The sequence below is a fragment of the Halodesulfurarchaeum sp. genome, assembly GCF_036626455.1.
Classification (GTDB): Archaea; Halobacteriota; Halobacteria; order Halobacteriales; family Halobacteriaceae; genus Halodesulfurarchaeum.
Map to the genome: position 1 here is coordinate 57235 of NZ_JAZKRK010000001.1, position 93468 is coordinate 150702.

Annotated in this window: 91 protein-coding genes, 1 tRNA gene and 1 pseudogene (1 of these 93 only partly in view); 31 read left to right on the forward strand and 62 right to left on the reverse strand. The window is 56.2% G+C overall.

What is annotated here, in order from left to right; genetic code table 11:
- From V5A26_RS00290 to cofG, 6 genes are all read right to left on the reverse strand, one after another.
- Positions 1–1417, reverse strand: partial view of an archaea-specific SMC-related protein gene (locus tag V5A26_RS00290; RefSeq protein ID WP_332320020.1) — the 5' portion only. Its footprint begins 371 nt before the window's first position; 1417 of the gene's 1788 nt are visible here — the first part of the coding sequence; the start codon lies at positions 1415–1417; the stop codon falls past the left edge of the window.
- Positions 1418–1620: 203 nt separating this feature from the next.
- Positions 1621–2433, reverse strand: a complete 813-nt coding sequence (locus tag V5A26_RS00295; RefSeq protein ID WP_332320021.1) for a hypothetical protein — start codon at positions 2431–2433, stop codon at positions 1621–1623.
- Between the two features lie 175 nt (positions 2434–2608).
- The gene (locus V5A26_RS00300; RefSeq protein ID WP_332320022.1) at positions 2609–4000 is read right to left on the reverse strand and encodes a uracil-xanthine permease family protein; all 1392 of its coding nucleotides are present in this window, start codon (positions 3998–4000) and stop codon (positions 2609–2611) included.
- 176 nt (positions 4001–4176) lie between these two features.
- Positions 4177–6627: a xanthine dehydrogenase family protein molybdopterin-binding subunit gene (locus V5A26_RS00305; RefSeq protein WP_332320023.1), complete on the reverse strand. Its 2451-nt coding sequence runs from the start codon at positions 6625–6627 to the stop codon at positions 4177–4179.
- Positions 6620–7141 (reverse strand): (2Fe-2S)-binding protein, encoded by a 522-nt coding sequence (locus V5A26_RS00310; RefSeq protein WP_442908714.1) that lies wholly within the window; start codon positions 7139–7141, stop codon positions 6620–6622. The genes V5A26_RS00305 and V5A26_RS00310 overlap by 8 nt, the downstream gene beginning before the upstream one ends.
- A 145-nt stretch (positions 7142–7286) precedes the next feature.
- Positions 7287–8405: a 7,8-didemethyl-8-hydroxy-5-deazariboflavin synthase subunit CofG gene (gene cofG, locus V5A26_RS00315; protein ID WP_332320024.1), complete on the reverse strand. Its 1119-nt coding sequence runs from the start codon at positions 8403–8405 to the stop codon at positions 7287–7289.
- A 150-nt stretch (positions 8406–8555) separates the two neighbouring features.
- Between cofG and V5A26_RS00320 the strand changes: the two genes are divergently transcribed.
- Together V5A26_RS00320 and V5A26_RS00325 are read left to right on the forward strand one after the other, a co-directional pair.
- On the forward strand, positions 8556–9788 hold the full coding sequence (locus V5A26_RS00320) for a YgeY family selenium metabolism-linked hydrolase (protein WP_332320025.1): 1233 nt from the start codon (positions 8556–8558) through the stop codon (positions 9786–9788).
- A gap of 153 nt (positions 9789–9941) precedes the next feature.
- Positions 9942–10265 (forward strand): DsrE family protein, encoded by a 324-nt coding sequence (locus V5A26_RS00325; protein ID WP_332320026.1) that lies wholly within the window; start codon positions 9942–9944, stop codon positions 10263–10265.
- 32 nt (positions 10266–10297) lie between these two features.
- Here the strand turns inward: V5A26_RS00325 and cofH are convergent, their stop codons facing one another.
- The 4 genes from cofH to V5A26_RS00345 all read right to left on the reverse strand — a co-directional run bounded on the left by cofH (position 10298) and on the right by V5A26_RS00345 (position 15336).
- On the reverse strand, positions 10298–11686 hold the full coding sequence (cofH, locus tag V5A26_RS00330; protein WP_332320027.1) for a 7,8-didemethyl-8-hydroxy-5-deazariboflavin synthase subunit CofH: 1389 nt from the start codon (positions 11684–11686) through the stop codon (positions 10298–10300).
- 76 nt (positions 11687–11762) lie between these two features.
- Positions 11763–13010 carry a serine hydroxymethyltransferase gene (gene glyA, locus V5A26_RS00335; protein WP_332320028.1) on the reverse strand — a complete coding sequence of 416 codons (1248 nt, stop codon included), beginning with the start codon at positions 13008–13010 and terminating at the stop codon, positions 11763–11765.
- A 200-nt stretch (positions 13011–13210) separates the two neighbouring features.
- Positions 13211–13834, reverse strand: coding sequence for a rod-determining factor RdfA (rdfA, locus tag V5A26_RS00340; RefSeq protein ID WP_332320029.1), 624 nt, complete (start codon positions 13832–13834; stop codon positions 13211–13213).
- Positions 13835–14037: 203 nt separating this feature from the next.
- Positions 14038–15336 (reverse strand): amidohydrolase family protein, encoded by a 1299-nt coding sequence (locus tag V5A26_RS00345; protein ID WP_332320030.1) that lies wholly within the window; start codon positions 15334–15336, stop codon positions 14038–14040.
- Between the two features lie 199 nt (positions 15337–15535).
- On the opposite strand from V5A26_RS00345, the gene V5A26_RS00350 reads away from it, so the two are divergent.
- The gene (locus V5A26_RS00350; protein WP_332320031.1) at positions 15536–16891 is read left to right on the forward strand and encodes a dihydroorotase; all 1356 of its coding nucleotides are present in this window, start codon (positions 15536–15538) and stop codon (positions 16889–16891) included.
- Between the two features lie 3 nt (positions 16892–16894).
- Here V5A26_RS00350 and V5A26_RS00355 read toward each other — a convergent pair whose 3' ends face one another.
- Entirely contained in the window at positions 16895–17602 is a 708-nt protein-coding gene (locus tag V5A26_RS00355; RefSeq protein ID WP_332320032.1) for a nucleotidyltransferase family protein, read from the reverse strand.
- Positions 17599–18807 carry a molybdopterin molybdotransferase MoeA gene (locus V5A26_RS00360; RefSeq protein ID WP_332320033.1) on the reverse strand — a complete coding sequence of 403 codons (1209 nt, stop codon included), beginning with the start codon at positions 18805–18807 and terminating at the stop codon, positions 17599–17601. The genes V5A26_RS00355 and V5A26_RS00360 overlap by 4 nt, the downstream gene beginning before the upstream one ends.
- Positions 18808–18897: 90 nt before the next feature.
- Here V5A26_RS00360 and thrC point away from each other — a divergent pair, with 90 nt between their 5' ends.
- A complete protein-coding gene (gene thrC, locus V5A26_RS00365) occupies positions 18898–20130 on the forward strand; it encodes a threonine synthase (protein ID WP_332320034.1) in 1233 nt (410 codons plus the stop codon).
- 164 nt (positions 20131–20294) lie between these two features.
- On the opposite strand, the gene V5A26_RS00370 is transcribed toward thrC, so the two are convergent.
- Positions 20295–21347 (reverse strand): PLP-dependent cysteine synthase family protein, encoded by a 1053-nt coding sequence (locus tag V5A26_RS00370; protein WP_332320035.1) that lies wholly within the window; start codon positions 21345–21347, stop codon positions 20295–20297.
- Positions 21348–21497: 150 nt separating this feature from the next.
- Positions 21498–22523 carry an LLM class flavin-dependent oxidoreductase gene (locus V5A26_RS00375; RefSeq protein WP_332320036.1) on the reverse strand — a complete coding sequence of 342 codons (1026 nt, stop codon included), beginning with the start codon at positions 22521–22523 and terminating at the stop codon, positions 21498–21500.
- Positions 22524–22740: 217 nt separating this feature from the next.
- Between V5A26_RS00375 and V5A26_RS00380 the strand changes: the two genes are divergently transcribed.
- The 3 genes from V5A26_RS00380 (at position 22741) to V5A26_RS00390 (ending at position 25292) form a co-directional block, all read left to right on the forward strand.
- On the forward strand, positions 22741–23757 hold the full coding sequence (locus V5A26_RS00380; RefSeq protein ID WP_332320037.1) for an ornithine carbamoyltransferase: 1017 nt from the start codon (positions 22741–22743) through the stop codon (positions 23755–23757).
- A gap of 4 nt (positions 23758–23761) precedes the next feature.
- Entirely contained in the window at positions 23762–24823 is a 1062-nt protein-coding gene (gene arcC, locus V5A26_RS00385; protein WP_332320038.1) for a carbamate kinase, read from the forward strand.
- A gap of 145 nt (positions 24824–24968) precedes the next feature.
- The gene (locus V5A26_RS00390; RefSeq protein WP_332320039.1) at positions 24969–25292 is read left to right on the forward strand and encodes a hypothetical protein; all 324 of its coding nucleotides are present in this window, start codon (positions 24969–24971) and stop codon (positions 25290–25292) included.
- A gap of 227 nt (positions 25293–25519) precedes the next feature.
- On the opposite strand, the gene V5A26_RS00395 is transcribed toward V5A26_RS00390, so the two are convergent.
- From V5A26_RS00395 to V5A26_RS00405, 3 genes are read right to left on the reverse strand one after another with little or no spacing between them, the layout of a single operon-like run.
- On the reverse strand, positions 25520–25765 hold the full coding sequence (locus V5A26_RS00395; RefSeq protein ID WP_332320040.1) for a hypothetical protein: 246 nt from the start codon (positions 25763–25765) through the stop codon (positions 25520–25522).
- Between the two features lies 1 nt (position 25766).
- Positions 25767–26120 carry a DsrE family protein gene (locus V5A26_RS00400; protein ID WP_332320041.1) on the reverse strand — a complete coding sequence of 118 codons (354 nt, stop codon included), beginning with the start codon at positions 26118–26120 and terminating at the stop codon, positions 25767–25769.
- Between the two features lie 13 nt (positions 26121–26133).
- Positions 26134–26505, reverse strand: coding sequence for a DsrE family protein (locus V5A26_RS00405; RefSeq protein ID WP_332320042.1), 372 nt, complete (start codon positions 26503–26505; stop codon positions 26134–26136).
- 137 nt (positions 26506–26642) lie between these two features.
- Here V5A26_RS00405 and V5A26_RS00410 point away from each other — a divergent pair, with 137 nt between their 5' ends.
- Entirely contained in the window at positions 26643–27182 is a 540-nt protein-coding gene (locus tag V5A26_RS00410; protein ID WP_332320043.1) for a (2Fe-2S)-binding protein, read from the forward strand.
- Positions 27175–29631 (forward strand): xanthine dehydrogenase family protein molybdopterin-binding subunit, encoded by a 2457-nt coding sequence (locus tag V5A26_RS00415; protein ID WP_442908765.1) that lies wholly within the window; start codon positions 27175–27177, stop codon positions 29629–29631. The genes V5A26_RS00410 and V5A26_RS00415 overlap by 8 nt, the downstream gene beginning before the upstream one ends.
- Before the next feature lie 59 nt (positions 29632–29690).
- Here the strand turns inward: V5A26_RS00415 and yqeC are convergent, their stop codons facing one another.
- Complete coding sequence (gene yqeC, locus V5A26_RS00420) at positions 29691–30458, reverse strand: selenium cofactor biosynthesis protein YqeC (RefSeq protein ID WP_332320044.1); 768 nt, start codon at positions 30456–30458, stop codon at positions 29691–29693.
- A gap of 122 nt (positions 30459–30580) precedes the next feature.
- Between yqeC and V5A26_RS00425 the strand changes: the two genes are divergently transcribed.
- Positions 30581–30835 (forward strand): sulfurtransferase TusA family protein, encoded by a 255-nt coding sequence (locus V5A26_RS00425; protein ID WP_332320045.1) that lies wholly within the window; start codon positions 30581–30583, stop codon positions 30833–30835.
- A gap of 2 nt (positions 30836–30837) precedes the next feature.
- Complete coding sequence (gene selD / locus V5A26_RS00430; RefSeq protein WP_332320046.1) at positions 30838–31878, forward strand: selenide, water dikinase SelD; 1041 nt, start codon at positions 30838–30840, stop codon at positions 31876–31878.
- Positions 31879–31892: 14 nt separating this feature from the next.
- Here the strand turns inward: selD and yqeB are convergent, their stop codons facing one another.
- Positions 31893–33473, reverse strand: coding sequence for a selenium-dependent molybdenum cofactor biosynthesis protein YqeB (gene yqeB, locus V5A26_RS00435; RefSeq protein ID WP_332322155.1), 1581 nt, complete (start codon positions 33471–33473; stop codon positions 31893–31895).
- Positions 33474–33609: 136 nt separating this feature from the next.
- Here yqeB and V5A26_RS00440 point away from each other — a divergent pair, with 136 nt between their 5' ends.
- Positions 33610–34122: a (2Fe-2S)-binding protein gene (locus V5A26_RS00440; RefSeq protein WP_332320048.1), complete on the forward strand. Its 513-nt coding sequence runs from the start codon at positions 33610–33612 to the stop codon at positions 34120–34122.
- A gap of 4 nt (positions 34123–34126) precedes the next feature.
- Positions 34127–36535, forward strand: coding sequence for a xanthine dehydrogenase family protein molybdopterin-binding subunit (locus V5A26_RS00445; protein ID WP_332320049.1), 2409 nt, complete (start codon positions 34127–34129; stop codon positions 36533–36535).
- Between the two features lie 9 nt (positions 36536–36544).
- Here the strand turns inward: V5A26_RS00445 and V5A26_RS00450 are convergent, their stop codons facing one another.
- The 3 genes and pseudogenes from V5A26_RS00450 to V5A26_RS00460 form a co-directional block, all read right to left on the reverse strand.
- Positions 36545–38983, reverse strand: a complete 2439-nt coding sequence (locus V5A26_RS00450) for a xanthine dehydrogenase family protein molybdopterin-binding subunit (RefSeq protein WP_332320050.1) — start codon at positions 38981–38983, stop codon at positions 36545–36547.
- Positions 38976–39503, reverse strand: a complete 528-nt coding sequence (locus V5A26_RS00455) for a (2Fe-2S)-binding protein (RefSeq protein WP_332320051.1) — start codon at positions 39501–39503, stop codon at positions 38976–38978. Before V5A26_RS00455 ends, V5A26_RS00450 begins: the two co-directional genes overlap by 8 nt.
- Before the next feature lie 156 nt (positions 39504–39659).
- Positions 39660–40784, reverse strand: a pseudogene (locus tag V5A26_RS00460) (Coenzyme F420 hydrogenase/dehydrogenase, beta subunit C-terminal domain); the annotation flags it as partial.
- 364 nt (positions 40785–41148) lie between these two features.
- Here V5A26_RS00460 and cofD point away from each other — a divergent pair.
- Positions 41149–42138 carry a 2-phospho-L-lactate transferase gene (gene cofD, locus V5A26_RS00465; RefSeq protein ID WP_332320053.1) on the forward strand — a complete coding sequence of 330 codons (990 nt, stop codon included), beginning with the start codon at positions 41149–41151 and terminating at the stop codon, positions 42136–42138.
- Positions 42138–42878 carry a tRNA-dihydrouridine synthase gene (locus V5A26_RS00470; RefSeq protein ID WP_332320054.1) on the forward strand — a complete coding sequence of 247 codons (741 nt, stop codon included), beginning with the start codon at positions 42138–42140 and terminating at the stop codon, positions 42876–42878. Before cofD ends, V5A26_RS00470 begins: the two co-directional genes overlap by 1 nt.
- A 591-nt stretch (positions 42879–43469) precedes the next feature.
- On the opposite strand, the gene V5A26_RS00475 is transcribed toward V5A26_RS00470, so the two are convergent.
- The 6 genes from V5A26_RS00475 to proC all read right to left on the reverse strand — a co-directional run bounded on the left by V5A26_RS00475 (position 43470) and on the right by proC (position 50483).
- On the reverse strand, positions 43470–44933 hold the full coding sequence (locus V5A26_RS00475; RefSeq protein WP_332322156.1) for a methyl-accepting chemotaxis protein: 1464 nt from the start codon (positions 44931–44933) through the stop codon (positions 43470–43472).
- A gap of 431 nt (positions 44934–45364) precedes the next feature.
- Positions 45365–45991 (reverse strand): hypoxanthine phosphoribosyltransferase, encoded by a 627-nt coding sequence (gene hpt, locus V5A26_RS00480; RefSeq protein ID WP_332320136.1) that lies wholly within the window; start codon positions 45989–45991, stop codon positions 45365–45367.
- Between the two features lie 1074 nt (positions 45992–47065).
- Positions 47066–47461, reverse strand: coding sequence for a secondary thiamine-phosphate synthase enzyme YjbQ (locus V5A26_RS00485; protein ID WP_332320056.1), 396 nt, complete (start codon positions 47459–47461; stop codon positions 47066–47068).
- Positions 47462–47538: 77 nt separating this feature from the next.
- On the reverse strand, positions 47539–48870 hold the full coding sequence (locus V5A26_RS00490) for a glutamate-5-semialdehyde dehydrogenase (RefSeq protein WP_332320057.1): 1332 nt from the start codon (positions 48868–48870) through the stop codon (positions 47539–47541).
- Positions 48863–49717 carry a glutamate 5-kinase gene (gene proB / locus V5A26_RS00495; protein WP_332320058.1) on the reverse strand — a complete coding sequence of 285 codons (855 nt, stop codon included), beginning with the start codon at positions 49715–49717 and terminating at the stop codon, positions 48863–48865. Before proB ends, V5A26_RS00490 begins: the two co-directional genes overlap by 8 nt.
- Positions 49710–50483, reverse strand: coding sequence for a pyrroline-5-carboxylate reductase (gene proC / locus V5A26_RS00500; RefSeq protein WP_332320059.1), 774 nt, complete (start codon positions 50481–50483; stop codon positions 49710–49712). Before proC ends, proB begins: the two co-directional genes overlap by 8 nt.
- Before the next feature lie 492 nt (positions 50484–50975).
- Between proC and V5A26_RS00505 the strand changes: the two genes are divergently transcribed.
- Positions 50976–51050: transfer RNA gene (locus V5A26_RS00505), tRNA-Met, on the forward strand.
- A 162-nt stretch (positions 51051–51212) separates the two neighbouring features.
- Here the strand turns inward: V5A26_RS00505 and V5A26_RS00510 are convergent.
- From V5A26_RS00510 to V5A26_RS00560, 11 genes are all read right to left on the reverse strand, one after another.
- Positions 51213–51620 (reverse strand): hypothetical protein, encoded by a 408-nt coding sequence (locus V5A26_RS00510; RefSeq protein ID WP_332320060.1) that lies wholly within the window; start codon positions 51618–51620, stop codon positions 51213–51215.
- A gap of 172 nt (positions 51621–51792) precedes the next feature.
- Complete coding sequence (locus V5A26_RS00515) at positions 51793–52767, reverse strand: AIR synthase family protein (protein ID WP_332320061.1); 975 nt, start codon at positions 52765–52767, stop codon at positions 51793–51795.
- Positions 52768–52895: 128 nt separating this feature from the next.
- Positions 52896–53939 carry an S-methyl-5-thioribose-1-phosphate isomerase gene (gene mtnA, locus V5A26_RS00520; protein ID WP_332320062.1) on the reverse strand — a complete coding sequence of 348 codons (1044 nt, stop codon included), beginning with the start codon at positions 53937–53939 and terminating at the stop codon, positions 52896–52898.
- Between the two features lie 57 nt (positions 53940–53996).
- Complete coding sequence (locus V5A26_RS00525; protein ID WP_332320063.1) at positions 53997–54665, reverse strand: class II aldolase/adducin family protein; 669 nt, start codon at positions 54663–54665, stop codon at positions 53997–53999.
- A gap of 56 nt (positions 54666–54721) precedes the next feature.
- Entirely contained in the window at positions 54722–55774 is a 1053-nt protein-coding gene (amrS, locus tag V5A26_RS00530) for an AmmeMemoRadiSam system radical SAM enzyme (protein ID WP_332320064.1), read from the reverse strand.
- Positions 55775–55875: 101 nt separating this feature from the next.
- A complete protein-coding gene (locus V5A26_RS00535) occupies positions 55876–57045 on the reverse strand; it encodes an NAD(P)/FAD-dependent oxidoreductase (protein WP_332320065.1) in 1170 nt (389 codons plus the stop codon).
- A 60-nt stretch (positions 57046–57105) separates the two neighbouring features.
- Complete coding sequence (gene mvaD, locus V5A26_RS00540) at positions 57106–58086, reverse strand: phosphomevalonate decarboxylase MvaD (RefSeq protein WP_332320066.1); 981 nt, start codon at positions 58084–58086, stop codon at positions 57106–57108.
- An 84-nt stretch (positions 58087–58170) separates the two neighbouring features.
- A complete protein-coding gene (locus tag V5A26_RS00545) occupies positions 58171–58743 on the reverse strand; it encodes a UbiX family flavin prenyltransferase (protein WP_332320067.1) in 573 nt (190 codons plus the stop codon).
- Positions 58736–59164 carry a DUF126 domain-containing protein gene (locus tag V5A26_RS00550; protein WP_332320068.1) on the reverse strand — a complete coding sequence of 143 codons (429 nt, stop codon included), beginning with the start codon at positions 59162–59164 and terminating at the stop codon, positions 58736–58738. Before V5A26_RS00550 ends, V5A26_RS00545 begins: the two co-directional genes overlap by 8 nt.
- On the reverse strand, positions 59164–60348 hold the full coding sequence (locus tag V5A26_RS00555; protein ID WP_332322157.1) for an aconitase X catalytic domain-containing protein: 1185 nt from the start codon (positions 60346–60348) through the stop codon (positions 59164–59166). Before V5A26_RS00555 ends, V5A26_RS00550 begins: the two co-directional genes overlap by 1 nt.
- Before the next feature lie 2 nt (positions 60349–60350).
- Complete coding sequence (locus V5A26_RS00560) at positions 60351–61649, reverse strand: UbiD family decarboxylase (protein WP_332320070.1); 1299 nt, start codon at positions 61647–61649, stop codon at positions 60351–60353.
- Between the two features lie 171 nt (positions 61650–61820).
- Between V5A26_RS00560 and nth the strand changes: the two genes are divergently transcribed.
- The gene (nth, locus tag V5A26_RS00565; RefSeq protein WP_332320071.1) at positions 61821–62474 is read left to right on the forward strand and encodes an endonuclease III; all 654 of its coding nucleotides are present in this window, start codon (positions 61821–61823) and stop codon (positions 62472–62474) included.
- A 76-nt stretch (positions 62475–62550) separates the two neighbouring features.
- Positions 62551–63336 (forward strand): hypothetical protein, encoded by a 786-nt coding sequence (locus V5A26_RS00570; protein WP_332320072.1) that lies wholly within the window; start codon positions 62551–62553, stop codon positions 63334–63336.
- On the opposite strand, the gene V5A26_RS00575 is transcribed toward V5A26_RS00570, so the two are convergent.
- Positions 63333–63587 carry an MTH865 family protein gene (locus V5A26_RS00575; RefSeq protein ID WP_332320073.1) on the reverse strand — a complete coding sequence of 85 codons (255 nt, stop codon included), beginning with the start codon at positions 63585–63587 and terminating at the stop codon, positions 63333–63335. The genes V5A26_RS00570 and V5A26_RS00575 overlap by 4 nt on opposite strands.
- A gap of 91 nt (positions 63588–63678) precedes the next feature.
- Between V5A26_RS00575 and V5A26_RS00580 the strand changes: the two genes are divergently transcribed.
- Entirely contained in the window at positions 63679–64743 is a 1065-nt protein-coding gene (locus V5A26_RS00580) for a polyprenyl synthetase family protein (RefSeq protein ID WP_332320074.1), read from the forward strand.
- 24 nt (positions 64744–64767) lie between these two features.
- On the opposite strand, the gene V5A26_RS00585 is transcribed toward V5A26_RS00580, so the two are convergent.
- Positions 64768–65244 (reverse strand): SRPBCC family protein, encoded by a 477-nt coding sequence (locus tag V5A26_RS00585; RefSeq protein ID WP_332320075.1) that lies wholly within the window; start codon positions 65242–65244, stop codon positions 64768–64770.
- A gap of 82 nt (positions 65245–65326) precedes the next feature.
- Between V5A26_RS00585 and coaBC the strand changes: the two genes are divergently transcribed.
- Positions 65327–66472: a bifunctional phosphopantothenoylcysteine decarboxylase/phosphopantothenate--cysteine ligase CoaBC gene (gene coaBC, locus V5A26_RS00590; RefSeq protein ID WP_332322158.1), complete on the forward strand. Its 1146-nt coding sequence runs from the start codon at positions 65327–65329 to the stop codon at positions 66470–66472.
- A 1-nt stretch (position 66473) separates the two neighbouring features.
- On the opposite strand, the gene V5A26_RS00595 is transcribed toward coaBC, so the two are convergent.
- From V5A26_RS00595 to V5A26_RS00635, 9 genes are read right to left on the reverse strand one after another with little or no spacing between them, the layout of a single operon-like run.
- On the reverse strand, positions 66474–68213 hold the full coding sequence (locus V5A26_RS00595; protein ID WP_332320077.1) for a Na(+)/H(+) antiporter subunit D: 1740 nt from the start codon (positions 68211–68213) through the stop codon (positions 66474–66476).
- Positions 68213–69907, reverse strand: coding sequence for a cation:proton antiporter (locus V5A26_RS00600; protein WP_332322159.1), 1695 nt, complete (start codon positions 69905–69907; stop codon positions 68213–68215). Before V5A26_RS00600 ends, V5A26_RS00595 begins: the two co-directional genes overlap by 1 nt.
- Positions 69907–71388 carry a monovalent cation/H+ antiporter subunit D family protein gene (locus V5A26_RS00605; protein ID WP_332320079.1) on the reverse strand — a complete coding sequence of 494 codons (1482 nt, stop codon included), beginning with the start codon at positions 71386–71388 and terminating at the stop codon, positions 69907–69909. Before V5A26_RS00605 ends, V5A26_RS00600 begins: the two co-directional genes overlap by 1 nt.
- Positions 71381–71740, reverse strand: a complete 360-nt coding sequence (locus V5A26_RS00610) for a cation:proton antiporter subunit C (protein WP_332320080.1) — start codon at positions 71738–71740, stop codon at positions 71381–71383. Before V5A26_RS00610 ends, V5A26_RS00605 begins: the two co-directional genes overlap by 8 nt.
- The gene (locus V5A26_RS00615) at positions 71737–72195 is read right to left on the reverse strand and encodes an MnhB domain-containing protein (protein ID WP_332320081.1); all 459 of its coding nucleotides are present in this window, start codon (positions 72193–72195) and stop codon (positions 71737–71739) included. Before V5A26_RS00615 ends, V5A26_RS00610 begins: the two co-directional genes overlap by 4 nt.
- A complete protein-coding gene (locus V5A26_RS00620; RefSeq protein ID WP_332320082.1) occupies positions 72192–72728 on the reverse strand; it encodes a DUF4040 domain-containing protein in 537 nt (178 codons plus the stop codon). The genes V5A26_RS00615 and V5A26_RS00620 overlap by 4 nt, the downstream gene beginning before the upstream one ends.
- Positions 72729–73043, reverse strand: coding sequence for a monovalent cation/H(+) antiporter subunit G (gene mnhG, locus V5A26_RS00625; RefSeq protein ID WP_332320083.1), 315 nt, complete (start codon positions 73041–73043; stop codon positions 72729–72731).
- A complete protein-coding gene (locus tag V5A26_RS00630; protein WP_332320084.1) occupies positions 73044–73334 on the reverse strand; it encodes a cation:proton antiporter in 291 nt (96 codons plus the stop codon).
- Entirely contained in the window at positions 73331–74479 is a 1149-nt protein-coding gene (locus V5A26_RS00635; RefSeq protein ID WP_332320085.1) for a monovalent cation/H+ antiporter subunit E, read from the reverse strand. The genes V5A26_RS00630 and V5A26_RS00635 overlap by 4 nt, the downstream gene beginning before the upstream one ends.
- 245 nt (positions 74480–74724) lie before the next feature.
- Between V5A26_RS00635 and hpt (V5A26_RS00640) the strand changes: the two genes are divergently transcribed.
- On the forward strand, positions 74725–75288 hold the full coding sequence (gene hpt, locus V5A26_RS00640) for a hypoxanthine/guanine phosphoribosyltransferase (RefSeq protein WP_332320086.1): 564 nt from the start codon (positions 74725–74727) through the stop codon (positions 75286–75288).
- Positions 75289–75326: 38 nt separating this feature from the next.
- Here hpt (V5A26_RS00640) and V5A26_RS00645 read toward each other — a convergent pair whose 3' ends face one another.
- Both V5A26_RS00645 and V5A26_RS00650 read right to left on the reverse strand, forming a co-directional pair.
- Positions 75327–75803, reverse strand: coding sequence for a GtrA family protein (locus V5A26_RS00645; protein ID WP_332320087.1), 477 nt, complete (start codon positions 75801–75803; stop codon positions 75327–75329).
- Positions 75800–76567 (reverse strand): glycosyltransferase, encoded by a 768-nt coding sequence (locus V5A26_RS00650; RefSeq protein ID WP_332320088.1) that lies wholly within the window; start codon positions 76565–76567, stop codon positions 75800–75802. The genes V5A26_RS00645 and V5A26_RS00650 overlap by 4 nt, the downstream gene beginning before the upstream one ends.
- A 113-nt stretch (positions 76568–76680) precedes the next feature.
- Between V5A26_RS00650 and V5A26_RS00655 the strand changes: the two genes are divergently transcribed.
- Positions 76681–78996: a DUF2298 domain-containing protein gene (locus V5A26_RS00655; RefSeq protein WP_332320089.1), complete on the forward strand. Its 2316-nt coding sequence runs from the start codon at positions 76681–76683 to the stop codon at positions 78994–78996.
- A 37-nt stretch (positions 78997–79033) separates the two neighbouring features.
- Here V5A26_RS00655 and V5A26_RS00660 read toward each other — a convergent pair whose 3' ends face one another.
- Positions 79034–79300: an HAH_0734 family protein gene (locus tag V5A26_RS00660; protein WP_332320090.1), complete on the reverse strand. Its 267-nt coding sequence runs from the start codon at positions 79298–79300 to the stop codon at positions 79034–79036.
- A gap of 137 nt (positions 79301–79437) precedes the next feature.
- On the opposite strand from V5A26_RS00660, the gene V5A26_RS00665 reads away from it, so the two are divergent.
- The 5 genes from V5A26_RS00665 to V5A26_RS00685 are packed head-to-tail and all read left to right on the forward strand — an operon-like array spanning position 79438 to position 81644.
- Positions 79438–79719 (forward strand): 50S ribosomal protein L44e, encoded by a 282-nt coding sequence (locus V5A26_RS00665; protein ID WP_332320091.1) that lies wholly within the window; start codon positions 79438–79440, stop codon positions 79717–79719.
- Between the two features lie 5 nt (positions 79720–79724).
- Positions 79725–79898 (forward strand): 30S ribosomal protein S27e, encoded by a 174-nt coding sequence (locus V5A26_RS00670; RefSeq protein WP_332320092.1) that lies wholly within the window; start codon positions 79725–79727, stop codon positions 79896–79898.
- On the forward strand, positions 79895–80695 hold the full coding sequence (locus tag V5A26_RS00675; protein WP_332320093.1) for a translation initiation factor IF-2 subunit alpha: 801 nt from the start codon (positions 79895–79897) through the stop codon (positions 80693–80695). The genes V5A26_RS00670 and V5A26_RS00675 overlap by 4 nt, the downstream gene beginning before the upstream one ends.
- Positions 80696–80701: 6 nt before the next feature.
- Positions 80702–80884, forward strand: a complete 183-nt coding sequence (locus V5A26_RS00680; RefSeq protein WP_332320094.1) for an RNA-protein complex protein Nop10 — start codon at positions 80702–80704, stop codon at positions 80882–80884.
- 4 nt (positions 80885–80888) lie between these two features.
- Positions 80889–81644 (forward strand): proteasome assembly chaperone family protein, encoded by a 756-nt coding sequence (locus V5A26_RS00685; RefSeq protein WP_332320095.1) that lies wholly within the window; start codon positions 80889–80891, stop codon positions 81642–81644.
- 6 nt (positions 81645–81650) lie between these two features.
- On the opposite strand, the gene V5A26_RS00690 is transcribed toward V5A26_RS00685, so the two are convergent.
- Entirely contained in the window at positions 81651–82427 is a 777-nt protein-coding gene (locus tag V5A26_RS00690) for a DUF7839 domain-containing protein (RefSeq protein WP_332320096.1), read from the reverse strand.
- Between the two features lie 79 nt (positions 82428–82506).
- On the opposite strand from V5A26_RS00690, the gene V5A26_RS00695 reads away from it, so the two are divergent.
- Positions 82507–83202 carry a metallophosphoesterase gene (locus V5A26_RS00695; protein ID WP_332322160.1) on the forward strand — a complete coding sequence of 232 codons (696 nt, stop codon included), beginning with the start codon at positions 82507–82509 and terminating at the stop codon, positions 83200–83202.
- On the opposite strand, the gene V5A26_RS00700 is transcribed toward V5A26_RS00695, so the two are convergent.
- From V5A26_RS00700 to V5A26_RS00720, 5 genes are read right to left on the reverse strand one after another with little or no spacing between them, the layout of a single operon-like run.
- A complete protein-coding gene (locus V5A26_RS00700; protein WP_332320098.1) occupies positions 83199–84467 on the reverse strand; it encodes an NAD(P)/FAD-dependent oxidoreductase in 1269 nt (422 codons plus the stop codon). The genes V5A26_RS00695 and V5A26_RS00700 overlap by 4 nt on opposite strands.
- Before the next feature lie 40 nt (positions 84468–84507).
- Positions 84508–85407: an amino acid ABC transporter permease gene (locus V5A26_RS00705; protein ID WP_332320099.1), complete on the reverse strand. Its 900-nt coding sequence runs from the start codon at positions 85405–85407 to the stop codon at positions 84508–84510.
- 1 nt (position 85408) lies between these two features.
- Complete coding sequence (locus tag V5A26_RS00710; protein WP_332322161.1) at positions 85409–86167, reverse strand: amino acid ABC transporter ATP-binding protein; 759 nt, start codon at positions 86165–86167, stop codon at positions 85409–85411.
- On the reverse strand, positions 86164–86856 hold the full coding sequence (locus V5A26_RS00715; RefSeq protein WP_332320101.1) for an amino acid ABC transporter permease: 693 nt from the start codon (positions 86854–86856) through the stop codon (positions 86164–86166). Before V5A26_RS00715 ends, V5A26_RS00710 begins: the two co-directional genes overlap by 4 nt.
- A 7-nt stretch (positions 86857–86863) precedes the next feature.
- Positions 86864–87655 carry a substrate-binding domain-containing protein gene (locus V5A26_RS00720; protein ID WP_332320102.1) on the reverse strand — a complete coding sequence of 264 codons (792 nt, stop codon included), beginning with the start codon at positions 87653–87655 and terminating at the stop codon, positions 86864–86866.
- 143 nt (positions 87656–87798) lie between these two features.
- Between V5A26_RS00720 and argF the strand changes: the two genes are divergently transcribed.
- Complete coding sequence (gene argF, locus V5A26_RS00725; RefSeq protein ID WP_332320103.1) at positions 87799–88677, forward strand: ornithine carbamoyltransferase; 879 nt, start codon at positions 87799–87801, stop codon at positions 88675–88677.
- Positions 88678–88692: 15 nt separating this feature from the next.
- Here the strand turns inward: argF and V5A26_RS00730 are convergent, their stop codons facing one another.
- Positions 88693–90027 carry a cyclic 2,3-diphosphoglycerate synthase gene (locus V5A26_RS00730; RefSeq protein ID WP_332320104.1) on the reverse strand — a complete coding sequence of 445 codons (1335 nt, stop codon included), beginning with the start codon at positions 90025–90027 and terminating at the stop codon, positions 88693–88695.
- A 134-nt stretch (positions 90028–90161) separates the two neighbouring features.
- Between V5A26_RS00730 and V5A26_RS00735 the strand changes: the two genes are divergently transcribed.
- Together V5A26_RS00735 and V5A26_RS00740 are read left to right on the forward strand one after the other, a co-directional pair.
- On the forward strand, positions 90162–91310 hold the full coding sequence (locus tag V5A26_RS00735; RefSeq protein WP_332320105.1) for a threonine synthase: 1149 nt from the start codon (positions 90162–90164) through the stop codon (positions 91308–91310).
- A gap of 48 nt (positions 91311–91358) precedes the next feature.
- On the forward strand, positions 91359–92003 hold the full coding sequence (locus tag V5A26_RS00740; protein ID WP_332320106.1) for a LysE family translocator: 645 nt from the start codon (positions 91359–91361) through the stop codon (positions 92001–92003).
- Here the strand turns inward: V5A26_RS00740 and V5A26_RS00745 are convergent.
- Complete coding sequence (locus V5A26_RS00745; RefSeq protein ID WP_332320107.1) at positions 91996–92688, reverse strand: HD domain-containing protein; 693 nt, start codon at positions 92686–92688, stop codon at positions 91996–91998. The two genes, V5A26_RS00740 and V5A26_RS00745, sit on opposite strands and share 8 nt — an antisense overlap.
- 217 nt (positions 92689–92905) lie before the next feature.
- Complete coding sequence (locus V5A26_RS00750) at positions 92906–93100, reverse strand: cold-shock protein (protein ID WP_332320108.1); 195 nt, start codon at positions 93098–93100, stop codon at positions 92906–92908.
- Positions 93101–93468 lie beyond the last annotated feature (368 nt).

Here is a 93468-nt window from a genome sequence, read left to right on the forward strand (position 1 = left end):
TCTTCTGTATCGTCTCTTGGAACGTCTCTCTCATCTCCGCTTTAATCGATGACTTGCGGTCACGGAGTTCCGTCAATTCCTCGCGGATCTCCTCGCGTTGGTCTTCCAACTGGTCCAGTTGGTATGCACTACGCTGGTGTTGTTCCAGTTCCTCCTCGGCTTCTTCAAGTTCAGTTTGGCGGAACTTGAGTTCGCTTTCAATGTCCGTGATTTCTTCGACGGATTCATCGACGTCGGCGCTAAGGGAGTTGATTCGCGTTTCTAGATCCGCGACAGTAGCGTCGCGGTCAGCAAGCGTTTGTTTCTTATCGGCTAATTCGCGTTCCAAATCCTGAATGTCTTCTTCGAGGACCTGTTTCCGTTTCTGCTGTTGTTGATGCTGTTCATATTCCGTCTCTAACGCGTTCAGTTCTCCCTTTATGTCGTTCAGTTTCGAACGACGGACTTGGAGTTTTTCCTGTAACTGGGTGATGTTCGACTCGACTTCCTGTCGAGTCGTTTCTCCGCCACAGATCCAACACTGGAACGCGTCAGTATCCAGTCCGTGTTCGACATCCGAAATCAGACCGAGGCTGTTCTCTTCTAAAACCAGGTTGTTCGCTGTAAACAGGGATTCGAGTACCTTAATATCGCTCCGGATCTCATCGAGTTCCTCCTTTTTGGCTTCGATGTCCCCGTAGTCTACATCGATATCCTCGACCGAGATGGATTGAAGTTCGGATTCGTACTCTTCGATTTTTCCTTTGTACCGGTCGATCGAACGATTCAATCGGTTAATTTCCGATTGCAGTCTGTTCCGCTTGGATCGGACTTGGCTCAGTTCATCTCGTTTATCAGATACCCCTTCACCCTCCCCGGCCTCGAGTTCTTCGAGACGAGACTTGTGTTCAGCAATTTGCGATTCCAGGGTTACTATCCGTTCTTTGACCTGCGGGATAGCGTTTTTACTGTTCTCGGCTTTCGCGATCTCGGAATCGATCTGATCCCGTTCGCTTTTCAGTTCGCCGATTCTCTCGTCAATATTCTCGAGATCGAGCGGTCGTGTAAGAACGGATTCGAGGTTTTCACCGGTTCGAATGGCTTGTCTGATGGGGTTTAATTCGTCAAGACAGGCGTACAATCGGGCTTTCGCTTGCGCGGATTTCGTTTCAAGGATCGGAGTACCGGTGATGGCCGGTGTCCCATTTGTCTGGGTGATCTCGACATTTGCGTCGAGTCCATCTCCCGAAAGCGTGACTGACCCCGAATCGGAGCCCTCCGTTATCGAGACGGGAATCCCCAGTGCGGATTCGACGGCGTGAATGAAACTGGTCTTACCCTTCCAGTTAGCTCCCCTGACGACGTTCAAACCCGACTCTATTGTCGATTGACCGTTTCTGATCCCGCCAACGTTTGCTATCGATATTTCGACGGTCATCGGGAGTTCATCCCGCATTTCTGAAACCAGTTACCGCTTTGATGTCCAATAATACCGCCCAATTTGGTTTTTTGAAACCCACCCCTCGCAAAACGACTGGGGACTGGATGTCTCATGTATACAGTTCTTACACTATACCCAATCAACGTTTCGCTTGCGCTCGAACCATTGAGATGTTCCGTTTTACACACCCTAAGTCCGTGTTATTCTATCAGTTCCAATTTCCGATTTCGGAGAAGATTACACACCGGCTCGGATTCCAGGAGTTCCGATTCCGTCTGGTCGCCTGAACCCTCGGAATAGCGTTTAACTCGGAAGGCATCAATATTCGTCCCACCTTTTGGAACCCGTTCGAGAATTTCGATAGTTTCCTTATCTGTCGTGTTTTTGTAGGCGTTCCCTGATTCCAAACCGACAACCGGTACATCAGTTGGCCAATCCCACATGAAATCTTTGGCGTATTGGTCGAATTCCCACACCAACCGCTCAACGTGGTCCCGGTCGTTCATGCTTCCAACGTCTGTTGGAGTCTCTTGCAGGCGACGGTCCCAGTAATCGATAACCGCCGTTTTCAGGTCTTTGGCCAATTCATCGCTCACCAGTTTCTGTTCGAGTGGATAGTCAATCTCAATAGCGACCAGGGCATGTTGGTCGAGTCCGTTGAAACACTGCGGACACGATGTCTCGAAGTCGTCGAAAGAACTCGGTTCGGTAAAGGTAAAGTGGGCGACTTCGGAATTGCAATTCGGACACCACAAAAAGCCTACATTGTCCTTGGGGGTTTCCAGTTCCTCAAGAACTTTCATCCCCTGAACCGCATATTCAGTATCGTCCCTCGGAGCTTCGTATTCCTGTTTTGTCCCGTTTAAACTCGTTTCAGCCTGTTCTCGTGCCGCTGCTAGCTCATGGTCCTTTAACAACGTCTTGACGACAGAATCGTGCGAAGAGTGGTTCTGCCTTTCCCGGATTTCATCTAGCCGCGCCTTCGTCCAATCTCGGACGCGAATCGTGGGCATTACATGCAGTACAAGGTCACAGGTAGTAAAAGTAGTGGTGGATGTGGCATACTGAATGCGGCTATAATATCAAAACACGGTCAATTATTCGGTCTCCGTTTCGTCTCAGTTTTCGTGCTCACTTTGGGACTAATCCAACCTGTCACCACAAAACGAGCCGAAAATGAACAATCAGTTAATCGCTAGCTTGGTCGAAATCCATATCCAGACCGGAGGCCGTCTCCTCGTCCAACCCGTCACTCAATTCGGTTCTTCCGGTCCCCACGCCCCCGCCAGGGACGAAGATATTGAGCAGGAGGGCAGCAAACCCACCAACAATCAGGGCCGAACCAAAGAAGTTCTGCCACGTAGCCGGCAAGTTCTGTAAAATATCCGGTCGCATCTGGACCATCAATCCTAACGCAATGGCGATTGAGAGAATCGTGTTGTTCCGGTGGTTGAATTCGACGTTCTGTTTGATGAGTTTGAATCCCGAACCGAAGATCATGGCGAATAAGATGACCGCGCCACCACCCAATACTGGGTCAGGCATCGCGGACACAATGGCCCCGATTTTGGGGATGAAGCCCAGAATAACCAGAATGACTCCCGCAATGCCGGCCACGTAACGGCTTGCCACGCCCGTAAAGTTCACAAGACCGACATTCTGCGAGAAAGACGTGTTCGGCATTGCGTTGAAAATCGCCGCGAAGGCACTCATTACTCCGTCAGCTAAGAGGCCACCGCGAAGTTGTTCCCGAGTTGGGGTGCGGTTTGTCGCAGCCACGATGCCCGAAATGTCACCAATCGTCTCCATACTTGTTATCACATACATGAACGCAATTGTCCCGATCGCGCTTGGATGGAAGCTGATCCCGTACTTTAGTGGAATCGGCACCGTAAACCAACCTGCCTGCGCGATAGTGCTGAAGTCAACCATGCCCATAGGAATCGCAACAATGTACCCGACCACGATACCGATAAAAACAGACGCAATACGCCAGATACCCTCGAAGAACTGATTGAGGAGGATCGTGACCAGGAAAACGAGGCCAGCAAGGCCGAGATTTGCAAACGAAGCGTAGTCAGCTGCACCAACTCCCCCAGCAGCGTAATCCACTCCCGTGGGGATCAATGTCAAACCGATTAGCATCACCACAACGCCCGTCACTAGCGGTGGGAAGTACTTCCTGAACCGCTGGAGTGAAAATCCGGCAATCATTTCGACCGGCGACGCAACGAGAGCGGCACCGAAAATCGCGCTGATGCCGAAGGAATTGCCTATCCCGATCATTGGCCCGAGGAAGGCAAAACTCGTCCCCATCACGATCGGCAATCGAGCCCCCACCGGTCCGATCGGGGATACCTGAACGATCGTCGCGATTCCGGCGACGATCAGTGCCATCTGTACCAGGAACGTCGTTTCGCCTGTCGCCATCCCGATTCCACCCGCGACAATGAGCGGTGGCGCAACGTTCCCCAGGAACATTGCGAAAACGTGTTGGAGGCCCAGCGGTATCGCCTCTCCTAACGGAGGTCTGTCCTCAATGTCGTATTCGATGTCTTCCGGTATAGTGGTTTCTGACATTATTGGTACCGATACTCATTGCTCAGAGGCCTAATTCTAAAAGGTTACGGCCACTCTTGGTTTAGATTGGCAGCACTCGGACACGGCTAATCGATATATAACGGACCGTAAACGTAGACACCACAAGATTCACATCAGGTAGTACATATCCCTGTGAAAGGACCGTTCGAACGTTCCTACTCGTTCAACTTCGCAGCGATCTTTTCCGCAGTGATCGGCAAATCTCTGATTCGAACGTCCACGGCCCGATCGATCGCATTACTCAGTGCTGGTGGGACGGCATTTGTTGGGACTTCGCCGACTGATTTCGCGCCAAATGGGCCAGTCGGTTCGTGGGTTTCGACAAGAATTGATTCCAATGGCGGTTGATCCGCCGTCGTCGGCATTCCATACTCCCGGAAGTCAGTTGTTAGCGGTCGACCCTGTTCGTCGAATTCGAGACCACCACTAACGGCATACTCGTAGCTCATATGCATCGCACCTTCGACCTGACCTTCGGCCAATTTTGGATTGATTGCGGTCCCACAGTCCACGGCAAAGACCAGTTTATTGACGGTGAACTCGCCCGTGCTATCGTCAACGGTCACGTCAGCGAACTGGGCCCCGTATGGTGGCGGAGATTGGTCCGTACTATGGCTGGCCTGTCCCATAATCTGTTCACGGTTCGCTTCACCGTATATCGACTCGTAGCCGACCGCTTCTATTGACACCGAATTGGCGGATTCAGTGTCGACGACTGATCCACCGTCGAGTTCAACCCGGGCCTCAGGTATCTCCAGCATCCGGGCGCCGATCCGTCGGATCGAGTCTGCAGCGTCGGCAGCCGCTTTCTTAACGGCGTGGCCAGTGACATACGTCGTCGAAGACGCGTACGCCCCATAATCGAACGGCGAGATGTCCGTATCAGAAGGCTGCACGACGATATCCGCCGGATCTACTTTGAGCACTTCACTGGCTATCTGGGACATGGCCGTATCCGCTCCCGGGCCAGTGTCGACGGCACCGGTCTGCAGAATAAAGGATCCGTCCTCGTTCATCTTTATGTGTGCAGCCCCGAGTTCGTCGCCGGCAACGCCACTACCCTGGGCCGAGAGAGCCATCCCTACTGCCCGATGCTCGTGTTCCGCATCCGACTGCTTGAGGTCGCCCCAACCGATCGCATCTTTCCCACGGTCGATGCAATCCTCCAAGCCACACGAGCGGATCCGACGGACGTGGCCCTCACCCCCCGAAGTGATTCCCGAGGCCTCGTCCAGGTCACCGTTTTCGACCATGTTTTTCCGTCTGAGCTCGATCGGATCCATGTCGATTGCGTCGGCGACCTCCCCGATATGGCCCTCGACCGCAAAATGTCCCTGGGGTGCGCCATAGCCACGCATTGCCCCCGGAACTGGAAGGTTCGTGTGGACGGCGTCCATCTCGAAGCGCATGTTCGGCGTGTTTGGATACAACGGCAGCGGTTTCGTTCCGGCACACCCGGTAACCGTCAAGCCGTGAGGACCATATGCCCCGCTGTTCGAGAGGGTCTCCATGTCGAGAGCCTTCAACGCACCGTCGTCTGTGACGACACTCTTCATGCTGATCGACATCGGTCGCCGGAAACGCCCGGCAAAGAACTGTTCACGCCGGGTCGTTTGGAGTTTCACAGGCCGCCCGACTGCTTCCGAAAGGGCGACTGCGATGGGTTCAATAAGCAGCGATTGCTTCGCTCCGAACCCCGCCCCGATTCGCGGCTTACTCACCCGGATATCCCGAATCGGAACGTCGAAGAGATGCGCCAGTTGGCGTCGGGTGTGATACGGGACCTGCGTACTGGTAATGACGTGGAGTCGGTCGTCTTCGTCCCGCCGAGAGATGGTCGTATGTGGCTCCGGAACAAGATGGGATTGATAGGGCATTTCCCAGTCTGATTCGACCACTGTCCAATCCTCGCGGGCCTCGGCTTCTTCATAGGCCGCCGAGACGTCGCCGATTTCACCCTCGGCGTGGGCCTCAACGTTCCGTTCGTAATCGTGACCCGGGAGTTTGTTTTCGACCGTTTCCGAATCGTGAACTTGCGGGGCGGCAGTCGACCGAGCAGTTTCCGGGTCCAGAACTGGATCAAGTTGCTCGTATTCGACATCAATTTCCCGCATGGCCTGGATGGCAGTCCGTCCATCAGTTGCGGCGACCGCAGCAATGGGGTCACCCACATACCTGACTTTCTTCCGGAGAACCCGCATGTCATACGGTGATGGCTCCATATAGGATTGTCCGGCAGAGGTGTAGGGCTTTTCAGGTACCGACTCACTCCACGGTGTGAGAACGGTATGGACCCCGTCCATCTGTTCGGCCCTGCTCGTATCGATGTTTGTCACATAGCCATGGGCGATTTCCGACCGGAGCACTTTCCCTTCGAGGAGATTTGGGAAGTTCGACGCGTAATCGCTCGTATATTTCGCATCGCCGGTGACGATTTTTCTGGCGTCGTCCTTTTCGGCCGATTCGGAGATCGCGAATCGGTCGGTGAGTGACTTCCGGTTGTCGGCCGATTCAGGCCAGTGAAACGGGTGCTCTTCGGTCTCGGGTTCCGACTCCGACGATTCGTCCAATTGGGACTCCTGCTCTCCTGATTGTGGTTTACTCATTGCTTATGGGCTCCGTTTCTGTCGTTGGTTCCGGCAGACCGCCATCTGCAACCTCAGCCGGCATTCGAGCCGCTGCATCTTCGACGGCGTCAATGATCTTTTCGTACCCGGTACAACGACAGAGGTTTTCCGAGAGTTCCTCACGGATCTCCTCGCGATCAGGATCCGGATTGGACTCCAACAATCCTTTCGTTCGCATGATCATACCAGGGATACAGAATCCACATTGGAGTGCGGAATTGTCGACGAACGCTTCCTGAACGGGGTGCAGATCAGACTGGGTTCCCAACGCGGATATCGTTTCAACCTCCGAGCCAGCGACCGTCTCCATCGGGCGAAGACAGGCCTTCTCCACTTCACCGTCGATGGACACTGTGCAAAACCCACAAGAACCAGACCGGCAGCCACGTTTTGGTCCAGTGTAACCGTTCCGTCTGAGAACATCCAAAAGTGGTTCCTCGGCCTCCGCCGTGACAGATATTTGCGCTCCGTTAACCTGAAGTGTGAATTCCATGTGAATGATAACCGTGCGTGGGACTATCAGCGATGGACATGCTTAATTCTTTGGTGGAAACTTTACCATCGATATCGATTTGGTATGACATCGGTTCGTGTTCACCTCCTATGTTGACAAACAGGTCCCGAGTGCCCTCATTCCATTAGACTCTGGGTCCTGGTTCTGACGCCAATAGGTTCCGATACCGTCGTCCGATTGGGTTGTCTGCATATATAACGTGGCCAACTGCCTCAGAAATCCAGTCATTGGAAAGACCATTCTCAGGCAAGTACCGTTCGTAAACGGGGAGACGCTCACGAAGTGGAACACCTGCTTTTTCGGCGATCGATTCGATTTCCTCGACGGCCGGCCAGGCGTAATCCGGGTTAACAAAGTCATCAGTCACCGGTGAAACGCCGCCCAAATCGTTGATACCATTGTCCACCAAATTTCGAACCGGCGCCAGATTCGGCGGCACCTGAACTGCGACGTCCTCAGGAAGTGCCTTCCGTGCCATGGCGACAACTCGTTGCATCGTTTCGAGATTCGGTGAACCGCCGTCCCAGCGTTCGTTCGGTGAGACCGGCTGGACGATCACCTCCTGAATATGCCCGTAGCGTTGATGGAGACCCCTGATAGCCAACAGACTTCGAGCCCTGTCGTTCCAGTTTTCCCCGATCCCGAATAAGATGCCAGTCGTGAACGGGATTTGGAGTTCGCCCGCATTTCGGATGGTCGCAAGTCGCTTTGCTGGTCGCTTTCGACGAGATCCAGCGTGGGCATCGACTTCAGCGGTCGTTTCAAGCATGACGCCCATACTCGCCATCACCGGAGCCAGCAGTTCCATTTGGTCCATGGTCTGGTCCCCTGGATTAGCGTGGGGAAGCAATCCCTCATCCAACGCGATTTCGCTTGCCTCTCGAACATACGAGTGAATGGAAGAATGGCCTAACGTCTTGAGTTCCTCATAGAGCGACGTATACCGATCGTCGGGGTCGTCCCCCAACGTAAAGAGAGCCTCCGTACACCCTGCTTCGACTGCATTACTGGCCATTTGTCGAATTTCGTCCGGCCGCATAAGCGACTCCTGACCGGGTGGATCGTAGAAGGTGCAGTAGGTGCAGGTATATCGGCACGCGGTAGTGACTGGAATGAAGACGTTCCGTGCGAAGGTCAACTCCGACTGAATGGTCCCTTCAGTCGGATCGACTTCGACTAATCGGTCGATTTCGGACTCTGGAATCCGGATGTCGACATCGTAGTCGTGTTCGTCCGAAATCACAATGTGGGTTTGCAACCGGTTCCTGTTAACCATTTCCCCCGGGTGGCGAAAATCACCTCCCAGGTGTTGGACCGATGGGCTCCCCGCCCAGAGAACGATGTAAATCCGTCATTCTTAAGCAAAGGGCACGAATCAGATTAAACGAGAGTTATGAGTTTAACAACTGACCAACGAGCGGCCATTGACGAATGGGTTGCTGAACACGAGGATGACCTCGTTTCGTTCCTGCAAGATATCGTTTCGATCCACTCGGCGACGACAATTGGCGAAGATGAGGAGGAAGTAGCAAAGCGCATTCTCGAAGAGATGGAGGATTTAGGGTACGACGAAGCCTTTATCGACGACTTCGGGAACGTTCATGGGATCGTCGAGGGTGAGTCCGATGAAGGGGTTATGTTCAACTCCCACATCGACACAGTCGGTCCAAGCGACCTCGACCAGTGGGACAAGGACCCCTATGCGGCTGAAATCGAGGACGGGTTGATGTATGGCCTCGGTACCTCCGACATGAAATGCGCCATGGCTTCGATGGTGTATGGTGGGGCGGCCGTCGCGAACCTGGACTTCACACCCGAGCATGACATGTGGGTGACGGGCGAACTCATGGAGGAAGTCCGGGAGGGCCACTCGATGAAGTACGTTTTTGAAGAACTGGATGTCGACTACCGGGCCGTGGTCATCGGGGAGGCCTCGGAGATGCGCGTGAAGCGTGGACACCGTGGTCGCTGCGAACTCAAGATCGAACTTGACGGCAAATCAAGCCACGCGAGCGCTCCCGAGCGAGGGATCAATCCATTGTACCACGCGTCGGCCATTTTGGAGCGCATCGAGAAACTCAACGAAGAGACAGAGGAACACGAATTCCTCGGAAAAGGGACCATTGTCGGGACGAACCTGGACGTGCAAACCCCGTCCAACAATGCAGTACCTGCGGCTGCCACGGTTTACGTCGACCGGCGACTGACGATCGGCGAGGATGAGGACACCGTCCATGCTGAACTCCAGGACGCTGTCGATTCGGCCGTCGATATCTACGGCGACGACGTCAGCGCAACGATCGAAACGATCGACTTTGACACCCCGTCCTGGACGGGCTACGAACTCGAATCCAGGAAGTACATGCCGACATGGCTCCTTGAAGAGGACCACTGGCTCGTCGAAGACACCAAGTCAGTTGTCGACGACGTACTCCAGAAAGACACGGAGGTCACAAAGTGGACCTTCTCCACCTCTGGCAACTATACGATGGGTATCGCCGAGGTGCCGACGATTGGATTTGGCCCCTCAAAGGAGGAATGGGCACACATGGCTAACGAGCAGGTGGACGTCGATAATGTGGTCGACGCTGCGAGCGTCTATGCCGGCCTCGGTCTGAAGTTATAACTGGGACCTCGTTTCGATTCGTATTCTTCCGTTCCAGTTCACCTCTTGCGTTGAAAAATTTGGTCTTATGGAAGTCGTCGTTCCCGATATTCCGAAAATGCCGCTCCTGACCGACAGAACTGTTAAGTGACGAGCATCCCCCACCTGAAACTGATGCACCTTGGTCTTATCGTCGAAACGAAAGACGCTGAAAGCGTGTGGAACGGGTTTCGACTCGCTAACAAAGCCCTCGAAAGTGGGCATTCGGTCGATGCGTTCCTCCTCGGGGACGGCGTCGAGGCAACGACCGTCGACACCGACGCCTACAATCCGGCCGGTGTGATTCGAAAATTCGACACCGAAGGTGGGGAGCTGTATGCGTGTGGTACCTGTCTCGATTCTCGCGGACTAGAAGTCAACGAGTTGCGACCCCATTCGACGATGGGAGACCTGCTTGAAATCGTCGAGACGACGGACCGGACCGTCACAATCGGCTAACAGGCAACTATATTTTCGAAGTGCTGTCGGATTCAATCGCCCAATATAGCCGGTTCAGTTTCCTCGCCGTCCCGATTCAACAACGGTGTCAGATCCGCTTTCGGTCCGAGCCCCGGACCAGGCCGACCATTCGCAGAATCGATGCGGCGTCGAATGTCGTAGTCGGTGGACCGCTCGACGGGAATGCGGTCGATCGACTCGATCAACGAGGTGAGGTCCGCAAACGAGCGGAATTCACCGTTGCCACCGCCTGCACGTTTAGTGATTTCCTCAGAGAGGATCGTCCCCATGAAGTCGTCCGCCCCAGCTTCGAGCATATCGAGCCCACGTTCGTTGCCGAACTTGACCCATGAAGATTGGATATGATCGATATTATCCAAAAAGAGTCGGGAAACTGCTATCATGAGGGTATCCTCGGCTGGGGTTGCACCCGCATCGACCATGTCCCGCTCAACCAGGGGAGTATCCTCGTGGATGAACGATAGTGGCACGAATTCGGTCATCGCGCCCATCCTGTCCTGAAGATCGCGAATCCGTTTCAGGTGCAACACCCGATGGGCCTCGTTCTCGACATGGCCGTACATGATTGTCCCCGTCATTGGGAGGCCCGCAGCAGCGGCGCCCTCCATCGCCTCAAACCAGGTGGCCGTGTCGATTTTGCCTGGACAGATAACATCCCGAACCTCGTCAACGAGGATTTCGGCTGCAGTTCCAGGAACGGAGTCCAATCCAGCTTCCTTCAATCGCCGATAGACCGTCTCGTAATCCCACTCGGTACCACGAGCTGCGTGATCAGCTTCTTCCGGCGTCATTGAGTGCACATGAACCCCCTCCATCGACATTGCCTGGATCTGTTCAGTGTAGGTTCCAGGTGATTTCGTGTACGCAGCCGGTGGTTTGTAATTGACAGCGATCTCGTCTTCGATGATCTCGCGGTGGTTCTCATCAAGTGTCAGCGCGGGGTGCAGCCCACTGACCGAGGTCACCTCGGAGATTCCACGATCGACCGCGTCTGCGACAATTGCTCGGGATTCTGCCGGCGTTTTCGTAAAGCCTCGACTCTCTTCTTTTGTCCCTGACTCGAACGTGTGGGCGTTATCCCGATAATTGCAGAACAAACAGCCGGTTCCACACGCGGAGGTCACATTATTATTTAAATTCGCGACAATAGTAACCTCCTCACCGACCACTTCGCGGCGGCGTTCGTCCGCAGCCTTGACGACACGTCCCATCCGTTGTTGGGATATACCCGCCGTTTCCGAGCCCGTTGTCATCAACTCGATCCCATCGGCAACAGATAACCGGTGGCCCGCACGGGCCTTCTCGAGGGCGTTTTCAAAAGATTGGTCGGTTTCGGGCTGTCGTTCGAAATTGTATTGCCCACGAGGGACCCCTGTTTGTGTGCGGAACGCATCAGCCATACACAGTGCTCACGGGCTAATCCGCCTTAAAATGTAGCAATTAACCCACCCTCGTGGTGGCACCCCCGAACGAGGCCTATTTGTAAAGCGGGTGCTCGTCAGTCAGCCGTTCAACTTCCTCGCTAACCTCGGCGATGACACTTTCGTCTTCTATGTTGTCAAGAACGCGGCTGATGAGCGCTCCGACCTCCCGCATTTCAGCCTCATCAAAGCCTCGTGTCGTCAACCCTGGCGAGCCGATACGGATGCCCGAGGGCTCCATGGCCGAGCGAGTTTCGCCCGGCACGGTGTTAGCGTTCAGGACAATGCCGGCTTCTTCGAGAGCATCTGCGGCGTCGTTTCCGGTCACGTCGGGGTGGGATTGACGCAAGTCGACGAGGATGAGGTGGTTGTCCGTCCCGCCGGAAACTAGCTTGAAGCCTCGCTCCATCATACTCTCCCCCAGCGCTTTCGCATTCGAAACGGTTTGCTCCATATAGTCCTCAAACTCCGGTTCAAGGGCTTCTGCAAAGCCGACGGCCTTCCCCGCGATATTGTGCATCAGGGGACCGCCCTGAATGCCGGGGAAGACAGTCTTGTCAATAGCATCGGCGTGCTCTTCGTCTGTGAGAATCATCCCGCCGCGGCCAGCGCGGATTGTCTTGTGGGTGGAACCGGTCGTGAAGTCAGCTATTCCGACGGGGTTGGGATGCTCACCGGTCGCAACGAGCCCAGTTATATGGGCCATGTCCGCGAGGTGGTAGGCACCAACCTCGTCGGCCGTCTCTTGAACCCGCTCCCAATCGACTACTCGGGGATACGCGGAGAACCCGGAAACGATGATATCCGGTTCAAACTCGTGGGCCTTCTCGTTGAGCATCTCGTAATCGACACGGCCCGTTTCGGGGTCGATCTCGTACTGTTCAACCTCATAGAGCTTGCCGGAGAAGTTAACCGGGTGACCGTGGCTCAGGTGGCCGCCGTGGTTGAGGTCCAAGGACAAGATTTTGTCTCCTGGTTCAAGAACGCTGAAGTAGACGGCCATGTTGGCCTGTGTCCCGCTGTGAGGCTGCACGTTGGCATGGTCGGCATCGTAAAGCTCTTTCGCGCGGTCGATTGCCAACTGCTCAACCTGGTCGACGTTCTCACAGCCGCCGTAGTAGCGCGCACCCGGATACCCCTCAGCGTACTTGTTCGTCAGTGCGCTCCCCTGGGCAGCTAGTACCGCTTCTGAGGCGTGATTCTCGCTTGCAATCATCGCAAGCGTGTCCTCTTGCCGCGTGGTCTCTCCTTCAAGGGCTTCGGCAACCTTCGGATCTGTTTCAGTGACTGGATCGAAGTCCATACGGATCGGTTTTCGAGGCACCCCACTGTAATATTACTGGTTTTTTGGAGCAGGCAATATTCTTGTTTCCGTTTGTTTCGGCCTGGACAGCAAGGCGCCCTACAAGACACGCACAGTAAATTTACAAGATCCTGTATGCTAAGCGATGGGACGCCATTGAACTGCTCGGTCCGGCAATTTCCTATTTTAGGACGGTACTCCTATGATTTGTCATGGGTCTCACAAATATATCCCCGATCGAGCGCGACAACAAGCGGAACAGTAGACCCACATTGGGAACATTCCAATTGGACGTCGACCGAGACGGAAGCGGACGCGCCCCCGTCGACGCGACCCTTCGATCCTAAGGACGAAACCGCTTCCGAGATTTTCGTGACCGCTTGCGACCGAGCGATTTCGATGCTGTTACGTTCCCAATCGGTCTCGGCTTTCCGTACTTTCTCGCCACCGAGACAATTGGTTAGATGCACCCGCATTGAACTCCAGGAAACCATATCAGTTCGAATCGCGTCAGCGTCTATACCGTCCGTCGCCAGTTCGTCAGAAAGTTCTAACCGTTCGAGGTCGTCGTCCCCCACAAGGATATCGTATTCGGCAGCGAGTTGGGTATCACTGGTCCTTCGGCCGTGTTTTTCGTAGGTCTGTTTCAGGAGTCGACGGTTAAACCAGTCTGTGAGCGTCCGATAGCCGTGTTCCCGTAACCCTTCGCGTCCTTTCCACCGCGCTAATAGCGTCTCGTCGATCGAATCAAACGTCGGTGACGTTCCACGGACCCCATATTGGGCCGAGACTCGTCCGACTTTACAACAACTGTCCTGTGACATGGTTTGGCTGCATAGTAGTTTGGTGGACTGCGTATCGCAGGGCGACATGTAATATACAACCTTAGGGTGTATTAAATCTGTGGGCTTCACATAGTCCGAAAGTTTGGGGTGCAGGAAAACGTGGAGTGATTACAAATGTTACACCACAACACAAAGGAGAAACACATTTTGTGGAAAAGGCAGTTAGGAGAGTCTAATCGACTCTATAGTCGCTCCCAAAGTTCCTGACTTGCCTCACCAACTGCCCGAAGGTCAGCGTCTGAAACTCCCGTCACTCCATTGCCTTCCTCGTAGACGACCTCGCCATCAATGACTGTCTTGGTAACGTCTTTCTCGCTGGCTGCGTTCACGACGTAGTACGCAACACTCTCCGGAAGGACCGGGTTTGGCCCTAGATCCAAGACAGTGAAATCGCCCCGCTTTCCGGTCTCTATACTCCCAACCTCGTCCTCCATCCCAAGCACCGTGGCGCTCCCGATGGTTGCCCATTCCAGAGCCTTTGCCGCGTCAAACCCGCTCGGGTTTTTGTTCTTGAGTTTATGAATTCCGACCGCGGACCGCATGGTCTCGAACATGTCCGGGTCCCATCCGTCGTCTCCGATACCGATCGTCAGCCCCTTTTCCTCCATCGTTTCGACGTCAGCGATGCCGACAGCGTTGTTCGTGTTGGAATAGGGGTTGTGGGCGAGACGAACATCGTTCTCCGCAAGAACCTCGATTTCTTCCTCCGTGGCGTGAACCCCGTGGGCAGCGATGACATCGGCGTCGAAAAAGCCCATATCATCCAGAGCGTGCACTGGCCGTTTTCCGTGGTTTTTGATCGATTCGTGGACATCAACGAGCCCTTCCTCCAGGTGCAACTGAATCGGTCGGTCATCACGAACTGCCCGGTCAACGGTGTCCTCGACCGTCTTCTCGGTGTTCGTGAACAACGTGTGGAGACAGTAGTGGCCCTCGATATTCTCGTACTCGGATTCTTTCTTGTTAATGAAGCGGTCGTTTTCGTCGATTCCCTCGGTCGCCTCCTCGACGGAGTTTCGAGCGGTTGCCTCGAAAGACAGCATCGCTCGGATCGGGGTTTGGCTTACGCCCTCGGCAACGGCTTCAAGACCCCCTGGAAGCGTGTTTGGCCCTGAATAGTTGTCACAGAACGTTGTTACGCCGCCCTCCAGCATCTCCTTGACAGATCCGACGGCCGAGAGGCGGGCATCCTGCATGGTGAACGCTTCGTCCACTCGCCACCAGATATCCGTGAGGTTCTCATAGAAGCTCTGTGGATTGACATCCAAGGGTGCCCCACGGATGGGAAGTGAGTACATATGGGTGTGACTGTTCACCAACCCGGGGATTACGACTTCATCCGACGCGTCAACGACATCGTCTCCGGAGACGAACCCATCGTTGATTTCGACGATTTCACCGTCTTCAACCACAACGTGAACGTCTTCCAGTACGTCAGACGTTTCGTTCATCGTCACCAGTATACCTGCGTTTAGCTCCATACAAAAACTGATACAGCGGGTCTTTTATAAATGTATTTGGTTTGAATGCGAATCGGTCGCATATGTCGGTCCCCGTCCCGCAGTTCAGCGAATCCCAGAACGATTTGCACACGGTTCAGAAGAAGTTCGGTAAGGAGGCTGATTGCAGTCCAACTTCGTTTCGGGCACACTTTTGGGCACGCGCAACCGTGGGTATCATATGGTAGACATCCTCATCAAAAACGTATCGATCGTCCGACCGAGAGGTGTGGAAACCGGATCGATAGCGGTCGAGGACGGTGAATTCGTGGCGGTCGCCCCCGACGTCGATGTCGACCCGTCCGACGCCATCCGAACGATCGACGGGGAGGGACGCTATGCGCTTCCAGGGGTCGTCGACGTGCACAATCACATGCACGACGAGGGACTCTTTCCGGAGGGGATCGACTTCGAGTCACAGAGTGAGAGTGCTCTCGCAGGCGGCGTTACCTCGGTCGTCATGCTGCCCACTCAGACGCCAAAGGATACGCCCAAAAAGATACGACGATGGCGGGAAACACTGAGTGATCTCGCGCACATCGATTACGGCCTGATCGCCGGGAACATTCAGGATCCAGGGATCGACGTGGATGGAATTATGGCCGAGGGCGTTCCCGATTTCAAGACGTTCACCGCCGAACCCTACCAAATGGACGACGGCGGAATCGTCGAACTGATGGAAAAGGTCGGTGAGGCCGGCGGCAAAGTGCGAGTTCACAGCGAAAATCAGGGGATCCTCGACCATGCTCGGGAAGACATCGATTCGAATGATCCGGCCGTATATCCGAAAACGGGTCCGCTCGAGGCCGAACTCGACGCAGTTAGCCGAATCGGGTTCTTCGGCGAGTACACGGGATGTCCGGTGCACCCCGTGCACATTTCGAGTGGATCCGGTGTCCGTGAGGCAGCTCGATTCAAAAGTCGGGCAAAGACACCGATCACGATCGAGACCTGCCCGCATTACCTGGCCTTCTCGGAGACGGACGCAGCCGACCTTGGTCCATTCCTCAAGGTGAATCCCGGCCTCAAATCCGAGGCGGAAGTCGAGCGGCTCTGGACGGCAGTTGAAGACGGGACGGTGGACCTGCTGGCCAGCGAACACTTCCCGACCTATAAAAAAGAACGGGAGAAAGGCTGGGACGACATCTGGGAGCCGTACGCTGGCCTTCCGGGCATCGAGACCATGCTTGAATTCCTGATCAGCGACGGGGTCCACGAGGACCGGATCACCTGGGAGCGACTGGTCGAACTCGTGTCCGCTCGCCCGGCTCGTGAAGCGGGAATTTACCCACGGAAGGGCACGATACGAGTCGGTTCCGACGCCGACCTCGTCCTGATCGGAACCGAAGATTACACCGTTTCGGCCGACGACCTGGCCTTCAATGGCGGCTGGACACCATACGAAGGCATGGAGTGGTCGGCGAAAGTCGACACCGTCATTTTCGATGGGGAGATCGCAGCCGAGGACCACGACGTCTATTCAGAACCGGGGAGTGGCGAGTTTATTCCCCGTGGCCCGAAAGCCGACCGCACATAAAGTTTAGAGATCGCTTTTGACGTCGATATCTCGAAGCACTCCCGGATCGTCAGTCTCCAAAACGACCAGGTCGGACCTCGATCGAAGCACTGGCCGACCCCCTGTGTCTCCTGTGACCGCCGAAAGTGCCTCATACGTGTCGCTGCCGAACAGTGTTGGATTGCCACGTTTGCCCTCGTAGGCCGGAGCGATGATCTCGCCGTTGTTTTCCAGATACCCTTGAACGACTACATCGATCGTATCTGCATCCACGAAGGGCATGTCTCCCAGTCCGTAGACGATGGCGTCCCAACCTCGTTCGCGAGCCACTTCGACGCCCTGTCGAAGGGAGGTGCTTTGACCGTCCTCGTACGCCTCGTTCATGATGACCGTGACCTCAAGGTCGGAAACCGCCGCCCTGACTTCTTCAGCTTTATGGCCAACCACCAGAACTGTCTCTTCCAAACAACTCGCGACGAAGGGTGCAACAGCGCGGCGAATCAATGGTTCCCCCTCGACGGTGTCGAGCAGTTTGTAGGTCCCTTCGTATCGTTCGCCTTTCCCCGCAGCCAGAATGGCCCCACCAACAGCAGTCTGTGGCCCCGGATGGTCACGATTGAGGTCACTTGCTTTGATCGTCGTCGACTCTTGTTGTCCCCCATCGGCAATCGTTTTGCTGTCGTCTTTCGCCCCCGCCAACCTTTGGGTTCGCGCCTGGGATTGCATCTTCATTCGAGGCTATCATAGGGAACGACCGTAACTTGTTCCCCTGCCGAGATAGGCTTTGAAGCGAGGAGAGCCCCATCAGCCCGAGCCACTCGCGTGACCGCCGACAGCGCACTCGATTTGAAGACGTTTCCATAAATCGGCATTTCCGAGGCCTCATGTCCGAGCGGAATCACCTCGTCGTCCTTTATCGTGGCCGGGATTGCATAGGTGAAATCAGGCTTGGGAACACCGACGTCTACTGGACAAACGCCTTGGACCCTCGGCAACTGCGATTTGCCAGTGAAAAACGGGCGCAATAGGAAGGCCGTGATCGTATAGGCGGCAAATGGTTTTCCCGGAATCGCGAACGCGGCAGCCGAATCCAAGCTCGCAATCCCGAGGGACTTGCCAGGGCGAAATTGGACCCCGTGAAATCGGACCTCTCCCTGGTTTTCGAGCGCATTGAGCACGTAATCCTTCACTCCGCGACTCGTACCCCCCGTGGTTACAATCACGTCATAGGCTGCCTCTAGCGCTCCAATCGTGTCTTCGACAACTTGGGGGTCGTCCCGAACCGCTCCCTCGTAGGTGGTTTCCGCTCCCCACGACCTGAATAGTTCGAGCAGCATATTTGAATCGCGGTCCATCGAAGGATCCTCGTGGATCTCGGTCCCTGTAGCAAGGACGCCGACCGCTAAGGGGCGGTAGACAGGAATGGCATCAAAACCGAGGTCATCGAGAAGGACAGCGTCCCGAGCAGCGAGTCGGTCCCCCTGCTCGTATATTCGATCACCTTTGGTAACGTTGCTCCCCTGTCGGTACGTGTATTCGCCAAGTTCGACATCGGGACCGTGTAGCTTGCCGTCCTGGAGAACTGCATCTTCGGAGGGAATGACCGCATTCGTCGTTTCGGGAAGTGGACCGCCGGTGGTAATTCGGACCGCTTTCTTTGCCGGGACGGACCGTTGCTCGTCCTCCGGAAAGACGTCTTCACCCACCGCCATTGGATAGTCCGCCGTCGAGTCGACGGCGTATCCGTCCATCATCGATCGGTCATAAGCCGGTCGGTCAGCGGTCGCAATGACCTCTTCAGCGACAGTCCGATGTTTGATGCCCGCTCCAGGTTTCACTCGTTCGACATCGAGAGTGGGAACCAATTCGTCACGGAGCGCTTCGATTTGCTCGATTGCTGCCGCCCTCGTTACGGAGGTCTGATACCCGCCAGCCATACTTCTACCAAATCAGGCAGCCGTCAAACACCTTTTCCCCGGGAGGCACGAGACGGCAAATTTAGGTCCCGGGGGAAGCAAGCAATTTCCATGGGAATGGAGCATGTCGAAGCATATCGGTGCATCGAGTGCGGCGAGGAATACGAGCCAGACGGAATTATGTACACGTGTCCAAACCACGATAACCCAATGGATGGTCTCCTCGACGTGGTCTACGACTACGACGCCATCGCTGAGGACTTCGACGGCAAAGCAGACGGCGACATTCCGGACCTCTGGAAGTACCGGCCGTTCCTCCCGATCGCAGAGGACGCTGAACCCGTAACCCTGGGCGAGGGTGGCACCGACCTGATCGAGGCCCCGCAATTGAGTGAGGAACTGGGCGTCGAAATCAGCGTGAAAGACGACAGTCGCAATCCAACGGCAAGCTTCAAGGACCGTGCGACAACTGTCTCGGTGACGAAGGCCAAACACCACGACCACGACGTCGTGACCTGTGCATCGACAGGCAACGCCGCAGCCTCACTGGCCGGATATGCCGCCCGTGGGGGCCTAAAGGCCCGTATCTTCGTGCCCGAATCAGCGCCGGAGGGCAAACTCGCTCAGCCGCTCGTGTACGGCGCCGACGTGATTCAGGTCGAAGGAACGTACCCCGAAGCTGGCCAACTCAGCTTGGAAGTCACGGAGAAGTACGGCTGGTACAACCGCAACGCGGCGTTCAACCCGTTTCAGGTCGAGGGCAAGCGAACTGCCGGCCTCGAAATCGCCGAACAGACCCAGGGCGACGTTCCGGACTGGGTTGTCGTCTCGGTCGGTGACGGCTGCACTATCGCCGGCGTCTGGAAGGGGCTCAAGGAGTTCGAAAAACTCGGCTACATCAACGAGACCCCGAAGATGCTCGGCGTCCAGGCAGAGGGCGCTCCGGTCATCCATGAAGGTTTCCACGGCGAGGAGAGCCTCGACGAGAAGGCAAAAACTCTCGCCGACAGTATCGCGGTCGCGGCACCGGCCAACCTGAAAAAGGCCGTCAACGCGATGGAAGAAAGTGACGGCAATTCGGTGGCCGTCTCGGACGAGGAGATTCTAAAGGGCGAGCTCAAGCTCGGGAGCAGCGAGGGGCTTTTCGTCGAGCCGGCAGCCGCTGCGGTTGTGGCGGGCGTGGAGAAGGCCATCGAGAAAGACGTCATTGAAAAGGGGGAGTCCGCAGTGGTCGTCTCCAGTGGCTACGGTCTCAAAGATCTCGAGAACGCGAAAAAGGCAGGTCGGGACCCGTACTCCCTGCCGCCGGAAATCGAAGAGATCGACGCGGTCTTCGGAGAATAGCGACGGACTGAGTGGGTTTTGATTCCTCGCACTGTATTGGTGACCCGCAAGGGTATTTTCGTTCAAAGCGGTCCAATTTGGCCAGATGGCACTGGCTCTTTTGTTCCTGAATACTGAAATCGAGGAATCAGTCCGTCCGAAACCGTAGGGGGAAGATAACTCCGTTACTCGATCATCAGCCAGCTGTCCTGGTGCTTGTCCAGAAGCTCCTCTGACCGCTCGTCAATCGGGTGTTCGCGGTCCGGAACGTCGACTTCGTAATCCTCCTCGAACAGCCGGGTAGAGAAGTATCGTTCGCCAACGTCGCAGACCACTGTGACGACCGAATCAACTTCGTCTCGCTGTTCGAGGACCTTCTTCGCTCCCGCCAGGTTGGCCCCGCTGGAGATGCCGGCAAAGATACCTTCGTTCTTCGGGTACCAGTCGGCCATTTCGAGGGCTTCCTCACTTTCGACGCGAACAACACCCTCGAACAGGGCCGGGTCGAGGTTCTTTGGGATGAAGCCATCGCCGATTCCTTCAATCTCGTGAGCCCCCCATTCGCCTTCAGCAAGCAGCGGAGCCTCGTACGGCTCAAGCGGGTAAATCTCCGTGGCATCCTCGCCGTATTCCTCGACGATGTGCTTGGCGATGCCAGTGATCGTCCCACCGGTGCCCTGGCCGTGAACGACTGCATCCGGCGCGCCACCGAGCTGGTCGGTGATCTCCGGGCCCGTGGTCTTCTTGTGGGCAGCGATGTTGTCCTCGTTCGAGAACTGATCAGGGAACCAGTACTTGCCGGGGTTCTCCTCGATCATCTCTTCGGCCTTGTCCTGCGCGAGGTCGACGTCTGACTCGGCGCCCGGCGTCTCGATAAGATTGCCACCGTAGACACGGATCAGCTTCTTGCGCTCCTCGCTCATGCCCTCGGGCATGACGATGTTGACGTCATAGCCCAGGCGAGTGCCGACGAACGTGCAGGCGATGCCCGCATTGCCGGTGGAGGTCTCGAGGATTTCCTTGTCGTCGGTAAGGTCACCGCGCTTCTCTGCCTGCGTGATCATCTCGTAGTAAACCCGGTCCTTCAGGCTGTTGGAGGGGTTGAACGATTCCCACTTGGCGTAAATCGTCCCGTCGAGACCTTCACTGGCGGTGGTCAGTTCGACGAGCGGCGTGTTGCCGATAGTTTCGAAGACGTCGGACGCAGTACTGCTGTTACGGTCCCAGTTAGGAGCCATGATAATTTGTAATAGGGGGTGGCACTTATAACTTGAGTAATTCGACCGCGAGCGGCCCTGAAAGGGTCATGTGACCATGGCTCAAGACTTGGGGAGACCAGTAGCTCCGACCATAAAACGGAAAATACCCGCCTCGCCGATGACGAAACCTTACAGGTAACCGTCGGCCAACTCGTCGACCAGCAGTTCGACATCGTCACCGAGCTGGTAAATGATCGGGGCGTCGGCTCCGGACTCGACGTAGCCGGCGACCTGCTCGCGGACTTGCTCGGGCGTGCCACTTGCGGTCAGCTTGCGGACGACATCGTCCGGAACGAGTTCCATGCCCGTCTGAATGTCCTCGTGGTCGGCCGGCCAGCCACCAATGGCATCCCCGACGTCGTCGATGAGGTCCTGGCTGACACCGCTTGCTTTCATGATGTGGGGCTGCTGGCCCAGGTACTGCGTGATAAGCTCCCGGGCGTCGTCGAGGGCCTTCTGCTCATCGTGGTCCATGGAGGCGACAACCAGTTGGGGTCGGTCGATGTCGTCGAGGTCGCGGCCAGCGCGTTCCGCACCGGTCTCGATAGCGTCGATGGCCCTGTCGTTGTATTCCGGGCTGACGAGATAGTTCATGACGACACCGTCAGCGTACTCGCCGGACATTTCCAGGGCCTGGAAGCCAGTCGCGCCGACGTAGACATCGACCGTGCGCGGCCCGGAGTCACCGTGGACGACGTCTAGTTCGACATCCTCCAGGTCGACGAACTCGCCATCATAGGTGACGTTCTCCATGTCCAGAAGCTGGTGGAGCGCTTCGACCCATTCGCGCATCGCCAGGAGTGGTTTCTCACGGTTGCAGCCAACTTTCGAGGCGAGGGGTTCCCACCAGGCACCAATGCCGAGTTCGATTCGATCGGGGCCAGCAAGTTCCTCGAGCGTACTCGCCGTTTGAGCTGTCAAGGCGACGTTCCGCGTCCATACATTAATGACTCCTGTCCCGAGTTTGATTTCGTCCGTCGCAGATGCATACGCTCCAAGCGGCGAAATAGCGTCCCGTGCGAGCCGTGATTCAGCCTGCCAAATCTCGTCGAAGCCTTGCTCCTCTGCGTATTGGGCGAGCTCGACGTTTCGGTCCAGTGGGCGCTTGTCTTGCAGATACAGTCCAATACGATCTCCGCGTGTACTTCCGCTCATGATACCATTATTTTATAATTTGGGTTTTACCAAAAAGGTATGGGTATGGTCCGGACCTCCAATATGAGTTGAGCAGCTAACAGTGTTAGGCAGACTATCTACTCACCAAAAATTGGTCTCAAGGGGCAGTTACGCATCGTCGGGACTTGGCACAAGGTTTATTTCTCGGTTGCGTCTTGTTTCAGATGCCAAGTCGAATTGGCGGTTTGATCGACACATGAAAACAGACCTACGCGGCAAGGACATGGTAACGGTACAGGAATGGACTAAAGAAGAACTTGAATCTACTCTCGACGTGGCCGATGAATTCAAACAGGAGTGGGCCAAGGAGCGTTGGGATCACTACGACGCGCTCACGGGACGGTCCCTGTTCATGCTTTTCTACAATACGAGTACCCGCACGCGGAACTCCTTCGAGGCGGGGATCAATCAGCTCGGTGGATACCCGCATATCATGACCCCCGATCAGCTCCAGTTGGAGCACGGGGAGTCTGCCCGGGCGACCTCAAAGATTCTCTCCCGATACGGTCACGGGTTCGCTGTCCGCGTCTTAGGTGCAGCCGTGGACTTCGAATACCCGAAAGGAACCGAGATCGTCCGCGAATACCAAGATGGTTCGGACGTGCCGATTTACAATATGCAGTGTGACAAGTACCACCCCTTCCAGACAATGGCCGACCTCCAGACGGTCCGGGAGAAGAAAAAACAGATCGAGGACCTAAACTTCACAATCTCCTATGCGTACGCACCGGAAGTTCGACGGCCCGCTAGCGTGCCTCATTCCTCGATCCTCGGCTTTTCAAAAATGGGAGCCAACGTTACGCTGGCACACCCTGAAGGTGTGGAACTAGACCCCGAAATCGTCGACCAGGCCGAGTCAAACTCCAAGAAGATGGGCGGCGACTTCGACATCGTTCACGACATGGAGGAGGGATTCAAGGACGCCGACGTCGTCTATCCAAAACACTGGGTGTCGACCAAAGTCGGCGAGCGCGGAGTTGAGGAGGAAAAGGAGATCCACGATCAGAATACGCACTGGATGGCCGACGAAGAGATGATGTCAAACGCGAAAGACAACGCCATCTACATGCACCCGCTACCCGCAAAGCGGGGGTACGAGGCGACCGAAGAGGTCATGGAAGGCCCACAGAGTGTGATCTACGACCAGGCAGAGAACCGACTGCACGCACAGAAGGGCGTCATGGCACTCACCATGGGCGGCAGAGGATTCTGAGTACATGACTGACGCTGAGGGTTCTGAGGAGTTACTCGCTCCCCTGCCACCATCCGAACCCAACCCGGAATTCGACCTGGACGAGGAAGCGCCGGACTTCTGGGAGTTGGATAGGGACAAACCAATCTGTATGGTCGCGCTCGGCGGAAACGCCCTGGCGCCCCCTGACAGCGATGGGACCTTTGGCGAACAGATGTCGGCTGTCAAAAACACGGCTGAACAAGTTGTCGACATCATGAAGGCCGGTTTCAAGGTCGTGTTAACCCACGGGAACGGACCACAGGTCGGCGCGCTACTGCTCCAACAGGAGCAAGGTGATCCACCCGCCCAGCCCCTAGAGGTTTGTGGCGCTATGTCACAGGGCCAGATCGGGTACATGTTCTCCCAACAGATGTATCGGCAATTAGAGAACCGCTGGAAGCACGTTCCAGTGGCGTCAATCATCACCCAAACAATTATCGACCCAGACGATCCGGCATTCAATGACCCGACAAAGCCTGTCGGACCATTTTACCCCGAAGCAAAGGTCAATGAGCTCCAGGATTCGGGGATGAATATCAAGAAAGTCAGAGATACGGGCGAGAAGGACTACCGTCGTGTGGTTCCGTCTCCTGAACCAAAAGGGATCGTCGAAGAGACGCCGGTCAAGCGATTAATCGGAAAGCGCGACCTCGTTATTTGCGGTGGTGGCGGTGGCGTCCCCGTCTCACGAAAGGAGGGGTATATCGATGGCCACGACGCAGTTGTTGATAAGGACCTCCTTGCAAACGTGATCGGCCACCGACTTGACGCGGATTATCTCCTTATCATTACCGACGTGGATGGCGTCTACCGGAACTTCGGGACAGACGACGAAGAGTTCCTTGATGAGATCAGCGTCAACGAACTCAAAGAACTCCATGCGTCGGGTGCCTTCCCGGAGGGTAGTATGGGGCCGAAAGTCGAGGCCGCCTGCCGCTTCGTGGGAGCGAATTCGACACGTGACCGAGAGGCGATTATCACATCGCTAGACAATGCGATGGATTCGCTCACTGAAGACGCCGGAACCCACGTCGTCGAGTCATAAATTCGTACTCGGTCGTTACTCTTCGTCTTCTCGGATATTTTCTTTGCTGAGATTTTCAAGAACAGTGCCAAATACGTTGGGAGACTTGTCGCTATATCAATACAATGCAGAACAATTATACGCCATGCTAACGTATCACCAGAAGATGCCAACTAGGTCCAACTCTACGGTTGATGTCGGAATTGAAGACCCGCAAAACAAATCCCGAACCGCCCTTGATGTGGATCCGGACATCTGGGCATATGCCAAAAGTGAGGATATGGGCACGGAATGGGCGGTCGAACGAACCGATGAAACCATTGTGATGGTCGAAACATACCGCTTGAAAGGTGAAAGCGTCGAATGCGATGGGGAACCGATCGCATTTGATGTCGAGCAAGGGCAGTCGACTGAGGACTGGGCCCACCATTATGCAAGTCGGAATCCAGAAGGAAAGGTCGAGAAGGCCCGCCAATATTTCGACGGCTAACGAGTTCGAATCCTACTATTGATGGGGCCGAGCCCGCGGGCTGAAAGAAGCTCCACGTCCGATACTCAGTCCGAAGCAAGAAGCGAGTCAACCAGAATAGCCAATTTTGATCGTTGTTCCACATGTCGAGAGAACGAGCCTACGGCAACGAGCGAAAGCCATGTCGAACAGAAGGGTGTGGTAAAAGGGGCGTGAGTAATATGCTCCGGGCTTGACCCCGGGGCAGTTCACAGGAAGGTCTTGACCTCGGTTTCGAAGACCAGATCAACCAGCTCGCCATACGTGATCGGTTCGATTTCAGGTGGGAGGGTGACTCCACGAACTTCGGTGTCCCGTTCCACCGCGTACACTGTCCCTTCGATGTCTGGGTCGAGAAAGACCCCATCTTGAATCAGAACCACAATGGCCTCTGGGTCACCACGGGCCGTTCGCAACCCAATGTCTTCGTGAGGCTTGTCAACAAGGTATATCATGTTAGAAGGTAAGCACCTCCTCCGCGTCCTGAATTGATTCTGTGACCTCGCTTGCGCTGACGATCACGGTGTCATCCATGATCTCCTGTGAATCGATATTACGGACTTCCATCGCACTCCGGTCTACTAACATTGTTCCGTCGTTGGCTTTGAGGTCTGTGATCTGTGCTGGCATATTTAGTGCTTCTCGGTCCACATCCTCTCGTGCAGCATACACCGCGTCTTCGGCGAAAATGACTGTCACGTCATGATGATCGAATCCAGCTGCAATGCCGCCGGCAGCCCGAAGTCCTTCGGACAGGTGGATCCGGCCATACGGCGCCCGCGTGAGAATCACGGCGACGCTTTTTTTCATTGGACCACCGCCGTCATAGAGAGATCACCCGATCAGCTTCACCAATTATATCAGCAAGGTCCGGGAGCAAACCCACAGTTATCTCATCCGGTATCTGTGATTCGGTATCAACTGATCGGGCGTCAGTACAAAGCCCACAAACGAACATTTCGGCTCCTGAGTCCAGAAGTTCCTGATATAGTTTGGTTGGCATTTTTTGATAAAGGCCATCCGCTGCGGCCTCTTCGAAATGCTGGTCAGTCATCGGGACGTATACACCATCGAGGTATGCAAAAATCGAGACCTCGTGACCCCTTTCAAGGGCTGAACGCCCTATCTCGTAGGCTGTTCGCCACCGTTCAGAATCGAACGGGCTGCCGGTGAGGACGATCCCCAAGTGTGACATCGAATGTATATTCGTTTGTGGTGGTATAAATCATACCAATACCATCAATCAATACCCGTGTTTATCCCCCCATTCACCACGTTTAAGCGAGATTCGAAAGAATTTCACCTTGCCGCCCCTGATGGGAATTAACAAACATGGAAATGGAACTCACGATCAACGGTCATAAACGTTCGCTCAAGTTTGCACGAGGCGATTCGCTGTTAGACCTGCTCAGACGGTACGGGTACACCGGTGCAAAACGGGGTTGTGATACGGGGGACTGTGGCTACTGTACGGTGATCGTCGACGGCGAGGCCGTCCAATCCTGCGTAACGCCGACGAAGACTGTCGAAGGTGCGAGAGTCGAAACTATCGAATCGCTAGGCACACAGGACGACTTGCATCCAGTCCAGGAGGCGTTCGTGGACAATTCGGCCCTCCAGTGTGGGTTCTGTATTCCCGGAATGATCATGAACACAACTGCCGCACTGCGGGAAAACCCGGATCCGTCAAAAGTGGAAGCTAGAAAAGCCATAGAACCCGTCCTTTGTCGCTGTACCGGGCATAAGAAGCCAGTTGAGGCTGTGATGGATGCGGCCGAACGGCTCGAGTCGTCAACTGGCCTCTCTCGGGGTAGCGAGGAAAACATAGTAGAAGCGACAGATATCGGTTCTAAGGGGGCAACCGATGAGTGAGAACCCAAACAAAAACTCCGAGTCAATAACCGCCCAGGTCGAATCCGAGAGTGGATTGCCGGACATCGGAACAGGCGACGAAAACCCGATGGAGTGGAACGAACCGGCAAACAATCGGAAAAAACCGGAGGACCGTGAGTCGATAAATAGCCCAGTAGAAAAGTACGATGCCCGCAAGATCGTCACCGGCGAAGCCAAATATACCGGCGACTTCCGGCGCCAATTCCCGGACCTCGCGGAGGCTGCCGTTGTACGAAGTGACATCGCTCACGGACAAGTCACAAATATCGACACGTCTGCCGCCGAGGAAATGGAGGGTGTGTATGCAATTCTAACGCCAGACAGCGACGTGGTTCCGGATTCTGTGTATACGAGTGCCGGCCAAGGGTATCCGGAACCCACTCCCTGGGACCTGCGAGTGCTACGAGAGAAGGTTCGTATGGTCGGGGATCCGATCGCTGCAGTGGCCGCCACTGATTCCCAGACCGCAGATCGTGCAGCCAGGAAAATCGATGTTGAATACGAGGAACTCGATCCCATCTTGGATTATCGGGTGGCGATGGATCCGGAGTCGCCACAGATCCACGATTCGGACGAAATCGAGAACAAACAACCTGGGGCAAATTACGAGAACAATCGGCAATCAAGTTTTGAGGGCGAAATCGGTGATGTAACAGAGGCCACTGATTCGTCAGAGCACGTTCTGGAAACCGAGTGGGAAACACCCTATCAATCCCACTGTGTCCCAGAGCCTCATACCACGATCGCCAGGCGTGACGAGGACAACCGGTATCACCTGATAACGAGTACACAGGTGCCCTACCATACCCGGCGACAACTCTCTCACTTGTTCGACATCCCGATACGAGATATCCGCGTCGAGAAACCACGAATCGGAGCCGGATTCGGCTCGAAACAGGCGATGGTTATCGAACCGATTACACTGGCACTATCGATCGCAGCCGATCGCCCAGTGATCTACGAGACGACTCGGAAAGAACAGTTCTACGCGATCCGTAGTCGGCACCCAATGCAGATCCGGATGAAAACAGCCGTCAGCGATGAGGGAGCCCTTGAAGCAATGGAAATGGACGTCCTTTCGAATACGGGAGCCTATGGTCCCCATGGAATGACCGTCGCAGGCAACGTGGGCACGAAACCGCTTCCACTCTACCCAAACGTCGATAACGTCCGGTTTGCCGGAGACATCGTTCATACTAATCTGCCGATTGCCGCCGCCCAGCGTGGGTATGGGGCGCCACAGGGACACTTCGCAGTAGAGAGCCACATGGACGAGGTGGCACGAGACCTTGGAATGGACCCCATCGAGTTCCGGCAGCAAAACCATGTCAGGGAAGGCGACCTTGACGAGATTGCTGCAATACTAGCGGACGACGAGAAACACGCCCGTCGCATTCGCTCGTGTGGACTCGATGAGTGTATCCAACGAGGCCGAGAGGCGGTTGGATACGATGACGTCGACCAGCCCGACGACCCAAACCAGAATCGGGGAATCGGAGTCGCGCTCGTGGGACAGGGTAGTGGCGTAGCTGGGGCCGAGCTCGGGGCCGCTCACATAAAGATGAACGAGGATGGCACATTTATTCTGCAAGTGGGTGGCGTCGATACTGGGACTGGCACTGATACAATGGTGAGTCAAATCGCCAGTGAAGTCCTGGGGTGTGCTCCAGGGGACATCGTTGTTCACTCCTCGGATACAGACATCTCCCCCTTTGATTACGGAGCATACGCCTCTTCGACCACCTATATTACCGGTCAATCAGTAAAGAAAGCAGCAGAAAACGCCAAAGAACGGGTGCTCACATGGGCTGCTGGAATGTTGGAGACCTCTCCAGACCGCCTTTCAGTCGGAGGAGGCGATGTCACTGACGAGCAGTCAGGCGACCATGTCTCTCTCGAGGAAATCGGCTACGAATCGATGTACGGCGAAGACGAACGGGAGCATATTATGGGCGAAGCCAGCCATTCGACAGACGAGTCCCCACCACCGTTCGGAGCTCAGTTTGTTGATGTGACCGTCAACGACCAGACCGGCGAGTTCGATATCAACCAACTGGTGTTTGCTGCGGATCTCGGAGTCGCAATTAACCCACCCCTTGCAGAGGGACAAATCGAGGGAGGCCAATCAATGAGCCTCGAACTTGCAACTGGGGCCGGCTACGAGTTCACCGATACAGGTGTTCCGAAAACGATCTCGTACAAACAGTACGGGATGCCGCGGTCTACCGATCATCCCCCGATGGAAACGATTCTCGTCGAAACCCACGAGCCGACGGGACCGTTTGGAGCAAAGTCGATTGCCGAACTCCCAACAAATGGTGTTCCACCAGCTTTGAGCAACGCCATCCGGGACGCAGTTGGGATACGTATTTCAACATTACCGATTACCGCAGAGAAAATTTCGGCCGCGCTCAATCAGTTAGACTGATTTTGAATTCGGGTTTCACGATATTACAGACCTTTTGGACCGGGCTGTTCAAGACCAGGTCAGTTGCTGGGTGAAATGCGTTCGATAAAGTCCGCTTCAAAGGAGGTAACAAGACCAGCTTCGAATCGATTCGTTCGGGAAAATGCCGATTTAAGTGCTCCCTGTGCTAATTCTTGGCTCTCAGGGCCGTCGGCTTTGTTGATCATCGGGATGACTCGTGCAGTTGATGGAGCATCTTTCAAACCGCCAAGGTCGTCCGCGATCACTGCACCGACGATTTCAGGAGTTACTTCTGCGCCCAATTGGATCTCGGCGATATCGGCCACCCGTTCGGGACGATGGACCGCCTCTTCTGAGAGTGTTGTCCCGAATATTTTGGCCGACACGACCGGCACCAAGAGGGTGGTCCGCGATGGAACGACAGGCTCGCCTGCACCTGGGGCCTTGAATTCACGCATTCGTGCACCATCCGCTTTGACGAGAATCCAATCGAGGCGGCCAGACTCGTAGATCGAATCGATCGTCCCCGGATCAAATCCGTTTACCTTTGCGTCGACGCGGGCAGGATTCTCGATTCGCTTGCTCGCAAAGGCGATGGGATCTGCCGCGGTGGCGGTGGCCTCGATCCGATCCGAGATTTCCGCTGGCTTGTCAACGACAATGGTAAAGGCCTCGGGTGGAGGCATGTGCGTTGTCGTTGTATAGCCGACACGGCAGGTTCCCTGACCCTGCTCTGCCAACCGAGCCATCGAGGTTTTCTTTCCACCCGCACCGACAAATGAAACCAGCTCCTGGTCGCCGAGATGGATAGCATGGGCCAGATCCATAACTGAGAGTTGCGCGGACGCGCCTATCAAATTGATGGTCAAAACGGTTTCTAAGGTGCCCGTTTGGGACGTGAAAATCACTCCCGTCAAGGTTATGCGTAAAAAACGCAAAGATGGAGTCGATGAACCAGGAAATCGACGTCACGGGTGAGATCTGTCCGCGCCCGGCACTGATCGTCCGAGACAACCTCGAGGAAATGGAGCCCGGGGAAAGCCTCCTCGTGACGGCCGATTATCCGCCCGCCCGGGACAACATCGAGCGAACCTGCCAGAAACACGGGTACGAAACCGCTGAAGCAGAGTCAGGTGATGGGGACCTGTTCACGCTGCGCATCGTTGTACCGGACGAGGCGAAAGGCCCAGTAATGGACTCCTAAAAATGGGCCGTTCTGTAGCCGAAAGAGACCGCGAAAAACCGCCCGTCGCGCTTACTGAGTATGCCGACCTTCACGGCTGTTCCTGCAAGCTCGGACAGAGCGACCTGGTGGGACTGCTCGAAAAGACAGGCCTGAATACGGATCGGGACGAACTGGTGTTCGGGGTCGGCGAGGACGCGGCCGCCCGAAAGGTGACCGACGACCTGGCTATCGTTTCGACGATTGATTACTTCACCCCAATCATCGATGATCCCTACGAGTATGGGCGTGTGGCGGTCACCAATGCCGCCAGCGACGCCTATGCAAAGGGGGCCACAGAACAACTATCGTTCATGGTCGTGCTTGGTGTTCCAAAAGAGATTACCGAGTACGCTATCAACATTCTCTCTGGAATCGTCGACGCTGTTGCCGACATGGAGGGAGTCGTCGTCGGGGGGCACACGGTCATCAACCCGTGGCCACTTGCCGGGGCTGCCGTCAATGCCGTCGCAACACCAGAGTCCCTCGTGACGACCCGGGAGGCGTCGCCAGGCAACGTCCTGTATCTCACGAAACCGCTCGGCACCCAGCCAGCGATGGGCGCCTTGCGGGTAAAAGATGGCGAGTTCGGAGACCAGGTGCAGGAGGCGACGGATCGTGACATCGAAGCGATCGGCGCAGACGCCCTCAAGTGGATGGAGACGCCCAATCGCGACGCAGCCAAAGCGTTCGAATCCGCCCCGGTCACCGCCTCGACCGACATCACCGGCTTCGGATTACGAGGTCAGTCCAAACAGGTCGCCAATAACTCCGGTGTCGGACTGGAAATCACCCATATCCCAGTCGTCGGGGGCACGGCCCCGCTCTCCAAAATGTTCGGCTATGGTTTGCTCGACGGCGACAGCGCCGAAACCAGTGGCGGGCTGCTCATGGCTGTCGAATCAGACGGTGCCGCCGATTTGGAGGCCGAACTAGAGGCCAGAGACGTCTTCTACCGTGAAGTCGGTCGTGTGGTACCGGGTGAGGGTGTCACCATCGACGACCCGACAATAGAAGAAATTTAATTCGGACGGTCGAATTAGGAGAGACGCAGCACTGCTTCTAGGACCCCGCCCCCAAGATCCAGAGCCTTATCCGAGATCTTTCCTGGATCAACATCTTGTCCTCGCGGATCGACGTCGCCCATTTTAGCGCCTTTCTCTACGGAGACGTCTTCGTGGACCAGCCCGCGGACGATACCATCGATCTCGGTCTCAACCGGATCATCCCCTACGAATCCGATTGTGTCGCCGGCCTCAACAATGTCTCCAATAGCGACCTCAGTCTCCCAGGTCCCAGCTGTCGGGGATCGAAGCACGCGTTCGTGGGTAAAGCCCCGCCGTTCGCCAGGCTCGCCGTTGTACTCGGTCGCAGTGCCCTCATAATAGACCCGACCGAGTTCGTGACCCCGATCTGTTTCGACGACCGCGTCTACATCCCCATCGGCCTCAAAGCCAGGGCCGAGGCCAATAACTATGTCCGCGTCGTCCCGTCGCGTTCCCGTGTCGAATTTGCCTTTCGCCATGATCGCGTCGATTAGGATGGCGGCGTCGAGTTCCGTAGCGATTTCGGCGTCAGGGTCCTGCAGAACAGCTACTTCGTCGTCACGCAGCCCCCTGACGGCATCATCGGCATTCTCGACGAGCCGACCAACGGTCCCCTCGATTTCAACTTCGTCCTCGTAAGCGGCTTCAGCGAATGCCACGGCCCGACGGACGGCCGTCGGTCGTTCAACATCGGTAATAACGACCGGGTATCCGGCTTGATGGAGCCGGTATGCGACCCCCGTCCCGAGGTCACCACCACCCCGAACCACCGCCAGATCGTCGAGCGAAAACGCATCCTCACGGGTGGCGGACGCATTGTAGAAGTCAGCCTGGACCTCGGAGAGAATGGCGAGTGCCAGGGCCTCAGGTGAGCTTCCCCCCAGGTCTAACCCGACCGGCGCACGGATACCAGCGAGTTCTGCCTCACCGTATCCCTTCTCACGCAACCCATCGAGGACGTGTTCAGTTTTCGTTTCGCTGGCCACAAGACCGGTGTAACCTGCGCCCCCATCAAGCGCCGCCTGGACGGCATTGCGGTCGTAGGCGTTGCTCCGCGTGGCGACGACAACAGCAGATTCCCGGGTGATAGGCTGTTTAATCAGGTCGTCGTAGTAATCCCCGTTGATCACCTCGACGCCGTCAGGGAAACGGGATAGGTCGGTAAACTCCTCCCGATCGTCGATTACGACTACCTCGTACTCCATCACTTGGGCCATCTCTGCGAGCGCCTCGCCGATGTGTCCCCCACCGGCGATGAACAGCCTTCGTTGTCCCCGAACCAGATCGATGAAAACATCCATCGACCCGCCACAAACCATCCCTGTGTTTCCCTCCGGTCGAAGGTCGTAGGTACGAGTCCCCGGTTCGGCTTCCCCGGTCAGAATTTCCCTGGCGCTTTCAACGGCCAATGATTCGACCGTCCCACCCCCGATAGTCCCAACCGCCTCATCAGGTGAGACGGCCATTCGCGCCCCGATCTCCCGTGGTGCGCTTCCTTCCTTGTCGACGATAGTGAGGACCGCGACGGGCTCCCCCTTTGCCACAAGGTCCTCGATCTCGGCAAATACTGTCATATGTTCATATTGTATCAGCGACAAAAATAGTTTCTGGGATCGGCAGCCGATTCCAAGTTCGTAAGGAACAACATAATGACTTTAAGAAATGCGGCAAGATTATATACCGTCTTGGGGTCACCCCAGTGCCATTTCCATGGAGATAGAACTCACAATAAACGGTGGGCAACGGACGGTAGAGGTGTCGAAAACCGAGTCCTTGCTCGACGTGCTTCGGCGGATCGGCTATACAGGGACGAACAAGTCTTGTGATACCGGAAGTTGCGGGATGTGCCGCGTTCTCGTCGATGGAGAAATCCGTGAATCCTGTGTCACGCCGGCTGTGCAAGCGGATGGTTTTGATGTCGAAACAATCGAAAGCCTCGGGAGCCAGGATGACCTGCACCCAGTCCAGCAGGCGTTCATCGATAACTCGGCAACCCAGTGTGGGTTTTGTACCCCCGGCATGTTAATGACTGCCATCAGCTTCCTTCGGGAGAACCCAGATCCAACCAAATCTGAAGTGCAGGAAGCCCTTGACGGCGTTTTATGCCGGTGCACGGGATATAAGAAGAATGTTGAGGCCGTCCTCGACGCGGCCGAACGGATGCAGGGAAAAAAAGTCGCCTCGGACGGCGGCGCAATCGACCCGAACACGGACGAGCTTTAATCCAATGAGTCAGAAACCCGCCCCAAAACCTGACACGGAGGAATCGTCGTCGACCGAAAGCGAACAGTCGGATACTACCGTGCCGGACTTTGACGTCGTCTCAAGTGACGATCCAAAAATGGATGCGAAAAAGTTCGTCACAGGAGATGTCAAGTACACCGCCGATTACGAGTACGAGTTCCAGGACATCGCTTCGGGCAAGATCGTTCGCTCCGAGATCGCCCATGGGTATGTGAAGGCCATGGATACGAGCTCCGCCGAAGAAATGGATGGCGTTTATGCAGTGCTGACACCCTGGAGTGAGGAGATACCGGATGAAAAATACACCTCTGCAGGGCAGTCCTATATGGAGCCGTCCCCGTACGACATGAAGGCCCTTCGGGAGAAGGTTCGGTATGTGGGTGATCCAATCGCAGCAGTAGCAGCAAAAGACCAAGAAACTGCGGACCGGGCCGCTCGTCAGATCAACGTCGAATACAAGGAACTCGAACCGCTTTTGGACTTCGAGAAGGCGATGGACGAGGACGCCCCACAGCTCTTCGATCCTGAGGAGGTCGAAAACAAACAGCCAGGCGCGGATTACGACCAGAACCTGGAAATGCACCTCGAGGGCGAAATTGGGGACGTCGAAGCCGCCTTCGAAGAGGCCGAGGAACGGGACGACATGGTCGTCATCGAGGACAAGTACGAAACGCAGTACCAGTCCCACGGCCTTCCAGAAGTTCACACGACCATCATCTATCGGAACGAAGACAACCGATATCACGTCATCACGAGCACGCAAGTCCCGAACCACATCCGTCGGATGCTTGCCCAGCTTTACGACGTTGCCATCGGGGATATCAGGGTGACGAAGCCACCAATCGGGTCCGGATTCGGGGGGAAACAGACCTTGTTGCTCGAGCCCGTGGCCTGGGCCCTCCACGAAGCTGCGGAGCGACCGGTGAAAATCGAAGTGAGTCGTCGCGAGGAATTCCAGGCGATGCGGTTCCGCCGCGAAGCCGCCGTAAAAGTCAAAACCGCGGCGACGACTGATGGAGAAATAGTGGCCACCGATTTCCAGGCCCTCGGCAATTCAGGGGCGTACGGTCCCCATGGTCTGACGGTTACCGGCGCAATCGGGACAAAACCACTCCCGATGTATCCAGGGATGCCAAACGTCCGCTTTGAAGCAGACGCGGTGCACACGAACAAGCCGGTTCCGGGAGCCCAACGAGGCTATGGGAACCCTCAGGGGACCTGGGCACTGGAGAGCCATCTCGATGAGGTGGCTCACGCTATCGACATGGACCCCCTGGAGATTAGGGAGAAAAACCACGCTCGCGAAGGGGACGTCGATGAAATCTCAGCGATCACCGGAGGGGAAGGGTCCAAACAGATCATACAGTCCTGTGGTTTCGCTGAAGCGATCGAAAAAGGGAAGAATGCTATCGGATATGACGAGATCGAGCAGCCCGCTGAAGACCACCTATCGCGGGGGATTGGCATGGCCCTGACGAAACAGGGTAGCGGTGTGGCCGGCGACGAGTTGTCCGCCGCCCAAATCAAGATGAACGAGGACGGCACGTTTATCCTCCTTACTGGAGCCGTTGACATCGGGTCGGGAGCCGTCTCCACGATGGCCCGGATCGCCGCTGAGGAGCTTGGGGTAGCGGCAGCGGACATTGTCGTCGAATCCGCCGACACCGACGTGACGCCCCACGATTACGGAACCTACGCTTCCTCCACGACGTACATTAGCGGTAATGCGGTACAGAAAGCTGCCAAGGACGCCAAAGAGACCATCAAGTCCTGGGCTCGCAAGCTCATGGGGGCCCCAGAAGGAAACCTCATCCTCGAAGACTGCGCCGTGGTTAACGAGGGAACCGGAAACAGCGTCACCCTCGAAGAGATCGGCTACGAATCCATTTACGGCGAGGCAGAGCGCGAGCACATCATGGGCCAGGGGAGCTTCTCCACCGACATCTCCCCGTCCCCGTATGGTGCGCAGTTTGTCGACGTCACAGTCAATGAGAAAAACGGCGAGTACGATATCAACAAACTCGTCCAGGCCCTCGATATCGGGACGGCAATCGACCCAGGCATGGTAGAGGGGCAAATCGAAGGGGCTGAAATGATGGCCCTCGAGTATGCGACTCGGGAACTCCTGACATTCGACGATGAAGGTAACCCAGAGGTACAGGGGTACCGAGATTACGGTATGCCACGAGCCTCAGAGATGCCACCAATGGAAACGATCCTCGTCGAACCCCACGATCCAACGGGTCCGTTTGGTGCGAAATCCGCCGGAGAGGTCCCGACGAACCCGCTGCCTCCAGCGTTGGCAAACGCTATCAGAGACGCAGTTGGAGTCCGGATCACTGACCTTCCGATAACCGCTGAAGCGATCAAAGAAAAGCTGGACGCAGCGTAATCAGGGAGTCTATTCCGCGTCGAGTGCGACCGAGATTTTCTCTGCGGTAATGGGCATCTCCGTAATCCGGACGTCGACAGCATCGCGCACAGCGTTGCTCAGCGCCGGTGGCACCGTATTCGTCGGCACTTCTGCAACTGACTTCGCCCCGAACGGGCCCGTCGGTTCATGGGTTTCGACAAGCATAGCGTCGATCGGTGGCGTTTCGGTCGCCGTCGGAAGGTCATACTCGTCGTAATCCGAGACTTCAGCGCGACCCTCGTCGTCGAAGGTCACACCCTCGCCGACAGCCATCTCGAAGCTCATGTGGTTTCCCCCCTCGAGCTGGCCTCTAGCCATCTCGGGATTGATCGCCGTACCACAGTCGACGGCCACTGAAAGTCGGTTGACGTCGAATTCCCCGGTTCTCTCGTCTACGGTCACGTCGACGAACTGCGCCGCGAACGGCGGTGGACTTTCGTCGGTACTGTAACTGGCTTGGCCGAGGATCTGTTCTCTGGTTTCATCGCCGTAGGTCGTCTCGTAGCCAATTTCTTTCAGTGTCGCTGCTTGATCGGTTGTTTCGCTGTAGACCGTTCCGTCTCCCGTTTCCAGGTTCTCGACCGGTTCATCTAGCATCTTTGAACCCCAGGAAAGGAGTTTCTCCCTCGCGTCTTCGGCCGCCTCTTTGACCGCCGACCCGCTGATGTACGTCGTCGAAGACGCGTACGCACCGTAGTCGAATGGCGTGACGTCAGTGTCCGAGGATTCGATGATGATGTCCTCCTCTGCCGCGCCGAGGACCTCAGAGGCGATCTGGATGAGTGCTGTGTCGGCCCCTGTTCCGATATCAACCCCACCGACCTTCAGGTGGAAGGAGCCATCCTCGTTCATCATGAGTTGGGCAGCGCCCAGTTCGTCGCCGGCGACACCGGTACCTTGTGCGGATAGGGCCATACCGATCCCGCGATGGAGGTGATTTTCCTCCGGCTGTTCGACATCGTCCCAGCCGATGGAGTCCATCCCCCGATTGATACAGTCATCGAGACCACACGAGCGGATGCGACGTTTCGCACCTTCGCCCCCCATCATGGCGGCGATCTCGTCAAGGTCCCCGACCTCCATGTAGTTCTGTCGGCGGAACTCGATCGGATCAAGGTCGAGGTCTCGAGCCACTTCATCGAGGTGGCCTTCGATAGCAAGAGTGCCTTGCGGGGCCCCGTAACCTCGCATTGCCCCAGTTTGGGGCGTGTTAGTGTGAACGATTTCGGCCTCGAATCGGGCGTTCGGTACCTTCGAATAAAGCGGCATCGGCTTACTGCCGACGTTCCCCGCAACGGTCATGCCGTGGCTACCGTACGCCCCCGTGTTCGAAAGCGCGTAGAGATCGATGGCCTCTATCGAGCCGTCGTCGGACACGGCCGTCCGAGTCCGGAGGCGCATTGGATGGCGGCTCCGCATGGCCTGGAACTCCTCGTCACGCGATGCCTCATAGATGACCGGACGGTCGGCCGCTCTCGAGAGGGCCAGTGTGACAGGTTCAGTGACCATCGCCTGCTTCCCGCCGAACCCGCCACCGACGCGTGGTTTTTTGACGCGGATGTCCCGGAGCGGAATGTCGAACAGGTGGGCCAACTGACGACGGGTGTGGTTTGGGACCTGTGTGCTCGTAATGAGTACGGTCCGGTCATCCTCGTTTTGGAAGGCCAGGGAGGTGTGTTTCTCGAGTTGGGCGTGGGATTGACGAATCGATTCCCACTCAGTCTCGTGAACGGTAAGAGAGTCGTCCTGGAAGGCAGCGTCCACGTCGCCGATTTCACCTTCGATTTTGGACATCCGGTTCTTGGCGTAATCATGGCCGACGATTTTGTTTTCGACCTCGTCATCCTCGAACAGTCGTGGTGCGTCCTCGGTGAAGGCCTCCTCGGGGTCGAGAACGTAGTCGTACTCCTCATAGCTCACTGAGATAGCTGCTTTGGCGGCCTCTGCAATTTCCCGGTCCTCCGCCGCAACCGCTGCCACGGCGTCGCCGACATATCGAACATGCTCTGTCAGCAGGGTCATGTCCCAGGGACTCGGCTCCGGGTAGGACTGTCCCGCGCTAGTGTACTTCGTATCAGGAACAGCGTCTGAGTCCGGCGTAATCACTGCGTAGACGCCGTCCATTGCGTCCGCCTCTGTTGTATCGATCCCGGTAACTCGCCCGTGAGGGATCTCGCTTCGAACGACGCTTGCGTACGCCAGATCCGAGAACCGATCCGCATAATCGGCGGTGAACTTCGCTTGCCCGGTGACCAGCTTTCGATCGTCGTCCTTCTCGACCGCCGTCGCGATCGAATCCCGTTCTTCCTCCGGAACTTGGTTGTTCGCCGGTTCGTCAATGTCTACTGGAAACGCCTCCGCCTCGTCAGGCGGCGTTTGGGGATCTGCCGATGCGTCCTGTCCAAAGTCGTCAACGCTGTCATTCATGGGTCTCACCTTGGGCCTGCATTTCCGCATCTGAATCGGGGTCTGTCCCCCCGTCGGCCGCGACCTCCTCACGCATCCGCTCGGCGGCGTCGAGGATGGCTTCGACCGGCTTCTGATACCCAGTCTCACGGCAGTAGACGTCGTCAATTGCCTCCCGGACCTCCGCTTCGGTCGGATCCGGATTCTTCTGTAGGAGCGCCTTTGCGCTCATGATGAACCCGCCTGTGGAAAAGCCACTCTGGATGGCGTGGTGATCTACAAACGCCTGCTGGATCGGATGCAAATCCGACTGGGTCCCCAGACTCGCCACAGTCTCGACGTCTGCCCCTGCTGCGTCGACGACGTCGATTCCACAGGCCATCTCCAGTTGGCCGTCGAGGAAGATCTTCGAGATGCCACAGGTACCGCCATCGCAGCCACACTTGATCTCGGTGTAGCCCGCGTTTCGCAACCCGTTTGCCAGATCCTGACCCTCCTCAATAGATACGGTGTCGCCGTTGACAGTAAGATCAACAACCATTCGTTTCCCTCCATCGGGACGGTAGTGGCTCACATACTAACATTGTCGTGTACTATTACCAACGGTCGCAAAGGCAAATCAATTGGGGTTATCCCCCGATTCTCGCCGATTTCTCAAAGGTAGAATTCCGGCCCGATTCACGGATCTCGTTGGCTGTTACTCCGAGTAGTGCTCCACGTGCTCCTCATACTCAATGAAACGTGGTGCGTCCGGATCGAACGGACGTTCCAGTGCTTCAAAGGCCTGCTTTTTGTCCCACGACTGGAGACCACCGATTGCCCCCCGGTCCTCGAGGTCATGATAGTCGAGGACCGGCTCCGCCACCTTCCACATTTCCATGCCAGTTTCGTTGCGCACGATGACGCTTGAGTACTGGTCGCTGGATCCCACTGATCCCACTGTGACGTCGGCGGTATACCCGGTGAAATCCGCGCACTCGTCACACCCTTTGAGCGCCGCGTCGTGGAACTCCCCCACATCCTCCTCGTGGGTTAGTTTGGCCTCGTGATCGTACACCCGCAGTTTCCCCTCGATGATGTCCAGCTTGCCGATGTCAGCTGGCGGAATATCCCGATCGCGCTCGAGTTTTTCCCCAATGAGCTTCTCATGATTGAAATTCTTGGTGCACATCAACGCGATCCGGTAGTCGACTGCTTCGACGCCCTCATCCTGGCTCCCGTAATCGAACTCGAAGTCTTGGAGAGCACTCAGACCCTCGATTTCACAGGGCGTGCCAACCGCGGCGAGGCTGAGATTGGCTGGCGGTTTGTCAGGTAACTTGTGGGCCCATCGGTCAAGGTCGAGCTGACCCAGGGCCATCGTCTGATTGTAGAAGCTCCCCGCGTTCTCGATAACTTCCTCCGGGGTGGTCGCGAGAAACCCTTCAGCTTTCCAGGGCTCCGTCTCACTTTCACGAGCGAGGAGGGCGCCGTCAATTTCCCCGGCCTCGAGAAGTTCTACTAGCATCGCCGTAACGACACCGCCATCCTGGGACCGTTCACGCCACTCGGCATCGACCTGGGCCGAAAATTCCGTGATCGGGTCCCCAGCCCCGGAGACGTTTTCCTCGCCACCAGTAATCTTCCATTGGCGCTCATATCGCAGCCCGCCCCGCGGACAATAATCCCAGCACCGGCCACAGCCGATGCACATTTTGACTAGTTCCGGGAGGTTATCCGGACCAATTCCTATCGAGTCCGTGGGGCACACCGCTTCGCAGGCACCGCATTGAATACACCGATCGGCGTCGATGACGCCGTCTTCCAAATCACGGAACCAGGTCGTCAGTTGCAACCGCTCGGTGGTCGGATCGACGATCACGTTATAATCAGATTTAGGGGGCATGCCACCATATAACGAAGACTATAACCTTAATCTTCCGCCTAATAATCGATCAGACCTTGTTTCGACCACAGTTCGGTTCATCCCAAATTTTTAAATCCCAACATTATGAGAAAGGGCATTTCGGGGACAGGGGAAATAGTTTTCCAGTAGTCATCCAGGTGAAACAGCTATTGAACTTCTGCCCACCCAAACAAATGTTTGCAAGAAGCAATACCAATTCAGGCAACTCCTGGCCGTCAATACCTGATGGGATCGCCTCGCGTGTCCAAAGGTTTACTTCGCCGGTCCGTCTGTTCCATATATGCCCACGTTCCTTGCCGGGGGGACCGGAACTCCGAAACTCCTCTGGGGTGCTGATCGAGTTTACGACCCAGAGTCGATGTCTATCGTCGCCAACACTGGTGATGATGTCGAGATCGGCGGACTCCTTGTCTGCCCCGATATAGATTCGGTTCTTTACGAACGGGGTGATGTACTCGACCGAGATTCTTGGTGGGGCATTGCGGAGGATACCGCGAAAGCACACCAGCAACTGCAAAATTTGGGGAAGGCGATCGGTCGTGATGACGGTCCAAATTACTTGACGGACCAGGCCCAGACTGCAGGTCGAGACATCGCGCGGTGGCGACGATTTTCAGCGGTCCCGGAGTTTCTTCACCTTGGTGACCGGGATCGGGCGGTGCACACCTTTCGGACGAGCCTCATCGATGAGGGGTATTCGCTTACGGAGGTCACCCGTAAATTAGCCCAATCATTCGATGTTGCCGCCGATCTATTACCAATGAGTGACGATCCGGTGGCGAGTATTATCAACACGCCCGAAGGCGACCTACACTTCCAGGCTTATTGGGTGGCATACGGTGGCGAGCCGACCATTTCTGGGGTTCATTTCCGCGGGAAAGAGCGGGCCACTCCGACCGAGGAAACACTCGACGCCCTTTCCGAACCCGTGATAATCGGCCCTTCGAACCCGATTACAAGCATCGGTCCGATGCTTGCTCTTGATGGTTTCAGAGAGGCGCTCGAAGAAACCAGCGTCGTCGCTGTCTCCCCCTTCGTGGAAGGGAAAGTGTTCTCCGGGCCAGCAGCAGAACTCATGCAAGCAAAAGGGTACGAGGCATCAACGGCCGGCGTGGCGGCGGTCTATGACTTCGCCGATGCGTTTGTTTTGGATTCAGCCGACACCACATCCCTAGACCGGCCCGTCGTTCGTACAGATACTGAAATCAATAGCCAAGCCGATGCAACCAGAGTTGCTAGAGCCACAAAAAACGCTCTGGAGGTGATTTAATGTTCGAGCCGCGGGTCGCAGTAGCAAGCCTAAGCGGCAAGTCCGATGCTGACTGGGCTAAACAGGCCAGTCCGTGGGCAGGAGCGGCGTTTCTTGGGGGGCTGGCCCTGGACAAGCAGACTCGAACGGCAGCTCGTCAAATGGTCACAGGCCGGGACCGGTCTGAGTTCCTTCCTGAGGACCCATTTGGCTTTATGGAATCGGAGCTGAGGGCACTCGATGAGACTGACATTACCCCAGGTTTCAACGTTCGATCGGTGGACCAGTCTTCGCTTAAGCGGGCGGCAAAGCTTTGCGCCGACTATGGTGCGTACATCGAAATTAATGCACACTGTCGTCAGCCTGAAATGACCCGAATTGGTGCGGGACAGGCCTTGCTCACCGAACCAGAACGGCTCGCTAATACTATTCGAACGGCAGCACAAACAGATGCTACTGTAAGCCTCAAAGTTCGAACGGAAATTTTGGGAGTCGATTTGCAGCAGGTGAGTCAAACCGCTGTCGAGGCTGGTGCCGATATCCTCCATATCGATGCGATGGATTCGGAGTCCGTCATCAAGGACGTGAAAGACCGAACAACAGCATTTATCATAGCGAACAATGGGGTGCGGGACCAGGCGACAGCGATAGAGTATCTCGAATACGGGGCCGATGCGGTAAGCGTGGCTCGGCCCTCCACGAACACGGAGGTCCTTCGACGTGTGAAACACGGTGTAAAGAACTGGTTTGAGACCCAGTGACCAGGCACGAACACAAGCTATCCGATCCAGGGTTTTGTAATTAGCCGTGTTAGTCCACGAGTAAACAGAACCTAGATAGTGGGTTGTTTTACATTTTGGTAAAAATATACACCCTAAGTATGTGTTACACAATGCGTTTACTCAAAAAATTCACTAGGGGTTCGATCTGATAGGGCAGATGGTGTTGAAGCTTAACGGACTTTCTCAAACCGAAGATTAGGGCCAGCTTTGAAACAGGTCAGGTTTTATTTCAATACGTGGTTGAGACTGAGCAAAATCAGACTTCAAACCCAACCGGAAAGTTGGGTGGGGATGTTCACATGAGTCCAAGAGTGGCACACTCGCAGGTGAGCCACCTCGAGGTACACTACCCAGGCAGGTTCACATTTGCCATGGTAGATGCGGGTAACATCAGATGATTACTGATGCAATTAGAAATACTCATAGATGGTCCAAATAAGTTCCGATATATGGTTGATATTAGCAATAATCTGTATGCTGGTTGTATGAATTAACCCATTGCTCGTAAAAATTTGAAAGAAAACCATCATCACCATCAATACCACAACAATCACGGTAGCAGTGCGTAAATCACTCGTTTTGACTGACGTCCCCGTGACTCAGTTCATCTACAATGTCACCGAGCCTGTTCACGGCCCGTTTTTGCTCGGCCGACTGGTCACTGATAGCTTCACCCGCGTCTCTGACTTCCCTTGCTCGATCCCTGACGCCCTCGAGCATAGAGGTCAGTTCTTCTACGGTCGCCGCCTGTCCGTCGTTCGCCTCTGCTATTTCCGCAATACTCGAGGAGACCTCCTGAATCTCCTCATCGATATTCGTGAATGCCTTCTGAGTTCGCTCCACCTGTTCGATAGTCATACCGATCTCATTGTCGGCCTTATCGATCGCTGCGACCGTTTGGTCTGCTTGGGCACCAATTTCGTCTATCTGTTTGGATATCTGGTCAGCATTTCGGGCCGTTTCCTCTGATAGTTCCTTGACCTCGTTGGCGACTACCTCGAATCCATCCCCACCCGCATCAGCCCTGGCGGCCTCGATGGAGGCGTTTAATGCAAGTAGATTCGTCTGGTCGGCGATGTCTTGAATGACGTTCACAACTGTCTCTATCTCGTCCATGTGGGTGGTCAGTTTCCCGACTGTCTGAACGAGTTCTTCGCCAGTTTCAGCCAACGCTTCCGTACTTTCCCTTGCCTGATCTCCCGACTCTCTTCCGTCATTGACCGTTTTTTTCGCGACTTGGGTAGCCTGAGCCACCTGGTCGGAATTAGCCGCGACTTCTTCCATCCGAGAGCTGAAATCTTCCATCTCCCCTACGGCTTGGTTTAGGTTCTCCGTCTGCTCGGACACCAGTCCCTCAATCTCGTCGGCAACCGACGTCGTTTCGATGGTCGTCTCGATCAGTCGGCCCGTCTGATTGTCCACTTCTTCAACCGTCATTTCGAGTTTTTCGGCGGTTCGATTGACCTGGTGCACGATATCCAAGTGATCGGAATCAAGATATTCCATCTGATCGAAGGAAGCTCGCACTGAGAGTTGTCCCTGGCTTAAGGCTTCAAGGGTTCCAATAACCTCCTCAACAAGTGCCTCCGTGTTTTCCTGGCGTCGCTGTTGTTCTGTTTCGTCATGGCAAAGTTGAATGACCCCTTTGAGATCCTCGTCATCGTAGAGCGGGACAGCCTGGAACCGGATGAATCGTTCCTCGCCGGCGTCGTTTTCAAGCCAGTGGACCGATTCATACACCGGTGCATCGGTGTACCGTGAATCGACGCGTTCGCAGCGGTTCTGTTTGTCCGCTTCGAAGGGATCTTCCACGACGCGATTTGCTAGTGCCTTGACACGGTTGCCCTCCTCGTCCCGTCCAAAGTACTCGTCGACTCCGATCATCTCTTCTTTCGAGAGCCCCAGCAAGGGCTCGAGGCCTTCGCTCCACTCAATTACCGTATGCTCGTCGTCAAGAACGTACGTTGGAATCGGAAGCGCGTCGATAATCGTTGTTAACTCGACAGAAAAGGTCGTGTCGTTCGACTCAGACATAGAATCGGGTGTATGTGCCGTCATATTCCCAAATATATGTTTCAGGTAATCCCTTATATTCGATTTGGTTAATTATCGACAGTGATACTAAGTTCCTCCATTTTCAAAAATGACGCCAATCTAAAGTGACCGATAAACCGGCTATTTGATGTCGATCTGTTCTTTGACATTCAAAAAGAGGTTATTGGCTTTTACCATATGCGGACGCCTCAATTGATCTAATACAGTTACTCCGCGCCGACAGATCTGGATTCACAAGAACCCCCTCCCCCAACAGACTTCTCCCCGAATGATCCCGTCAACTAGAGTGTTTCGAGAGGAATTTTGCCGTTTTTGAGCGATTTGGTTGCCGTGTGAAGAACAGAATCGTTGTAATCCGCCACACCGGTCCGACCCCGTTCATCGAAAATACGTTATATATCGATCCCCGATCAGCCTTTGAGCACAGAACTGTCAAGTGAGGCCAAATGATCGAGGTTTCGATATCGTTCGTTGTAATCTAGCCCGTATCCAACGAGAAATTCGTCCGGAACAATGAAACCCGTATAATCGATGTCAATCTCAACTTTCCTTCGGTCTCGCTTGTCAAAGAGGACCGCAATTGAGACGGAGCTTGGATCTTGGGCCGATATGTTCTCTACAATACTCTCAAGAGTATATCCCTCGTCGATAATGTCCTCGACAATGAGTACATCTTTCCCCTCGATAGTTTTCCTCTCAGGAACGGAAACCTCCGCCCGCGTTTCGGTCGTCTTTCCTTCCGTATACCGGCTGGCATGAATCACACCCTCGCTGTATTCGCCAGTTGGAGAGAGTTTTGGAGTAAGAGTTCCGAAAAATCGGAGCGCCCCTTTCAATACACAGGCGGCATAGAGTTCGGACTCGACTCGCTTAGTAGTTGACTCGGAAATTTTTTCGGCCATCCGGCTAATTCGGCTGACAATCTCGCCCTCAGAGATCAATATTTGCTTGAGATCAGGTTTGAAAGCTTCCTGAACGATGAATTGATCAGTTGTATATGAGTTTTGATCACGAATATCGATGGGGTCAGAGACCATATAGGGAGGGTCAAATCCTGATACCAAATAACTTTTCGAGAAGTAATTGAATCGTGCAGTGCTCTCATGAGTATCGGACTGCTTTATGGAATAATCAACGCCGCCAAGACTGGATTAATTACAATTCGTGCGCAAACTGATCGGGTAAGATATGGCTGATTCCAGACCAACCTTAATAATCCGATATTGACAGTTTCAATTTGAGTGTTAGGGCTCCTGCGAATCAGCGATTTCACAGACAGGTAAAGTTTGATGAAAGTTCATATTAATATCATTCTCGGTAAAACGTCGCGTTTTTGTAAGACACACGATGAAGTTTGTTTATATTATGATATACCGGTAACTTATTTATTTGATAGTTTTTATCATATAATTGGTCAAAGTATGGACTCTCTAATTAAGAATATTAATAATACAAATAACTGCAATAGCCATTGGCAGTTTTCTCAGTAAATGTCCCACAAAATTACAATTTACTGCCGTATAATAGCTAGTTAACAATTTTGTGAGATGGTCTTGAACTGTTTCGTTTGTAACCACAAAGAAGCCGCACAATTACAAAGAATTATTACATTTATAAGATCCTTAATTGTGTCGTTATTTGGGGTACTCGAAATGGATACCGTTACTGTAGTAATCCGCGATTGTGTATCAGTTCTCTGTTGATCTGGGATAGCCGTCTCATCGTGCTCCAAAAAAATTCACCAATCCGGCCCACCATTCAATTTGTCTCCCTCCAAAACTATACACAAAAACAACATCCATATCACGGATAATCAATTCTCTAATTTGCTTAAATTTTATCAATTTTATTATTATTATTATAAATAATCCAATATTATTTAATTCGGTGTGCTATCATAAAATGTTACTATCTATGTGGTCCAAAAATCTTCCGTAAAGAGTATTTGTGCACGGCATTTATATTCAGTATTACTGATACAATCAAATGTAGATCGTGGTTCGCTGAGTGGAGAACATCTATCACATCCGCTAACATCGTCCCCGAAATCCCGTCGCTCCGCCATCGATATAACGGGACGAGGTGAGTTTTGGGTTCTTGGGTATCGCAAATCAGACACTCAGGGTCGCGATTTGAATCGTCCGAGACCGGGGCCCGTCACATTCGATCAACAGAATCGACTGCCAGGTACCCAACTGGAGGTCACCGTTTGAAACGGGAACGGTCTCACTCGGGCCAAGTAGCATGGATCGGACGTGGCTGTCGGCATTATCGTCGATCTCATCGTGTGCCCATCCCGTGTCCGAAATGAGTTCGGAAAGGGCCGTTTCAAAGTCATTGAGTAATCGTCCTTCCGACTCGTTTATCGTCACGCCAGTCGTTGTATGTTCACTAAAGATGGTTACTGTTCCGTCCGCATCCTCCGGAATTACCTGTGTAACCTGTCCGGTGATGTCTATCACCGCAAGTCGTTGATCGGTACTAACCGTAATGGTCTCCGTGGTCATAGCTGAGTGTTCTCAGTGGGTCGACAAAATTATGCTCCCGGTTGCCAGAAGGGGAAAAACCACGATCCAGTACTTGCCTAGTCCAGTGACAGCGTCCCAGCCTCCCACTCGGCTTCGAATTCCTCGTGGGTGAATGGGAGCGCGTCGTCACCAGCATAACTTGCAACGAGTTGCCCGTCCCCTTCGAGATAATATTTCGACGTCGTAAGCCCCTTGAGTCCAACCGGTCCTCGAGCGTGGATCTTTCCGGTACTGATCCCGACCTCCGCACCAAGTCCATACCGGAAGCCATCAGCAAACCGTGTCGACGCGTTGTGGAACACGCTAGAGGCATCGATCTGCTGCATGAACGCGCTCGCCGCATCTGCATCCTCGGTAACGATCGACTCGGTATGTTTCGACCCGTGGGTGTTCACGTGGTCGATCGCATTCTGCACTGAGGAAACGACTTTGATCGAAATCACGAGGTCGCCGTATTCGGTGTCCCAATCCGCGGTGCTCGCTTCGTTGACGTCGATGATCTCTCGAGTCGGAGCATCCCCACGCATTTCGACATCGGCAGCGTCGTATCGATTTGCGATTTTGCGAAGATACGCTTCGGCCACGTCCTCATGAACCAGCAGCGTCTCGACCGCGTTACATACAGCCGGATACTGGACCTTGGCATCAAAGGCGATGTCCGTTCCCATATCAATGTCCGCGGCCTCGTCCACATAGACGTGACAGACGCCTTCAGTGTGTCCCAAAACGGGGATTTTGGTGTTGTCCTGAATGTAGCGGACGAATTCGGTGCTGCCTCTTGGCATCAGCAGATCAATCGCCTCGTCCATTTCGAGGACCATATCGACCTCCTCGTGAGCTTCGATGAGTTGCACCCAACCGTCCGCTATGTCCCCGGTTACATCTGCAATGATCTCGTGGAGAACTCGGTTAGATTCGAGCGCCTCGCTTCCACCCTTCAAGATGGCTGCGTTCCCAGATTTGAGACTGAGCGCGGCGATCTGAACCAGTGCATCCGGACGGGACTCGAAGACGCTTCCGATAACACCGATCGGGACGGCGACTTTGTACAGTTCGAGTTCTTCGTCCAATTCACGGGCCGTCATCGTCTTTCCCAGCGGGTCATCCTGTTCGGCCACGCTGCGAACCATCTCGGCGATGCTCTGTAGTTTCGTCTCGTCGAGTTTTAGACGATCGACGAGTGCCTGACTGTACTCCCCGGCTTCGAGCATGGCTTTTGCTTCCTCGACATCTTCCTCGTTGGCCGCGAGGATCTCCTCGCTCCGATCGAGAATCCCATCCGCTATTGCTCGAAGTCCGTCGCTTCGAGTCTCGTTCGAGGTCTGGGCGAGCTCGAGTGCCGCCTTCTCTGCCGCGTTGACTTTGGTTATCGTATCCTGATCACTCATTTGCATCACCGTCAGTGGTGGAACTAGCCCCGTTAACAGGAATAAATATCGTTCCGACCGACTCGCCAGACACGATCTTCTCGAGAATGTCCGGTTCGGTTGATTCAGCGATGATCGCCGGAATGCCGTGTTCGTTGACCTCCCGAGCGCCCTGTACCTTCGTCCGAATCCCGCCGAATTCCGCCGACGAACTGGCTTCAACGATTTCTTGCACTTCCGCGTAATTCCGCCCGACTGCTTCGATTTTCTTTGCTTCGGGGTCCTCTTTTGGATTGCCCGTATATACACCACCCACGTCAGTGAGCGTCACGAGGAGGTCGGCTTCAACTCCGACTGCCACCGAGGCAGAAATCATGTCGTTGTCTCCGATTTTGATCTCTTCGATTGCAATGGCATCGTTCTCATTGATGATGGGCACAACACCCCATTCGAGCAAGGTCTCGACACTGTTCCGGAAATTCGAGAACCGATCCGAGTCGACGAGGTCTTCCTGGGACAACAGAATTTGGGCAATCTTCTGATCGTACCGCTCAAAACTTTCCGTGTAGCGGCGCATAAGGTGGCTCTGCCCAACCGTGGAAACCGCCTGCATGTCCTCGACTGTTTCTGCAGGCTGGTCCACCCGCCCTTTTCCAGCCCCGATCGCCCCGGAGGAAACCAAAATGATCTCCTTGCCACGACTTCGAAGGTCCATGATGTCGCCGACTAACTTTTCGAGTTTCTCGTCGTCGACGTTCGACGAGGAGTCTGTCAACGAATTCGTTCCGGCCTTGACGACGACACGATCCGCTTCGGCCGCCTTTTTGCGGGTCTCTTCAACCGCTTGCAAACGTGGGGTATTACTCATGCTGAAACTCCTGGGCGATTTCTTCTGAACGTGCTCTTGCGGCACTGACTGCAGCGCCAAGTGTCTCATTTACCGCACTGTTCCACAGGACCTCCATTCCTTCGATTGTCGTCCCGCCGGGAGTGCTCACTGCATCGATCAACGTCTCAAGGTCCCGCTCGGACTGAAGGACTGTCTCCGCGGCTCCTTTGAACGTCTGAGCAGCGAGAACTCGTGCCTCGGCTTCATCCAGTCCACTTTCGACACCTGCCTCGACTATTCCCTTGATCAGATAAAAGACAAAAGCCGGGCCACTGCCGTTTAGGGCCGTGGCGATATCCATTAGGGATTCTTCTATTTCGACGAACTCCCCGAGATCGTTTAGAAGTGACTCGACGTCAGTGGAAACTGGTCTAGTGACTGCACAGGCCATCGTTCCCGTTTCAGCCGCGAGGTTGGGCATGCCCCTGACGACAGTTGCGTCGGTCCTGGGTGCGAGAAACTCAAGCGGGACAGCCGCCGCAAACGAGAGAAGCGTCTGGTCCGGTGTGAGGGTCAACTCGTCCAGCACGACACCGATAGTGTCTGGATTTACTGCGAGTATGACCACAGACCCGTCAGCAGCGACTTCGAGATCCGTCGTCGTTTGATCGGCTGCGTCTTCCACGCCTGCCAGCGCGGCTTCGCTCACGTCACAGGCTGTGATTGAATGGGAGTCCGAGCGGGCAAGCCCCTGAATTACGGCACTCCCAAGATGTCCACACCCGATAATGCTTACGTCAACCATTCCTTGTGTGCAGGTCTCGTCACTAATGAATATACAAACTTCGAACTCTACTTGAGTAGGGTTGCACCCGAGTCTTTTGTGATATCGAAAAACCCCACATACTACAGAACGAATTTACAACTACAAGCAACCCGGAGACATTTTCCGGGACGTAATGTCCGACGGTTAGCGGGAACACCTCACGGACAACTTCGCTACGGATATGGAACCGGTTGAGAAGATAATCCAGAAACGGCGGTTTCAGAGGACTTGTTGACACTCGACGACGAGACTCTCGCTCAGGCTGACGTTGTTGCTGAACTCCTCAAGTAGGCCAGTCTGCCCCCGTGCGCAGACCCCTGCTTGAACATCGGTTTCGTGACCAATCTTTCATCGCCCCGTTCAAGACCTGACTCCCTCCACGAAACAGAGACTCTGACACCCCTCGTGGCTCACTGACACACCCGGAATGAAATCACAACCCTCTTTCCGTGCCCCACCTTACGAGATGATAGCGGGATGGGATAGCCTGGAGATTCCGCCGGCCTCATGAGCCGGAGAGCGGTGGTTCAAATCCACCTCCCGCTACTTCCTTTAGTTGCAATCCGAAATCAAACGCAACATTACAATAGCGCCCAGCGCATGGTGAGTCGTACCCTGCTGACTGTTTCCGGGTTCAGACGGTAACCGATACGGTCAAGAGACGGAGAAACTATCCCTCGAGGGTTTACCGACCAAGCCACAGCGGTACTAAACTGGGTTTGCTTCAGCGGCTATTTCAACGCTCGCCACAGCAGTTTTTCCGTCAGGTTGAGGTGTCGCTTCACCCTTCGCAGTATTATCAACAACTAGATAATATATGTTCTGCCCCGCCAACCCGATCTCAACTGACTTGCTTTCTGCATCCATCGTCCTTCCATCAATATAATACGTATATTCCTTATCCTTGGAATAGTCCGTAAACCCATGCTCCCGCATCACTATCACATCAACAGGGGGACCATCAATGACAGTAAATTCATACTTCAGCATAACATTCGCCTGTGGGGAAAATTTCCAATTGCGATGATCACCGTCTTCAATGTCAAACGTGTCTGAAACCAATTCCTCCTGTTTTTGGGTCCCTCCGTTGGAGGAACATCCGGCCAAAGCAATCATCGAAACACCCCCACCCACTAATTCCCCCCCCCCGCCGAGTTTTACCTATCATATTCCCAAAAATCGGGTAGCAGGCTATAAATATACTCCCGGCTTCCGAAATTCCCATTTAGTTCTGTAAACAACCTTATATTTGATCGCATTAACGGGATCACCCGTTACGTGAACGGCGCTACTCCCATAGTCGATACATACCGTCTCGAACTGGCTCAGTAAACGTCTCGTCGCCAAGCGAAAGTGTGGGCGGGGTTGAATCAGTTATCGTTCCAATATGTGAAGCCTCGATTCCTGCACGTTCCACCAACGAAAGCGCGGCGTCGAGGTCCGATTCGGGGACCGTTCCAAGAAGGGCTCCGGAACCAAATATCCGACACGGGTCGACACCCATTGCTTCTGTAAGAACGGCCGTTGGTTCCCGAACAGGGATCGCTGATGAATCAATGTCCACCGAAACCCCAGAGGCACTTGCGAGTTCAAGCAGAGCATCAACCAGGCCACCTTCAGTCGGATCGTGCATGGCTGTCGCCCATGACCGGAGGTGTTTCCCCTCGGATATCACACCAATATCGTCGTAAAACCCAGCCCCGGCTTCGATGAGAGCCGGATCGACGCCCGCCTCAAGCAGTTCGGATTCGAAATCCGTCGCGAGAATGGCGGTTCCTTCGATACCAACACCCTTCGTCAGGATCACTTCATCACCTGGGCTTGCGCCGCCGGTCGGAACGAAAGGATCGGCCATTCCCATACATGTCATGGTCAAGAGCGGACGCTCGAGACTGGGATTGTATTCGGAATGCCCACCTACGATTGCCACGTCGAGAGCGTCTGCAGCCTCGTCGACTTGTTTCGTGACCCGGTCGAGAACGGCCGAATCAGCATCACCCGGCAAGAAGATGATATTCGTGAGCCATGTGGGATCGCCCCCGGACGCTACCACATCGTTGCATGCGACATTGACAGCAAGAGTCCCAACTCGTTCGGCCGCTAACGAGAGTGGGTCCGAACTAACCACCAACGTTCCTGACTCGACATCGAGCGCGGCGGCGTCTTCCCCGTACGCAGGCCCTTGCTGGACCGATTCGAGATCAGCACCCTGCCGACCCAAGACGTGTGCTGCAAGCGCCTCGGGCGGCACTTTTCCGAGCATACCTCAGTGTCCGACGGTTTTCACCTTGTACCTGCCGGGATAGCTCCGAACCCACTCCCCATTGAAAATATACGGGCCCAAGAGGTGTATCATCCAGTCAGATAGGAAAAAACGAAAAACCGCATCATCTATTCGAAGGGAGAGACATCCAGCGGCGGTTCGAACACACCGCGTTCGGTTACAAGGTAATCCACGAGTTCCATCGGCGTTGCGTCGAATGCCGGATTCCGAACGGGGACCTCTTTCGGGGCGTTTTGTGTCCCGTATATCTCGTGGAGTTCCGATGGGTCGCGTTCTTCGATCTGGACTTCTTCAGGACTGCTTGATGCGTCAATTGTTGATCGGGGTGCCGCGACGATGAACGGAATATCGTGGCGATTGGCGAGCACTGCGTGTTTGTAGGTTCCAATCTTGTTGAACACGACTCCCTGTTCACCGAACTGCTCGGCCGCATCAAGGATGATCCGATCAGCCCCGACGACGAGTGCATCGACTTCCCCCTCCTGCATCACCAAACCACTCGCGTTGTCAGGAATTAATCGAGTTGGAACGTCCCGTTCCATGAGTTCCGTCGTGGTAATCCGCGATCCCTGATTGAGAGGGCGCGTTTCGTTGGCAATGACGTCGATCGATTTTCCGGCTTCGCGGGCGGAGTACACGACACCCAGGGCTGTTCCCCAATCGACCGTAGCGAGGGCGCCGGCATTACAATGGGTCATGACAGTATCATCCTGGCCGAGGAGTTCGGCACCGTATTCACCAATGGCCTTGTTGCGCTCGACGTCCCGATCTGCAAGCGTTTCTGCTGATTCAAGAGCAAGTCCTCGCACTACTGCATTTGACTCACCATCCCTGGCCGCCTCGAGGGCCGCAGTAACACCGCGTTCGAGGTTGACAGCCGTCGGTCGTGCAGCGGCGATTTTCGACGCGTCATCCTCGATTGCTTCGAGAAGCGAACCCGAATTCTCAGCGGTCCGCTGATGGGCGGACAATGCGACACCATATGCTCCGGCCGCACCCAGTGCTGGGGCCCCTCGCACACGAAGAATCTCGATACTTTCAATGAGTTCTGGAACCGTCTCTGCGTGGTAGGTTCGAAAATCCGCTGGTAAGGCCGTTTGATCCACCATCTCGACACACTCGCGGTCGGCGTCCCAGGAAATCGTTCGCATATGAATTGCTACGATGGGTCCACCCATCAAAGTGTTCGGTTACAACAACTCACCCAATCAGTTTGACTGCCCGTAGGAATCAAATTGGTCCACTGCGTTTGCTACCTGCGACTCGCTTAGCTCCACTGGGTCACCAACCGCGCGAGCCTGAATGTAAAGCCTCGCTGTGGATTCGACCGCGATGGTGGTTTCCACGGCATCTACAACGTCCGTTCCGCCGGCGATCAACCCATGGTTCGCCAAGAGACACGCTTTCGTCTCGGAATCCGTCATTGCGGAGACGGCCTTCTCTGCCAGTTCGCTCGTTCCAAATGGAGCATATGGCGCAAGGGGGACAGTCCCACCTGCTGCTGCAAGCATGTAATGAACTGGGGGTAATTCCTCACCGAGAACGGCAAGAGTTGTTGACCATGGGGCATGCACGTGAACAAGCGATTTGATATCCAGCGCCCGATAGATCCCAAGATGCATTGGCGTTTCACTACTCGGGTCCCGCTCGCCCTCGAGTTGTGACCCCTCGATAGACAGAATCGGGATATCTGACTCCTCGATATCCGCGTACGGAATCCCTGATGGCGTAATCCCAACCCGATCACCGGACCGGAGACTCAGATTGCCGGTGCGACCAGGTGTCAAATCCGCGAGTTTGGGCAGCCCGTCGTGGATCGCTTCTCGAAGTTCGAGATCCGACTTCTGGCGTTCGAATTCGTCAGCCGAATCGCTCATACCTCACTTTGGCGAGGTGGGGCCTTCAGCGTATATGTCCGAGAACGAAACCGAACTTACGGAACGATGTCGACCTCCCGGCCACAGGAACACGATTCACTGGGATCGGTGACGACGGTCGAATCGAATCCAGTCCGACGGATCCATGTCTGCCCACACTCGGGACAGTACGTCGAGTTAAATTCCTGACTACGGATGTTCCCGACGTAGATGTATTCGAGACCGGCGTCGACGGCGGTCTCATGGGCGCGCTCTAATGTCTCAATTGGGGTTGGCGGACGATCCGTCATCTCGTGGTCTGGGTGGAACCGGGAGAAATGAACCGGAATTGTCGTGTCTATGTCGGCAACCCAGTTCGTGAATTCCTGCAGTTCCTCCGGGTCATCGGTGAGATCAGGGATGACCAGATACGTTACCTCGAGGTGGATGTCACGTGCCTGAACACGCTCGACTGAATCCAGGGTCGGCTGTAACGTGGCGCCCATAAACTTCCGATGTGGCGCCTCCCGGAACCCTTTCACATCGATATTCATGGCATCGATATGAGGTCCGACCTCGTCAAGAAACTCCTCGGTGAAGTACCCGTTCGTGACAAGACCTGTATACAATCCTTCCTCATGAGCGGCTCTCGCTCCGTCTCTTACGTATTCGGCATAGATCGTTGGTTCGTTATAGGTCCACGCTATTCCGTCCGCGCCTTGGGCGCGAGCACTTGCCACTGCTTCCTCGGGAGAAACCTCCCGAAGTTCGATTTCTTCCGGGTCGGAGAACGCAATGTGGTTGTTCTGACAGAACTTGCACGCGAAATTACATGAGGCCCCACCGAAACTCAAGATGTCCGTGCCCGGCTTGAAGTGATAGAGCGGCTTTTTCTCGACCGGATCAACGGTACCCGGTGGTCCATACGGGGTGTCGTACACCAGGCCGTAGGTGAGCAACCGTAATTCGCCGTCGACGTTTTCTCGGACGCGACACACGCCCCGTTGTCCGGAATCGAGCTCACAGCGATGTGCACACGCCGTACACTCGACCGTATCACCCGCAAGATCCCGAACTAAGGTTGCCGTCACGCCCGCCAAATCGGTGGCTCCTGAGTTAGGTGACGACATAACCGAGTACTACGCGGCCGGAATTGAAAGGGTTTCGGGCCTCCTCCCCCAAGTTACGGAAAGTAGAGGAGAAAGGCTCGCGCTTTAGCGCGGGGAGGATTTCAATGCTCTTCGAGTGCTTCTCCGGCCCGTGGATGGGCAAGTCCAAATTCCATCCGAACCAGTGAGACGCCTGCTTCGATGGCCCCTGCTGTCGACAAATATCTGGACCCAATGACAGATTTGAGCGTCCGGGCGGCGGGCCCGGTCAGAATTCCTGGCCCGATTTTGGCAACTGCCCCATTCCCGACCGTCACTGTCCTGGCTGAGGAACTATCGTGATAGTTGTGATAGCGAGGCCGAAATCCAGCCCCATCCCCTTTTTCGGCCCGTAATATCGCATTGTCCACTGCGACCGGCGCCATCCCCACAGCCGATTGTGCTGAGGCGGTAACGAGTTCACCGTTCCCATCGATCACTCGGACCGCGTCGCCGGCTCCGAACATCCGATCTCCCAATCGAAGATCTGCTCGAACAGTCGGACGGTCGCCCCGAATCGGTCCCGCTCCACTGATTCCACCCGTCCAAACGAAAACCGAATATGGGAGTGAACCGCCCGATTCGAGTTCAATAGTCTCTGCTGTCGCTCCCGCAACTGTGTTTTCGGTTCGGAGGTCCACCCCTTTGTCCTGAAGCTGTTCTGCGATAGTCTCCGTAAACCGGTCGTCGGCCGTTGGGACAACAGAATCTGCCTGTTCGAGAAGGACGATCGACACGTCCGTGGCTCCGGCGTCGGCCCGCAGTTCTGCAAGTTCGCCGGCAGCCTGAACCCCCGCCAAACCTGCCCCAGCCACCACCGCTGTTCCCTCGCCCTGTTCGAGAAGCGATGTCATCGATTTCGAAATCTTTCGAGCGGTACCGATCGAATCAAGGGGCGTTCCGTATGCTTCGACCCCGTCGAGACCGTAATACGCGGGCTCTGCTCCGAAAGCGACAATTCCGGCGTCGAATTCGAGTGAGTCACCGTTTTCGAAAATTGCCGTACCGCCGTCTGGATCAATATCTGAAACCGTCTGCTGGCGAAATTCCGCTCGGCCGAGTATTTCTTCGAATGGAATCCGGAGCGCATCGGAGACATCCGGCTGGCGAATCACTCGATGCAGTTCGTGTCGAACCAAATGATACGGCCGTTGGTCGACCAACATCACGGTCGCTGTGTCGGGAAGTCTGCGTTCAAGCCGTTTCACCGCGACAATCCCGGCATAGCCCCCGCCGAATACGACCACTCGCATACTCGATAATTAACCGCCGAGCGGGTAAACAATGGGGTAAAGGTAATCCCAGAGGGTGATTCAAAAGAGTCCCTTTTCGTCCGGAAGAACCGTGGCAGGGCCCCCAACTTCCCACACACGAGTTTCCACGCCACTCTTCGCGAGGGTCCCTTCGACTTCCTCGACGTGGTCAGCTGTCGTATTCACGTACACCGTCGCTCCTGTGTCAGTCGAGAAGTACGCAGGCACCCCATCATCTCTGAGCGCCCGCACCCCGTCAAAGATTTCGAGGGTCTGTGGGTTCCAGTAGATCCACGATTCCGGGCCGGTCATGGTCGTGGCTGCGAGACTCAACGTATCACTCTCAGCCACTTCGAAGGCAGTGTGGAAGTCACCCTCCCGGAGCGCCTGTCGCATCGACGCCAGCTGATCGTGGACGTGTGCAAGTCGTGACTGCCAGAGGTGACTCTCCGTCGCTTCCTCGTGGGCCCACCCCGTCTCCTTGTAGGCCGGCACGATCCCGACCACGATTTTGAGTTCGTCTTCGAGCGGGGACTGAATTTGGGTTGATCGACAATCAGCATCAGTTGTTCCGGCCCGTAGATCGGAGAATCCGCCGGTCACCGAGCGGGCCGCCGACGCCGACCCACGACGGGCGATTGTGGAAATTGCGGGGCGAGTAAGATCGAGTCCGGCAGCCTCGACTGCTGCCATCGCTGCGGCCGCGAACCCCGAAGAAGACGACCCCAAACCTACGTTTGTCGGCATCGTGTTTTCGCTGACGAGTTCGATTGGAACCTCCAGCGCCGGATCGTCAGCGATCTCCCGAACGCGGTCGATGACCCGTTCGATCCGCGCAGCGCCCTCCCCCGTAAGTTCCTCACCATCAACGACGAACCGAGATGAGTCACGGTCCGGAGCGAATGCGACCGTCGTCACCGTTTCAGCAGGTGCCGTTGCAACGCTGATGCTGTCGTGATACGGGTACCGGAGTTCTGCATCACGCAACCCGTGGTACTTGACGAGTCCCTGGATCGGGTGTGCCCGGGCGGTGGCCTTCATGCTCAGTGAGGGGCGCGGGCCTCGCATAAATTACACGCATTTCTTAACCACTGCCCGTTTCACGGATCGACTGGTTGACGGAATTTAGTCCGGATCCCAGGCCTCGTACCGGTCGTGGGTAACGTCAAACCGATCGAGAATCGTGCCGACGATCCGATCGATCACCTCATCGATACCGTCTGGATCGTAGTAGAACCCCAATACCGGTGGCACAATAGCCACGCCCCGTTTTCGAAGCGTGAGCAGATTTTCGAGATGAGCCTCATTAAACGGGGACTCCCGAGGCACGACAACGAGCTGTCGGTCTTCTTTAAGCGTTACGTCAGCAGCTCGAACCAGCAGGTTTTCCGCATAGGCGTTTGCGATGGCGCCGACGGATTTCATCGACGCCGGGACGACAACCATTCCTGCCGTAGCGACCGTGCCGGAAGCCAACGGTGCAGAGATCGCCGACCCCTCGTACACCTGTGTCGAGAGGGTTTCGATCGTCGCCATCGTTTCGGCCTCGGACTCGGTCTCGTGTTCCATCACCGCACGCGCACCGCTTGTCACCACTGCATGAACCGCATACTGGTCACTCAGGGCCCGCACCGTTTCGACACCGATCCGAATCCCTGAGGCACCGGAAAACCCGACAACGATTCGATCCTCACTCATCGTTTAGGCGGGTAATGGTCCCCTCGGTTGCATCGACCTTGACTCGCTCACCGTCGGTGAACCGGCTCACAGCGTCTTCGATCCCATCAAGGCACGGGACGTCCCCCAGAATCGCGCCAGTCGCGACAATGGTTTCGGTTTCGTGGTTCACGATCGCCGCGGGGGCCGTTCCCTCTTGTGCGAGGCCGTAGATAACATACGACCCGACTGTCGATCCCTTCCCCTTCGGGAACACGAGCACTTTGCCCGCAATATTCTGCCCCGTCAAGTGGTGGTCTTCTTCGATAAACTCGCCAGTTTTCGTCTCGACAGCGCCGTAGAAACTGATCGGCTCCGGCGAAACCAACACCTCCCCTTCGGCAACACCCTCAGCAATGGTTCGCCCTTCTGCATCCGTCGGATTATCATCGGTTGGAACCATTATTCGATCGCCTCCTCGAGCAAGGAGAGTTTGTCGTCGAAGTGAACCAGTTGGTCCCCGAATCCAGGGAGGTAACTCGCGGCTTTTGCCGAATCGGTCGCCGTCGATTCGTAGCCAAGTTCCTCGATCGGAGCGACGACATTGCAAGTGTCGCTGAGAACCATTCCGCCCGCGTCCTCGATTGTGTCGGTGTACCCCATCCGGTCGGCCTGTGATTTCACCGACCGACTGGTGCAGACCCATAGGTCTCTTTCGAGGCTTTCTCCCTCCAATCTGTCGGCCACCGTCCCGATCTCGTCGACCGAGGAGTGGGGACAGCCAAAGACGATGAGGTCGGTGTCTTCGGTCGATGAAAGTTCCGCGTACTCCGATTCATGTTTTTCCGATCCGAATTGGAGGGTTTCGACGTTGTCGGGTGGGTCGGCGTCTGTGGTGAGGCCCCCAACGAAATGCAGCGCGACCGCCCCGGTAGCGGCCATCGCAGCCCCGAGAGATTTCAACTGGTCCGTCGTCGCGGATTCGATGCCAACGAAATACGGCTTGCCGTCCTCGACGATTCGCCCAGTCCAAGAGCCAAGTGCCGCGAAATCGGCCTGTGTTTCGAGGGGCACGTCGACGTTCACCAAATGGGTCGGCTGGCGATTCTCTGCGAGGTGAAGACCATGTTTCGGGGTTCGGCCCGTGATTGCTGCGGCCAGTGCCGACGGCCCTCCCTCCCGATTCGTTCGAGCGCCAATGACGCTGTTCGCAAAGGAAACTGCAGAGGATTCAGCCCACGCAATATGCTCGTTCGGCCCGGGGAGATTGCCGGCCAGATACGGTGTACAGGTAAAGGAAACGGTCACACCCATTTCCCGAAGCGCACCAACGATCCGGCGCTGTTGGCGAGCAAACTCCTCGCTGACGCCCATCTCCTCCCAGCGATTGATGTCCATCCCTGCAGGGTTCGCAAAAGTCTCGACGTCTACTTCGGCTCCTTCCTCGGCAAATCCCTCCAGAAATTCCACGCCCGGATCCCCGATGGACTTGTAGGAGATTCCCGAGGCCTGCGCCGAGCCGATTTCCACGAATTCTTCGGCCCCAAAAATATCCCCGAGGCGAACCAGCAATTCCATCGACTTCCGTTCGGCAGGCACGTCCGATTCGAGTAGCTGTTCCTCTTCGGTGGTAAGATCGATTGGCATGGTTATTGGTACTCCTCGAGGTGAACGTTCTCGACGCCTGGAACGGTCGCTTCGGCGAAGTCACTTTGCTCCCGGTTTTCCGGCACCGTCGCATCGATGAGCCATTTCGTGAGTGTTCCAGTCTCGAAATCCTGTGATGGGTCGAGCGATGAGCCTTTCGCTTTCTCGATCGTTTCGACGTCCTCGTCAGCCTGTACGCGAGTCGCGATAGCCCATTCGACGGCGTCCGAATCGGCGGGATCGATGTCCTCGTCGACCACAACGACCCGCTTCATCGATGGATGTGCAGCCAATGCAGCAAGCCCCGCGTTCTTCGCGTCCCCTTCGGTCCGCTTCTCGATCGCGACCACGCCATGGAGCCAAGAACACCCACCAGGCGTCAAAACGATCTCTTGCACAGTGGGGACTGTGTTCTCAACAATGCGATGAATCCGCGGTTCCTGGGGTAGTCCCATAAGGTGGGCGTGTTCGCGTCGGCCCGGAACGACGACCCTGACATTGGGATCCGGTCGAAGATGAAGTGACGTGATCTCCACCACCGGTTGCTGACGCACCGTATCCCACGTCCGTGACAGGTCGACAAATGGGCCTTCCGAGCGAGTTTCCGCTCGGATTTGTCCGGTCATCACCAGTTCGGCCTCGGCGGGGACCGTGAGTCCGTCAATAGTCGTCGTCGCAAGGTCCCCATCGAGAAGTGCGTTTGCGACCTCCAGTTCGCTCATGTCGGGGCTGCCAGACGTCGCCGCTGCCAGTTCCACTGCTGGATGAACCCCAACGACGATGGCCACGCCAAGTGGCCCATCCGTGCGAGTCCGAATATCGTGGAGGTGTCGCTCCACGAGCCGCATGACGAAATCCGTATCGCCGTCGTACATCAGCCGGTGGAAAGAGAGATTGTGGACTCCCGTATCGGGGTCCTGAGCGACGACGATCCCCGAGGCGATGTACTGTCGTTCGTGCTCGGCGTAATAGGTCGGAATCGGCACATAATCAGCCACCGTCGGAGAATCGGCGACGTGTTCAAACATAGCGTCCATCGGTGCGGACAATTCCCGCGGAGCGGTCGTCGCGTTGGTCAAGGCGGTCACGATATCCCCACTTTCAACCCCGAGTGCCGACGCGATACGGTCACGGGAGGATACCACATTCGTTACGGCCGACACCTCGGGATAGCCCGCCACAGACTCGAAAACGAGTGGCAAAGATTCGTCCTGAACGGCCAGCGCCGCCAGTTCGAACCGTGGATCGACGGGTTCGGTGAGGGTCGTCGTTGCCCCCGTAAGTACGCTTCGCAGTCCCATAGCGCCCCTTTTCCGGCCTGTCCATTAAGTATTCGCGATATCCCACCACTCCCGCCACAAATTCCGTATGTTTCAACTCCCGACTCAAATTCCGTAAGTTACCACACCTGGGTCGAATCGCTCAAGTACCCGGGTCGAATCGCTCAAGTTTGTCCCTGCCCATCCGAGCATATGGGCACCCCACGGGACACGCGCAGCGAACAGACAGCCGTGGTAATCGAGCGACTTCGAGAGGCCTACCCAGACGCGACAATCTCCCTGTCTTACGCGAACCGATTCGAACTGTTGATCGCCGTCGTCCTCTCCGCACAATGCACCGATGCACGGGTTAATCAAATCACCGACACCCTCTTTGAGGAGTACCAGACTCCAAACGACTTCGCGAGCGCTTCGGAAGAACGCGTCGCCGAAGTCATCGGGTCCTGTACGTATCCGAACAGCAAAGCAGGGTATTTGGTGGGCATCGGTGAGAAAGTACTCGAAGAATACGACGGCGAGGTTCCGGACTCGCTGGATTCGTTGACCGAGTTACCTGGAGTCGGTCGAAAAACGGCGAATGTGGTCATGCAACACGGGCACGATACTGCCTCAGGTATCGCGGTCGACACCCACGTTCAGCGGCTCACACAAAGACTTGAAATCACCGATGCAGAACGACCAGAAGCGATCGAACAGGAACTTCTCGAACTCGTGCCAGACCCAGATTGGAAGCCATTCACCCATTGGATGATCTCTCACGGTCGGGCCGTCTGTACCGCACGGTCACCGGCGTGTGAGGACTGTGTCCTCGAAGACATCTGTCCCGCATCCAGGCTTGAGGAATGACCAGATCCCGGTCTAAACCCCGCAGCCTTTTGCTCACAGGGGGCGTGGGTCCGATAATGTCGCAGGGGCGACCCAGATGAAGATCGGGATATTCGACCCAGCGGGGCATCTATCACTAACGCCTGGACGATTCCAGGAGACAGACCGCTCTCTGGAACTCATTCCATCGACAACAGCCATTGACAGTCACGATCGGGAATTCGATTTCGTTGTCGCGGCTGGCGAGTCCGCGATCCTGGATCTGGTTCGCGAGGAGCGACCCATGCCCGTGCTTCCCGTCGCAGTCGATGCTGGAGTGCCGTCCGTACCTGAGCACCAGATCGAATCAGGGCTCGAGTCACTCGCAGAAGGGTCATTCGAGTTGCAGGACGTGCCAACCATCGATGTCACGTTGGGCCAACGGAGTTTTCGAGCGCTCATGGACGTCATGGCAATCACTGCTGAACCGGCCCGGATTTCCGAGTTCCGAACAACGACAAGTGAAACAGGAACCGTCGTCGATCAGGTGCGAGCAGATGGCGTCACCGTCTCTGGGCCAGGAGGAACACCTGGGTATGGAACGGCCGCGGGGGGTCCTATCCTTGGCCAGGATGTCAAGGGAGTGGCCGTCGTGCCGGTCGGACAATTTCGCACGGATCACCCACACTGGGTTCTCAATCCACCCTTCGAAATCGAAGTCGTTCGCGAGGAAGTGCCAGTTTCGTTGGTCGTCGACGATCGGAGTGTCGACGCCGTCCCGGCCCACGAACCGATCCGTTTTGACTGGGGCCAGCCAGTCGAATGTGTCGTGCTCGATGAGTCGGTGGTACCGGTGTCAGAAAACAGCACAGACGACCCCGCACCCGACCCTGACTCAGCTTAAAGCTCACCCTCTTCACGGAGTGCGGTCATGATGTCATCGACAAGCGAGTCGACCTCCTCGTACGGGAAATCAGTATGGGATCCGAGTTTCGTCGCCAGTTCCATAACGGAAAACGAGAGGTCCCCGGCCTCGAATTTCGTTCGCGGCCCTTTGGGAAGCGCTGGAACCAGGTCCATTTGTCCACTGACTGGATACTCGGCGTCTTCAAAAGCGTCGATGAACTCCTCGCGGAGGTCCTCTTCCGTGGTCATACCCCTGAGTTCCGGCGCGTTCAAAAAAGGATTGTGAAACGCAGAAACCAGGAACTCAACCTTTTTGGTCACAGCCAATCACCTCAGAAACATGCGGGATGCGTTGACTGCGTGGCGGACGGACGTGGACCAAGAGATCGCTCAGTTGCTGCCACGCTCGATTACTAATGAGACGTTGGCCGATTTGTTCGGTCCCCCTCGATTCGAATATGACACGGAGGCGATCGAAGAGGCGCTGTTCGAACCGGTATGGGATCTTCTTGATCGCGGTGGCAAACGATGGCGCCCTGTACTCTTTCTGGAACTGGTCGATGCGCTTGGTGAGGATCCCGAGAGGTACCTTCCCTACGCCACAATTCCCGAGATCCTCCACACGGGAACAATAATCGTGGATGACGTGGAGGACGACGCCACGCTGCGTCGTGGCGAGGAGGCCATTCACCTGCGCTATGGAACGGACATTGCGTTGAACGCGGGCAATGCCCTGTATTTCGTTCCGCTCAAAATCATTTCTCAGAACCCGGCGAATCTCGGCCCGGACCAGCAACTCGCCATCTACGAGATGTTGACCTTCGAGTTGAACCGGACCCATCTGGGCCAGGGAACCGATATCGTCTGGCACAACACGCCGAACATCGAGATCACCGAAGACCAGTACCTGGAGATGAGCGCGTGTAAGACCGGGTGTCTGGGTCGGATTGCCGGTCGGTTGGCTGCACTCGTCACCGACAGCCCGGAATCCGTCGAAGAAGCGTTCGCCGCGTATGCGGAGTCACTCTCGATTGCGTTCCAGATCGGAGACGACATCCTGGACGTGAAACACTCCCTCGATGAGGCCGGGGACTTTGGCAAAGCCTTCGGGAACGATATCCGAGAAGGGAAACGAACACTGCTCGTGATTCATGCCCTCAGGGAAGCTGAGCAAGCAGACCGTGACCGCCTCGAATCGATTCTCACTGCAGAAACTGTCACTGACCAGGAAATCCTCGACGTCCTCTCATTGCTCCAGGAGACCGGGAGCATCGATCACGCTTGGGAAACAGCCGAACGATTGGCAGCAGACGCCAGATCACACCTCGAGGGGCTTGGGCTTGATCCTGAGGTGCTTGAGTCGCTCAACGAGTTTACCCATTACGTCATCGAGCGCGAACAGTAGCGACCCTAAGAAAATCGGGTGGACTCACAGCGTCGGTTCGGTCTCGACATCGGCTGCTATTCGATCGAGAACCTGTCTCGCTTCGTTTTGTATCATCGGCTCTACTTTCTCACGGACCCAATCGAATGAGACGCCGATCGGAAGTGACACCGAACCGCCAGCGAGAGACTCGGGGTTGTATTCAATACGGAGCGTGAGTGTTGACGCGTTCCCGTCAGCCTGCTCTGATACATGCCAATGCCCATTCGCGTCAAGTGCTGACGTTACCTCCCATTTGATCAGTCGCGGCGGGTCCAGTTCAAGAACCCGGGTGTGGGTTTCGTAGGACAGCCGCCACCAGCCAAACTGGAGTGCGTATTCCACTTTTTTCCCACTCCCACCGGTTCGTCGGACCCGGTCAAGATACGTCGAATACTCGGGATAGCCTGCAAAATCGCGGAGAACCGGAAATACTGAGGCTGGCTGTCGATTAACCCGCCGGCTCACCTCGATTTCGTTCACAGTAGTATTCGGCTATGCGCCCCCAAGAGTATATCGGCACATCGCGCAGATTTATCCCCGCCCACCTCGAACCCATGTGACAATGCTTGACGGGAAGAACGTGGTACTTGGAATTACGGGCAGCATCGCTGCCGTTACGGTGGTGGAGCTGGCCCACGAGTTGCGCCGACGTGGAGCAACGGTCCGGGCAGTGATGACCGACGCCGCCGAGGGAATCGTTCACCGGGATGTGGTCTCGTATGCGACAGACGCGGAAGCGGTTACTGAGCTCACTGGCGCCGTCGAACATGTGGAACTCTGTGGCAAAGACGGTTGGGCTGACAGTTGTCTCATCGCGCCAGCCACGGCAAACACGATCGGGAAGATCGCTGGCGGGATCGATGACACACCGGTCACGACGACCGTGACGACCGCACTGGGTGCCGGGATTCCAGTTGTCGTGGCCCCAGCCATGCATGAAGGGATGTTCGATCACCCAGGCGTCGATGCAAACCTGGAAACTCTCGAGACGTGGGATATCGCTGTGGTTCCGCCACGAATCGAAGAGGGAAAAGCCAAAATCGCTACAGCCGACACGATTGCCCTCGAAACGGCACGGGCGACTGAACCAAACCCACTCGCTGGGGCCCACGTGGTCGTCACGAGCGGAGCGACCGCCGAACCCATCGATCCAGTTCGTGTCCTGACAACCCGAGCCAGCGGCCGGACCGGTCGCGCAGTCGCCAAAGGGATCTACGAGAATGGAGGGCAGGTAACGCTGCTCCATAACAACGAAGCGGTCTCTTATGCAGACGTCAGGTCAGTAGAAACAGCTGCCGAAATGACGGAGGCCGCTATCGAGACCGCATCGGAGGCGGACGCGTTAGTCTCCGCCGCAGCGATCTCGGATTACACCGTCGAACCAGCCGACGAAAAACTCCCCTCCGGTGCAGATCTCTCACTCGACTTTGAACCGACGGCAAAACTCGTGGATTCGGTCCGTGAGGCACATCCTGAGCTCCCGATAATCGGGTTTAAACTGGAAAGCGATTCGGAATCCCTCCCCGAATCCGCTCGGATGTTGCAAGAACGGGTCGGTATGGAATTTGTGGTCGCAAACGATTCTACGGCCCTCGGCGGGGACCAAACGGCTGTCGAGTTCGTGTTCGAACATGAAACCTGGTCCTTCGAGGGCTCGAAGGCCGAACTGGGACAAAAAATCGCCGAGCAACTCGAACAGGTCACCTGACTTAGACAAGCAACCCGAGCAGAACGCCGCTGAGCACAATAACCATCAGCACGATGCTGACCGTAATCGTGGCCCGGAGCCCACCGGGTTTAACTGGATCTGTCTCATCCGTAAGTGTTGCTCGGAGATTCGTGAGCAGCGAATACGGGTGCGAAATCGTCCCTGCGATACCGTACGCACCACCGGCGACAACCCTGTCGACGGCGGCGAAGAGTTCCGTGACACCGCGCACAAGCGACCGGGTGCCGTAGAAGGCAGTCGGTTCGATTATGGCATCGACATCCGGCACTCGTCCGAGCTTCGAGAGCGGTCTTTTCACGAGAATAAATCCGACCAGCCCGAGTCCAGCCAGGATAAGTCCCTCAGTAATGTGCCCAGTTGTAAAGGGATGGGCCTGAGCCGCGCTCCCGGGCAGAATCCCGAACAAGTACTGCGGGAACAGCCCGAAGAAGATGGTCAAAGACGCGACCGAAAGCATCGCGATCCGCTGTCCCCACGCCGACCACTCCACTGAATACGTCTGACCGTGGTCGTGCATGAAGGCGTAGTAGCCGAATTTGATGAAAGACATGAACGTCCCGACACCAGCTGCGAGAAGGAGGTAATAGATCACCGTCAAATGTTCCTCGTGAGCGGCAGCCGTGACCATCCCCTTGCTCACGAACCCGTTGAAACCGGGGAACCCGCTAATCGAGAGGGCTGCGATGGTAAACGCAATTGCCGTGATCGGGAGATACCCTCTGAGTTTGCCGAGTTGATCGAGTTTCTGTTTACCGGTTCGGGCGATGATCACTCCGGCTGTCATGAACAGAAGGGCCTTGTAGAGAATGTGGTTGAAAACGTGTGCAAACGCCCCAGCCGTGGCAAGGGCAGTCCCGATCCCGACACCGGCCACCATGTACCCGACCTGGGACTGGATGTGATAAGACAACAATCGGCGCATGTCATTTTGCATCAGCGCATAGATGACACCGATCATCGCCATGGCCGCCCCCATATAGGCAATCGCAATTTGGCCGTCCGGGAAGGCTCTGGCTAGCCCATACACACCTGTTTTGGTCGTATACACAGAGAGGAAAACGCTGGCCGCGACGTGCGGTCGGGGATAGGTATCTGGAAGCCAGGTGTGTAGTCCGACGAACCCGACGTTGACGCCAATCCCGATTGCAGCCAGGGCGGTGGGGACACCGGCAACGATTCCATCACTCGCAGTAAAGAGGAACGAGCCGACTTCAGTGTAATGCCAGACGACCGCTGCCATCAGCAGACTGCCGCCCAAGCCGTGATAAATCGCGTACCGGAACCCGGCTCGAACAGCTTCGCCGCCATAATCCCAGACCAGAAGCGTGCTCGTGACCGCCATCAGTTCCCAAAAGAATACCATCGTGAGCCAATCGCCGGCAAAGACCGCGCCGAGACTTGTGCCGACATACCCAAGCGCGAAGGCGGTCTGTGTGTTCTCCGCGTTCGAGGAGTAGGAGTAGAGTACTGCAGCCGCTCCGATGAGCCCGAAGATGATGCCCATCAACCGTGAAAGCGTGTCGACTTGCAGCAGGATCGCTTCGAATCCGAGGAACTGCATCGGGATGTGGGTCCCAGCCGGGACGAAAAACGACCAGAGTGAGGCGCCGCCAGTCGCCAGCACTCCTAACGCGTGGCCGAAGCGGCGTGGAAGGAACGGCATGACGATTGCGACTGCCAAGACGACAAAGGCAGGCGGAAGCAGGTGAAGTGGTTCCATCAGAAGGTCACCCCCGCAACCTCAGAGACGACGGCGTGAATCAGGTCCAGGAAAATCGCTCCCTGTGGGTCGATCCCGAGAACCACTGCGCCACCCACGGCAACAAGGATCGGGCCAAGCATGAACCAGGTGCTCTCAGTTCCGAACGGGTGCCACTCCCACCCACCAGCGGGTGGACCACCATGATGATACTCATTCGCAGTGTGCTCACCTTCTGTCTCGAAGTCGGGTCCATCGCCCCCGAGATCACTGGGATTCCGGTCGACAGCGTAGGCGCCATCCTTAGGGGGTACGGTTCCCCCATCAGCCCGCGCCAGAGACCCGCCGAGAGGGCCCTCAATAACTGGTTTTGCGTCCGAGGTGGCCGGCGTTTGGAAAAAGGCCTGGTAAACGATCGGCCAGAAGTACGCGATATTGAGGAGTCCGGATGTCAGAAGGACAAGCACGAAAATGGTGTGGCCGGCATCCACGCTTCCGATCAGAAGATACCATTTGCTCACAAACCCGGCCAGAAGGGGCAACCCTGCCATCCCCATGCTTGCGATGCCAAAAGCGATCATCGTGAGCGGCATCCGCCGACCGATTCCGACCATATTGCTGATATCATCAGTATGCGTTTCGACGTGAATCGCACCCGCAGCAAAGAACAGCGTGAGCTTCATGAACGCGTGTGCGGGAATATGCAAGAGCCCACCCACCATCGCAGCAGGGGACAGGAGTGCGAGTCCGAGGACGATGTAGGAAAGTTGGCTGATAGTCGAATACGCTAACCGACGTTTGAGATTGTCCTGCCGCAGGGCAATGACACTCGCGGTTACGATCGTCAAACCAGCCACGATCGCAAGTGGGAGGCCAACACCGAGATCCGACATCTGAACCGGCCCGAACACGTCGAGGACGACCCGCGCGATGGCAAAGACACCACTCTTAACGACTGCCACTGCGTGCAACAGTCCCGAAACAGGCGTCGGGGCCACCATGGCATCGGGTAGCCACGAGTGGACCGGCATCAATGCCGCTTTGACGCCAAACCCACCGACGAGGAGGGCGAAAATCACCTGTCCCATCAAGGGATCGACAGTTCCCAATTCGGCAATTCCACCCGGGGAAAACGAAATCGTCCCCGTCGCGACGTAGAGGAGTGCCGTGCCGGCCAGTGCCGTAACCCCACCGCCGAAGGTGTAGGCGAGATATTTGCGACCGGCGTTTCTGGCTTCCTCCGTTTCGTCGTGAGCGACCAGCGGGTAGGTCGCAACCGTCAACAGTTCGTAGAAGACATAGAGGATGATCAGGTTCGACGCAAAGGCCACGCCAACCGCTGAGGCTATGCTTCCTGCAAACGCCGCGTAATAGCGCGTCTGGGCGTGTTCGTCAAGGCCACGCATGTATCCGATGCTGTAGAAACTCGTCACCAGCCAAAGGAAACTGGCCAGCAATCCGAAAATCATTCCGAGGGGATCAGCGCGAAGGACGAATTGCACGCCCGGAACAAACGGTCCCAGATCCGCTGTCGGAACGTTTCCAGCGAGCGCGGTTGGCACCATGCTCGCCACGAAGGCAAGCGTCGTAACAGCCGTAAGAATCGTGGCCCCTTCCCGAACATCGGGATACCGATGCGAGGCGATAATTGCAACAATGCCGACAATTGGTGTTCCAACCGCAGCCAGCGGGAGTACCGAGGATACTGTGCTCATTAGAAGTACACCTCCAAGACCGGTTCGTATGCCGAGACGAGTTCCGAAACCCCAAGACCAAGACCAACAGCCATCACTGCGGCGACGACGACAACAGCAAGCTTCACCGCCGAAGGGTCGATTCCACTCCCGTCGGTAACCTTTATCGCCTCACCGTTTTCGAGTGGCTGGGCCTCGGCGAAGTACAACTGTTCGACGACACGACCGAAGTAGCCGAGGGTGAGAAGGGTACTTGCCACGACAACGACGGCAATGACCCACTCGCCACCTTCGATTGCTCCAACCACGATGTTCCATTTCCCAGGGAAGCCAATCGCCGGTGGCACTCCAACCATGCTGAATGCCAGAATGGCGAACACTCCACTGGTAAGCGGGAGTCGCCGACCCAAGCCAGCAAGTTCATCGACTCTCCGGGTGCCCGCCACGGTGGCGAAGATCCCGACTGCGAGGAAGAGCCCGCCTTTCATGATACCGTGTCCGACTAGATGGATGAGCCCACCCGTAACCGCCGTTTCGTTCGCGATCGCGAGACCGGAGACCACGAGACCGAAATGGGATACTGAAGAGTAGGCGAGCATCCGTTTGAGATCCGTTTGGATGACCGCAAGGACGGCCCCGGCCACGATGCTCACCGCTGCAAACCCGAGGAGAGCCTGCCTTGCGAGAGGGACGGCTTCAAAAAAGTCGGTCGTAAACACCCTATAGATGATTCGGAAGAGCGCGTAGGCCGCTGCCGTCGACACAAGGGCAGCGATGTACGCACTGACAGAATGGGGTGATTCAGCGTATGCATCAGGTTGCCAGGTGTGAAGCGGGAAGAGCGCAACCTTGACTGCGAGTCCGACGACGATAAAGCCGAAGGCCGCAACCACCAGTGGCGACCCATATCCGACCTCCGGAAGCGACCCAGCCAGGTCGGCCATGTTGAGCGTCCCCGTCGCGACGAATAGATACCCCACCCCGAGCAAGTAAAACGAGGCCCCTATCGTCCCGACAATCAGATATTTGAGACTCGCATACGCCGCACCCGAAGATCGACCCCCTGCGACGATTGCGTACGTCGCAAGGCCGGTGATTTCCAGAAACACGTACAGGTTAAACACGTCACCGGTTGCCACTAACCCCGACAAACCAGCGACAAGCAGGAGTAACTCGCTGTAAAACGCCTCTGAGTGTGGTCCCGCCCGCAACGAATAGATGGTTACACCCAATGTGATCAGTGCGACCAACATGAGCAGCGGTGCCGAGACCCCATCTGCAACGAGTTCGATTCCGTATGGAGGGACGTATCCGCCCACCTCGTATGTAAATCGGCCCGACGTAAGCACTCGATTGAGCACCCACCCTGCGAGGACTACCTGAACCCCGGCAAGGCCGAGGGCCACATATCGACCACTCCGATCGATCCCCAACCCGAGGATGATCGGGAGCAACGCCGCAAGTATCGGACCGACGACGAGCAGGACGAGCGGATCAGTCATCGATACTCACCTCCCGAACCACGGTTTCGTCGAGGGACCCATATTCGGCATAGATCCTGACGATGAGTGCCAGTGCAACCGCAGTCAGACTTACACCAACCACAATCGCGGTCAGAATCAGCACATGCGGGAGTGGACTCACGAGTGTTTCACTCCCGTGACCGGCCACCGGAGGTGCACCGCCCATTACGTACCCACTGCTGATGAAAAATAGGAAGATGCCGACCTGGAACACGTTTAGTCCGATTATCTTTTTGACGAGATTCGAACTGGCAATGACTCCGTACAATCCGATGACGATCAGCAACATCGCTGCGATATACGTGTGGTGACTGGCAAACAACTCGATCATCGATTCTCACCCCCTTCTTCAGAGTACCCGGCTGCCAGGTTCATGAAAAGCGATAGGATGACCCCGGAAACGATGGCCCCGATGCCGAGTTCGACGAGTTCGATTCCGTACTTCGTGCCGTGGTGAATCCCGTAGGCCTCGTATTCCAGGAACAATCCGCCCGAAGCCAAGCCCCCGAGTCCCACGAATACGAAGGTCAATGCTCCGGTAGCGATGGCGATGCGAGCGGGTCTGTCTCCGATCCACTCTCGGGTCGGCTCGATTCCGAACGCGAAGGCGACAAGGATCAGACTAGCCGCAACAATAACACCGCCCTGAAAACCCCCACCGGCCGATTCGGCTCCATGGAACATGACGAACAGCCCGAAGGTGAAGACAAAGGGGCTAATCAGTCTGACTGTCGTCATGATGATCGTGCTCTCGACGTACGTCCGACCCGGTTGCGAGCCACTCATACATACACCTCCCGTCGCAAGACAAGCAACACTGCAATCCCGGCAGCGACAACGACCGTCGCTTCGCCCAACGTGTCGAATCCACGGTACGCGGCCAAGACGGCGGTAACCACGTTTTCAACTCCGGTTTCCGGATACGCGAACTCGAGATAATAACTCGTTACGTCCCCAGCGACGACCGGAGCAGTCGGATCACCAACACGGGGCAACGATGGGAGCGTTGCTAACAACCCGCCAAGGAGGGCGACACTAACCGCCACCGGGCCCCATCGGATCCGCTCGAAGATGCGTTCACCGCTCGGTCGGACCGTTTTGACGATGGTCACCAGGAACAGGACGGTAGTCGCCCCAGCGCCCACTGCAGCCTCTGTGAGCGCGACATCCGGAGCGCTCAGGAGGACGTAGACAACGGCTGCGCCGAAACTGAACCCCGCCAGAGCAATAATCGCACTGAGCACGTCTCGAAGGAGGACGGCGATACCTGCTGCCAGCACCACGAATGCGAGCAACGCGACAATGAGGAATAACTGCATTTATTCACCCTCCTCCTCTGTGGTCCATGGTTCGATGTCTTGATCGTAGGCGGCTCTGCTTATCGCATGAGCGGCTGTCGGGTTGGTGATAAGCATGAAGAGAAGAAGGAACACGGTTTTCGCGGCGGCGATATCTGATCCGAGCACGAGTGCAACACCGGCCAAGGACAGAATCGTCCCTAATGTATCACTCTTCGATGTCGCGTGCGCTCGGGTATACAGATCTGGAAGACGGATGATCCCGATGACGGCCACGAGGGAGAAGAACAGGCCGCCCATAACCAACACGACAACGAGCCATTCGATGGGGGTCATTTACAGAACACCCCCTCGCTCCACGATGAATTTGGAAATCGCGATGCTTGCGAGGAAATTCAAGAGCGCGTACACGATTGCGATGTCAAGGAATCCGGGTTGATCGAGGCCAACGGCAAGGAGCGCCAACACAACGACAGTGTTCGTCCCGACTGCATTGATCGCGATAACTCGGTCTTCCATCGTCGGTCCCTTCGCGACACGATAGAGGAGACCGACGGCGAAGAGAACTATAATCGCTGCCGCTCCGATGAGGAATGTATCGAGGGTCAAAATCCCTCCGTCGATCATTCCTCCCACCCCTCAGGTTGTTCGGGCTTTTCGGTTTCATCGTACTCACTGAATTCAGCAATTGATTCTCCAAACCCTCGCCTGGTCGGTGCTGATTCGGGATCCCGAACACTCCCTCGTTCTTTCGGCGTCGGGATACGCATCGCTTCTCGTCCACTGAAAACGAACCGCACCGCCCGTTCAAGGGACCCCTCCTCGAGGCCGTCCCGTGCGTCCTGTGTCAACGTATGGATGTAGAAACTATCTCGCCGGACATCGACAGTGAGCGTACCGGGGGTAAGCGTAATACTGTTCGCAAGAGTCGTCACTGAGTACTCGCCCCAGACAGCCCCATCAAACTGCCGCATTTTCGGGTCGATGGGGAGGTCTGGATGCAAGATGATATAGGCCACGCTCAGGTTTGCTTTCGCAATCTCCCAGAAGAGATACGTTCCGTAAATCAGCAATCGGAGTGACTGGCCGAGAAGCCTGGAAAAAACTGGCCTTCGCTCCGCGGTTATCCCGGCAAAAATGGCGGCTGAGAGTCCAGCGACGAGCGCTCCTGTCGCAAGGTTAAACGTGTCAAGTGTGCCGCCAATGATCAAATAAAACAGATACGAAACGCCGAAAACGAGTCCAAATTTCGAAATCGTCGCTGCTGAGGCGACTGGCGTGCGCCTCGTCACCCGCTCAATTGGCGCTTCCTCGACAGTCAATCCCGAGGTTTCAAGATCAGCTTTGAGCGGTCGTAAGAGCGGTGCCGTCCCACCAGGTCGATACTCCGGATCGAGGATGACCTGTTGGATGTTATGGGCCCGCGCATACTCATAGAGGGCCGATGCAAAATCCGCTGGCGAAAACAAATACCGGTCCGCTCCAATAGTCTCCGTGACGATTCGAATGGGAAGGTCTCCATCTGGCACCTCCTCACCCAAATCTTCGCGAGCCCACAGCCGCACCTTATCGAGGAGCTCTGGGGCGTTCCCTTGAACCACGTCAGTGCCTTTGATCGGGCGCCAACGAATGGGATAGATGAAATGAACAACTGGCTTCCGTCCGCTTTCACTACCCGCATCCCGTGCCTGCCGAACAACATAGGCCACTGTCTCCCGTAACGTTTCAGAATCGTTGACCGGAATCAGTAAATCCTCTGTGGTTGTTGGCATTTCTCATCCCACCCCCGTCGCACAGAGCGACACTCTGTTCCATCCATCAGGCATCGTACTACACTCAATTTGCGAAGGGGGGACAAAACCATTTCCGCTCTCCGTCCGGGGCCGGTTATTTGCCGTTTTGAGTGTTTTGGGCCTCCAAAACCCTTGAAACACTCTTAGAGTCCGTCCTGAGCCCCACTTGCGCCGAAGACAACCAGAATCGCCAGATTTTATTTCCGACACCGGGTACAGTCGACATGGATCAACTCGAACGATCACTTTTGGACGCCCCAATAATCGAGAAGGGCGACTACCAATATTTCGTTCATCCAATTAGCGATGGCGTCCCCATGCTCGAGCCGGGACTGCTCCGTGAAATCGTCATCAAGATCATCCGGAAGGCACGACTTGAGGACGTCGACAAGATCGTAACGCCCGCAGCGATGGGGATTCACATTTCGACGGCCGTCTCCTTGATGACCGATATTCCACTTGTCGTCATCCGCAAACGCCAGTACGGGCTCGACGGAGAGGTCGCCCTCTCAAAGCAAACTGGCTACTCGGAGGGAGAGATGTATATCAACGACGTCGACGAGGGTGATCGCGTCCTGGTACTCGATGATGTCCTTTCCACAGGCGGGACCCTGCGGGCGATAATCGAAGCCCTCGACCACATCAACGCGGATGTGGTCGATACGGTGGCAGTGATCAAAAAAGCCGGTTCGAACGAACTCGAGGAGACGGGACATGACGTGAAGACCCTCATTACAGTCGAAGTAGAGGAGGGTGAGGTCAACATCGTAGACGGAGAATCGGAGTAACAGGCCATTCCAAATTCGTTTCGACGGTCGACTCGGTTTTATCGGTGGACACGCCACGTAATGAGGCTCTCGGCGACGTAATTAATTGTCATCCCAACCCCGATGCCAATCAGGTTTGCAATCGTTGGCCAGAAATCGGCCCCAGAGATGATTAGTGAGATGTCCGTCCAGGCCGTCAGTACATAGAGGGTCCCGAACGCGACTGCCAATCCGCCCAGCCGAACTGTATGAGATTTGATATATCGGCGGCCAATTGCAGCGATGCCCTGTCCGCCTTCTCTGGCAAACGTCCACCGATCGTTGAGTAGGAACATGAGACTGATCGACGCCTCGGCGCCGACTGCCTTTGCCGCCAGTGGTGGAATCGTAATGACACCAGTGAGGAGAAACACGATTATCGTTTCAAGAGTGGCCCCACTAATCCCCACCGAGACGAACTGTCCAATACGCGCACCGGAGGCAAGCGCCCGCAAACGGGCTTGCATACCTGCAACCAGTTCCTCGAACCAACTCATGAATTTCGTTCGACGAGTGGAGTTTTATCTGGTCGATGTGCTATCGACTCCGATCCCGGTTCCTGACTGGTCAGGTCGCGTGCCCGCTTCCGAACAGAAACAAGTGCTCGAAGCAATTCTGGAACAGCACTGGTCGTTCTAACAGTCGAATCCGGATGGTCTTTCCAGATGACGGGAACTTCTGTGACGGTGTAGCCACGCGCGTGAGTTATACCCACCACCTCGATGTCCCAGGCGAAACCAGGTTCATAAAGGTCCGTTCGAATCTCAAGCCATGCCTCCCGCGTCAATGCCTTTGCACCACACTGATAATCGCGCAATTGGACCGACAGAAACCGTCGAGCGAGCCAGGCGAACACGTCCCCGAGATGCTGTCGAAGCACGGTCTGATGAGACCTGACTTCGGCCCCAGGATGTCGACGTGACCCGATAGCGAGATCGAACTCACCTGTCTGAACGGCTTCGACGACTGAACCCATCGATTCGGCTGGCGTGCTTCCGTCAGCATCCACAAAGGCCAGGACATCTGTCTCGAGGGCTTCGAAACCAGCCGTAATAGCTGCGCCCTTGCCTCGGCGGGTGTCGACAGCATTGATAGCGGCCGGCGAGTCTGCAAGGGCAGTCACTGTGTGGTCCGCAGGCGCGTCGAGTTCAACCCGGATCTCCTCCGGTTCAATTTCGCGGTCAAGGGCCCGAAGATACCGCTTCAACAGATCGACATCTGGGCGATATGCGGGCACCACCACACCGACGGACCGACTCATTTCCCGGAACTCTCCCACACAACCAGTAAAAGAGTTCGATACCGATATTCGAAGAGCCGGGTCGCCGAGTCGGTCCACAAGGTGTATAGGGGAATCCGGAAAAAGGCACTTCTGTGCAGGTCGGACTCGTCGCAGTGTGGCTCGGCCTCTATCTGGGACTGGGAGTGCTTGCGCTGCCGCTTGCAAGCCGTCTCTTTCGAGATTTCGCCGATCGAGGGGCTGGACTGGCCATTCCCCTCGCGTTTGCGATCGTCGGTCTCCTGACTTATTGGCTGGGCCAGTTCCGATTCGATTGGGTGACAGCCCTGCTCGGGGTGGTCGGTCTCACCACACTGTCAGGGATTGCGCTTTGGGACGGCGTCGAGATCGACTACCGCCGATTTCGAACCGCTACAGTGGTCTTTACGCTGGCCTACCTGTTCTTGATACTGATTCGATTGTACCGACCAGGCGCGTTCCCGGGCGGGGGTGAGAAGTTCCTCGACTTCGGCCTCCTCGCATCACTGCTCCGGGCGACAGCGCTCCCACCAGAGGACATGTGGTTCGCTGGGGAATCCGTCCAGTACTACTACGGCGGCCATATGCTCGCGGCAGTATTCGCGATGCTAACGGATACGGCCCCACGGTTTGCATACAACACCGCTCTTGCAGGCTATTATGCAGTTTATGTCACGGCCGCCTGGGGACTTGCGTCCGTGATCGCCGCCGAACTCAATCGGTCCTACTGGGTCGGGGGCGCTATCGGGGCCTTTTTCGTTGGGCTGGCCAGCAACCTCTCGACACCGGCCCGATTGCTCGTCTGGCTGCTTCCCGACTCCCTCGGAACGCAATTCGCCGAGCTATTTGGACTCGAAATCGTTGGGCTAGCGACCGGAGCGTTCAATTTCAACTACTGGTATGCAAGCCGCGTAATTCACGGCGATGTGGCAGGCAACTGGCAACTGATTACGGAATTCCCGTTTTTCGCCTTCCTCAATGGCGACCTCCACGGACACATGATGAGTCCCGCGTTCCTGCTGCTTGGAGCGGGACTGGCGTTTGCCTACTGGAAACGACCGGCCGGGGACCGGCGTGGACGGCTGCTGCGTCTCATCGCCATTGCTCCAATCGGTGGCTTACTCGTCCTGACAAATACCTGGAGCGCCCCCGCAGTATTCGGCATTGCCCTGTTGGCACTCGTTTTCGCGCCGGCCACGCCAAGGTCCCTCCTCCCCCAGGCCATTAGCAGTCGGATCGACACCGCGCTTTCATCAAAGCCCATCAGGACAGAAGTGAGCCGAATCGTCGTGGCTACGGGGTTCGCACTCGGATTGGCAGTTCTGGGTGCAATCGCGGTATTGCCATTTCTTACTGGGGCTGCAAGCGGCCGCTCAGTTGGGTTTCTGCCAACGCCAAGAAGCAATCTCGGTGGATTATTGTTAGTATACGGTGCCTTCCTCGGGATCAGCGCCAGTTATCTCGTAGCACGAGCACAACGCACTCAGTGGTGGAGAGTGGCCGTCGGTTTCGCCGTCTTGCTCGTGGCCACCGCAGCCGTTCGAGCAACGGCACTAGTGCTCTTCGTTCCGCTCCTTCTCGCTGGGTGGTATCTGCTCAGAACACGATCCGATGTCTCTTTCGAAACTGTCCTGCTCGTGGGGTCACTCGGGCTCTTGGTTCTCATCGAGTTCGTCTATGTAATCGAAGAAGCGGGACCTGGTCGAATGAACACCGTCTTTAAAATCTCCGCCCAGGTCTGGGCACTTTGGTCCGTCGCGACTGGGGCGATGGCGGCCTGGCTTGTCGGTCCGAACGGGCCACGAGTGGCTCTCGCCGAAACTACGGCCCGGTGGTGGCAGAAAACGAAATCGATACGAAACTCCACGGGAGCAGATTCCAGTGAGGCCCCAGTAGAAGGGCGATCAACCGGGAAACAACGCCTCGCGTCCGTGTTGCTCGTCGGTCTCCTCATTTCACTTGCCATCTATCCCGCTTTGCCGACGATGGGGGCGATCGGAAGTGCCCCAAGCAACCCAACACTCGATGCCCATGCGTACATCGAATCGGATCACCCGGAGGAAGCCGACGCTATCGAGTGGCTGGCCAACCGCTCGGGACAACCGACCATGGTATCGGCACCTGGAACAGAAATCTATCGATGGGTCAACGGTCCATCGAGTATGACTGGTATCCCAACCGTCGCCGGGTGGGTCCACGAAGTCGGGTATCGGAGCTCGGAACCGTACTGGGACCGTGTGCGGGACGTCGAAATCATCTACGAAACGTCGGAGCCAAAGTCACGAATGCTTCTGCTCGAAAAGTACGACGTGACCTATCTGTATGTGGGCCCGATCGAGCGCGATCGGTACGGCCCGTCGGATTTCGCCACCGAACCGGGCATTACGACGGCATATTCGGACGGAAACGTGACGATCTATCGGGTGACGTGACTCGGGCCCCGAAAGCTCCGGCCTGAAAAGGAACCAGTTAGACTGCGAGACTCCCGGCCCGTTTTTTGACCTCGACGTCCGCTTCGTCTACTGCCTCCACATCGAGGAAGTGTGGGATGTACCGTTGTTTCTCGAAGTCCGCCTGCTCTTCGGGTTGACCCGCAATACACCACAGCTGCACCCGGTCCGGCCCGTGCCAGTCACCGTTGCGGGTGACCTGGAACAACGTGTATTCCTTGCCGTCGACCTCGACGATGCCGTCCTTGCGTACGCCCGGGTCGCCGTGGATGATGAGCCGCTTCATACATCGCCGTTCGTCGACCCGGGGAGTAAACGTTTCGAAGGCCGACGGCGCCCCAAAAGTCCACGGGTGGACCGGCCCCCGAACCAAACGCATTTTAACTCCCCCTCACCAACCTCATTTCAACAGGAACGATTTCCATGGAGATGCCACGCCGAATCAATACGTACTGTCCGCATTGTGATACACATACAGAACACGAGGTCGAAAAAGTCCGTCGGGGCCGGGAAACCGGCATGAAGTGGGCCGACCGCCAGGAGAAACGGGGCAAGTCCACTATCGGGAACGCAGGCAAGTTCTCGAAAGTCCCCGGTGGGGACAAACCCACGAAGAAAACGGACCTGAAATACCGCTGTGGCGAATGTGGGAAAGCCCACCTTCGCGAAGGATGGCGGGCCGGAAAACTCGAACTTACGGAGTGATTTCCATGCCAGGAAGCTTCCTTCACGTCGAGTGTCCGGACTGTGAGAACGAACAGACTATCTTCGAGAAGGCCTCCTCGGAGGTCACTTGTGCCGTTTGTGGCACGACGCTTGCCACCCCAACAGGCGGCATCGCCGATCTCGACGCCGAGGTCCTCGAAGTCGTCGAACAGCGATGAAATACGAGGGCTGGCCCGACCCCGGCGAACTGGTGGTCGGCAAAGTCGAAGAGATCGAAGACTTCGGCGTGTTCGTCGATCTCGAGGAGTATGAAGGGAAACGCGGGTTAGCCCACATCAGCGAGGTCGCCTCCGGATGGATCAAGAACATTTCCGATCACGTCAAAGAGGGCCAAACCGTGGTCGCGAAAGTCCTCGATGTCGATCGGTCCTCCCAGCAGATCGATCTCTCGATCAAGGACGTCAACGACCACCAGCGGTCCGAGACGATTCAACGCTGGAAGAACGAGCAAAAGGCCGACAAGTGGCTCACGCTCGCCTTCGGGGAGGACATGCCGGACGATCAGTTCCGGGACGTTGCAGACGAACTCCTTGACGAATTCGGGAGTCTCTACGAAGGGTTCGAACAGGCAGCGATACACGGGGAGCCTGTCCTCGAAGACGTCGATCTCCCGCCTGAAGATATCGACGCTATCGTCGAGACCGCCCGCGATAACGTTTCGGTTCCGTACGTGACCGTGACCGGCTACGTCGACATCCAATCGCCGGATCCGGACGGTGTCGACGATGTCCAGGCCGCACTCAAGGCGGCGGAAGGGAACGGCGAAATTCTGGAGGAAGTCGATATGGAAGTCACCTACGTCGGTGCACCTGAGTACCGAATCCGAATCCGGGCCCCAACGTACAAAACCGCCGAAACGGAACTCGAAGCCGCAGCTGAGCGGGCGATTGAGGTAATCGAATCCGCCGGCGGAACGGGAGAGTTCCATCGAGAACGACGTTCCGACGACGAATAACTGCCCGTGAAATCAGACATTCGCATCTGTCGTGACTGGAAAACTGCCCATGAGCGACCGGTGTATACACTTGGTTCGACCTGCCCGAAGTGTGACGGGCCGTCGGCCAATAGTGCACCCGCGAAATTCGATCCTGCCGATCCCTATGGGGAGTACCGACGCGCTCTTAAGGAGCGTCGCCAACCCTAGGGATATGAAAGAGATCGAGGTCGAGCAGGTCGCTGAGTCCGACCTCGACGACCCTGTTTTCGTCGAGGGATTGCCAGGTGTCGGCCACGTTGGGAAACTCGTCGCCGAACACCTCATCGAAGAGACAGACAGCACCCTGCTAGCTCGGGTGTACTCCGAACACTTCCCCCCACAGGTCGGCATCGATGACAGTGGTGTCGCCAACCTGGCCCATGCCGAGCTGTACGCTGTCCCGACCGACGGGCGTGACTTGATCGTCCTTACTGGTGATCACCAGGCTGGCGATAATACGGGGCAATACAGGTTGTCTGAGACGTTTCTCGACGAATCCGAACGGCTTGGAGCCGAGCGGGTGTACTCACTCGGAGGGGTTCCAACCGGGGAACTGATCGAGGAGTATAGCGTTCTCGGAGCTGTCTCCTCGGAAGCGTTGATCGATGATCTCGAAGCGGCCGGTGTTGAATTCCGCTCCGAGGAACCGACCGGTGGCATCGTCGGCACGAGCGGCCTCCTTCTCGGGCTTGGAAGCCGACGCGGACTCGAAGCTGTCTGTCTGATGGGGGAAACAAGTGGCTATCTGGTCGATCCGAAAAGTGCCAGGGCCGTTCTCGACGTGCTTCAAGAACGACTCGAGTTCGATATTCCGGTCGAAGCGCTGGACGACCGGGCCGACGAGATGGAGGAAGTCATCAGCAAATTGCAAGATATGGAAGCGGCCCAAAGTCCAAGCAGTGGCGAAGACCTTCGGTATATCGGCTGAAAACGCTCAATCCATCACGGAATAGGACGTTCCGGATTCTCGAAGCGGGTCGGTTACCCGTCCGACTTCATCAGCAGTTGCAACGACAGTAACATCCACCCCTCGTTCAGCCGCTCGGGCGGCGACTGAGCCGACTGCAAACCGCCCATCTACCGCCCTGTCGATTTGCTCCAGTGCAACCACTGCCTCGATGCCGGCGGCTAAAACCAATTGACTGCCTGTACACGCCCGTTCCAGAGCCTCGGCATCCACAGTGCGGCTCCCACCGGACCGAACCGGTGCAACCTGATAGACGCCGACCTCACCCGGCGAGAAATCGATCACTCCTTCGAACCCGGAAACGCCGACCGCATCGCCCGCAGATGCGTCGGTGGTCACGGTCCCAGTAGCCGGGCCGTGATCGCCGGGAACAGCGTGGAGCATTCCCTGTTGCATTTCGAGGGTGACAGTATCCCCCTCATCGATGTCTTCGACCGCAATCGCAGCATCCTCCTCCACCCCACCGAGAACATCGTCGGCAACTCGATCCGTGAACCGGCGAATATCCGTGGTATGCCCCAACAACCAGTCGACACCTTCGTTCGTAACTTGATACCTGGAGCGGCCGTGTTTCACGACGAGGCCGTCCTCGACGAGTTCGCGGATGTACTCCGAGACCGCCTGACTCGTCACCCCCACCTCGTCGGCGATTTCACCCTGGCTGACGGCCGGTTGGCGATCAGCGATCTCGACGAGAATCCGGAATCGGGTCGCCTCCCGTTTGTCGTCAAGAACCTCGACCATATGCAGGTCTCGAAGGCGCCGATGAAAACTGCACCGGTTGAGACAGTACATCTTTGGCTTTTGCTCTCGATGTGTCATTGTGGACCCGTTTCCAAGGGTCGAGTACGAAGATAGAGCGGTTTGGTTTCCGGACGCGGAGACGCTTGTGCTTGCTGATCTCCATCTGGGGCGTGTGCGTCAATCGAGAGTCGATTTCCCGGTCGGTGACGGGAAAGACCTTCCCAACCGGCTCGACCGACTGTGCGAGCGTTACGAGCCAACAGCGGTCGTTGTTGCAGGTGACCTCGTTCACGCCTTCGATACAGTTCCCTATGGCGTCGCCGACGCAATTCAGAATCTCGTCGATGTCGTTGTCGATGCTGGGGCCGAACTGATCGTCACGAGCGGGAATCACGATCCGACGTTGGAACGGGTCGAGTCCCTCGATCCAGTCGACGAATATCACTTGGATTCCTCGACAGTCGTCCATCACGGACACGAACAGCCCACAGCAAATACTGACCGCTACGTCATTGGTCACGAACACCCGGCACTGACCATCGAGGGGAACCGACGACCCTGTTATCTTGAGTGTTGGGCCCAACACGGAGAGGCGTCAGTGCTCGTGCTTCCCGCGTTTAGCCGGGTCGCAGTGGGAACGACTGTAAACGACCTGAAAGCGGCCGATTCGATGTCACCACTGCTGACGGATACCGATGCATGTCGGCCGATCGTATCCACTACAGATGAGTCCTTGTCGTTTCCGCCGCTTGGAAAGCTACGACCCCATCTTTAGGGGTCACTTTGCTGGATTGCCTCGGCGGCGAGTCGTCCACTCCGAAACGCTCCATTGATCGAGGAATCCGTCGTGAAGTCACCGGCGAAATAGATGGCCCCCTCCGGTTCGGAAACCTCCGGCAACGTCTCGTGAATTCCTGGTGGTTGCGCGTACTGCGCAAACGGAACATCAACTGTCTCGACCAGTTTGAGATCGTCGAAGGACGCGGCCGGGTACCACGAGGCGATCGTCTCTTGTGTTTTTGCTGCATCGCTATCTGGTGTCTCGTCGGTCGTTCCCGGCGTACTCGCGGCCAACAGCGCTCGATCACCGACCGCGTATGAGGGCGCCACTGCGGACAGGTTTACCACCTGGTTCGGAGTCTGGCCGACCGCGTTGAGGTGAATTCTCGGTTGATTAGCAATCGGATTGGGTGCCGGGACTTCGAAGTACTGGGTCCGAACAGATCTGCCCGTTGTCGGAATGGATCCGATGCCGGTCAATCGATGACTTTCTTCGGGTCCGGCCGCCACGACGACCGTTTTTGCACTGACCGTTTCACCGGCGAGATCGATCGTCACCGGCCCGGTCCCAGCAATTCCCTCGACCCGGGTGTCAGTGTGGATTGTGGCACCATGATTTCGTGCACGGCGTGCTAACTGACGCGGTATCGCTTGCATTCCCGTTTCGGGGATTGCGGCCACGCCCTCTGTGAGCATCCGGAACGTGAACTGGAAGACCCGACTGGACGTTTTCAAGGACCGGTCGAGCGTGATACCACCGTAGAAGGGCGCCGCAAACGACTCGATAAACCGGTCGGAGAACCCTTTGTCACGGAGATACGAGACGATCGTCTCGTCTGTCCCAGAATACACGTCCTCACGGGACTTACCCTTGAGAGCCAGTCGAAGCCGGAGCACTTCGAGTTTATCCCCGACAGTTAGATCGCGGGAAAACGCCGTTTCGATCGCTCGAAACGGGTCTCGAAGTGGATCAGCGACGACGCTTCGATGATTGGGTCGGCACACGATTGCGCCGGCGGGGAAACGCTTCAGATCTAGGGCCGCAAAATCGAGGGCGCGTTTGGCCTCTGGATACGACGTGAATAGAACCTGGAATCCACGGTCGATAGTGTACCCCGCCTCCGTGTCCGTCTGGACGCGTCCACCGACGGAGGGCTCGGCTTCGTACACGTCGACATCCGGGCCGGCCCGAGCCAGTTGTCGGGCGGTTTCGAGCCCGGCGAGTCCGGCTCCGATGACGGCCACGCTTGTTTCAGCCATTATGAAACAGCATGGACCGGACGCCGCAAAACCGTATGGGTCAGCGATCCGTCCCGCGACCTAACCCAGGGATTCGGACCCGGCGTTCGACGAGACCCATCAGGTTCGATGCCGTGATGACGATTGCGAGATAGAACAGTGCGACGAGCGTGAATATCGCCGTATATTGAAAGTTATCCGCCGCGATTTTCCGGGCGATTTCGAAGAGCTCCGGGACCGTGATGAAGGCGGCCAAAGAGGAGTACTTGATCAAATAGACCAGTTCGTTCGACCAGCCTGGGATGGCAAATCGGAGGGCCTGCGGGAGGACGACGTGTCTGATCGCAGCGAGCCGTGAGAGCCCGATCGCCCGACCCGCTTGCAACTGCCCCCGGTCGACCGAGAGCAACGCCGAGCGGATGTATTCGGCCTGGTAAGCCGCACTGTTGATTGTGAAGCCGATGATCGCGACCCAAAACGCCTGCTCAGGAATGATTCCAACCCCAACAAAGGAAATCTCACGAATCCAGGACGAGAGCTCAAGGCCGTAATAGAGAACGAACAATTGGGCCAAAAGCGGCGTCCCACGGATGAGTTCCGTAAACACGAGCGAACCCCAGGCTGTATACCGCCCGTAGACCCGAGCCACGCTCACGGGGACCGCAAGAAAGAATCCCAGCGTAATCGAAACCAACGTGATCACGATAGTCGCCCAGGCTCCTGCTGCAAGTTGCGGGAGGTAGGTTATCGCAAATGCCAGGGACTCTGAGATGGGCTCGAACCACAACGGGTCAAGATACGGTTCGCCAGATGGAACACCCAGTCCTTCGGGCAGAAGGAAATCGTTGAGCCAACGCGAGAGCAACCAGCCCCAGAAGACCGCATAGGGAACGAGGGCAACGCCTCCTCTGATCGACACGTCGATCCCCGGCGTTCTGAAGTCTTCCTGGGCGCTGGCCATCTTAGAATGACCCCGCCGATTCGGCTTCGGTTATTCGTCTGAGGAACTCCTGTGTTCGGTCGGTTTCGGAATCAGTGAAGAGTTGTTTCGGTGGCCCCTGCTCGACGAGTCGCCCGTCCTCGAGGAACAGCATTTGTGTCGCAGCCGACCTGGCAAACCCCATTTCGTGGGTCACGACGAGCATCGTCATTCCCTCATAGGCGAGTTGTTGCATGACTTCGACAACCTCCCCAGTCAGTTCCGGATCAAGTGAGCTTGTCGGTTCGTCGAACAGGACCAATTTCGGGTCCATCGCTAGCGCTCGTGCGATTCCGACTCGCTGTTGTTGCCCACCTGAGAGTTCCGCTGGATAGGACCCGGCTTGATCAGCCAATCCGACTTGCTCGAGTTCGGCCATCGCCCGTGACTCGGCGCCTTCGGCGTCCAATCCCGCGACTTTTTCGAGGCCCAGTGTTACGTTTTCCACCGCAGTGAGATGGGCAAAGAGATTGATGTCCTGGAACACCATTCCCACCTCACGTCTCAGTTCGTCCACGTCGTATTCCGACCCACTGGTGAGTGTCCCGTCCAGATAGATGTTCCCTGAATCAGGTTCGGTCAGCCGGTTAACACAACGCAACAACGTCGATTTCCCGCTGCCACTTGGCCCGATGAGCACGAACGCATCCCCTTCAGCCATCTCAAAGGAAACATCGTGTAACACGTCTTCGTCGCCGTAACTCTTCTCGAGATGGTCGATTTGGAGGAGTGGGTCACTCATGCTGTGTCACCGTCGGGAATCTCGAAGTGTGATTCGACCCGGTCCAGGGCCCGGTTTGTCGCGAACGTCAATACGAAATAGATCGCACTTGCAAACAGAAACAGTTCCAGTACGGCCGTTGTTTGTTGAACGAACAGGGTTTGTGTCCGCGTGAGAAGCTCTGCAAAACCGATGGCAAAGGCCAGGGACGTGTCCTTCAGGACGATTGTAAACTCGTTTTGAAAGCCCGGCATCGAGCGTCTGAGGGCCTGGGGAACGATTACGTGCCGTATCGCCTTGAGACGACTCATCCCGACTGAGCGAGCCGCCTCCATCTGCCCCTCGTCAATCGAAGCCAAGGCACCTCTGAATATCTGGCTCTGATAGGCCGCACTCCGGAGCCCAAGGCCGAGAACCGCGGCCACGAAGGCACTGTGAATCGGGAACACGAAATATGCGAAAATCAGGATGACCACGAGTGGTGTCCCTCGAAGGACGGTCCCGACAACACGAACCGGGGTCCGCAAGAGCCGGCTCCCATACACTTCAGCGATGCCCGCCGGGAACCCCGCGAAAAACCCGAGGAGAATACTCACGAACGTGAGTTCGATCGTCAGCACTAGCCCACCAGCAAGATAGCCCCAGCTATCGAGCACGAACGTCCAATCGGCGGCTTGTGTGATCAGCAGACTCGCAGTGCTCCCGAACATCGACGCCTTACTTGAACCACTGAGCCACGATGTCGTCGTAGGTGCCGTTCTCCTTGACCGTCGCCAGACCGTCGTTCAGTGTCGACTGAAGCTCGCTCGCACCTTCCCGAATGGCGAATCCGTACTGTTCGCCAGTTTCGTACGTGAACGCCACTTGGACCTCCCGGTCGGCGACAAAGGAGTCCGCCACTGGGGTGTCGAGAACGACCGCATCGATGTTCCCGTTGACGAGATCCTCGACCGCGAGGACGTAGTTCCCGTAACTACTGTAATCTCCCTCGGCTACGAGGTTTTCTTCGATCAACTGCGTTTCAACCGTGCTCTCACCGGTCGTTCCTTTCTGGGCTCCGACGTTTGCGCCATCGAGATCACTCATCGTCGCGGGGGTGAACCCGGATTCACTCGCAACGAGAATGGCTTGGTTTGCGTCGTAGTACGGATCCGTAAAGTCGATGTTTTCGTCCCGATCGGCCCGAATCGTCATCGCAGCGGCAATGACATCGATCTTCTCGTTTTGTAACGCCGGAGAAAGCGAGCCGAACTCAAATTCCGACCACTCGCTCAATTCGTATTCGGTCTCCTCGACGACGGCTTCCAGGAGGTCAATATCGAACCCTTTCAGCGTTTCTCCTTCTTTCATCTCGAACGGGGGAAACCCGGGTGCTGTCCCCGCCACGAGTGTCATCGCTTCCTCATCCCCGCCCAGACAGCCAGCGGTACTCGTCAGTGCAAGTGACCCAACAAGGCCTGTCGCTTTCAAGAAGTTGCGACGGTCGAACTGCGTCGTTTTATCCGTCATGCTATGTGTTCAGTGGCCACCAGATAAAGGTAGTTGTGATTTCCATCCGCATAAATCGGCCTCATCCCTGAGACCTTTTACCGTCCAGGAAGTAGGAAAGGTATGCCAACAGTCTCAGGCTGGGTACCGGTGGTGGAGAACAGATGAAACACGTCCTGGATATCGACGATTTGTCGGCCGAAGAGATCGAAACACTCTACGAACTCACCGATCAAATCAAAGCAGATCCGGGAGCCTTCGATGACTCACTCGCGAACGAGAGTCTGGTTATGCTCTTCGCGAAACCCTCGACACGGACCCGAATCTCCTTCGAGTCCGGGATGACCGAACTCGGGGGGCATGCGATATACTTCTCGAAGGAGCATTCACAGATCGCCAGGGGCGAATCACTCAGAGATACCGCAACGGTTCTCTCGCGGTATGCCGGGGGAATTATGGCACGGCTGTTCGATCATGAAACCCTTCTCGAATTGGCCGATGGCGCTGACGGTCCGGTCATCAACGGTTTGACAAACAAACTCCACCCTTGTCAGGCCCTGGCCGACGGGTACACGCTCCGCGAGAACGGGCTAGACGACGGCCCGCTTGCCTACATTGGGGACGGTAACAACGTGGCCCATTCGTTAATGCAGCTTTGTGCAACCCTCGATATTCCCTGTCGGATAGGGACCCCAGACGGGTTCGAACCTGACCAAGAGATCCAAGATCGGGTGGCCGGTGCTGATGTGATGGTCACGAACGACCCAGTAAAAGCTGTAGCGGGTGCTCGGGCCGTCTACACGGACGTCTTCGTCAGTATGGGGGATGACGAAAGCAAGCGGTCGGCCTTTGAGGGATTTCAGGTGACCCCCGAATTGATGGCCGAAACCGACGATGCCGCGTTCATGCATTGTTTGCCAGCCCACCGCGGCGAAGAAGTCAGCGCCGCCGTGATGGACGGCGAAAATTCGATCGTCTACGATCAGGCCGAAAACCGCAAACACGTCCAGAAGGCGATTCTTCAAACAGTGTACGAGACCTGAGGACACCGAAGTAGTTTACAGCCCAAGTAGATCTGCATTCGCCTCGACAATCGACTCCAGGGTTGGTTCTCCCAGTTCCGAAACCTCGTATTGGACCCTGAGAATCGGAACATCGACGTCCACGATTCGTTCGAGATCGATCGGCGTTCCAGCCACCACCAGATCCACGTCCGCGGCGGCGATCGTCGCTTCTAGCTCCCCGATCTGCTCGGGGGAATAGCCCATCGCGGGCAATACCGGTCCGAGATGGGGATAGGAATCGAATACCGCACCAATCGATCCCACAGCAAACGGACTGGGATCGACGATCTCGCCCGCATCGTGTTGCCGGGCCGCTATTGACGCTGCTCCTTCCGAGGCCTCGCCATGGGTGACCGTCGGCCCGTCTTCGACGGCAAGGACTCGCTGATCCCGTATCTCGTCGGGGTTCGACACCCGAATGACTGACTCCGCATGAATAATTCCGGCCTCCGGATTTCGATCTCGAACGTTCTCCTCGACAGTCTGGATTTCACTCTCGCTTGCTGAGTTCTCCTTATTGATAAGAACGTAATCAGCCAATCGCAGGTTCGTTTCGCCGGGATGATAGCGGATTTCATGTCCGGCCCGAAGTGGATCAGCCAAGACGATGTGGAGATCGGGATCGAAAAACGGGAGTTCGTTGTTCCCGCCGTCCCACATGATGATATCTGCCTCGGCTTCCGCGCGGTCCAGAACCGCTTGGTAATCCACGCCGGAAAGCACAACATGCCCGGCTTCGATGTGATGTTCGTATTCTTCCCGTTCTTCGATGGTCACCCCCGCGTTATCGAGGTCTGCTTTGGTCTCGAAGCGATTGACGGCCGAAGACAACTCGCCGTAGGGCATCGGTTCCCTGACGACGACCACGTCAGTCTCGTCGTTCAAAATATCTGCGAGCCGACGTGATACCCCCGATTTCCCACACCCAGTCCGGACCGCATCTACTGCGACGACCGGAACCGATGCGTTCAGCATCATGTCGGTCCCGATAAGCCGGAAGTCTGCACCCGCTGCGAGCGCTCTGGATGCCTGTTGCATCACCGTTTCGTGAGAAAGATCGGAGTACGAAAGCACAACCTCGTCGACGTCTTTTTCTCGGACGACTGATTCCAAGTCAGATTCTCGATGAATCGGGATTCCCTCCGGATAATTCACACCAGCGAGGTGTGACGGATAGACCCGGTCAGGACTCTCGTCTAGTTCACCGACGTTCTGTGTTTCCGCTCGCGTGAATCCGACGACCTCTCGGTCCGGATCCTCACGAAAGCAGACGTTGAAATCGTGAAAATCCCGCCCGGCCGCGCCCATGATAACCGTTCGCCGAACCATATTCTCCCCCATCGCGGGCCATGCCTTTTAATGCGGGTGTGAGTCATGATACCACCAATCAGTACTGAGCCCCACGTTTCATGCCGATGCCCCGCACAGCACCAGCTATGGGCTCACTGGGCGCTGTCATAGGTATGGAATGCCGATCCTGTGAAACGGTGGTTGATCCGGAACCGATCCATGGCCAGTGTCCAGAATGTGGTGGCATTCTTACTGCAATCGCGGAGTACGACCCCCCTAATGCGGAAGTATTAGAATCAGTACCAGCCTCGATGTGGAATTTCGACGCGTTGCTTCCCTTCGACCGGGACAGTGCAGTCTCGATGGGCGAAGGCGCGACACCACTTGTTCAAGTGCCCGAACTGGCCTCACGCTTCGATATCGATCAGTTACTGATCAAAGACGAGGGCCAGAACCCAACCGGGTCTATCGTCGATCGTGAACTCTCGATGGCGATGACCGCAGCCGTCAAACTCGGCGAGCAAACAGGGTCACTTGCAGCGCCAGGGGCAGCTGGCCAGTCATTTGCGGCCTATGCTACCCGAGCAGATCTCGATGGTACAGTCTACCTTCCAGCGAGAGCGCCGTTCAGGCATAAGGCGATGTGTAACGTTCACGGCATCGATTTGAACGTCGTCCAGGGCCGTCTCGCCGAGGCCGAAAAGGCGCTCCAAGAGGGTCGAGACACGGACGCAGGTGGCTATCCATTCGGAGCGTTCGAAACGCCGTTTCGATATGTTGGCGCGACGACGGTCGCGTTCGAAATCGTGGCCGCGATGGACGGGGATGTTCCAGACGCCGTTGTCGTCTCGACGGGAAATGGAGTCCCGCTCGTCGGGCTTTTCGAAGGATTTCGGTTGTTGGCTGAACATGATTTCGTCCCAAACCTCCCACGGCTTGTTGCCGTGCAACCGGCCGGGTGTGCCCCAATTGCAACAGCGATCAGTTCGGGCGAACCACCCCGACCAGTCTCAGTCCCGGATACCATCTGTGGTGAGCTTGAAGTGGCAGATCCGAGCGCCAGCCCCTGGATCATGGACGCAATCGAAGAGACCAATGGAACGGCCGTCAGCGTGACTGACAAAGGGATCCTCGATGCGGGCGTGTCCGTCGCTCAAGCGACGGGGCTCGAATTGAGTCCGGACGCCGCAGCGGGACCCGCTGGCGTGCAGGCGCTCTGCGCGAACGGATTTTTCACAGGGACCGAAACCGTCCTTGTCCTCAGCACCGGAACCGGCGGGGCCGATCTTCTCAAAAGCCACCCCGGCGCCGGCAATAGATGATTGGCCCGTTGGGCTTAACACCGCACCTCACATAGCCGACATCGAGTGATGTTGGTCGCTGTGCTTTCGATCGTCGCGGGAGGCCTTTTGGGCTTGTCACTTGCAGCGCCACCAGGCCCGATGAACGCGGTAATTGCCGAAGAGAGTGTCAACCGGGGGTGGCGAGCCGGGTTTTCGGCGGGGCTCGGGGCGATGAGCGCGGACGCCCTTTTCTTCGTCCTCGCAGCAGCAGGTGTTGTCGCGTTCATCCGCGACGCGCCGACACTCAGAGGAGTTATGGTCGGCATTGGTGGCTTGTTGATGTTCTATTTTGCCTATAGCGCAGTCCAGGGAACCCAAGATTTCAGGTCGGGAGACGGCTCTGACACCGCCGGTTTCGGCAAAGCCTTCGCCCTCGCAGTTACGAACCCGTACCAGATCACGTGGTGGCTTACGGCGGGTGTCGGGCTGCTCGATCCGGGCACCATCCAAGCCTTTGGATATTCGTTATTGGCGGCAAACGGACTGCTAACAATAGTCGGGTTTTTCACCGGAATCACGCTCTGGATTATTGCGTTTCCCGCAGCACTGCGGACGGCAGGAACGGCTGTCGATGCCCTCGGAAAAACGATTGCCTATGCCAGTGGGCTGGTACTCGCTTGGTTCGGAGTCGTCTTCGTCTGGGACGCCGCAACAACACTCGGACTTACCTGAGTTCGTCCTCGTCGACGGTCATCTCCGACACCTCGCCGACCAACCAATCGCGGAACCATGTAACTCGCTTCAATCGCTGATGGGCCATCGACTCGGCCCTGTCACTCTGGACCCGCTTTTTGGCCTCCTTTCCTCGTTGGAGAACCCGCTGAACCATCTCGGCCGCATCCATATGGGTTCGGGCCTCGTAGCCCATCCGCAACAGCATGAGCGTAATGCCGTTTGCGCCGACTTTATCGAGCAAATCTGCTTCGATGACACACTGGGTTTCGAGTGAAACTTCCTCGAGTTCGCCCGTGTGACTGTGGCCTTCAATGGCCCGACAGACTTGGTTGATGAACGACCCTGGGAAGTGACCGTGACTTTCGAGATACTCGCGAGCTACGCGAGCGCCGGCTTCTGCATGCACGTCCTGGTCGGCTTCGAGCTTTGCGATATCGTGGAAGAGGCCGGCGACCCGGACCACATCCTCGTTCGCGCCTTCTGATTCAGCGATCTCATTTCCAAGTTCTACCACATTCATAATGTGGTTGAAGCGATACTCAGCGGAGTGCCACGGGTACCAACGCATCCGGCCACCGTCGCCCTCGTTCTCGACGCTTGCTTGCAGGTAATCGTATACGAACGCGGCCATCGACTCGAACGTCTCGTCGGTGACCGGCGATTCGGCTATCTCGACCCCCACGGTACCGCCCCCAATCCCGTGGTTTGGTTGAACTTCGTCATGTTGAATAAACGAATGCTGTTCGCGCTCTTAGGCCTTTTGCAGACAGTGCCCGCGCGGCTCGCCGGACAGGGCCCAAAAAATAGTGGCTGATTGATGCCAATGACGCATCTGCTGGGAAGATAACCGTGGGGCCCCGACGGGCCCGTCAGAGAAACCGCTCAACGAGCGGCTTCGGCTACAACCGTGTGAGTTCCTTCGCTCGTGGACCTTTGTCTGCCTGTTCGATCTCGAATTCGACTTCCTGGCCCTCCTCTAAATCGGGCCCGCCGACGTCTTCCATATGGAAGAACACGTCCTCCTCGGACTCGTCGCTCTCGATGAAGCCGTACCCTTTCCGCTCGTTGAAGAATGCGACCGTACCGGTTGCCATTTGTCTCCACTTTCCACGAAGACGGCCTTGTATATAATCCCACCGCTGTTTGACCGCCGTATACGCGGCTATACCCAGTGATTAGTTCAACCCGAAACACTCGTGGATTAACTAATTTTACTCAATGACGCTCCAAACTGGTTTGGAAAAATCCGAATCGATCTGTCGTCTGTTTTGGACAGCGAGGGGTAGTCGGCCATAATTTGCATGGCACTCCTCCGAAACCCCATGACATAGCCCGGCCGTTGCTGGGACCAAAAGAGATATTGTCCCAACCGAATGTTATCTAATCGCATGGAAGACGTTTTCGTCGCACGACTCATGACCTCGGATCTCATCACTGCAGATCCCGATACGTTTGTCGAAGA

Excerpts from the sequence above, each read along its gene's own strand:
- V5A26_RS00295 (WP_332320021.1), bottom strand. The coding sequence starts at position 2,433 with ATGCCCACGATTCGCGTCCGAGATTGGACGAAGGCGCGGCTAGATGAA.
- V5A26_RS00300 (WP_332320022.1), bottom strand. The coding sequence starts at position 4,000 with ATGTCAGAAACCACTATACCGGAAGACATCGAATACGACATTGAGGAC.
- V5A26_RS00305 (WP_332320023.1), bottom strand. The coding sequence starts at position 6,627 with ATGAGTAAACCACAATCAGGAGAGCAGGAGTCCCAATTGGACGAATCG.
- V5A26_RS00310 (WP_442908714.1), bottom strand. The coding sequence starts at position 7,141 with ATGGAATTCACACTTCAGGTTAACGGAGCGCAAATATCTGTCACGGCG.
- V5A26_RS00320 (WP_332320025.1), top strand. The coding sequence starts at position 8,556 with ATGAGTTTAACAACTGACCAACGAGCGGCCATTGACGAATGGGTTGCT.
- V5A26_RS00325 (WP_332320026.1), top strand. The coding sequence starts at position 9,942 with ATGCACCTTGGTCTTATCGTCGAAACGAAAGACGCTGAAAGCGTGTGG.
- cofH (WP_332320027.1), bottom strand. The coding sequence starts at position 11,686 with ATGGCTGATGCGTTCCGCACACAAACAGGGGTCCCTCGTGGGCAATAC.
- glyA (WP_332320028.1), bottom strand. The coding sequence starts at position 13,010 with ATGGACTTCGATCCAGTCACTGAAACAGATCCGAAGGTTGCCGAAGCC.
- rdfA (WP_332320029.1), bottom strand. The coding sequence starts at position 13,834 with ATGTCACAGGACAGTTGTTGTAAAGTCGGACGAGTCTCGGCCCAATAT.
- V5A26_RS00345 (WP_332320030.1), bottom strand. The coding sequence starts at position 15,336 with ATGGAGCTAAACGCAGGTATACTGGTGACGATGAACGAAACGTCTGAC.
- V5A26_RS00350 (WP_332320031.1), top strand. The coding sequence starts at position 15,536 with ATGGTAGACATCCTCATCAAAAACGTATCGATCGTCCGACCGAGAGGT.
- V5A26_RS00355 (WP_332320032.1), bottom strand. The coding sequence starts at position 17,602 with ATGAAGATGCAATCCCAGGCGCGAACCCAAAGGTTGGCGGGGGCGAAA.
- V5A26_RS00360 (WP_332320033.1), bottom strand. The coding sequence starts at position 18,807 with ATGGCTGGCGGGTATCAGACCTCCGTAACGAGGGCGGCAGCAATCGAG.
- thrC (WP_332320034.1), top strand. The coding sequence starts at position 18,898 with ATGGGAATGGAGCATGTCGAAGCATATCGGTGCATCGAGTGCGGCGAG.
- V5A26_RS00370 (WP_332320035.1), bottom strand. The coding sequence starts at position 21,347 with ATGGCTCCTAACTGGGACCGTAACAGCAGTACTGCGTCCGACGTCTTC.
- V5A26_RS00375 (WP_332320036.1), bottom strand. The coding sequence starts at position 22,523 with ATGAGCGGAAGTACACGCGGAGATCGTATTGGACTGTATCTGCAAGAC.
- V5A26_RS00380 (WP_332320037.1), top strand. The coding sequence starts at position 22,741 with ATGAAAACAGACCTACGCGGCAAGGACATGGTAACGGTACAGGAATGG.
- arcC (WP_332320038.1), top strand. The coding sequence starts at position 23,762 with ATGACTGACGCTGAGGGTTCTGAGGAGTTACTCGCTCCCCTGCCACCA.
- V5A26_RS00390 (WP_332320039.1), top strand. The coding sequence starts at position 24,969 with ATGCCAACTAGGTCCAACTCTACGGTTGATGTCGGAATTGAAGACCCG.
- V5A26_RS00395 (WP_332320040.1), bottom strand. The coding sequence starts at position 25,765 with ATGATATACCTTGTTGACAAGCCTCACGAAGACATTGGGTTGCGAACG.
- V5A26_RS00400 (WP_332320041.1), bottom strand. The coding sequence starts at position 26,120 with ATGAAAAAAAGCGTCGCCGTGATTCTCACGCGGGCGCCGTATGGCCGG.
- V5A26_RS00405 (WP_332320042.1), bottom strand. The coding sequence starts at position 26,505 with ATGTCACACTTGGGGATCGTCCTCACCGGCAGCCCGTTCGATTCTGAA.
- V5A26_RS00410 (WP_332320043.1), top strand. The coding sequence starts at position 26,643 with ATGGAAATGGAACTCACGATCAACGGTCATAAACGTTCGCTCAAGTTT.
- V5A26_RS00415 (WP_442908765.1), top strand. The coding sequence starts at position 27,175 with ATGAGTGAGAACCCAAACAAAAACTCCGAGTCAATAACCGCCCAGGTC.
- yqeC (WP_332320044.1), bottom strand. The coding sequence starts at position 30,458 with ATGGATCTGGCCCATGCTATCCATCTCGGCGACCAGGAGCTGGTTTCA.
- V5A26_RS00425 (WP_332320045.1), top strand. The coding sequence starts at position 30,581 with ATGAACCAGGAAATCGACGTCACGGGTGAGATCTGTCCGCGCCCGGCA.
- selD (WP_332320046.1), top strand. The coding sequence starts at position 30,838 with ATGGGCCGTTCTGTAGCCGAAAGAGACCGCGAAAAACCGCCCGTCGCG.
- yqeB (WP_332322155.1), bottom strand. The coding sequence starts at position 33,473 with ATGACAGTATTTGCCGAGATCGAGGACCTTGTGGCAAAGGGGGAGCCC.
- V5A26_RS00440 (WP_332320048.1), top strand. The coding sequence starts at position 33,610 with ATGGAGATAGAACTCACAATAAACGGTGGGCAACGGACGGTAGAGGTG.
- V5A26_RS00445 (WP_332320049.1), top strand. The coding sequence starts at position 34,127 with ATGAGTCAGAAACCCGCCCCAAAACCTGACACGGAGGAATCGTCGTCG.
- V5A26_RS00450 (WP_332320050.1), bottom strand. The coding sequence starts at position 38,983 with ATGAATGACAGCGTTGACGACTTTGGACAGGACGCATCGGCAGATCCC.
- V5A26_RS00455 (WP_332320051.1), bottom strand. The coding sequence starts at position 39,503 with ATGGTTGTTGATCTTACTGTCAACGGCGACACCGTATCTATTGAGGAG.
- cofD (WP_332320053.1), top strand. The coding sequence starts at position 41,149 with ATGCCCACGTTCCTTGCCGGGGGGACCGGAACTCCGAAACTCCTCTGG.
- V5A26_RS00470 (WP_332320054.1), top strand. The coding sequence starts at position 42,138 with ATGTTCGAGCCGCGGGTCGCAGTAGCAAGCCTAAGCGGCAAGTCCGAT.
- V5A26_RS00475 (WP_332322156.1), bottom strand. The coding sequence starts at position 44,933 with ATGTCTGAGTCGAACGACACGACCTTTTCTGTCGAGTTAACAACGATT.
- hpt (WP_332320136.1), bottom strand. The coding sequence starts at position 45,991 with ATGGTCTCTGACCCCATCGATATTCGTGATCAAAACTCATATACAACT.
- V5A26_RS00485 (WP_332320056.1), bottom strand. The coding sequence starts at position 47,461 with ATGACCACGGAGACCATTACGGTTAGTACCGATCAACGACTTGCGGTG.
- V5A26_RS00490 (WP_332320057.1), bottom strand. The coding sequence starts at position 48,870 with ATGAGTGATCAGGATACGATAACCAAAGTCAACGCGGCAGAGAAGGCG.
- proB (WP_332320058.1), bottom strand. The coding sequence starts at position 49,717 with ATGAGTAATACCCCACGTTTGCAAGCGGTTGAAGAGACCCGCAAAAAG.
- proC (WP_332320059.1), bottom strand. The coding sequence starts at position 50,483 with ATGGTTGACGTAAGCATTATCGGGTGTGGACATCTTGGGAGTGCCGTA.
- V5A26_RS00510 (WP_332320060.1), bottom strand. The coding sequence starts at position 51,620 with ATGATTGCTTTGGCCGGATGTTCCTCCAACGGAGGGACCCAAAAACAG.
- V5A26_RS00515 (WP_332320061.1), bottom strand. The coding sequence starts at position 52,767 with ATGCTCGGAAAAGTGCCGCCCGAGGCGCTTGCAGCACACGTCTTGGGT.
- mtnA (WP_332320062.1), bottom strand. The coding sequence starts at position 53,939 with ATGCGAACGATTTCCTGGGACGCCGACCGCGAGTGTGTCGAGATGGTG.
- V5A26_RS00525 (WP_332320063.1), bottom strand. The coding sequence starts at position 54,665 with ATGAGCGATTCGGCTGACGAATTCGAACGCCAGAAGTCGGATCTCGAA.
- amrS (WP_332320064.1), bottom strand. The coding sequence starts at position 55,774 with ATGTCGTCACCTAACTCAGGAGCCACCGATTTGGCGGGCGTGACGGCA.
- V5A26_RS00535 (WP_332320065.1), bottom strand. The coding sequence starts at position 57,045 with ATGCGAGTGGTCGTATTCGGCGGGGGCTATGCCGGGATTGTCGCGGTG.
- mvaD (WP_332320066.1), bottom strand. The coding sequence starts at position 58,086 with ATGAAGGCCACCGCCCGGGCACACCCGATCCAGGGACTCGTCAAGTAC.
- V5A26_RS00545 (WP_332320067.1), bottom strand. The coding sequence starts at position 58,743 with ATGAGTGAGGATCGAATCGTTGTCGGGTTTTCCGGTGCCTCAGGGATT.
- V5A26_RS00550 (WP_332320068.1), bottom strand. The coding sequence starts at position 59,164 with ATGGTTCCAACCGATGATAATCCGACGGATGCAGAAGGGCGAACCATT.
- V5A26_RS00555 (WP_332322157.1), bottom strand. The coding sequence starts at position 60,348 with ATGCCAATCGATCTTACCACCGAAGAGGAACAGCTACTCGAATCGGAC.
- V5A26_RS00560 (WP_332320070.1), bottom strand. The coding sequence starts at position 61,649 with ATGGGACTGCGAAGCGTACTTACGGGGGCAACGACGACCCTCACCGAA.
- nth (WP_332320071.1), top strand. The coding sequence starts at position 61,821 with ATGGGCACCCCACGGGACACGCGCAGCGAACAGACAGCCGTGGTAATC.
- V5A26_RS00570 (WP_332320072.1), top strand. The coding sequence starts at position 62,551 with ATGAAGATCGGGATATTCGACCCAGCGGGGCATCTATCACTAACGCCT.
- V5A26_RS00575 (WP_332320073.1), bottom strand. The coding sequence starts at position 63,587 with ATGACCACGGAAGAGGACCTCCGCGAGGAGTTCATCGACGCTTTTGAA.
- V5A26_RS00580 (WP_332320074.1), top strand. The coding sequence starts at position 63,679 with ATGCGGGATGCGTTGACTGCGTGGCGGACGGACGTGGACCAAGAGATC.
- coaBC (WP_332322158.1), top strand. The coding sequence starts at position 65,327 with ATGCTTGACGGGAAGAACGTGGTACTTGGAATTACGGGCAGCATCGCT.
- V5A26_RS00595 (WP_332320077.1), bottom strand. The coding sequence starts at position 68,213 with ATGGAACCACTTCACCTGCTTCCGCCTGCCTTTGTCGTCTTGGCAGTC.
- V5A26_RS00600 (WP_332322159.1), bottom strand. The coding sequence starts at position 69,907 with ATGAGCACAGTATCCTCGGTACTCCCGCTGGCTGCGGTTGGAACACCA.
- V5A26_RS00605 (WP_332320079.1), bottom strand. The coding sequence starts at position 71,388 with ATGACTGATCCGCTCGTCCTGCTCGTCGTCGGTCCGATACTTGCGGCG.
- V5A26_RS00610 (WP_332320080.1), bottom strand. The coding sequence starts at position 71,740 with ATGATCGAGTTGTTTGCCAGTCACCACACGTATATCGCAGCGATGTTG.
- V5A26_RS00615 (WP_332320081.1), bottom strand. The coding sequence starts at position 72,195 with ATGAGTGGCTCGCAACCGGGTCGGACGTACGTCGAGAGCACGATCATC.
- V5A26_RS00620 (WP_332320082.1), bottom strand. The coding sequence starts at position 72,728 with ATGCAGTTATTCCTCATTGTCGCGTTGCTCGCATTCGTGGTGCTGGCA.
- mnhG (WP_332320083.1), bottom strand. The coding sequence starts at position 73,043 with ATGACCCCCATCGAATGGCTCGTTGTCGTGTTGGTTATGGGCGGCCTG.
- V5A26_RS00630 (WP_332320084.1), bottom strand. The coding sequence starts at position 73,334 with ATGATCGACGGAGGGATTTTGACCCTCGATACATTCCTCATCGGAGCG.
- V5A26_RS00635 (WP_332320085.1), bottom strand. The coding sequence starts at position 74,479 with ATGCCAACAACCACAGAGGATTTACTGATTCCGGTCAACGATTCTGAA.
- hpt (WP_332320086.1), top strand. The coding sequence starts at position 74,725 with ATGGATCAACTCGAACGATCACTTTTGGACGCCCCAATAATCGAGAAG.
- V5A26_RS00645 (WP_332320087.1), bottom strand. The coding sequence starts at position 75,803 with ATGAGTTGGTTCGAGGAACTGGTTGCAGGTATGCAAGCCCGTTTGCGG.
- V5A26_RS00650 (WP_332320088.1), bottom strand. The coding sequence starts at position 76,567 with ATGAGTCGGTCCGTCGGTGTGGTGGTGCCCGCATATCGCCCAGATGTC.
- V5A26_RS00660 (WP_332320090.1), bottom strand. The coding sequence starts at position 79,300 with ATGAAGCGGCTCATCATCCACGGCGACCCGGGCGTACGCAAGGACGGC.
- V5A26_RS00665 (WP_332320091.1), top strand. The coding sequence starts at position 79,438 with ATGGAGATGCCACGCCGAATCAATACGTACTGTCCGCATTGTGATACA.
- V5A26_RS00670 (WP_332320092.1), top strand. The coding sequence starts at position 79,725 with ATGCCAGGAAGCTTCCTTCACGTCGAGTGTCCGGACTGTGAGAACGAA.
- V5A26_RS00675 (WP_332320093.1), top strand. The coding sequence starts at position 79,895 with ATGAAATACGAGGGCTGGCCCGACCCCGGCGAACTGGTGGTCGGCAAA.
- V5A26_RS00685 (WP_332320095.1), top strand. The coding sequence starts at position 80,889 with ATGAAAGAGATCGAGGTCGAGCAGGTCGCTGAGTCCGACCTCGACGAC.
- V5A26_RS00690 (WP_332320096.1), bottom strand. The coding sequence starts at position 82,427 with ATGGTCGAGGTTCTTGACGACAAACGGGAGGCGACCCGATTCCGGATT.
- V5A26_RS00700 (WP_332320098.1), bottom strand. The coding sequence starts at position 84,467 with ATGGCTGAAACAAGCGTGGCCGTCATCGGAGCCGGACTCGCCGGGCTC.
- V5A26_RS00705 (WP_332320099.1), bottom strand. The coding sequence starts at position 85,407 with ATGGCCAGCGCCCAGGAAGACTTCAGAACGCCGGGGATCGACGTGTCG.
- V5A26_RS00710 (WP_332322161.1), bottom strand. The coding sequence starts at position 86,167 with ATGAGTGACCCACTCCTCCAAATCGACCATCTCGAGAAGAGTTACGGC.
- V5A26_RS00715 (WP_332320101.1), bottom strand. The coding sequence starts at position 86,856 with ATGTTCGGGAGCACTGCGAGTCTGCTGATCACACAAGCCGCCGATTGG.
- V5A26_RS00720 (WP_332320102.1), bottom strand. The coding sequence starts at position 87,655 with ATGACGGATAAAACGACGCAGTTCGACCGTCGCAACTTCTTGAAAGCG.
- argF (WP_332320103.1), top strand. The coding sequence starts at position 87,799 with ATGAAACACGTCCTGGATATCGACGATTTGTCGGCCGAAGAGATCGAA.
- V5A26_RS00730 (WP_332320104.1), bottom strand. The coding sequence starts at position 90,027 with ATGGTTCGGCGAACGGTTATCATGGGCGCGGCCGGGCGGGATTTTCAC.
- V5A26_RS00735 (WP_332320105.1), top strand. The coding sequence starts at position 90,162 with ATGGAATGCCGATCCTGTGAAACGGTGGTTGATCCGGAACCGATCCAT.
- V5A26_RS00740 (WP_332320106.1), top strand. The coding sequence starts at position 91,359 with ATGTTGGTCGCTGTGCTTTCGATCGTCGCGGGAGGCCTTTTGGGCTTG.
- V5A26_RS00750 (WP_332320108.1), bottom strand. The coding sequence starts at position 93,100 with ATGGCAACCGGTACGGTCGCATTCTTCAACGAGCGGAAAGGGTACGGC.